The 115,343-nt window shown below is 60.4% G+C and carries 97 protein-coding genes and 2 tRNA genes (2 of these 99 only partly in view); 36 read left to right on the forward strand and 63 right to left on the reverse strand.

The genetic code is table 11. The features are described from left to right. From murG to B2828_RS09745, 12 genes are all read right to left on the reverse strand, one after another. Window positions 1-555: the 5' portion of an undecaprenyldiphospho-muramoylpentapeptide beta-N-acetylglucosaminyltransferase gene (gene murG, locus B2828_RS09690; RefSeq protein WP_479633526.1), read on the reverse strand. 537 nt of this gene lie to the left of the window's left edge; 555 of the gene's 1,092 nt are visible here — the first part of the coding sequence; its start codon is at window positions 553-555; its stop codon lies beyond the left edge, outside the window. A gap of 13 nt (window positions 556-568) precedes the next feature. After that, window positions 569-1,834, reverse strand: a complete 1,266-nt coding sequence (locus tag B2828_RS09695) for an FtsW/RodA/SpoVE family cell cycle protein (protein WP_479633527.1) — start codon at window positions 1,832-1,834, stop codon at window positions 569-571. Between the two features lie 21 nt (window positions 1,835-1,855). Continuing rightward, entirely contained in the window at window positions 1,856-2,506 is a 651-nt protein-coding gene (locus B2828_RS09700; protein WP_479633528.1) for a LysM peptidoglycan-binding domain-containing protein, read from the reverse strand. Further along, window positions 2,503-3,840, reverse strand: coding sequence for a UDP-N-acetylmuramoyl-L-alanine--D-glutamate ligase (murD, locus tag B2828_RS09705; RefSeq protein WP_479633529.1), 1,338 nt, complete (start codon window positions 3,838-3,840; stop codon window positions 2,503-2,505). Before murD ends, B2828_RS09700 begins: the two co-directional genes overlap by 4 nt. A 20-nt stretch (window positions 3,841-3,860) precedes the next feature. Next, a complete protein-coding gene (gene mraY, locus B2828_RS09710; RefSeq protein ID WP_479633530.1) occupies window positions 3,861-4,961 on the reverse strand; it encodes a phospho-N-acetylmuramoyl-pentapeptide-transferase in 1,101 nt (366 codons plus the stop codon). Between the two features lie 9 nt (window positions 4,962-4,970). Then, window positions 4,971-6,362 (reverse strand): UDP-N-acetylmuramoyl-tripeptide--D-alanyl-D-alanine ligase, encoded by a 1,392-nt coding sequence (locus tag B2828_RS09715; protein WP_479633531.1) that lies wholly within the window; start codon window positions 6,360-6,362, stop codon window positions 4,971-4,973. Window positions 6,363-6,378: 16 nt separating this feature from the next. Then, window positions 6,379-6,558, reverse strand: coding sequence for a hypothetical protein (locus B2828_RS09720; RefSeq protein WP_479633532.1), 180 nt, complete (start codon window positions 6,556-6,558; stop codon window positions 6,379-6,381). A 38-nt stretch (window positions 6,559-6,596) separates the two neighbouring features. Further along, window positions 6,597-8,087 (reverse strand): UDP-N-acetylmuramoyl-L-alanyl-D-glutamate--2,6-diaminopimelate ligase, encoded by a 1,491-nt coding sequence (locus B2828_RS09725; protein ID WP_479633533.1) that lies wholly within the window; start codon window positions 8,085-8,087, stop codon window positions 6,597-6,599. A gap of 10 nt (window positions 8,088-8,097) precedes the next feature. After that, the gene (locus B2828_RS09730; RefSeq protein WP_479633534.1) at window positions 8,098-9,963 is read right to left on the reverse strand and encodes a peptidoglycan D,D-transpeptidase FtsI family protein; all 1,866 of its coding nucleotides are present in this window, start codon (window positions 9,961-9,963) and stop codon (window positions 8,098-8,100) included. A 5-nt stretch (window positions 9,964-9,968) separates the two neighbouring features. Further along, a complete protein-coding gene (locus B2828_RS09735; RefSeq protein ID WP_479633535.1) occupies window positions 9,969-10,361 on the reverse strand; it encodes a hypothetical protein in 393 nt (130 codons plus the stop codon). Then, the gene (gene rsmH / locus B2828_RS09740) at window positions 10,354-11,277 is read right to left on the reverse strand and encodes a 16S rRNA (cytosine(1402)-N(4))-methyltransferase RsmH (protein WP_479633693.1); all 924 of its coding nucleotides are present in this window, start codon (window positions 11,275-11,277) and stop codon (window positions 10,354-10,356) included. The genes B2828_RS09735 and rsmH overlap by 8 nt, the downstream gene beginning before the upstream one ends. Window positions 11,278-11,378: 101 nt before the next feature. After that, entirely contained in the window at window positions 11,379-11,831 is a 453-nt protein-coding gene (locus tag B2828_RS09745) for a division/cell wall cluster transcriptional repressor MraZ (RefSeq protein WP_479633536.1), read from the reverse strand. 58 nt (window positions 11,832-11,889) lie between these two features. Between B2828_RS09745 and B2828_RS09750 the strand changes: the two genes are divergently transcribed. Both B2828_RS09750 and B2828_RS09755 read left to right on the forward strand, forming a co-directional pair. Further along, complete coding sequence (locus B2828_RS09750) at window positions 11,890-13,662, forward strand: ABC transporter ATP-binding protein (protein ID WP_479633537.1); 1,773 nt, start codon at window positions 11,890-11,892, stop codon at window positions 13,660-13,662. A gap of 53 nt (window positions 13,663-13,715) precedes the next feature. Further along, window positions 13,716-14,657: a hypothetical protein gene (locus tag B2828_RS09755; RefSeq protein WP_479633538.1), complete on the forward strand. Its 942-nt coding sequence runs from the start codon at window positions 13,716-13,718 to the stop codon at window positions 14,655-14,657. Between the two features lie 14 nt (window positions 14,658-14,671). On the opposite strand, the gene B2828_RS09760 is transcribed toward B2828_RS09755, so the two are convergent. After that, complete coding sequence (locus B2828_RS09760; RefSeq protein ID WP_479633539.1) at window positions 14,672-15,673, reverse strand: CobW family GTP-binding protein; 1,002 nt, start codon at window positions 15,671-15,673, stop codon at window positions 14,672-14,674. Window positions 15,674-15,775: 102 nt separating this feature from the next. On the opposite strand from B2828_RS09760, the gene metX reads away from it, so the two are divergent. Next, the gene (gene metX, locus B2828_RS09765; protein ID WP_479633540.1) at window positions 15,776-17,053 is read left to right on the forward strand and encodes a homoserine O-acetyltransferase MetX; all 1,278 of its coding nucleotides are present in this window, start codon (window positions 15,776-15,778) and stop codon (window positions 17,051-17,053) included. A 152-nt stretch (window positions 17,054-17,205) separates the two neighbouring features. Here metX and B2828_RS09770 read toward each other — a convergent pair whose 3' ends face one another. The 11 genes from B2828_RS09770 to B2828_RS09820 all read right to left on the reverse strand — a co-directional run bounded on the left by B2828_RS09770 (window position 17,206) and on the right by B2828_RS09820 (window position 29,145). Next, window positions 17,206-18,501, reverse strand: a complete 1,296-nt coding sequence (locus B2828_RS09770; RefSeq protein WP_479633541.1) for an O-acetylhomoserine aminocarboxypropyltransferase/cysteine synthase family protein — start codon at window positions 18,499-18,501, stop codon at window positions 17,206-17,208. A 216-nt stretch (window positions 18,502-18,717) separates the two neighbouring features. After that, a complete protein-coding gene (locus B2828_RS09775) occupies window positions 18,718-19,704 on the reverse strand; it encodes a DUF3034 family protein (RefSeq protein ID WP_479633542.1) in 987 nt (328 codons plus the stop codon). 69 nt (window positions 19,705-19,773) lie between these two features. Continuing rightward, entirely contained in the window at window positions 19,774-20,034 is a 261-nt protein-coding gene (locus B2828_RS09780; RefSeq protein WP_479633543.1) for a YezD family protein, read from the reverse strand. Window positions 20,035-20,143: 109 nt separating this feature from the next. Then, on the reverse strand, window positions 20,144-20,608 hold the full coding sequence (locus B2828_RS09785; protein ID WP_479633544.1) for an RrF2 family transcriptional regulator: 465 nt from the start codon (window positions 20,606-20,608) through the stop codon (window positions 20,144-20,146). A gap of 215 nt (window positions 20,609-20,823) precedes the next feature. Beyond that, window positions 20,824-21,501, reverse strand: coding sequence for a response regulator (locus tag B2828_RS09790; protein ID WP_479633545.1), 678 nt, complete (start codon window positions 21,499-21,501; stop codon window positions 20,824-20,826). Between the two features lie 35 nt (window positions 21,502-21,536). Beyond that, entirely contained in the window at window positions 21,537-24,191 is a 2,655-nt protein-coding gene (locus B2828_RS09795) for a DUF4118 domain-containing protein (RefSeq protein WP_479633546.1), read from the reverse strand. A 4-nt stretch (window positions 24,192-24,195) separates the two neighbouring features. Next, the gene (gene kdpC, locus B2828_RS09800) at window positions 24,196-24,735 is read right to left on the reverse strand and encodes a potassium-transporting ATPase subunit KdpC (RefSeq protein ID WP_479633547.1); all 540 of its coding nucleotides are present in this window, start codon (window positions 24,733-24,735) and stop codon (window positions 24,196-24,198) included. Between the two features lie 21 nt (window positions 24,736-24,756). Next, window positions 24,757-26,832 carry a potassium-transporting ATPase subunit KdpB gene (gene kdpB / locus B2828_RS09805; protein ID WP_479633548.1) on the reverse strand — a complete coding sequence of 692 codons (2,076 nt, stop codon included), beginning with the start codon at window positions 26,830-26,832 and terminating at the stop codon, window positions 24,757-24,759. Between the two features lie 44 nt (window positions 26,833-26,876). Continuing rightward, window positions 26,877-28,562, reverse strand: coding sequence for a potassium-transporting ATPase subunit KdpA (gene kdpA / locus B2828_RS09810; protein ID WP_479633549.1), 1,686 nt, complete (start codon window positions 28,560-28,562; stop codon window positions 26,877-26,879). Between the two features lie 104 nt (window positions 28,563-28,666). Next, on the reverse strand, window positions 28,667-29,041 hold the full coding sequence (locus tag B2828_RS09815) for an HPr family phosphocarrier protein (RefSeq protein WP_479633550.1): 375 nt from the start codon (window positions 29,039-29,041) through the stop codon (window positions 28,667-28,669). A 32-nt stretch (window positions 29,042-29,073) separates the two neighbouring features. Continuing rightward, window positions 29,074-29,145: transfer RNA gene (locus tag B2828_RS09820), tRNA-Cys, on the reverse strand. A gap of 78 nt (window positions 29,146-29,223) precedes the next feature. On the opposite strand from B2828_RS09820, the gene B2828_RS09825 reads away from it, so the two are divergent. After that, complete coding sequence (locus B2828_RS09825) at window positions 29,224-30,435, forward strand: trans-sulfuration enzyme family protein (RefSeq protein ID WP_479633551.1); 1,212 nt, start codon at window positions 29,224-29,226, stop codon at window positions 30,433-30,435. Here B2828_RS09825 and B2828_RS09830 read toward each other — a convergent pair. Beyond that, a complete protein-coding gene (locus B2828_RS09830) occupies window positions 30,432-31,097 on the reverse strand; it encodes a response regulator transcription factor (protein ID WP_479633552.1) in 666 nt (221 codons plus the stop codon). The two genes, B2828_RS09825 and B2828_RS09830, sit on opposite strands and share 4 nt — an antisense overlap. Next, window positions 31,094-32,485, reverse strand: a complete 1,392-nt coding sequence (locus B2828_RS09835) for a PAS domain-containing sensor histidine kinase (RefSeq protein WP_479633553.1) — start codon at window positions 32,483-32,485, stop codon at window positions 31,094-31,096. Before B2828_RS09835 ends, B2828_RS09830 begins: the two co-directional genes overlap by 4 nt. Before the next feature lie 162 nt (window positions 32,486-32,647). Between B2828_RS09835 and B2828_RS09840 the strand changes: the two genes are divergently transcribed. Beyond that, window positions 32,648-33,085 (forward strand): hypothetical protein, encoded by a 438-nt coding sequence (locus B2828_RS09840; protein ID WP_479633554.1) that lies wholly within the window; start codon window positions 32,648-32,650, stop codon window positions 33,083-33,085. A 42-nt stretch (window positions 33,086-33,127) separates the two neighbouring features. Here B2828_RS09840 and B2828_RS09845 read toward each other — a convergent pair whose 3' ends face one another. Both B2828_RS09845 and B2828_RS09850 read right to left on the reverse strand, forming a co-directional pair. Beyond that, on the reverse strand, window positions 33,128-34,408 hold the full coding sequence (locus tag B2828_RS09845) for a DNA-processing protein DprA (protein ID WP_479633555.1): 1,281 nt from the start codon (window positions 34,406-34,408) through the stop codon (window positions 33,128-33,130). Next, a complete protein-coding gene (locus B2828_RS09850; RefSeq protein WP_479633556.1) occupies window positions 34,405-36,486 on the reverse strand; it encodes a RecQ family ATP-dependent DNA helicase in 2,082 nt (693 codons plus the stop codon). Before B2828_RS09850 ends, B2828_RS09845 begins: the two co-directional genes overlap by 4 nt. Before the next feature lie 239 nt (window positions 36,487-36,725). Here B2828_RS09850 and B2828_RS09855 point away from each other — a divergent pair, with 239 nt between their 5' ends. The 4 genes from B2828_RS09855 to B2828_RS09870 all read left to right on the forward strand — a co-directional run bounded on the left by B2828_RS09855 (window position 36,726) and on the right by B2828_RS09870 (window position 40,461). Further along, window positions 36,726-36,953, forward strand: a complete 228-nt coding sequence (locus B2828_RS09855) for a hypothetical protein (protein ID WP_479633557.1) — start codon at window positions 36,726-36,728, stop codon at window positions 36,951-36,953. A gap of 216 nt (window positions 36,954-37,169) precedes the next feature. Next, window positions 37,170-38,720, forward strand: coding sequence for a recombinase family protein (locus tag B2828_RS09860; protein ID WP_479633558.1), 1,551 nt, complete (start codon window positions 37,170-37,172; stop codon window positions 38,718-38,720). A gap of 14 nt (window positions 38,721-38,734) precedes the next feature. Continuing rightward, the gene (locus tag B2828_RS09865; protein WP_479633559.1) at window positions 38,735-39,595 is read left to right on the forward strand and encodes a ParB/RepB/Spo0J family partition protein; all 861 of its coding nucleotides are present in this window, start codon (window positions 38,735-38,737) and stop codon (window positions 39,593-39,595) included. Then, window positions 39,592-40,461 carry a plasmid partitioning protein RepB C-terminal domain-containing protein gene (locus B2828_RS09870; RefSeq protein ID WP_479633560.1) on the forward strand — a complete coding sequence of 290 codons (870 nt, stop codon included), beginning with the start codon at window positions 39,592-39,594 and terminating at the stop codon, window positions 40,459-40,461. The genes B2828_RS09865 and B2828_RS09870 overlap by 4 nt, the downstream gene beginning before the upstream one ends. An 11-nt stretch (window positions 40,462-40,472) precedes the next feature. Here the strand turns inward: B2828_RS09870 and B2828_RS09875 are convergent, their stop codons facing one another. Next, window positions 40,473-41,510, reverse strand: coding sequence for a nuclease-related domain-containing protein (locus tag B2828_RS09875; RefSeq protein ID WP_479633561.1), 1,038 nt, complete (start codon window positions 41,508-41,510; stop codon window positions 40,473-40,475). A gap of 36 nt (window positions 41,511-41,546) precedes the next feature. Beyond that, complete coding sequence (locus B2828_RS09880; protein ID WP_479633562.1) at window positions 41,547-41,999, reverse strand: DUF6538 domain-containing protein; 453 nt, start codon at window positions 41,997-41,999, stop codon at window positions 41,547-41,549. Window positions 42,000-42,244: 245 nt separating this feature from the next. Here B2828_RS09880 and B2828_RS09885 point away from each other — a divergent pair, with 245 nt between their 5' ends. The 10 genes from B2828_RS09885 (at window position 42,245) to B2828_RS09930 (ending at window position 52,027) form a co-directional block, all read left to right on the forward strand. Continuing rightward, the gene (locus tag B2828_RS09885; protein WP_479633563.1) at window positions 42,245-43,519 is read left to right on the forward strand and encodes a tyrosine-type recombinase/integrase; all 1,275 of its coding nucleotides are present in this window, start codon (window positions 42,245-42,247) and stop codon (window positions 43,517-43,519) included. Further along, window positions 43,516-44,295 carry a hypothetical protein gene (locus B2828_RS09890; protein WP_479633564.1) on the forward strand — a complete coding sequence of 260 codons (780 nt, stop codon included), beginning with the start codon at window positions 43,516-43,518 and terminating at the stop codon, window positions 44,293-44,295. The genes B2828_RS09885 and B2828_RS09890 overlap by 4 nt, the downstream gene beginning before the upstream one ends. Before the next feature lie 59 nt (window positions 44,296-44,354). Further along, a complete protein-coding gene (locus B2828_RS09895) occupies window positions 44,355-44,573 on the forward strand; it encodes a helix-turn-helix domain-containing protein (protein ID WP_479633565.1) in 219 nt (72 codons plus the stop codon). A gap of 231 nt (window positions 44,574-44,804) precedes the next feature. Then, window positions 44,805-46,004, forward strand: a complete 1,200-nt coding sequence (locus tag B2828_RS09900; protein WP_479633566.1) for a hypothetical protein — start codon at window positions 44,805-44,807, stop codon at window positions 46,002-46,004. A gap of 288 nt (window positions 46,005-46,292) precedes the next feature. Beyond that, window positions 46,293-47,537: a hypothetical protein gene (locus B2828_RS09905; RefSeq protein ID WP_479633567.1), complete on the forward strand. Its 1,245-nt coding sequence runs from the start codon at window positions 46,293-46,295 to the stop codon at window positions 47,535-47,537. A 49-nt stretch (window positions 47,538-47,586) separates the two neighbouring features. Continuing rightward, window positions 47,587-47,916, forward strand: a complete 330-nt coding sequence (locus B2828_RS09910) for a hypothetical protein (protein WP_479633568.1) — start codon at window positions 47,587-47,589, stop codon at window positions 47,914-47,916. Window positions 47,917-48,111: 195 nt separating this feature from the next. After that, complete coding sequence (locus tag B2828_RS09915; RefSeq protein WP_479633569.1) at window positions 48,112-48,555, forward strand: hypothetical protein; 444 nt, start codon at window positions 48,112-48,114, stop codon at window positions 48,553-48,555. A gap of 211 nt (window positions 48,556-48,766) precedes the next feature. Next, window positions 48,767-49,681, forward strand: a complete 915-nt coding sequence (locus tag B2828_RS09920) for a tyrosine-type recombinase/integrase (RefSeq protein WP_479633570.1) — start codon at window positions 48,767-48,769, stop codon at window positions 49,679-49,681. A gap of 202 nt (window positions 49,682-49,883) precedes the next feature. Beyond that, window positions 49,884-51,062: a hypothetical protein gene (locus B2828_RS09925; protein ID WP_479633571.1), complete on the forward strand. Its 1,179-nt coding sequence runs from the start codon at window positions 49,884-49,886 to the stop codon at window positions 51,060-51,062. After that, complete coding sequence (locus B2828_RS09930) at window positions 51,059-52,027, forward strand: hypothetical protein (RefSeq protein WP_479633572.1); 969 nt, start codon at window positions 51,059-51,061, stop codon at window positions 52,025-52,027. Before B2828_RS09925 ends, B2828_RS09930 begins: the two co-directional genes overlap by 4 nt. On the opposite strand, the gene B2828_RS09935 is transcribed toward B2828_RS09930, so the two are convergent. Beyond that, complete coding sequence (locus tag B2828_RS09935) at window positions 52,008-52,979, reverse strand: DNA cytosine methyltransferase (RefSeq protein ID WP_479633573.1); 972 nt, start codon at window positions 52,977-52,979, stop codon at window positions 52,008-52,010. The genes B2828_RS09930 and B2828_RS09935 overlap by 20 nt on opposite strands. A gap of 250 nt (window positions 52,980-53,229) precedes the next feature. Further along, window positions 53,230-53,306: transfer RNA gene (locus B2828_RS09940), tRNA-Asp, on the reverse strand. 211 nt (window positions 53,307-53,517) lie between these two features. On the opposite strand from B2828_RS09940, the gene B2828_RS09945 reads away from it, so the two are divergent. Both B2828_RS09945 and B2828_RS09950 read left to right on the forward strand, forming a co-directional pair. Beyond that, window positions 53,518-56,169, forward strand: coding sequence for a glycosyltransferase (locus B2828_RS09945; protein ID WP_479633574.1), 2,652 nt, complete (start codon window positions 53,518-53,520; stop codon window positions 56,167-56,169). Between the two features lie 93 nt (window positions 56,170-56,262). Next, entirely contained in the window at window positions 56,263-56,685 is a 423-nt protein-coding gene (locus tag B2828_RS09950; protein WP_479633575.1) for a GNAT family N-acetyltransferase, read from the forward strand. Window positions 56,686-56,708: 23 nt separating this feature from the next. On the opposite strand, the gene B2828_RS09955 is transcribed toward B2828_RS09950, so the two are convergent. The 4 genes from B2828_RS09955 to B2828_RS09970 all read right to left on the reverse strand — a co-directional run bounded on the left by B2828_RS09955 (window position 56,709) and on the right by B2828_RS09970 (window position 62,121). Next, window positions 56,709-57,824, reverse strand: a complete 1,116-nt coding sequence (locus B2828_RS09955; protein WP_479633576.1) for a phosphotransacetylase family protein — start codon at window positions 57,822-57,824, stop codon at window positions 56,709-56,711. A gap of 30 nt (window positions 57,825-57,854) precedes the next feature. Continuing rightward, complete coding sequence (locus B2828_RS09960) at window positions 57,855-58,910, reverse strand: phosphate acyltransferase (RefSeq protein WP_479633577.1); 1,056 nt, start codon at window positions 58,908-58,910, stop codon at window positions 57,855-57,857. A gap of 68 nt (window positions 58,911-58,978) precedes the next feature. Continuing rightward, the gene (locus B2828_RS09965; protein ID WP_479633578.1) at window positions 58,979-60,385 is read right to left on the reverse strand and encodes a HAMP domain-containing protein; all 1,407 of its coding nucleotides are present in this window, start codon (window positions 60,383-60,385) and stop codon (window positions 58,979-58,981) included. Window positions 60,386-60,636: 251 nt separating this feature from the next. After that, window positions 60,637-62,121: a PhoH family protein gene (locus B2828_RS09970; protein ID WP_479633579.1), complete on the reverse strand. Its 1,485-nt coding sequence runs from the start codon at window positions 62,119-62,121 to the stop codon at window positions 60,637-60,639. A gap of 288 nt (window positions 62,122-62,409) precedes the next feature. Between B2828_RS09970 and B2828_RS09975 the strand changes: the two genes are divergently transcribed. Genes B2828_RS09975 through B2828_RS09995 form a run of 5 tightly spaced genes read left to right on the forward strand, consistent with a single transcriptional unit; the run spans window position 62,410 to window position 65,988 of the window. Next, window positions 62,410-63,183 carry an MlaE family ABC transporter permease gene (locus tag B2828_RS09975; protein WP_479633580.1) on the forward strand — a complete coding sequence of 258 codons (774 nt, stop codon included), beginning with the start codon at window positions 62,410-62,412 and terminating at the stop codon, window positions 63,181-63,183. 11 nt (window positions 63,184-63,194) lie between these two features. Then, window positions 63,195-63,941: an ABC transporter ATP-binding protein gene (locus tag B2828_RS09980; protein WP_479633581.1), complete on the forward strand. Its 747-nt coding sequence runs from the start codon at window positions 63,195-63,197 to the stop codon at window positions 63,939-63,941. 10 nt (window positions 63,942-63,951) lie between these two features. Then, window positions 63,952-64,416: an outer membrane lipid asymmetry maintenance protein MlaD gene (gene mlaD, locus B2828_RS09985; protein WP_479633582.1), complete on the forward strand. Its 465-nt coding sequence runs from the start codon at window positions 63,952-63,954 to the stop codon at window positions 64,414-64,416. 25 nt (window positions 64,417-64,441) lie between these two features. Then, entirely contained in the window at window positions 64,442-65,062 is a 621-nt protein-coding gene (locus B2828_RS09990; protein ID WP_479633583.1) for an MlaC/ttg2D family ABC transporter substrate-binding protein, read from the forward strand. Beyond that, the gene (locus B2828_RS09995) at window positions 65,059-65,988 is read left to right on the forward strand and encodes an MlaA family lipoprotein (RefSeq protein ID WP_479633584.1); all 930 of its coding nucleotides are present in this window, start codon (window positions 65,059-65,061) and stop codon (window positions 65,986-65,988) included. Before B2828_RS09990 ends, B2828_RS09995 begins: the two co-directional genes overlap by 4 nt. A 404-nt stretch (window positions 65,989-66,392) precedes the next feature. Here B2828_RS09995 and B2828_RS10000 read toward each other — a convergent pair whose 3' ends face one another. Next, window positions 66,393-67,052 carry a ThuA domain-containing protein gene (locus B2828_RS10000; RefSeq protein ID WP_479633585.1) on the reverse strand — a complete coding sequence of 220 codons (660 nt, stop codon included), beginning with the start codon at window positions 67,050-67,052 and terminating at the stop codon, window positions 66,393-66,395. A gap of 86 nt (window positions 67,053-67,138) precedes the next feature. Here B2828_RS10000 and B2828_RS10005 point away from each other — a divergent pair, with 86 nt between their 5' ends. Together B2828_RS10005 and B2828_RS10010 are read left to right on the forward strand one after the other, a co-directional pair. Then, on the forward strand, window positions 67,139-68,410 hold the full coding sequence (locus tag B2828_RS10005) for a U32 family peptidase (RefSeq protein WP_479633586.1): 1,272 nt from the start codon (window positions 67,139-67,141) through the stop codon (window positions 68,408-68,410). A 70-nt stretch (window positions 68,411-68,480) separates the two neighbouring features. Further along, the gene (locus B2828_RS10010; protein ID WP_479633587.1) at window positions 68,481-69,224 is read left to right on the forward strand and encodes a DUF3313 family protein; all 744 of its coding nucleotides are present in this window, start codon (window positions 68,481-68,483) and stop codon (window positions 69,222-69,224) included. A gap of 22 nt (window positions 69,225-69,246) precedes the next feature. Here B2828_RS10010 and B2828_RS10015 read toward each other — a convergent pair whose 3' ends face one another. From B2828_RS10015 to B2828_RS10025, 3 genes are all read right to left on the reverse strand, one after another. Further along, on the reverse strand, window positions 69,247-69,681 hold the full coding sequence (locus B2828_RS10015) for a hypothetical protein (protein WP_479633588.1): 435 nt from the start codon (window positions 69,679-69,681) through the stop codon (window positions 69,247-69,249). An 87-nt stretch (window positions 69,682-69,768) separates the two neighbouring features. Then, window positions 69,769-70,713, reverse strand: coding sequence for a YihY/virulence factor BrkB family protein (locus B2828_RS10020; RefSeq protein ID WP_479633589.1), 945 nt, complete (start codon window positions 70,711-70,713; stop codon window positions 69,769-69,771). Window positions 70,714-70,930: 217 nt separating this feature from the next. Further along, window positions 70,931-71,491, reverse strand: coding sequence for a hypothetical protein (locus B2828_RS10025; RefSeq protein ID WP_479633590.1), 561 nt, complete (start codon window positions 71,489-71,491; stop codon window positions 70,931-70,933). A 186-nt stretch (window positions 71,492-71,677) separates the two neighbouring features. Between B2828_RS10025 and B2828_RS10030 the strand changes: the two genes are divergently transcribed. Next, window positions 71,678-72,442 carry a pilus assembly FimT family protein gene (locus tag B2828_RS10030; RefSeq protein ID WP_479633591.1) on the forward strand — a complete coding sequence of 255 codons (765 nt, stop codon included), beginning with the start codon at window positions 71,678-71,680 and terminating at the stop codon, window positions 72,440-72,442. Further along, entirely contained in the window at window positions 72,439-73,020 is a 582-nt protein-coding gene (gene dcd, locus B2828_RS10035) for a dCTP deaminase (RefSeq protein ID WP_479633592.1), read from the forward strand. Before B2828_RS10030 ends, dcd begins: the two co-directional genes overlap by 4 nt. 48 nt (window positions 73,021-73,068) lie before the next feature. Here the strand turns inward: dcd and B2828_RS10040 are convergent, their stop codons facing one another. The 14 genes from B2828_RS10040 to B2828_RS10105 all read right to left on the reverse strand — a co-directional run bounded on the left by B2828_RS10040 (window position 73,069) and on the right by B2828_RS10105 (window position 92,400). Next, window positions 73,069-74,121: a ribonuclease D gene (locus tag B2828_RS10040; RefSeq protein ID WP_479633593.1), complete on the reverse strand. Its 1,053-nt coding sequence runs from the start codon at window positions 74,119-74,121 to the stop codon at window positions 73,069-73,071. 2 nt (window positions 74,122-74,123) lie between these two features. Further along, entirely contained in the window at window positions 74,124-75,446 is a 1,323-nt protein-coding gene (gene rho / locus B2828_RS10045) for a transcription termination factor Rho (RefSeq protein WP_479633594.1), read from the reverse strand. After that, on the reverse strand, window positions 75,422-76,069 hold the full coding sequence (coaE, locus tag B2828_RS10050; protein ID WP_479633595.1) for a dephospho-CoA kinase: 648 nt from the start codon (window positions 76,067-76,069) through the stop codon (window positions 75,422-75,424). The genes rho and coaE overlap by 25 nt, the downstream gene beginning before the upstream one ends. Window positions 76,070-76,090: 21 nt before the next feature. Continuing rightward, the gene (locus tag B2828_RS10055; RefSeq protein ID WP_479633596.1) at window positions 76,091-78,724 is read right to left on the reverse strand and encodes an Amuc_1098 family type IV pilus outer membrane protein; all 2,634 of its coding nucleotides are present in this window, start codon (window positions 78,722-78,724) and stop codon (window positions 76,091-76,093) included. A gap of 124 nt (window positions 78,725-78,848) precedes the next feature. Then, window positions 78,849-79,814 carry an Amuc_1099 family pilus-like system protein gene (locus B2828_RS10060; protein ID WP_479633597.1) on the reverse strand — a complete coding sequence of 322 codons (966 nt, stop codon included), beginning with the start codon at window positions 79,812-79,814 and terminating at the stop codon, window positions 78,849-78,851. Window positions 79,815-79,816: 2 nt separating this feature from the next. Beyond that, the gene (locus tag B2828_RS10065; RefSeq protein WP_479633598.1) at window positions 79,817-80,725 is read right to left on the reverse strand and encodes an Amuc_1100 family pilus-like protein; all 909 of its coding nucleotides are present in this window, start codon (window positions 80,723-80,725) and stop codon (window positions 79,817-79,819) included. Then, window positions 80,722-82,404, reverse strand: a complete 1,683-nt coding sequence (gene mul2B, locus B2828_RS10070) for an Amuc_1101 family PilM-like pilus complex protein (protein ID WP_479633599.1) — start codon at window positions 82,402-82,404, stop codon at window positions 80,722-80,724. Before mul2B ends, B2828_RS10065 begins: the two co-directional genes overlap by 4 nt. Before the next feature lie 6 nt (window positions 82,405-82,410). Continuing rightward, on the reverse strand, window positions 82,411-82,587 hold the full coding sequence (locus B2828_RS10075; RefSeq protein ID WP_479633600.1) for a hypothetical protein: 177 nt from the start codon (window positions 82,585-82,587) through the stop codon (window positions 82,411-82,413). Window positions 82,588-82,692: 105 nt separating this feature from the next. Next, complete coding sequence (locus tag B2828_RS10080) at window positions 82,693-83,643, reverse strand: UDP-glucuronic acid decarboxylase family protein (protein ID WP_479633601.1); 951 nt, start codon at window positions 83,641-83,643, stop codon at window positions 82,693-82,695. Between the two features lie 52 nt (window positions 83,644-83,695). Next, a complete protein-coding gene (gene holA / locus B2828_RS10085; protein ID WP_479633602.1) occupies window positions 83,696-84,856 on the reverse strand; it encodes a DNA polymerase III subunit delta in 1,161 nt (386 codons plus the stop codon). Window positions 84,857-84,899: 43 nt separating this feature from the next. Further along, complete coding sequence (locus B2828_RS10090; RefSeq protein ID WP_479633603.1) at window positions 84,900-85,787, reverse strand: peptidase MA family metallohydrolase; 888 nt, start codon at window positions 85,785-85,787, stop codon at window positions 84,900-84,902. A 26-nt stretch (window positions 85,788-85,813) separates the two neighbouring features. After that, window positions 85,814-88,048, reverse strand: a complete 2,235-nt coding sequence (gene bamA / locus B2828_RS10095) for an outer membrane protein assembly factor BamA (protein WP_479633604.1) — start codon at window positions 88,046-88,048, stop codon at window positions 85,814-85,816. 70 nt (window positions 88,049-88,118) lie between these two features. Continuing rightward, window positions 88,119-91,688: a translocation/assembly module TamB domain-containing protein gene (locus B2828_RS10100; protein WP_479633605.1), complete on the reverse strand. Its 3,570-nt coding sequence runs from the start codon at window positions 91,686-91,688 to the stop codon at window positions 88,119-88,121. A gap of 100 nt (window positions 91,689-91,788) precedes the next feature. Continuing rightward, window positions 91,789-92,400 carry a hypothetical protein gene (locus B2828_RS10105; RefSeq protein ID WP_479633606.1) on the reverse strand — a complete coding sequence of 204 codons (612 nt, stop codon included), beginning with the start codon at window positions 92,398-92,400 and terminating at the stop codon, window positions 91,789-91,791. Between the two features lie 119 nt (window positions 92,401-92,519). Here B2828_RS10105 and dnaE point away from each other — a divergent pair, with 119 nt between their 5' ends. Beyond that, on the forward strand, window positions 92,520-96,008 hold the full coding sequence (dnaE, locus tag B2828_RS10110; RefSeq protein WP_479633607.1) for a DNA polymerase III subunit alpha: 3,489 nt from the start codon (window positions 92,520-92,522) through the stop codon (window positions 96,006-96,008). A 42-nt stretch (window positions 96,009-96,050) separates the two neighbouring features. Here the strand turns inward: dnaE and B2828_RS10115 are convergent, their stop codons facing one another. Then, the gene (locus B2828_RS10115) at window positions 96,051-96,686 is read right to left on the reverse strand and encodes an isochorismatase family protein (RefSeq protein WP_479633608.1); all 636 of its coding nucleotides are present in this window, start codon (window positions 96,684-96,686) and stop codon (window positions 96,051-96,053) included. Between the two features lie 100 nt (window positions 96,687-96,786). On the opposite strand from B2828_RS10115, the gene B2828_RS10120 reads away from it, so the two are divergent. Continuing rightward, window positions 96,787-97,749 (forward strand): helix-turn-helix domain-containing protein, encoded by a 963-nt coding sequence (locus B2828_RS10120; protein WP_479633609.1) that lies wholly within the window; start codon window positions 96,787-96,789, stop codon window positions 97,747-97,749. A gap of 67 nt (window positions 97,750-97,816) precedes the next feature. Here B2828_RS10120 and B2828_RS10125 read toward each other — a convergent pair whose 3' ends face one another. The 8 genes from B2828_RS10125 to B2828_RS10160 all read right to left on the reverse strand — a co-directional run bounded on the left by B2828_RS10125 (window position 97,817) and on the right by B2828_RS10160 (window position 112,762). Beyond that, a complete protein-coding gene (locus B2828_RS10125) occupies window positions 97,817-98,827 on the reverse strand; it encodes a hydroxyacid dehydrogenase (RefSeq protein WP_479633610.1) in 1,011 nt (336 codons plus the stop codon). A 25-nt stretch (window positions 98,828-98,852) separates the two neighbouring features. Then, entirely contained in the window at window positions 98,853-101,165 is a 2,313-nt protein-coding gene (locus B2828_RS10130; protein ID WP_479633611.1) for a beta strand repeat-containing protein, read from the reverse strand. A 685-nt stretch (window positions 101,166-101,850) separates the two neighbouring features. Continuing rightward, window positions 101,851-102,387, reverse strand: a complete 537-nt coding sequence (locus B2828_RS10135; protein ID WP_479633612.1) for a carbohydrate binding domain-containing protein — start codon at window positions 102,385-102,387, stop codon at window positions 101,851-101,853. Between the two features lie 74 nt (window positions 102,388-102,461). Continuing rightward, on the reverse strand, window positions 102,462-104,180 hold the full coding sequence (locus B2828_RS10140; protein ID WP_479633613.1) for a sialate O-acetylesterase: 1,719 nt from the start codon (window positions 104,178-104,180) through the stop codon (window positions 102,462-102,464). Between the two features lie 11 nt (window positions 104,181-104,191). After that, complete coding sequence (locus tag B2828_RS10145; RefSeq protein WP_479633614.1) at window positions 104,192-107,338, reverse strand: alpha-mannosidase; 3,147 nt, start codon at window positions 107,336-107,338, stop codon at window positions 104,192-104,194. Window positions 107,339-107,367: 29 nt separating this feature from the next. Beyond that, window positions 107,368-109,221 (reverse strand): DUF5703 domain-containing protein, encoded by a 1,854-nt coding sequence (locus B2828_RS10150; protein ID WP_479633615.1) that lies wholly within the window; start codon window positions 109,219-109,221, stop codon window positions 107,368-107,370. Window positions 109,222-109,258: 37 nt separating this feature from the next. After that, entirely contained in the window at window positions 109,259-110,632 is a 1,374-nt protein-coding gene (locus B2828_RS10155) for an MFS transporter (RefSeq protein ID WP_479633616.1), read from the reverse strand. Between the two features lie 3 nt (window positions 110,633-110,635). After that, the gene (locus tag B2828_RS10160) at window positions 110,636-112,762 is read right to left on the reverse strand and encodes an alginate lyase family protein (protein WP_479633617.1); all 2,127 of its coding nucleotides are present in this window, start codon (window positions 112,760-112,762) and stop codon (window positions 110,636-110,638) included. A 135-nt stretch (window positions 112,763-112,897) separates the two neighbouring features. Between B2828_RS10160 and B2828_RS10165 the strand changes: the two genes are divergently transcribed. From B2828_RS10165 to B2828_RS10180, 4 genes are all read left to right on the forward strand, one after another. After that, the gene (locus B2828_RS10165; RefSeq protein ID WP_479633618.1) at window positions 112,898-113,929 is read left to right on the forward strand and encodes a LacI family DNA-binding transcriptional regulator; all 1,032 of its coding nucleotides are present in this window, start codon (window positions 112,898-112,900) and stop codon (window positions 113,927-113,929) included. A gap of 92 nt (window positions 113,930-114,021) precedes the next feature. Beyond that, the gene (locus tag B2828_RS10170) at window positions 114,022-114,825 is read left to right on the forward strand and encodes a prepilin-type N-terminal cleavage/methylation domain-containing protein (protein ID WP_479633619.1); all 804 of its coding nucleotides are present in this window, start codon (window positions 114,022-114,024) and stop codon (window positions 114,823-114,825) included. Next, window positions 114,822-115,271: a Verru_Chthon cassette protein B gene (gene vccB / locus B2828_RS10175; RefSeq protein WP_479633621.1), complete on the forward strand. Its 450-nt coding sequence runs from the start codon at window positions 114,822-114,824 to the stop codon at window positions 115,269-115,271. Before B2828_RS10170 ends, vccB begins: the two co-directional genes overlap by 4 nt. 18 nt (window positions 115,272-115,289) lie before the next feature. After that, a protein-coding gene (locus tag B2828_RS10180; RefSeq protein WP_479633622.1) for a PulJ/GspJ family protein crosses the window boundary here: on the forward strand, window positions 115,290-115,343 show its 5' end (the start). It continues 1,062 nt past the right edge of the window; only the first 54 of its 1,116 coding nucleotides appear in the window; the start codon lies at window positions 115,290-115,292; its stop codon lies beyond the right edge, outside the window.

The following is a 115,343-nucleotide window of genomic DNA, read 5'->3' on the forward strand; positions in this document are numbered from 1 at the left end:
CTCGGGGTCGAGGCCGAAGGCGGCCAGGGCCTGCTCGCGCGGGTAGGGCTCGGCGAGCGAACGGCGGATGGGCGTGCCGGTGACTTCGCAGCGGGCTTTGGGGAAAAAGCGCTGGCATTCCTTGAACCCGAGGAGCACTTCATCGACGAGCCAGCCGTTGAGGCGGTTGGCTTTGCCGGGAATGGCGTTGGACTCGTGGACAAAGGTGGGGACGCCGCGCAGTTTGCCCGCCAGAATGGGGGGCGTGGAGGTGAAGCCGCCCATGCCAAGCACGGCATCGGGCTTGAATTCGTTGAAAATCCGGCGGCAGGGGGAAAGGCTGGCGTTAAAGCGCTTGAAGAAGGTCAACATTGCCGGGGAAAGGAGCCGGGGCATGCCGACCGAGGGGAGTTTCTCGAACCGGAACTCGGTGCGCCCCCGGATGGCGAGGGTGTCGATTTCTTTCTCGGAGATAAAAATAAGCACCTCGTGCCCACGCTCCAGCAGCACTTCCCCCACGGCCAACGCCGGGAACAAGTGACCGCCCGTTCCTCCTCCTGCTATCGCAATTTTCATGGGTTAAAAAAAATCAGATGCGCGGGGTCATGATCGGGCGCGGCTTGGTCACGGCCCGAACGGTTTTTTCCGGCCCGCCGTTCCGGTAGATGTTGAGCAGGATGCCGACGCCGAGCAAACAAAAGAGGAGGTTCGAGCCGCCGTAGCTGATGAACGGCAACGGGATGCCTTTGTTGGGCAGGAGCGCGGTGGTCACGCCGATGTTCATCGCGGCCTGCAGGGCCAGGATGACGGTGATCCCCACGCCGAGCAACATCCCGAAGCGGTCCCGGGCGTTGAGGGAAATGGCGATGCCGGAAATGATCATGACCACATAACAGAAAACGATGAGCAGCGTGCAAACGAGCCCAAGCTCTTCCCCGATGGTGGGAAAAATGAAGTCCGTATGCGCCTCGGGCAGGAAGCTGAATTTCTGCCGCCCCATGCCGAGGCCCAGGCCGTTAACGCCGCCGCTGCCGAGCGCGATGAGGCCCATCCACTGCTGGTAGCCCCCAGCGTCCTTAAATTTCTCCAGGTCCAAGAAGGCGCCGAGGCGCTTGAGGCGCTCGGGAATGTGGATGGCAACGTAGAGGATGCCGCTGATGGCCACGACGGGCAGCGGCAGGAGGTAGCGCATTTTGGCCCCGGCCACGAAGATCATCACGAACGCGGTGCCAAAGATGATGGTGGTGGTGCCGAGGTCGACCTCGGGGGCGATCAAGGCCAGGATCACCCCGACGATGGCCAGCGGATAGATGATCCCTTTGCGCAGGCTGCGCACTTCGGCTTCGTACTTGTGAAACCAGGCCGCGAGGAAGGTGATGGCGGCGATTTTGCCGACCTCCGAAGGCTGGAAGGACAAAGGGCCAAAGCGGATCCAGCGATGCGAGCCGTTGATCTTCGGGAAGCCGAAGCAGAGGAGCAAGAGGACGATGGCCACTCCGAACCAAATGGGCCAGGTTTTTTGCCAGAAGTGATACGGCGTCAGCGTGGCGACGACGCTTAAGACGATGCCGATGCAAAGCCACATGGCCTGTCGCCGGACGAGGCTCGCGGGGTCCCAGACGATCTGTTTTTGGACGGGGCCGAACTGCTCGGGTTCGTCGTCGTCATCGGCTTGCTTGGCGCTATCCTTCGCGGCGGCGGACGGGGCGGCTTTGGCGGCGGCCTCGGTCTTGGGGGCCACCTTGACGACTTTGTAGGCGTCGCGGCTAAACGAACCGGTGCTAAAGAGCATGATGATCCCGATCACCACCATCGTGGTAACGGAAAGCAACAGGCTCAGGGCGGCGAATTTCATGCGGGAACACGGCGAACCCTCCTAGTTGGAAGCGGTGCGCGGCGGCTTGGCGGGAACGCGAAGTTTCTGCCCGATCCGGAGCTTTTTCGGATCTTCGATCTTGTTGAGCTTGCAGAGGTCGTCGTAGACGACGTGGAGCTTTTTGGAAATGGTGACGAGCGTATCGCCCTTGGCGACGGTGTAGCTCTGGCCGGAGTCTTTCAGATCAACGGCGGGCGTTGCGGCGGCGGTAGCGGCGGGCTTTTTGACCTCGGCGGCGGGCGTGGAGGCGGGGGCTGCGCTGGCTTTCGGGCGCGCGGCGGCGGTAGCAGCGGTGGCGGTGGTCGCGCTGGCTCCGGAATTGGTCGCCCCCTGGGCGGCGGCGGCCACGGACGCGGCATTGCCAGAGGCGGCGGCCTCGGACGCGGCGGCTTTCTTGGATTTGGCGGAAACCGGGGCGCTCGTCTCCGCGAGGCTCGGGCGATGGGTCTTGATCGAGTCAAACATGTACACGCCACCGGCGGCGACGAGGTGCAGCAGGACGACGACGACGAGCGCGGTCTTGAAGCTGGTAGTCGGCTCCTCCTCATCTTCGATGGAAGGGGCGCGGGCGGCGCGGCGGGCGACGGCGGCACGCAGTTTTTGGCGGGCGGTGGGCCTGGGTCTTGGAGCTAGGGAATTAAAGAGACTCATAACGCAGGAGAAAGCAGTGCCGTAACGAGGCCACGGAATTGGTTGCCCCGATCGGCGTAACTTTTGAACATATCGAATGACGATGTTCCGGGGGAAAAGAGGACAACGTCACCGGGAAGGGCCTGGGCGCGGGCGAGCGCTACGGCCTGGGCGAGCGAGGCGGCGCGGTAGCACGGCACGCGCGAGGACCAGAAGTTCTCAATGCGCCCGGCCATTTCGCCGATCAGCACGACGGCACGGGACTTGGCAGCGACCAGCTCGGTAAGCGAATCAAACTCAAAGCCCTTGTCCTTGCCGCCCGCGATCAAGACCACGCGGCGGGACTCGGAGAGGAGGGCTTTTTCGAGCGCGTCCAAGTTGGTGGCCTTGGAGTCGTTGACGTAATCGACGCCCTCGACCGAGGCGATGAATTCGCAGCGGTGCGGCAGCGCCTGGTAGGTGCGCAGCGCCTCGGTCATGGCAGCAAAGTCAAGGCCGCGCACAGCTCCGACGGCCAGGGCGGCCATGAGGTTCTCGGCATTGTGCAGACCGCGCAGCTGGGTGTCGGCCATGCGGAGCACGGGGTTGCCGTGGAAATGGATGACGCCGTCGCGCAGTTCGAGGTCTCCCCCCGAGGTGTAGGCGCTGAAGGTGATTTTGCGGGCTTTGATGGGGGGCAGCTCGTCCTCCAGCTTGACGATGGCCCAGTCGTCGGCGGTCTGGTTCTCGAAGACGCGCACCTTGGCATCGTAATACTCCCGCATACCGGGGTAGCGGTCGAGGTGGTCGGCCTGGAAGTTGAGCCAGACGCTGATCGTGGGCCGGAAGGTGGTAATAGTCTCCAGTTGGAAGGAGCTGACCTCCAGGGTCATGACATCCAGGTGCTTGCTCTCGCGCACGCGGGCGGCGAAGGCGGGCCCGATGTTCCCGGCGGCGAGCGTTTTGACGCCGCAGGCGTTGAGCATCCGCTCGACCAACTGGGTGGTAGTGGTCTTGCCGTTGGTGCCGGTGATCGCGATGACGGGGCACTCGCAAATGGAGTAGGAGAATTCCAGCTCGCCGATGATCGGGACCGGGCGCGCTCGGATGCCGCGCACGAGCGCCGTGGCGGGGTCGATGCCGGGGCTCAGCACGGCCAGCGCGTAGGCGGTGGTATCGGCATCGGCCGCCGCGCCAAGGAGCACGCGGGCGCCGTCGGCACGCAGGGCCTCGGCTGACGCACGCAGCGCATCAGAGTCGCCACTGTCCAACACCGTCACGCAGGCCCCTTCTTCGAGGAGTCGGCGCGCGGCAGCCCCACCGCTGGTGCCCAGACCGAGGACTGCGATGGGTTGGTTGGCGTATTGGGAATTCATCAGGAAATCTATTTTTCTTTCTAGCGAAGCTTCAACGTAGCCAGGCCGAGGAAGGCGAACATGAGGGCGATGATCCAAAAGCGGACAATCACCGTGTTTTCCTTCCAGCCCAGCAGTTCAAAGTGGTGGTGGATGGGCGACATGCGGAATATCCGCTTGCCGGTGAGCTTAAAGCTGGCGACCTGCAAAATAACCGAAAGTGCCTCGATGACAAAAATGCCGCCCACGACGAGTAAGAGCAATTCTTGTTTTGTGCAAATGGCCACGACCCCCAGCACGCCACCGATGGCGAGCGAGCCGGTATCGCCCATGAAGACGCGCGCCGGGTAGGCGTTGAACCAGAGAAATCCGAGCCCCGCGCCAACGAGCGCCATGCAAAGCACGGTCAGCTCGCCCGCCTGGGCGTAAAAGGGAATGCCGAGGTAGGCGGCAATTTTGACATTACCCGCGGCGTAGGCCAGCAGCGCGTAGGCAAAGGCCGCGATGCACGAGCACCCGGCGGCGAGACCGTCCAGGCCGTCGGTCAGGTTGACGGCGTTGGAGGAGCCGACAATGACCAGCGCGAAGAAGAAGAAGGTGGCCCCGCCGAGATTGAGCACCAGGGCGTCTTTGTAGAACGGCACGAAAAGTTCACGCGCCTGGATCTCCAGCGACGGGTTCAGCAGGAAAAAGGCGGTGACGAACGCCGCCAGGGCGAACTGGCAAACCAGCTTGGCTTTGCCCGGGAGGCCGTCGGATTTCTTCTTGGTGACTTTCAGGTAATCATCCAGGAAACCGACAAGGCCCAGCCAGAGCATGGAGCCCAGGGCGAGCCAGATGAAGGGGTTGTCGATCCGCGCCCAGAGGAACGTGGAGACAGCGACGGAGCCGATGATCAAGACGCCGCCCATGGTGGGGGTGCCGCGTTTGCCGCCGTGGAGCTCGGCGAGCTTGTGCACTTCTTCCTTGGTGCGGATGGGCTGGCCGATTTTCAGGCCGATCAACTTCCGAATGACCCAGTTGCCGAAGAGCAGGCAAAGCAGGAACGAGGTCATGGCGGAGCCGATCGCGCGGAACGAAATGTAACGAAAGACGTTCGTTCCGTCGATTTGTCTCAGCCAGTCGTGGATGTAATAAAACACAGGTAAGTTTTAGGCTTCGGCGGTGGTGGTTTGAAAGGCGGGATGTTCGAAAATGCGTTCCATCCGGGCGGACCGGCTGCCTTTGACGAGGACGAGGTCCCCGGGGCGGACGGTCTCGGCCAGGAGGGCGGCGGCGGCGGCGGTATCGGGCAGGTGGCGGATTTCCTTGAGCCCGGCGGCTTGCGCGGCTTGGGCCAAAAACCCGGCCTCGGCCCCCCCGACGGCGAGGAGCAGATCGACGCGGGCGGCGGCGGCCTCGGCCCCAACGGAGCGGTGGCCGCGCTCGGACTGCCCCCCCAGCTCGCCCATCCGGCCCAGGACGGCAATGCGGCGGCCCGTCACGGGGAGGACGGCAAGGGTGCGCAAGGCGGCCCGCATGGAATCGGGGTTGGCGTTGTAGGTGTCGTCGAGGAAATCGATGCCGCCGAGCTTCTTTTGCTGCAGGCGGCCGTGGGTGAGCTGGCTCTCGGCCAGGCCGAGCGCCCCTTCGGAGAGGGGGATGCCGTGGCAGGAGCCCGCGGCAAGGGCCAAGAGCGCGTTCTCGATCATGTGCAGGCCGGGCACGGGCAGGGAAACTTTGGTCTCCTCGCCCTTGCCGCGCACGATGAAGCGGCTGCCGGAGATGCCGGTTTCGAGGACTTGCGCGCTGAAATCGCCCAGCCCGATCCCGGCGGTAACGACGCGGGCGGGGCTACGATGGGCGATGAAGGTGGAAAAATCATCATCGGCCTTGAGGACGAGGAAACCGTTGGGCGGCAGGACCTCCGCCAGGCGGCCCTTTTCCTCCGCGATGCCTTCGCGGCTGCCGAGAAATTCAATGTGCGCGGTGCCGATGTTGGTGATGACGCCGCTCTCGGGCGCGGCCATGGCGGCCAGGGGAGCGATCTCGCCCGGGTGGTTCATCCCCAACTCGACGATGCCGATCTCGTGCTCCACGCCCGCGCCGAGGAGCGTGAGCGGGACGCCAATGTGGTTGTTGAAGTTGCCCTCGGTCTTTAGCACGCGGAAGGTGCGCCCGAGGACGGCGGCGAGAAAATCCTTGGTGCTGGTTTTGCCGCTGCTGCCGGTGAGCGCGATGACGCGCATGGGCAGGGAGGCCCGGTAGGCGGCGGCGATGTCTTGCAGGGCCTTGAGCGTATCGGCCACGCGGATCAGCGTGAAGCCGGGCTCGGGCTCGCCGGTGTAGGCGCTATCGACCAACGCCGCGACGGCTCCTCCCTGGGCAGCGGCGTCAACGAATTGATGCCCGTCAAATGCATCGCCCCGCAGGGCAATAAAGAGGTCGCCCGGCCGAAGTTGCCGGGAATCGGTGCAAACCCGCGTGACGGTGCGCGCGGGGTCGCCCCCGGCGAGGGTGCCGTTGGCCCATTGGGAAATGAGTTGGAGTGAAGTAGCGTCCACGAAGGGTTTTTTTAGGTCACGAGCAGCGAAACGCAAAAGCACGCCGCAAAACTTCTTCGCGCCTCACGAACGGCTCGGAGGCAGCCAGGCGGTAGTGCATCCGGGCAAACCGGACGCCGCGCACCCGGCGGTTAAGCTCCAAGCGCCGGGTATCGGCGTTGGCGCTGGGAAGCGAATCAGGGTTGGGTGGGTTCATGTGAGGGAGTTTTGGGATAAAGGTTCGCTGCTGTGGGCCTAGGCTTCCATATCCACCGGCTTGGCTTCGACAGCCTGGCGCGCAATGGAGAGGTCGTCGAAGGGGATGGTGTGGTCGGCAAATTCCTGCGTGGTTTCGTGCCCCTTCCCGGCAATTAGAACGATGTCGCGGGGACCGGCGAGGGCGATGGCGCGGAAGATGGCTTCTTTGCGGTCTTCGATGGCTTCGTGGGCCTTGTTCCGGAAGCCGGTCTGGACCTCGGCGATGATGTCGGCGGGGTTTTCCTTGCGCGGGTTGTCGGAGGTGACGATGGCCCAGTCGGCATGGCTCTCGACGGCGGCGGCCATGAGCGGGCGCTTGGCTTTGTCGCGGTTGCCGCCGCAGCCGAAGACGACGATGAGCCGCCGGGGCCCGAGGTCGCGCAAGGTTTTCATGACGTTCTGGAGGGCGTCGTCGGTGTGGGCGTAGTCGACAAAGACGCGGAACTGGCGCTTGACAGGCACGGGCTGGAGGCGGCCCGGGACGCTCGGGGCATCGGCCAGCGCGCGGACGGCGGTGCGCAGATCGACGCCGATGGCGGCCGCACCGGCGAGAGCGGCAAGGGAGTTGTAGACGTTAAAGGCCCCGATCAAGGGAAGGCGCACGAGGTAGGTTTTTCCCTGGGCGTCGAGCTGGTACTGGGAGCCGTGGAGGTCGGTGCGAACGGCTCCGGCGCGGAAGTCGGCCCGGGCGTTCATGCCGTAGGTGATGAGCGGCAGGTTCGGGTATTCCTTGGTGAGCCGAGAGATGAGGCGCTGGCCCCAGCGGTCGTCGATGTTGACGACGGCTTTACCCGCCTTGTGCTGCTGCCCGGCGAGGGAGGCGAAGAGTTTCCACTTGGCCTCGAAGTAGGCCTCCATGGTCTTGTGGTAGTCGAGGTGATCCTGGGTCAGGTTGGTAAAGATGGCGGCATCGAACTCAACGCCCCGCGTGCGGCCCAGCTCCAAGGCGTGGGAGGAGACCTCCATGGCGGCGGCGCGACAGCCCGCGGAGCGGATCTGGAAGAGGATCTCCTGCAAGTCGAGCGACTCGGGCGTGGTGCGCGGAGCGGGCAGAATGCGCTCGCCGATTTCGTAGCGGATGGTGCCGATCAAGCCCGCCCGCTGCTGCACGGCGTCGCAGAGGTGCTTGATCAGGAAGGCCGTGGTGGTCTTGCCGTTGGTGCCGGTGATACCCGCAACTTTCAGGCCGAGGGAAGGCCGCCCGTAGTATTCGCTGCCGAGGTCGGCGAGGGCCGCCCGCGCGCTGGGGACGACGATGAGCGTGGCGCGCGGCTGGACCTGTTCGCGCTCGGTGACGACGGCGACGGCCCCCTTGTCGATGGCGGCTTCGATGAAGCTGTTGCCGTCAACTTTTTCGCCGGGAATGGCGACAAAAAGGCTGCCTTTCTGGACGCGGCGGGAGTCGTAACAAATCGACGTAATTTCCCGGTCCGTCGGGCCCACAGTCAGCACGGCGGGGATTTTGGTAAGAAGAGATTTCAGTTGCATTCTGGTTTGATTAGTGGCCCGAGGTGGCGACCTTCGTTCCCGGCTGGACCGGGATGGGCATGTCGGGCGGGATGTTAAGGTAGCGGGCGGTCTGTTCGCCGATCCGCGAGAAAGAGGGACCGGCGACGGTGCCGCCATAGGTAAGGTTTTCCGGGGCCTTGGGGTCGCAGGCCATGACGAGGCAAACGAGCTGCGGGTTATCGGCCGGGAAGAAGCCGACAAACGAGGTGGTGTAGCGGTTGTCGTAGTAGCCTCCGCCGTTGGGCTTGGCGATGTTGGCGGTGCCGGTTTTGCCGCCGCAGGAGTAGCCAGGGATGGTGGCGGCAAAGGCGGTGCCGCGCTTGCTGACGACCTCCTTCAAGGCGCTGCGCAGCTTGGCCGCTGCGTCTTCGCTGACGACGCGCCGGACGGCCATGGGGTGAAAATCGACGACTGCTTTGCCCTCCTGGTCGATGACGGAATCAACGATCTGCGGCATCATGAGCTGGCCGCCGTTGGCAATGGCGCTCATGGCGGCGACCATCTGGATGGGGGTCACGGAAACGCCCTGCCCCATCGGCATGCGGGTGATGGTCAGCACGTTCCAGCCCGCGCTTTTGGGCGAGTGAACGATGCCGGAGACTTCGCCGGGCAGGTTGATGCCGGTGCGCTCGCCGAAGCCGAAGGCGCGCACGTACTCGTAAAAACGCTGCTCGCCAAGCTTGAGACCCAGCTTGGCGGCTCCGATGTTGCTCGACTTGACCACGCAGTCGAAAACGCTCAAATCCGGGTGGTCGCCGTGCCCGTGGTCCTTGAGGATCTTGCCCCCGTAGAGCCACCTCCCCTGCTCCAGGCCGACCATGGTGTCGAGCGAAACGAGCTTGTCGTTGAGCGCGGCGGAAACTGGGACAATTTTAAAGACGCTCCCCGGCTCGACGATGTTGATGACGGCGCAGTTCTTCATCGCCTCGGGCTTGATCTCGGGCGCCTTGCTTTTTTTGTCGTTCTTGTCGGTCTTTTCCGGACCGCGGCTCAGTTCGTTGGGGTCGAAAGCGGGGCTGTTGGCCATGGCCAGGATGCGGCCGGTCTTCGGCTCCATGACAATCGCGGTGCAGAATTCCGGGCGGTACTGCTTAAAGAGAGCGTCCAGTTCCGTTTCGACGATATGCTGGATTCGCATATCCACGGTGAGCCGGACGTTGTAGCCGTCCCGCGCGCTGCGTTCCTGGCCGCGGTAGGGGACGATCTCTTTGCCGGTGCGGTCGCGCTCGATGTAGCGAAAGCCGTCGTAGCCACGCAGCCACTTATCCATGGAGCGCTCGACGCCCTCCACGCCCATGCGCTCGGTCTCCTGCACCCCGGCGGTCTCGGTGGTTTTCTGCCCCATGAAGCCGAGCACGTGGCAAAGCGAGGTGTTGTTTGGGTAGACGCGCCGGGTATCGGGCTCGAAGAAGAGCCCCCTGACCGGCTTGCCCGTGCGGGCGCGAAAATCGGCAAACCGCTGCTGGAGGGCAGCGGTGTCGGCTTCGGTAAGGGATTTCTTCAAGACGACGTACTTGCGGTTGGTGTCGAATTTTTTCAGCAGCTTGGCCTTATCGGTCTTGAGCGGCCCGGCGAGCAGGTCGGCGATGTCCCCGGGCTCCAGTTTGGCGGAGCTAAAGAGGCTGGGATCGGCGATGAGGGTGTTGAGCGGCTCGTTGTCGGCCAAGAGTTCGCCAGTGATGTCGCGGATCTCCCCCCGGGCGGCGATGATCGGCTCTTTCCAGACGTGTTTCTCGGCGGCAAGGCGCTCGTATTTGTCGTGCTGATCGACCTGGAGGTAGACCAGGCGGGCCGAAAAGCCCGTAAAACAGCACATCAAGCCAAAGCAGGCAAGAATTGCGCGTACTCTGGCCATGTGGTTCACGGGCGGGCACCTCCCTCGTTGGCGACGGCGCGGATGTCGGTGGCGTTGGCCACGCTGGCGACGTTGCGGGTGGCGCGCGGGTAATCCAGATGCACGACGCTGGTGGGGGCGATCTTGATCATCTTGATGGTCCCGTCGTTGAAGCACTTCTGGAGGGCGGAGTAGGTGGTGAGCTGCGCGATGCGGCTGCGCAGGGCGTCGTTCTTCCGGTTGAGCTCGCTGAGCTCTTTCTCCATCCGGCCGATGTTTTCGCCCCGGTGGACGATCTGGTTTTTGTAATAAACGCGGGTCAGGCCGCCGAGGACGGCGATGGCCGCGACGATGAGCCACGGCGAAAAGGCCCCGACGGGAACGTTATTTTCAAGACGACGGCGGCGGTTATTAGACATGAGAGAGTTTTTCGACAACGCGAAGTTTGGCGCTACGGGAGCGCGGGTTGCGGTTGGCTTCCTCCTCGGCGGCCACGGCGGGCTTGCCGGTGAGGAGGCGGAATTGAAAGTCAGGGTTGGCTCGCGGGGCGGGCCACTCGGGCCGGTCGATCCACGGGGTGGACCGGGCGCGGAAGTAGTTCTTTACGATGCGGTCTTCCAGACTATGGAAGCTGATGACCCCGAAGCGCCCGCCGGGGTTGAGCAGGGCGGAGATGCCGCTGAGCGCGGCCACCAGGACGTCCAGCTCGCGGTTGACGGCGATGCGCAGGGCCTGGAAGACTTTGGTGGCGGGGTGGACGCGGCCCCGGCGCGGGTTCACCTTTTCCACGCACCGGGCAAGGTCGAGAGTGGTGGCGAACAGGGCCGAGGCGCGTTCTTTAAGAATTTGCTTCGCGATGCGGCGGGCGGCGTTCTCCTCGCCGTATTCGCGGAAAATCCGGATCAACTCCTCTTCGGAGGCGGTGTTGACGATGTCGGCTGCGGTGACGGGCCCCTGGGGGTTCATCCGCATATCCAGCGGGCCCTCGGCCTGAAAGCTGAAGCCGCGCCCGGGGGTGTCGAGCTGCCAGGAGGAGACGCCGATATCCAGAAGCGCGCCGTCGATGCCGCCAATGCGCAGTTCCTCCAGCACGGCCCCGGCCATTTCGAAATTAGCCCGCACGGGGGTAAACCGGTCGCCGAAACGCGCCAGGCGCCGCCCTGCGAATTCCAGGGCCTGCGGGTCCTGGTCGATGCCGATGACGCGCGCCCCGGCCTCCAGAAAGGCTTCCGTATGGCCGCCTCCGCCGAGCGTGCCGTCCAGGAAGAGCTTGCCGGGCGCGGGCGCAAGCAGGGAGACCGTCTGGTCAAGCAAGACGGGCTCGTGATATCGCACGGCCTCGGAACCGGCCTCGGAAGGGTGGTGTTCGGCTTTCAAAGCATTCCTCCTCCGCAACCCGAGGATTGCGGATTCCAAAAACTCGGCGCTGGGGGCGATCATATGCCTAGCAGGTTTGCCAGATCTTGATTGCCCGCTTCCTCGGCGGCCTGCTGAGCAGCCCACCGCTCGGTGTTCCAAAGTTGAAATTCCTTCATCGCGCCCAGCAGGAGCACTTCTCCCTTCAGCCCCGCCTTCTGGCATAGCTCGGGGGGGAGGACCATGCGGCCCTGCTTATCGACGCAGCAGCGCTGGGCACTGGAGGCAAACAGACGCACCCACGTGGAGCGCTGGCCCGCGGTTCCCTCGGCGGTCTCGAGCTCCGCGATGCGCTGCTCCAGCATCCGGGGCGACATGGCAATGGCATGGGTCCCCGTGGAGTGCAGCCGCACGTAGAGGAGCCCCTCTTCGCCGGAACGCCAATCCGCCGGAATCGTCATCCGGTTCTTAGAATCCACTCCATGCCGGTACGTACCGGTAAAAGGGATGCTATTGTATGCGTCGAGAGACATTGGCGGATTTTTGTGGGATTTTAGCCCATTTTCCTCCAATTTCAACCACCATTTCCCTATGAAAACGATTTTTAGAGTGCTCGCTTACCTGAAGCGCTACCCCTCCCTCGCCCTGGGGACGTTGGGGTGCGCGGTGCTGATGACCTTGATGGTCATCGTGTTTCCCAAGGTAAGCCAATGGGCCATTGACGACGTGGCTCATGGCCGGGGCGACCGGCTTGTTGAGCTTACTGGCTTAGCGCTGCTGGCGTTTTTTGTCCAGTGTATTGCGAATATCGCCCGCATCCGGCTCAACAATACGTTTGAGCAAAAGGTGATCTTCGACCTCCGCAGCGATCTCTACGGGCACATCCAGCGGCTGCCGGTGGGGTGGTTTGACAACCGTTCTACAGGCGACATCATGACGCGCCTGCTGGAGGACGTGACCTCGATGGAGCGGGTCTTGATTGACGGCATCGAGCAGGGCGTGGTGGCGATCCTTCAGGTGGGGGTGGTCTCGGTGGTCTGTTTTTACTACAATGCCAAGCTCGCGCTGCTGGCGCTGGCCCCGATGCCCTTCCTGGCGGCCGGAGCGATCGCCTACACGCTGACGGCCCACGGGCGCTACCAGTTCCAGCGCAAGGCCTCCAGCGCCATGAACTCGCTGCTGCACGATAACCTGGCGGGCATTCGCCAGATTAAGACCTACGTGCGCGAGCCCGAGGAGCACGCCCGCTTTAACCACGTCAGCGGGCAGCTCAAGTCGGCAACGCTGCGGATCATGCGGGCCTGGTCGCTCTACTCGCCCTCGATGGACTTTTTTTCCAACTGCGGGATGGCGCTCATCATCGGCTTCGGCGGCCATGCGGTGCTGACGGGCGCGCTCCGGATGGGCGATCTTGTGGCGTTCCTGATCCTGACGCGCTTTCTCTACGAGCCGGTGGGGCGGCTCCATTTTTTGAACCAGCTCCTGCAATCGGGCCGGGCGGCGGCAGAGCGGGTCTTTGAGATCCTGGATACCCCGGTGGAAATGAACGCAGCGGGCTCGGATGCCGCGCCTGGAAAAGAACGGCCCGAGAGCACCTCCGCCCAGGGGCTCTGCGGCGACGTACGCTTCCAGAATGTCTGCTTCGCCTACGCCGAGGAGAGCCCGGTGCTCCACAACATCAACCTGCACGCCCGCCCGGGCGAGACGGTCGCGCTGGTCGGGGCCACGGGGGCGGGGAAATCGACGCTGGTGAACCTGCTCACACGTTTTTATGAATTCGACTCGGGCGAGATCCTCCTGGACGGTGAGCCGCTGCGGGAGATCCCCAAGGACCTCCTGCGCGAAGCCGTGGGCCTGGTGACCCAGGAGAGCTTCCTCTTTAACGGCACCGTGCGCGATAACCTGCGCCTGGGCAGCCCGGAGGCCTCCGATGCCGAGATGCTGCGGGTGCTGGAGGCGGCCAATGCCCGGGCCTTTATCGACCGGATGCCCGAGGGGCTCTCGACCGTCGTGGGCGAGCGCGGGGTGAAGCTCAGCGTGGGGGAAAAGCAGCGCGTCTCCATCGCCCGGGCGCTGCTAAAAGACCCGCCCATTCTGATCCTCGACGAGGCGACCGCCAGTGTGGACACGGAGACGGAGCGCTTGATCCAGCAAGCCCTGGAGCGCCTCATGGAGCACCGGACGAGCTTCGTCATCGCCCACCGGCTCTCGACCGTGCGCCATGCGGACCAGATCCTGGTCATGGAGCGGGGCCGCATCGTGGAGCGCGGCACGCACGATGAGCTGCTGGCCCAGGGCGGCATTTACGCGAAGCTCTGCCGGAATAGTTTTCTCGGTGCCTCCCTCCCCGGGGTGACAAAATAAGCTTTCATATTCAGCCGGAAGCAGTTAGGCTCGCGACGTCATTCCCCCTGAAAATGACGAAACGCCTTCTATCCGTCTTGGCATGGGCTGTCTTCACCATCACCGCCGGTTGGCTGTGCTTTGGTGCCATTAGCTCGAAATATGTCGGCCCCGGAATCCTGGGGAAACAGGTGCCCGCTTGGTTCTCGATCCAATCCTACCCCGACGCCGTCCACCTGATCCGGGAGCGAACAGGCCTCTCAGTTTCCTGCCCGCGCGACCTGGAGGAGCTGATGAACTCCGCCCCGGTGGCGGGTGCCGTCCGGGGGGAACCGCCCGACAAAGAGGGCTCTACCCGGGAGTTTCTCAACCACATGGTGCGGTGCAAGCTGGGCCTGGAATGGCGGCTTGACGCTGAAAATGACCGGATCGAACTCGATCTCCCCTGGCGGAAGACCGATGCCCGGACGCCCGCCGAGCTGCTCCAGTCGGTATGGCAGCGGCTCCCGTCCGACAGCCCGGACTGGCATTCCGCCTTTGACGCGCTCCTCAGCAAACCCGGGAACTTCGAGAAAGCATGGCGGGTGCGGCAGTTTGCCCGCTACCAATCCCTATTCCGCAACATGGAAGGCGAACGCCTCTGGGTGGGGCGCGTGATTTCGGAAACCCAGCATCCCCTGGTCGTCGTCGTCGTCCGGCACCGCATCCATACCTACCCCGGCCGCGGGGCAGTAAGCTGCTACGCCTTCCGAGAGGACGGCACGCTGCAATGGGCCGACCTGGCTGACTCCGGCTGGCGCTGCGACCTGACCCAGGTGGCCGTGGATCTCTCCTCCACCCTGGCCGGGCCCTCGGAAATGCGCTGGGCCATCACGGCAAATCTTTCCTCCACCTACACCGCGCGGTTTCGCTTCACCGGCAACGGCATTCGCTGGATCGGGACCACGAACTCCAACGGCGAGGAAGCAGGGCTGCAACTCGGCACTTCCCTGCTGCCACACCAACCGGCTTCCTAGCCCCCCCTAGCCTCCTAGGAGGCCATGCACGACTCGATCCCCTTGCCGATCAGCTCGGGCTCGAGCCCCCGACCGATGAAAATGGCTCGCGTCACCGGCCGCTCGTCATCGCCCCACGGCTGGCCCACCGTAAGCCGGAACATGCCGTGAACACCCTGGAAAATCAGGCGCGATTCGCACCCCGCCACCGCCAGGATGCCCTTGGAACGGAAAAGATTGTCGGCCTGGGACTGAATGAAATGCTCGATCCACTCCTGGAAGCGCTCCGCGTCGAGGCACCCCTCCACGGCAATGGAGACCGACTGGATTTCATGCCGATGCTCGCCCTCACCCTCGCCACCACAGCTATGCTTCTCCTTTCCCTCGTGAAGGCTGGCGCAGCCGGAGATGCCGTTTTCGATCTTCCGCAGGTCGAAGCCGCCGAGGTTAAGGATCTCCTCCACGGGCACCCGGCCTTCGCACGCGGTGAATTGCCGCGCCTCTGAGTTGATCCCGCGCAGTTCCCCGGCCAGGGCCTCCAGGGCCTCGGGCTTCACGAGGTCGGTTTTGTTGATGATCAGCGCGTCAGCGTAGGCGATCTGCTCGCTGGCGTGGCCCTCGTCATTGAGGTGCGCGCGCACATGGCAGGCGTCCACCACGGTCACAATGCCGTCGAGGGCAAAGACCTCCTTGAGCTCCGGATCGCTCAGGACGGCGTGGGCGATCATCCCGGGATGAGCCACGCCGGTCGTTTCCACGAACACGCGGTCGTACTTGGCGCGGTCGCGGGCCAGCTCGCGCATCAGGCGCACGAACTCCTCCCGAGCCGAGCAGCAGCTCCGCCCTTCGATGGTTTCCAGGCTCTCCAAGTCGGTGCGGAAGACCAGGTCATGCTCCACGGAGGTCTCGCCCAGGTCGTTTTCGATCACCGCCACGCGACGCCGGTCCACACCATCGAGGAGGTGATTGAGCACGGTGGTTTTGCCGGAGCCGAGAAAGCCGGAAAGGACGGTGAGCGGGACGCTGGTTGAGTTCATGATGGCGGGCACTCTATTGGGCTTATGCCCGTAACGGCAACCCCAAAACGCCACCAGCCTCAAATCACTTTTTTCTTGTGCGCCCACCCATCAGGTAGGAGTATGGACTTCGATTCAAAAGGCGAGTCGGTAACACCTTCGATATTTGTCACAATGGCGCATCTCTCTTCTTCCGTCGGAACCGTCCGAACGCGGTTCTTTGAATACAGTGACCCGGAGAACCCGTTGCGCCTCCGTTGTGGGACGGAGCTGGAGCGCTTTACCCTCGCCTACGAGATCTATGGGGAGATCAACGCCGACCGCTCCAATGTAATCCTCCTCTTTCACGCGATGACCGGCAGCCACCATGCCGCCGGGATCAACCGCGACGTGCCCGGGCTCGACGGCCGCTGGACGGACGAGCTGCACGAAGGCTGGTGGGACGGCTTCATCGGGCCCGGCAAGGCGCTCGACACCCGGAAGTTCGCCGTAATCTGCGCCAATTACCTCGGCGGCTGCTACGGCTCGACCGGCCCCGCCTCGATCAACCCGGAGACGGGCAAGCCGTGGGGGGCCTCCTTTCCGGTGCTGCGCATTCGCGATATCGTCGATTCGCAGGTACTGCTCCTCAAGCACCTCGGAGTGGAGAAGCTCCACGCGGTGGTGGGCAGTTCGCTGGGCGGCTTCCTGGCGCTAAGCTTCGCCACGCACTACCCGGGCCGGGCCAAGGTGGTGGTGCCGATCGCCACGGGGCCAGAGACGGCGATTCTGCAACGGATCTTAAATTTCGAACAGGTCACGGCCATCGAGTCGGACCCCAACTTCTGCGGCGGCGACTACTACGCGCACGCCCGGCCCGACTCCGGCCTGGCCCTGGCCCGGCGCATCGCGCACAAGACCTTCATCTCGCTGGACGCCATCCAAGCTCGCGCGGGCACGGGGATCGTCAGCGAGACGCCGCCGTTCGGCTGGTATGCGATGAACAGCCCCGTGGAATCGTACATGCTTCACCAGGGGCATAAGTTCGTGAGCCGCTTCGATGCAAACTCCTACCTGCGCATTCTCGACGCCTGGCAATGGTTCAACCTGCTGGCCGAGACGGGCGTGGAAAATCTGGACGAACTCTTTTCCCGCTGCCGCGAACAGCGCTTCCTGCTCTTTAGCATTGATTCCGACGGGGCGTTTCCCGTGGAGGAACAGCACAAGCTGGCCCGCCTGCTCAAGACGGCCCACGTGCCGACGACGTGGATTACGGTCCACTCCGACAAGGGGCACGACTCCTTCCTGCTGGAGCCGCACCTCTACACGCCGCATCTGGCGCAGATCCTGGGCGATGTCTCCGCCTCCCGCCGTCCCCCGGGCCGGAGCTCCGCCCTGCGTTCGCAGCGTCGCGCGGCCTGAGGCTGGGCGGCTCTCCTGTGTCCAAGCTCCCCCCACACGTTATTTTTCGCAGCCATCGCATAAAAACAAGAAGCCCGTTCCCCCCAAAGGGAACGGGCTTCGTTATGGCTCCTCTATGAAACAGCCATTATCCTCCTAAAGCGTCGCGCGCGCTAGGCCGTGGCAGCCTTGAGCGCCTGGTCGATGTCGGCCTTGATGTCCTCGACATTCTCCAGACCCACGGCGAGGCGGATGTAATCCGGCGTCACGCCCGTGGCGACCAGTTCGGATTCGCTGAGCTGCGAGTGCGTGGTCGAGGCCGGGTGGATGACGAGCGTCTTGGCGTCGCCGATGTTGGCCAAGTGCGAGAGCAGCTTGACGTTATCAATGAATTTCTTGCCCGCCTCGAGGCCGCCCTTGACGCCGAAGCCGACCAGGCCGCCGAAGCCGCCCTTGAGGTACTTGGCCGCGTTGGCATGGTTGGGGTCTTCCTCCAAGCCAGGGTAGCTGACCCAGGTGACGAGCGGGTGGCTCTTGAGGTACTTGGCAACGGCGAGGGCGTTCTCCGAGTGCCGCACGATGCGCAGCGGCAGGGATTCGATGCCTTGCAGGAAAAGGAAGGCCGAGAACGGGCTGAGCGTGGCGCCGATATCGCGCAGAAGCTCCGCGCGGATTTTGATGGCCAGCGCGATGTTGCCCAGGCCGGGCACGGCGCCAAAGGCGTCCCAGTAAACGAGGCCATGGTAGGCCGGGGTGGGCGCGGTGAAGGCGGGGAATTTCCCGTTGTTCCACTTGAAGTTGCCACCGTCAACGATCACACCGCCGATGGCCGAGCCGTGGCCGCCGAGGTATTTCGTCGCGGAGATCGCCACGATGTCAGCCCCGTGCTTGATGGGCTGCACCAGGCCGACGCCCACGGTGTTGTCGATGACGAGCGGGATACCCGCTTCATGGGCGATCTTGGCCAGCGCTTCGAAGTCCGGCACGTCGAGCTTCGGGTTGCCCACGGTCTCGGCGTAGATGGCCCGCGTTTTGGGCGTGATGGCCTTGCGGAAAGCTTCGATGTCCTGCGAGGGGACGAACTTCACGGTGCGTCCGAGGGTCGGGAAGGTGTGCTGGAAGAGCGAGTAGGTGCCGCCGTAAAGGTTGTCGGCAGAAACGATCTCGTCGCCCAAGCCGGTAATGGCCAGAAGCGAGTAGGTGATCGCCGCGGCGCCCGAGGCGACGGCGACGGCGGCGGAACCGCCTTCCAAAGCCGCCACGCGGCCTTCGAGCACGTCGTTGGTGGGGTTGGTCAGGCGGGAATAGATCTGGCCGAACTCCTTGAGCGCGAAGCGGTTGGCAGCCTGGGCCGAGTCTTTGAAGACGTAGGAGCTGGTGGCGTAGATCGGGACCGCGCGGGAGCCGGTGGTGGGATCAGGCACTTGGCCAGCGTGGAGCGCGAGGGTTTCGAGATGTTGTTGCGACATAGGTGTGGATTGGTTGTGTTGTTTGGTTTTTGAAGCCGGATCGAAACCGTGGGCCAAGGACGCCAGGAAGGAGAGAATGCTCATATAGATAAGGTTTGGTTGGTTATTTGGCGTGCTTGGCGCACGGCTTTTTTAAGGTGCTTTTTTTAGGTTTTTTGGGAGATTCCTCCGGAGGGAGAAACAGCCCTCCGGAGGAATTTTTTCCCTCTATGGACTCTAAAATTCGTATTTGGCGGAGAAGGCGATGCCCTTATCCTCGCGGGTATTGAGGAGCTGGCCAAAGTTGCCGTAACCGACGGTGACGGAGGCGTGCGCGTTGAAGATGTAGGCCGCGCCGAGGGTCCACCAGTTGTCTTCCTTGCCGATCAGGAACTTGCCATCCTTGTAGGGAACCTGATTGTACTGCCCGGCCTTGCCGCGGAATTCCCCAGCAAGACCGATGTGGTCGGTGATGAGGTAGACGACGTTGCCTTCGAAGGTGGCTTTGTAGGTGTCGCCGAAGCCCAGGTAGCCGAGTTGCTCGGCCTCGCTGAAGCGAACGCCAACGGAGACGATGAGCGGACGCCAGAAGACCTTCGGGAAGGCCTTGGTGGCAGTGGCGACGAAATCAACGCCGTCATCCCGCTTGTAGCCGATGCTGGAGAGCACACCGGCGGGGACGGAGGCGAATTTCAGCTCGTCGTTAATCTTGCCGATGCCGTCGTTGTATTTGTACTGCGCCTCAAGGGTGATGGCGGGCAGCGGGAGATCGTAGCTGTTTTCTTTCACCGCCAGGAAGCGGGCGTTGAAGTTGTGGAGAATGACGTCGTCTTTGATGGTGACTTTCGTGGCGGACCGGACGTCATCCACGAGGTTACCCACGCCGAAGCGGCTCGGGGCATAGCCGAGTTCCAAGCGGCCAAACAAGGTCTCGGTGATCACCGCGCTCTCCACGTTCTTCGTATTGGCCTTCACGTACGTAACGGAAGCCGAGGGGAGCCCCCAGATCGTCCCTTCGGGGCCAGGGTTGACGAGATAGGCGATTGGCGTGATCACGACGCCGCCGACGCCGTCAATGGTGTGGAGCGGAAGGGGCGGCGCTTTTTCGGTGGTGGTCTTAGCCGTGGTGACCTCTTTGGAGGTATCGCCAGCCAGCGTGGCAAACGGGAGGGCGAGGATCTGGGCTGCCGCGATTGCGGTCCCGAGCAAGGTGGATGTTTTCATTTACGAGGTTTTGTTGTTTTTCTCGGAACCGCCGGGGGTCCGGTAGGTTGCCGCGTGGGTGGTTGGGACTTACGAATTCACCTCCGCGGATGCGGTCGGATGAGAAGGATTGCGGGGGGCCTGGGAGGGAACCCGAATTTTGCGGGTCGTCTCAATCTGTACGACCTCGCCGCCGTGGACCTTGATTTGGATGGTTCCGAAATCGGAGGCTTCCACCGCGTCTTGGATGAGTTTCAGCCAAGAGGGGATGGCGGAGCGCCGGAGGGCGCTCTCGGGGGTTGGGCTAGTGCCGCTTTTAGTAAAAGTATCAGAAGTGTGCGCCGTCGTCATGCATCCACCTACTATCTAGGTAGGCATAGCAATGCAAGGGTTTTTTTACTTTTTTACTTTCTTTTTTTTGAACCTGCCCGAGTGGGGCCGGCTTTTCCTGCCTTGGGACCTAGATCCCTGCCCCGTAAATCAACGCTTCCTTGAACACCTCTTCCTTGGTCACAGTCTTGGCTTTGTACACGGCCTCGAGCGTGGTCCGATCCATCAAGCCCGTGACGTAATTTCGCGCGTCGAGCAGCAGACGGCGGAATTTGCACACAGGCTCCTGGCTGCAACATTTGTAGTTGGTAGACGAGACGCAGGCGATGGGGGCCAAGTTGCCGTCGAAATGGCGGATGACCTCCCCCATGGTAATCTCCCCGGAGGCTTTGGCCAAGCGGTAGCCGCCGTGTTTGCCGGTCACGCTTTCGATCCAGCCGCGCGACTTAAGATCGACGAGGATCTGCTCCAGGAACTTTTTGGGAATGTCGTTCTGCTCGGCCAAGCGGCGGGTGGATACCAGCTCTTTGTCGGCGCATTCCACCAGCGTCATCAGGGCCCGAAGGGCATAGTCGGTTCGGTTCGAGAGCTTCATAGCCTACGTATCTACTAGGAGAAAGAATTTGTCCACCGGGAATTACTCGCCGGATAAACCTAAAAACGGTGATGGAAGGGGATGAGATGGCGCAAGATATTGAGCCGAGATGACTTGCGGAGAGGCGCAGCGTACCCAAATGGATCCGGTACGCCTCGACAAAAGTCACTCGCGGCCAATAGATTGCGTTAGATCGCCCCGATCCATTGCCGCTTTTAGGTTAAAAGACGATACCCGATACCGGACTCGGTTTTGATGTGCTGGGGGTGCTGCGGATCGCGTTCGATCTTGCGCCGGAGGTGGGTGACGTAGACGCGGAGGTACTGTCGGTGCTCCTCGGCATTGGGGCCCCAGATTTCGCGGAGCATCTGGGAATGGGTCAGGACCCGGCCCGCATGGCGCACCAGCAGCCGCAGAAGGGCATATTCGGTGGCCGTAAGGGGGATTTCCCGCCCTTCCACGGTGACGCACCGGGCGGCGAGGTCGACTTGCAGGCCCTCGTGGGTGTAGACGGAGGCCTCCTCCACGGGGCGTGCGCGGCGCTGGGCCACGCGCAGGCGAGCGAGCAGCTCGGCGGTGCTAAAAGGCTTGGTGATGTAGTCGTCGGCCCCGGCATCGAGCGCGGCGATTTTCTGCTCCTCGGCATCGCGCACGGAGAGGATCAGAACGGGCGTTTCGCTCCATTCGCGCAGGCGCTTGAGGACTTCCACGCCGTCCAGGTCGGGCAGGCCGAGATCGAGCACGATGACATCCGGGCGGCGCAACGCGGCCTCGGCCAGGCCGAGCTGGCCCCGGTCGGCCTCGCAGACGGCATAACCCGCCGATTCGAGCGCGACCCGGAGCAGGCGGCGGATCTGCACTTCGTCATCGATAATCAGCGCGGCGGGCTTCATTCAACGGGGACCCTAACAGGCAACACGGGGCTTTCTCAAGCCTCGGGAAGCGTCTTTTCCTCGGGGAGGCTCGGCAGTTCGCCCGCCGGAAGATCGAGCGTGAAGACCGCGCCGCCGCCGGGGCGGTTGTGGGCCGTGAGGGTTCCCTGGTTAGCCTCCACCAGCCGCCGCGCGATCGAAAGCCCCAGGCCGGTGCCGCCCGATGGGGCCCCCTCGCCGCGATAGAATTTCTGGAAAATCCGCTCCTCGTCCCCGGGCTTAATCCCCTGCCCGTGGTCGGCCACGACGAGCTTGAGCCGCCCGGCGTCGAGCGCGGCGGAGACCTCGATTCCGGCTCCCGGTGGTGTATACTGAGTGGCGTTGGATAACACCAACGTCAGCGCCTGCCGAACGAGTGCGGGGTCGATGTGCAGCGGCGGCAGATCGGGCGGGATCTGCAAGGTGACGTCGCGGGAGCGGGTCTGCTCCTCCACGCGTTCGAGCGCCTCCATGACGAGTTCGCCCGGGTCGGCCCATTCGAGCTTGGGCTCCATCATGCCCGAGTCGAGCCGCGTCATGTCCAGAAGGTTGTTGACGACCTGCGTGAGGCGCTTGACGGCGGGGCGGATCTCGTGCGAGGGGGGCGCGCCCTCGGGCTGCTCCAGCGCGGCGGTGAGCGCGGCGAGCGGCGTCTTGAGCTCGTGCGAAATGGTGTCAAAAAGCGCGCGCTGGAGGCGGTCGGACTGCGCGGCGATCTGTGCCTTGCGGCTGATCTGCGCGAGGCGGTCCTTTTCAACCGTCACGGCGATCTGCGCGGCGAAGGCCTCCAGCAATTCGCGGCGATGCATGGTCAACGGCGTGCCGTCGGGGAAGCGGACCGCGAGCACGCCCTCGGCGTTGCCGCCCGTGAGCAGCGGCAAGTGGAGCGCCTCGCTATCCGGCAGCGTGTCGGTGAAGCGCCCGGCGGGCTGCCGGTGCTGAAAGGCCCACACGGCCACGCTCTCCTCCTTGGGGCTCAAAGTCAGCGTGCTGGCGGGGTGGGCCTCGCCAGAGAAGCGCCCCTCTTCGTCGCGCACAAGCAGACAGGCGTCGGCCCCGAAGGTCTCGCGGATCTGCTTGACCACCACGGCGAGCGCCTCGGAGGGTTCGCGCGTGGCGGCCAGCGCCCGGGAGAGCCGGTAGAGCGCCGTGGCCCGTTCCTCGCCGCGCCGCTCGGCCTCCTCGCGTTCGTGAAGCCGCGAGGTAAGGTGCCCGATGACGAGCGCGACGACGAAATACATTGCGAACATCAACACATCCGGCGCTTCGCGAATGAAAAAGGTAAACCGCGGCGGTATGAATAAGTAATCCCAAAGCAGCGCGCTCACCGTGGCGAGCGTGAGCGTCGGCCCGCGACGCAGCCGCAGGGCGGAGATAATGAGCGTTAATAAATATACAAGCGCGATAGCCCAGTAGCCCGTGGCCGGTTCCATGGCGAGCCCGGCCAGCGTGACCGCCGCGACGATCCCGAGCGCCGTACCGTATTGCTTCCATGGCCGGGGCGCGGGCGGGGCGTTGGGGACGGGGCCGCGTGGAGCCACGGCGCGAACCATGTGAACGTCGATGTCGCCGCTGTGGCGCACGAGCCAGTCCACCGGTGATCTTTTAAACCAGCTTGCAAACGTGCGCGGCCCCGGCTTGCCGACGATGATCTGCGTGACGTTGTGCGCCCGGGCGACCCGCAGAATCGCCTCGCCCGCGTCGGTCCCCTCGACCATCTGCACCTCCGCGCCGAGCTGCCGGGCCAACGCGAGATTGAGCCCGAGGCGCACTTCGTCCAGCGGCGTGAGCTGCCGGGGCGTCTCGACGTGCACGGCGATCCAGCTTGCCTCCATCGACGCAGCGGCGCGGCGGGCCCAGCGGATCAGCATTTCCGAGGACGGGCTGGCACTCACGGCCACCAGCAGCCGGTCGCCCGCCTTCCACGGCTCGCCCACGACGAGGCCTTGCTTGAATTCGCGCAAGTCGCGGTCCACGTGCTCGGCGGTGAGGCGCAGGGCCATTTCGCGCAGCGCCATCAGGTTGCTTTCGCGGAAAAAATTGTCGGCGGCGTTGGCCGCGCGGTCGCCCATGTAGACCTTCCCCTCCGAGAGGCGGTCGCGGAGCTGATCGGGCGTCAGGTCGATGAGCGTAATGTCCTCGGCGAGGTCGAGCAGCGAATCCGGCACGGTCTCGCGAACCTGCACGCCGGTAATCTGCGCCACGGTGTCCTTGCGGCTCTCGATGTGCTGGACGTTGACGGTGGTGAAGACGTCGATGCCCGCGTCGAGCAGCTCCAGCACATCCTGGTAGCGCTTCGGGTGGCGGCTGCCGGGGGCGTTCGTGTGGGCCAGCTCGTCCACCAGCACCAGGCGCGGATGCCAGACGAGCAGCGCGTCCAGGTCCATTTCCTCCAGCGTCGTACCCCGATAAACGACCTGGAGGCGCGGCACGATCGGGATGCCTTCGAGCAACGCGGCGGTCTCCTTGCGCCCGTGGGTCTCGACGATGCCCGCCACCACCTCGACGCCCTTTTCCAGCTCCTGGCGCGCGGCCAGCAGCATGGCGAAGGTCTTGCCCACACCGGGGCACATCCCAAAGAAGATCTTCAAACGGCCGCGCCGGGCCGCTTCGGCTTCCTCGCGGATCGACTTTAAAAGCGCATCGGGGTCAGGACGGGTTTCGTCGGCCATGGGATTACTTTATGCCATCGAGTTTCAGATTGAGAGACAAAATATTCACGCGCGGCTCGCCGAAGATCCCGTATTGTGGCGGCTCCGTGACTTGCGCCACGAGGGCCGCCACTTTCTCAACAGGAAGGTTCCGGGCCGCCGCGACGCGGGCGGTCTGCCGTTGCGCCGCCGCCGGGCTGATGTGAGGGTCCAGGCCGCTCGCGGAGCTGGTCAGCAGATCGACTGGGGCGTTTTCGCCGAATTTCGCCTTGCGCTCGGCGACGGCTTTGCGCAGGGCGTCGCTGGTGGGCCCGAGGTTGCTCGCGCCGCTCGGGACGGTGGCAAAATCAGCCGCCGAGGGCCGCGTCCAGAAGTACGTGGGGCCATCGAATTTCTGCGCCAGGAGCGCGGAGCCGATCGGCTTGCCATCGCGCCCGACGAGGCTGCCCGTGCTCTGCCACGGGAAGGCTACGCGGGCAAAGGCGGTGACGGCCAGCGGATAGGCGACGCCGGTAAGGAGCGTCAAGGCAACCAATAAACGCAGAGCTTGAAGTATCGTTTTCATAGGAAAGTAAAATGAAGGTTATTAGACAAGGTGAACGGCTACCAGGAGCAGGTCGACGAGCTTGATCCCGGCAAAGGGAGCCAGGAGGCCGCCGACGCCGTAGATGAGCACGTTGCGCCGCAGCACCTGAGCCGCGCCGACTGCCCGGTAGGCGATGCCTTTGAGCGAGAGCGGGATCAAGGCCACGATGATGAGCGCGTTGAAAATGACGGCGCTTAAGATCGCGCTTTCGGGCGAATGCAGGTGCATGACATTGAGCGCCTGCAACGGGCCTTGCGTGGAACCGGCCACGGCGTAGAGCGAGCCGAAAAGGGCCGGTAATATTGCAAAATACTTTGCTACATCGTTGGCGATGGAAAAGGTGGTGAGCGCCCCGCGCGTCATGAGGAGCTGTTTGCCGATTTCCACAATCTCGATCAATTTGGTCGGGTTGCTGTCGAGGTCGACCATGTTGCCCGCCTCGCGCGCGGCCTGCGTGCCGGTGTTCATCGCCACGCCGACGTCGGCCTGGGCGAGGGCGGGCGCGTCGTTGGTGCCGTCGCCGGTCATTGCCACGAGCCGCCCTTCGGTCTGTTCCTGGCGAATGCGCCGCAGCTTGTCCTCGGGCGTCGCCTGGGCCATGAAGTCGTCCACGCCCGCCTCGGCGGCAATCGCGGCAGCGGTGAGCGGGTTGTCGCCCGTGACCATCACCGTGCGGATGCCCATTTTGCGCAGGTGCATGAAGCGCTCTTTAATACCGCCTTTGACGACGTCTTTGAGCTCGATCACACCCAATACTTGCGCCCCCTCGGCCACGACGAGCGGCGTGCCGCCCCGGTGCGAGATGTCCTCCACGGCCTTCGCCGCCGATTTCGGGAAACAACCGCCGAGGCTCTCTACGTAATCCTGCACGGACTGCGCCGCGCCCTTGCGGATCGAGCGGGCGGGAGCGCCGTCGCGGGCGGGGAAATCAACACCGCTCATGCGGCTCTGCGCGGTGAAGGGGACAAACACGGCGTGCGGCTCGGCCACCTCACGGCCCCGCAGACCGTATTTTTCCTTGGCCAGGACAACGATGCTGCGCCCCTCGGGCGTTTCGTCGGCGAGCGAGGAGAGCTGCGCCGCGTCGGCCAGGAGCGCCTGGGTGATTCCCTCAACGGGGATGAAGTCCGAGGCCATGCGATTACCGAGGGTGATCGTGCCGGTTTTATCGAGCAGCAGGACGTCGATGTCGCCCGCGGCCTCGACGGCGCGGCCGCTGGTGGCCAGGACGTTGCGGCGCACGAGGCGGTCGATGCCGCTGATGCCAATCGCGCTCAAGAGGCCGCCGATGGTCGTCGGGATGAGGCAGACCAAGAGCGACACGAGCACGGGAATGGAAAGGTTCACGACGCCGCTCTGGCCCGCGGCGCTCTCGCTATAGCTAGTGAATGCGGGCAGCGTGGCGACGGCCAGGATGAAGAGCGCGGTGAGGCTCACGAGCAGGATGCCCAGGGCGATTTCGTTGGGCGTTTTCTGCCGCTGGGCCCCCTCGACCATGGAGATCATCCGGTCCAGAAAGGTGTTGCCGGGTTCGCTGGTGATGCGGATGACCACGCGGTCGCTGATGACCTGCGTGCCGCCGGTGACGGCGCTCCGGTCGCCGCCGCTCTCGCGGATGACGGGCGCGGATTCGCCGGTGATGGCCGATTCGTTCACGCTGGCGATGCCTTCGATGACCTCGCCGTCGGCGGGAATGATGTCGCCCGCCTCGCAGACGACCGTGTCGCCCGCCGCGAGTTCGCCCGCCGCGACCGATTCCTCGCGCCCGCCGACCAGCTTGCGGGCGTGGGTCTTGGTGCGCATGCCGCGCAGCGTGGCGGCCTGGGCCTTGCCTCGCCCCTCGGCCATGGCCTCGGCGAAGTTCGCGAAGAGGAGCGTGAACCAAAGCCAGAGCGTGATTTGCAAATTAAAGCCGGAGAAGGCGCGCACCGTGGCCAGCGCGGTGAGGATGGCCCCGATGTAGACGACGAACATGACGGGATTCTTCCACTGGACGCGAGGGTCCAGCTTGAGGAAGGAATCCAGCGCGGCCTGCCGGAGCAGGGCCGGATCGAGAAGGGAAGTCTTGGGTTTCATGGGATCTGAAAAATATTTGATGTTATTTAATACCCGTGAGCACCTTAGAACGTGCGCCCGGCCTGGGCGAGGAGGTGCTCGACGACGGGGCCAAGCGAGAGCGCCGGGAAAAAGGTCAGCGCGCCGACGATTAGGATGACGCCGATGAGCAGCACGGCAAAGGTCGGGCTGTCCGTGGGGAAGGTGCCCGCCGAGGGGGGCGCGATTTTCTTGGCGCCCAGGCTCCCAGCAATGGCCAAGACGGGGATGATCCCGGCGAAGCGCCCAACGGCTATGACGAGCGCGGAGAGGTAGTTGTAAAAATCGGTGTTGGCGTTGAGCCCCGCGAACGCGCTGCCGTTGTTGGCCACCATGGAGGTAAAGGCGTAGAGGATTTCGCTAAAGCCATGCGGCCCCGGGTTGGCAACGGAGGAGACACCCGCTTTCGTCACGCAGGCCACGGCGGTCGCCCCGAGGATCGCCACGGCGGGCACAAGCACGGTGACGACGGACCAGGTGATCTCGCGCGCCTCGATTTTTTTGCCCAGGTACTCGGGCGTTCGCCCCACCATGAGGCCCGCGATAAAGACGGTCAGGATGGCGAAAATCAGGATGCCGTAGAGCCCCGAGCCGACGCCGCCGAAGACGACCTCGCCGAGCATCATATTGACCATGGCCACCATGCCCGCGATGGGAGAGAAGCTGTCGTGCATGGCGTTGACGGCCCCGCACGAGGTGTCGGTGGTGACGGTGGCGAAGAGGACGGAATTCATGACGCCGAAGCGCGCCTCCTTGCCCTCCATCGAGGCGGTGAGGCCCGTGGCGGGGTTGTGGGCCAGTTCGGCGGGCCAGGCGATGGCGAACCCGGCGACGAAAAGCACCAGCATCGCGCCAAAGAGCGCCCAGCCTTGCCGCCGGTTGCCAGACATGAGGCCGAAGGTGTACGTCAACCCGGCGGGGATGGCGAAGATCGCGAAGATTTCCAGGAAGTTCGTTAGCGGCGTCGGGTTCTCAAAGGGATGGGCGCTGTTTTGGCCAAAGAAACCGCCGCCGTTGGTTCCCAGTTGCTTGATGGCGATCTGGGAGGCGGCGGGCCCGAGCGGAAGGGTCTGTTGGGCCCCCTCAACGGTCGTCACGTCGGCATAAGGCGCTAAGGTCTGCACCACCCCCTGCCCCGCGAGCACGACGGCAAAGATTGCCGAGAGGGGCAGCAAAATGTAGAGAGTGGAGCGGGTTACGTCGGCCCAGAAATTGCCGAGCGTCTGGCTCGAACGGCGCGTGAGGCCCCGGATGAGCGCCACCGCCACGGCAATGCCCGTCGCGGCGCTCAGGAAATTCTGCACGCAGAGCGCCCACATCTGGGTGCCGTAGCTCATGGTCTGCTCGCCAGAGTAGGCCTGCCAGTTCGTGTTGGTGACGAAGCTGACCGCCGTGCCGAGCGCTAGCGGAAAGGGCAGGTTGGGGAGGTGCTGCGGGTTGAAGGGGAGCCACGCCTGGGTCATCTCGGCCACGAGGACGAGCAGGATGCCAAGCACGTTGAAGGCCAGGACGGCGCCGAGGTAGCGCTGCCAGCTCATCTCGCGCTGGGGGTCGATGCCCGAGACGCGGTAGATCAAGCCCTCCACCCACTTGAGGAGCGGAAGCGTTTTCTCCCCGGAAAGCACCCCGGCCATCCATTTACCCAAAAGCGGGGTTACCGCCAAAAGCGCTCCGAGGAAGAGCGCCAACTGAATCAAGTCTCGCTGGTTCATAACGACAGGTAGTCTGCCGCTATTCCTTCGAGCCCGTGAGTTAAATGGGGGGCCTAAAGCGTTAAAAAAGTATTAACGCGGCCCCCTTAAAATGGTCCGAAATCCTACGCCACCCGCTTTAGGACGGGCTCGGCGAGCGAGCTGGCCGGAGATTCCGCCGCATTGTGCGGCTGCTGCGCCAGGAAGCGCGCCACGGCTTCCGCCGCTTCTCCGGCATCCGATCCCTCCGCGATGAGCGTGGCCCGTTTGCGGAAAGCCAGGTTGGCCGCCAGGAGGTCGAGGATCGAGGCCGTTCCAAAGCTTTGGCCGTCAACGACCAACCGCAGATTGCTGGTGAACTTACCCGCCAGCTCTACCAACGCCGCGGCGGGCTGGATGTGCAGCCCGTAGGGTTTGAGGACCACGACTTCGCGCACAACGCACTGGGCCGCACCTTGAATGGAGGTGGAAACGCGGTCGGTGTCAGAAGACGCTGTCATGGTTTTCATTGGATTAATGTGTTATAAAAAAGAGGCGGAGACCGGAATCGAACCGGTGATGCGGCCTTTGCAGGGCCGTGCCTTAGCCACTTGGCTACTCCGCCATAACTTTCGCCTAGCTATTTACTAGGTGGGCGATTATCGTGCAACCCTATTTTTGACTTTCTTGGTATTATTTTCTCATGAGTACTTCCGCTGATCCCTCCCGTGGCATTGAAACCCTGGCCATTCATGCCGGGGAAAAACCCGATCCAACGACCCGCGCCTCTGCCCCGAATCTGGTGATGTCCACGACGTTCGTTGCCGACCCGAGCGCCGGTTTTTCCGTGGAAGGCCTGGATGAAGATACCCCTTTTATTTACACCCGCTGGGCCAACCCGACCGTCGATCAGCTGGAGCAGAAGCTGGCCGCGCTGGAGGGAGCCGAACGGGCCATCGCTTTTGCCAGCGGCATGGCAGCGGTCTCCTCGCTGCTGCTCTACACGCTCAAGGCGGGCGACCACGCCATCGTGAGCGACATCACCTACGCCGCCACGGCTGAGCTGACCAACGAGCTGCTCCCCTCCCTCGGCATCGAGATTACCAAGGTGAACCTCTCGGACCTGGCCGCCGTGCAGGCCGCGCTGCGCCCGAACACCCGGCTCATCTACGCCGAGAGCCCGGCCAACCCGATCATCCGCCTCACCGACCTGGCCGCCGTGGCCCGCATCGCCCACGAGGCCGGGGCGAAGCTCGCGGTGGACTCGACCTTTGCCACACCGATTGCCACGCGCCCGCTCTCGCTCGGGGCGGATTACGTCGTCCACTCGCTGAGCAAGTACCTTTGCGGCCACGGCGACGCCATTGGGGGAGCGATCCTCGGACCGGCCGCCGAGCTGGCCGAGCTGCGCAAGAAGGTAGCAATCCGCACGGGCGGCATTCTGAGCCCCTTTAACGCTTGGCTGATCCTGCGCGGCCTGGCCACGCTGCCCATCCGGATGCGGGCCCACGAGGAGGGGGCGCTGGCAGTGGCGCGCTTCCTCGAAAGCCATCCGAAAATCCGCCGCGTGATCTACCCGGGCCTCCCCTCGCACCCGCAGCACGAGCTGGCGACGCGGCAGATGGCCAATTTCTCGGGCATGCTGACCTTCCAGGTTGATGACGGCCCGAAAGCCGCCGAGGCGCTCGCAAAACACCTCCAAATCATCCACTACGCCGTCTCGCTGGGCCACCACCGGAGCCTCGTCTTCTACCTGCCGAGCGCGGACATGCTGGAGACCTCCTTCAAGCTCAACCCGGCGCAAAAAGCCGCCTACCAGAGCTATGCGGGCGAGGGCATTTTCCGGCTCTCCGTGGGCCTGGAGACCCCGGCGGACCTCACCGCAGATCTCGACCAGGCGCTTTTGGCAATTTAGCCCTGCTCCTGCACCCAGCAGGTGGCCTTGCGGTAGAGTTCGGCGGCATTTTTAAGGTTGAGCTTCTGCTTGATGCGCTCGCGGTAGGTATCGACGGTCTTGAGCCCCAGGCCGAGCGCCGTGGCGATCTCCCGGGTGGTCTGCCCGAGGCCGATGAGGCGAAAGACCTCCAGCTCGCGGTCGGCCAGCAGGTGCAGCGGGGAATACTCCGCGGGCAGCCCGGCCCCGGCCATCTGGTTGACGATTTTCTCCGTGAAATCGCGGCTAAGGTAGACGTTGCCGGAAAGGACGCGATGAATGGCCGCGAGCACTTCCTCGGAGGCCGCCTGCTTGGTGATGTAGCCCAGAGCCCCCGCCCGCAGCGCCCGCTCGGCGTAGAGCGACTCGTCGTGCATCGAGAGCACCAGCACCGGCGTCGGGATCGCCCGCGCCTTAAGGTCTTTGATGAGCTCCAGCCCGCTTGAGCCCTTGAGCGTCAGGTCCACGATTGCGATGTCGGGCCACTGCGACTCGATGAGATCGAGCCCCTGCTGAACGTTGTCGGCCTCGCCGCTGACGACCATGCCCGGCTCCTTTTCAATAAGGAGGGCCAGCCGTTCGCGCAGCATCGGGTGATCGTCGACGATCACGACCCGCGTGGTCTTGGAGGATTCGTCTTTCATAGTGCCATGGTACTGGAGGGGGCCTTGCGCGCGGCGGGGCGGCTCTGTTTGTGGAACGAACACGCAACGAGCGTCCCACCGTGCGGAGGACGCTCTATTTTTAGCGATCCGCCAATCATATGCGAGCGGTATTCCATGATTCGCAGCCCCATGCCGCGCTGATTTTCCCGCAAATCGGCGGGAATCCCCACGCCATTGTCCTCCACCGTGAGCGTGATCCAGTCGTTTTCCTGGAAAAGCGACAGGATGACCTGCCGGGCCCGGCCATGACGCACCGCGTTGTGGAGCGCCTCCTGGGCGATGCGGTAGAGGTGCGAGGACGCGCTGCGGTCGGGAATATTGATCGGCTGGTCGCACCGCAGCACGCAATCGACGTCAAAAGCCCGGCTGGAATTAGCGGCAAACTCGTAAAGCGCCGAGACCAGCCCCCCCTGTTCCAGCTGCACAGGGAAGATCCCCCGCGCCAGGTTGCGCGTCCGCTGAACAGCCTCCTTGAGCAGGTCCGAAACATCCCGGGCCTCCACCGCCTCCGGCACTGCATTGCGTTGCAGATCCGTGACCAGCGAAGCGGCTGTGTACTGGATGGCCGCGAGGAACTGGCAAAGGTCATCGTGGAGATCCTGCCCGATGCGCTGCTGCTCCCGCTCGCCGCTCTCAAGGATCTCGCACTCCAGCCGCCGGTGCTCGGAAACGTCCATCACCGCGCCCACATAGCCGTGAGCCCCGGTCTCGCGGTCCAGCTCCGGCGCCACGCACCCATGCGCCCAGGCCACGGAACCATCGGCGCGCAGAAACCGGCCGTCGAATTCGATCGAGCGCTTCTCCCGCGCCGCCCGCGCCGCGTCGGCCGCGATGCGATCCTTGTCATCGGGGTGCAACGCGTCGGTCCAGCGGCAGCCCAGTGCCCCCTCCTCGCCGAGGCCGGTGATCTTGCACCAGCGCTGATTGACAAAAATACACGCCCCCTCCGCGTCGGCCCGGAAAATGCCCACCGGGGAAATCTGCGCCAGGATATGAAAGCGCTCCAGCGCCACCACGCGCTGGTGGCTCCGTTCGATCTGGTTTTTGATGGCCTCGCCCCCCACCATAGCCGCCACAAAAACACTGAACTGGACCATCGTATTCCATACATAGATCCAGACGTCGGCATAGGGATGGCCCGCCGAAATATCCGCAATGGCCCAGGAAATCGTACACGCCACGCACGCCCCAAAACGCGACGCACGCCCGGAAAACCAAACCGTGTAAAGGATCGGCAGCGAGTAGAAAGCGAACATGCTGACGTCATACCCGGCGGAATAATCGGTATAGCCGATGACGCACACCATGAGGAGCGCCTCAAGGTCAATAGCCCAGCGAGGCTGTTTCCGGAGCAGGTCGAGATTCATTCGAAAGCGCAAAATCAAATCGGGCGGTAAAAGAGGCGATAAAGGGCGCACCAGTCGATACGCTCCGAGCCCACATTTGCAAGGAATTTTCTCGCACCGAAAAACAAGCGCCTCGCCCTTAAAGCTAGCGTTTTTTACACAAAGTCGGTAGGCTCGCATCCCATGCACACGATCCCCCCCGGTTGCGAACCGGAAAATCACCGCCTCGCCCTGCACTGGCTGGCCACGCCTTTGTCGTTTGTAGCCATCGTCGCCTTTGGTCTCGGATTCATCGTCCTGCGGGCCGCCTACCCTGGCGGGGAAAGCCACGGGCGCACCTGCAGCCGCCTGATGAGCGCCGGAACGCCGCAGATCATCGCCGAAAAAGTAGCCGCCTCCCATTCCATCGCCGACAGCGATCTCGCCGTCCTGAGCGCCGGACCGGCATCAGCCGTCAACGAACACATCTGGGAACACCGGAGGAGAGTCGCCATTGGCGCGACGCTGATTGGCTCCTCCATCGCCCTGGGCACAGCGGGCCTTTCTCTTTCGAACAAAAAAACCACCCAACGCAGCGCCGCCTGCGGTGCCTCCCCCGACCCGAACCGTCGCCCAAGCTGACCTGCCGGAAAAAATTCCGCGCAAATTCCGCGCAAATTCGCACTAAAGGAGGCGGTCCGAAGCTGTAACAGCTCGATAGCGGATGGGCTTGGAGAGTTTTTCCAGGATCCCTTCCTTAAGCAACTCCAATAGCCACGCCTTCGCTTGGGGTTTTAGGACTCCGAGGAGTTCCGCTACTTCAGCTTCACTTCGCGGCTGGGTCAGCGCCCGGCTTAGGATTCGGCTAACCGTTAATCGAAGCTCTTCTTGGGGCGAAGGTTCCGCTGCGACCGTATCGGCGACGGGAGGTAAATTCGGTGTCGTTTCCATCACAAGCGGTGCCTTTACTTCGTCGAACTGTAGCAGAAGAGTTTCCTCTTTTGGCTCCGCGGCGACTGCCGCAGCCACGGTGGAAAGCGTCTCTCTCAATTCATTTTTATCGCGCGGATTAGGCCAGGGAATGGCGCCTTGTTGCAGAAGCGCCGTATTACCTTTGCCGCAGAGGGGGGCGTTGCGAACAAAGACGGGGACGAAATGCAGCCGCTCCAACTGCTCAATCGCTCCAGCCCAAGTTCCGCCTTTTTCAAAATCCGATGTGACCACCAGCGCCGCATCAGCCAACGCGTAGATGATCTTGTTGCGTTGCATGGCATGGCCCACGTTGAAGCCTGCCGCCGGATCGTAGGGTGAGATAAACACCAGCTTGTGGTCCATGAGGGGCTCACGATGATCGCGGGTAAGGGCTGCGCGTTCCAGGCTGTCTGCCATAACACCGACAACGATTCCACCCGCCTGTAAGGCACCATGCATTGAAGCCCGATCAATCCCCTTGGCTCCCCCAGAAACAATGGGGCACTGAGCTTCTGCCGCAAGCCGCCCGACGTTCTCGGTGAAGCCGATCAGTTCGTCGTCCACATGACGCGATCCTACCACGGCCAGCCCCCCCGAGTCGAGCAGCCCAATTTCTCCACAGCCATACAGAATAGCGGGCGCATTCTCTTTGAGATGCTCCTTAATCCGTTGCGGATAGGTGGTATCCGCGCGGCTGACCACCCAGATGGATCGGGTAGTCCAACGATCCACGGCCTGGCTCAGTAGAAAGCCACGCCCGAGCAGCGCCTCCAGGCGGGCCTGCCCAAACGGTTGCGAACAAAGCTCCAAAACGTTCCGCGCATCTGGCCCGATCAAGTCCGCTGGCTGTAGTTGCTTCTCGCGAAGAATGCGCGCCAGCCGGTTGTATTCGCCCGGGCTGAGCAGGTCGCACGAGGATTCGCCGCTCCCCATGATCAGCGGCGCAGTGAGCAGCAGAATGGCTTGCGTGTTGGGTGTGAGAGGGGCGATCATTCGTCAGTGTTTGCAGTCGAGGCTAGGGCCATAGGATACACGGATCCGCTGCCATGTAAGGCCAAAAGATAAGCCGCAACGGTCAGAGTCCATTTGGAGTCCACCATGTCATCCACCAACAGTACAGGGCCCGACGGGATACTCCCCTGAATTGCCAGCGATCCGTCTACATTCCGCGCCTGCTGGTTGCTGTTGGCCATATCCTTCTGCGGCGGTCTATCGTCGGTCTTGGCCAGAGCCGCATAGAAGGGAAGGTGAAGCGCCGTGGCCAGGCGGCGGGCAAAGTCGGGCACCAGTCCATCATGGCGTCTGGAGGGGATACAGGTGACCCAAGCGGGGGCGGGTTGCGGCGCCCATGTACGCACCATCGCCGCGCAAGCTTCAACCAGTTGATCGTCAAATCTTCCACTACGATATTTTCCTTCGCGAACCAGTTGACCCCAGCCCGCATCGCCCCAGACACAGAGAACCTTTCCCGGCTGCATATTCCGCTCTCGTGCGATGGGCGTATTGCCTTTGACCCTCAAACGTGCAAGGCCGCCGCTGGGCCATTTTTTTCGTGGTTCTAGTGGTAAATTCGTCCGGCGAAGGAAGGCAATGGCCGCTATGACCAAGGCGGAATCGAAGGTCGATGGGAGAGGATCAATAGCGGGCGGGCGGTAATCAACCGGATCGCCGTCCAGCGCACAGATCAGGAACTCCATATGCCCCGATGTCAGCGACACGTAATCCTGCATCTCCTGCTGTTCCTTCCGCCTCAACTCAGTCAAGCGTTCTGCCCGTTGCCAGAAGGCGTCTGAAAGATCAGTCGCCGTCAGCGTCCACCTGCTGCCTTGCTTAACAATCGGCGCAGGTGATTCCAGCGACAACAACTGGAGCGCCTTATCAATACGCCCGCGGCTAATGTTGACCTGGTTCATCAGCTCGTTAATGGACCGACCCTTGGCCGCTGCTCGCAGGGCATCCAATACCTCAGCCACTTCCTGTCGCGAGGGGAAGGCATTCTTGATAAAGTAGTCATTGATGTCGGTCTCCTCCTTGCCGCTGAGCAGAACGCCATGAGCCGCATCAAGTTGGCGCCCCGCTCGCCCAACCTGTTGGTAATAGGCCACCACCGACCCGGGAGTCTGGTAGTGGATAACGAAGGCGAGATCCGGCTTATCGAATCCCATTCCAAGCGCGGTGGTAGATACCAATACCTTCACGCGATTCCGTAATAGCGCGTCCTCAAGTACCGGCCGCCTCTCTCCCGTCTCCCCGCTATAGGACTCGGCATGGATCCCTCTTGATCGCAGCCACCCGGCTACTTGCACAGCATCGCGGACCGTAAGGGTGTAGATGATGCCGCTGCCATCGATATTCGGCAGATGTGTCGCTAACCAGGCCATCCGCTCGGCTTGGCTCGGGATTCGCATCGTCTGCAACAGGAGAGACGGACGGCCAAGCCCTCCACGGGAGACGCTCAGATTGGGCCCCAGCACGGACTCCAAGTCTTGGAGAACCCTGTTGTTTGCCGTCGCGGTGGTCGCCAGAACGCGGAGATTGGGAGGCAGCGTGCGCACAATCCGCTCGATCAACCGATAATGCGGGCGGAAGTCATGCCCCCAGTCCGAAATGCAATGAGCCTCATCCACCACCAGTAGCGAAATATGATGAGACATCGGAGCCAGCACCTTGTTGACAAAATGCTCATTAGCAAGGCGTTCCGGGGAGATGATGAGTATATCCACCTCGTTCCGCTTCAGTGACTCCTCAATATTCTGCCAGCCATCGTGGTTTTCAGAGTTGATAGTGACTGCGCGCACGCCCATCCGCTCCGCAGCTGCAATCTGGTTGCGCATCAAAGCAAGCAGCGGCGAAATCAGAATAGCAGGCCCCATCCCCTGGTCGCGTAGTAGTTTTGTGGCGATGAAATAAACGAAACTCTTGCCCCACCCAGTCTTCTGCACTACCAGCAGCCGCCCGCCACCCTCCACAACCTGTCGGATGGCATCCTCCTGATCTTCGCGAAATGAGGCGTTGGCGTTCCGCGTTCCAATCCGCAGAAGAGCGAGGGCTCGTGAGGCGTTGTATTGCATGATGGATTCCGTTCCGGAGTTGGTTTAACGCCGCAGCCATTGCGGCAGCGTATGAAATATCTTGTAGGGGGAAACCACTGCGGTGTTTAGCGGGGAATCCCTGAGGCAGCCTATTTAATCGGCCTGTGGTATGGAACACAATGATCAAAAGGGCCGTATTTAAAAAAAGGTTCGGGCTCGCGAAGCACCTTAAAAAACATTTACGTCGCCGTGGTAATTCATCCGAGATGCAAACAAGAATGATCCAGTTTGAAGTATTGAACCGGCTCGCCACAGATCACGTTTGGGAATTAACCAAAGGCCGATTGCTTGACGGCACGCGTTTTTTTGAAAATCACAAGCTCCTCCCGGAATTCAAGCGAGCCGATGTAAAACTCGCTCTCCTCCTCGTTGTCGCAGGAAACCCCGATGAGGCTTTAAGCGACGACGAGATGCGTTTGCTGGAACGCCGTCTACAACATATTTAGCGCAGCGAGGCTCTGTTTTGGCGCAAGAGGCTTCAAATTTGGCTCAAGGCCATTTTTTGAAGCACGCATCCCCTATACTGAGTCATCCCACAAAAACCTCATGTCCTTAAGCATCCTCTGGCAGCATTGGCAAGGGTTCCGTTCTTTGAGCGAGGATCACCATCATGCTCTCGAACTCGCTCCAAAGGTAGCGGCTCTTTGGAAAATCCCCTTTCTATGAGCCACGCCTCATCCTCCCCAACGCCTAGCATGCACGCTGCGGCCTATGTCCGGATGTCCACGGAGCACCAGCAGTACTCTACCAGCAACCAGATGGATGTGATTCGGGAGTATGCCCAGCGGCGCGGCATGGAGATCGTTACGATCTATTCCGATGAGGGCAAGAGCGGGTTAAACATTCAAGGCCGCAATGCCTTGGGTCGGATGATCGTGGATGTGCAGAGTGGCGAAGCCAAATACGCCTGCATCCTGGTCTACGATGTCAGCCGATGGGGGCGGTTCCAGGACGCCGACGAGAGCGCCTATTATGAGTACATCTGCCGCCGCGCCGGGATCTCCGTCCATTACTGCGCGGAGCAATTTGAAAATGACGGCAGCACGGCTTCAACGATCATCAAGAGCGTCAAACGCACGATGGCGGGCGAATACAGCCGGGAATTGTCCGCCAAAGTTTTTCAGGGTGCCTGCCGCCTCATCCAATTTGGCTACAAGCAGGGAGGAACGGCGGGATACGGCTTGCGCCGGATGTTAATTGACCAATCGGGCCAGCAAAAAGGGGTGCTCAAGATCGGCGAGCAGAAAAGCATCCAGACCGACCGTGTAATCCTGGTGCCAGGACCGGATGAGGAAGTGGCGACCGTGCGATGGATGTATGAGCAATTCGTACAAGAGGGCAAGATCGAGTCGCAGCTCGCGGCGATGCTCAATGCAAAAGGCGTCCTGACTGACTTTGAGCGTCCATGGACACGCGCAACGGTCCACGAAGTCTTGACCAACGAGAAATATATCGGCAACAGCGTCTACCACCGCACTTCCTTCAAACTGAAAAAGAAGCACGTCGAAAATCCGCCCGAAATGTGGATTCGTCTCGAAGGGGTGTTCCAGGGCATCGTTCCGCAAGCCCTGTTTCTTTCCGCACGCGAAATCATCCTGGCTCGTAGCCGCAAGCTCACCGATGAGGAGATGTTGCATAGGCTGCGAGCCGTGCTGCAAAGTCATGGGCGCATTTCCGGCATCCTCATTGATGAAAACGAAAACATGCCGTCCAGCTCAGCCTTCCGCACCCGGTTCGGCAGCCTGGTATCGGCCTACCGTCTCATCGGTTACGATCCCGAGATTGATTATCGATTCATTGAGATCAATCGCTCGCTCCGCAAGCAATATCCTGGATTCGTCGCCGAGGTTATCGAGCAGCTCCGTCAAATGGGGGCAACCGTTCTCGAAGAGTGGCCCAGTAGGCTACTGCTGGTAAACGGCGAGATTCGGGTTTCCATCGTTCTCTGCCGTCATCAAGAAACAACCACCGGTTCCTCCCGCTGGGTAATCCGGCTGGACGAGCGCCTCAAACCCGACATTACCATCGCCGTACGAATGGATGCTACCAACCATGCCATTCGTGATTATTACCTTTTTCCGGGAATAGATATGACCTGGGAGAAACTTCGCATCGCGGAGTCGAACGGCGTTTATCTCGATGCCTACCGCTTCGACACGCTCGATTTCTTCTTCAGCATGACGCGCCGAACTCTTCTCAACACCGCCGCATGAAAAGTGAAATCCAAATGATCCCCATCGAACGGATTCGCATCCTCAACCCGCGTCATCGGGACAGGAAAAAGTTTGGGGTGATTGTGGAAAGCATTAAAGCACTCGGCTTGAAAAAGCCGATTCAAATCAGCCGCCGTCTGGTTGCGGATGGAGAGGAACCCGGATACGATCTAGTGTGCGGTCAGGGACGGATCGAAGCTTTCCAGATTCTCGGCTACCCAGAGATTCCAGCCGAAGTCGTCGAGATATCAAAAGAGGATCGCCTCCTGCGCAGTCTGGTTGAAAACATGGCCCGCCGGGCTCCTTCCACGTCTGCTCTGATCCGCGAGATCGAACGGCTAAAAACCCAAGGATACAGCAATATCCAAATTAGTGAAAAACTGGGGATAGCAGAATCCTCTGTATCCAGCTTTTTCGCCCTAAGCCAGGCAGGAGAGGAGCGACTGCTGGACGAAACCATGCGGGGCAATATTCCGTTGTGGGTCGCCGTTGAAATCTCCAAGGCAGAAGGAATCGAGGCACAGCGTGAATTGCTGAAAGCCTACCAGGAAAAAGAGGTCAGCCAAACTTCCATTCGAGCCATTCGGCGGCTGATCGAGCAGCGGCGATTTCTGGGGAAATCACTCAATCATGACCACGCCAAAAAGGGGTTGAGCAGCGCGGAATCCATGGTTTCGGCTTACCGCCACGAATGCCAACGTCAAAAGCTGCTCATCAAAAAGGCCCGGCTTTGCGATTCGAAGCTTGTGGTTCTAGTCGCCGCATTCAAAGCGCTTCTCGGGGATGAGGATTTCATCAATCTACTGAGAGCCGAGGGATTACCCTCAATGCCCGCGTTTCTCGCCGAAAAAGTATCCAGCCGCCACACCCCATGAGCCAAAACGCCAAACTCGGTTTTGAAATGCAGAAACTTCGACTCCCTCTGACCGACATTCTGCCCGTGCGCCAGATCGTTGAGCCCGAAAAGAAAATCACGCGATACCGGGCCATATTGAATTCCATCAAAGAGGTGGGTCTTATTGAGCCGCTGATCGTTTACAAAAAGGGAGCGCTCTATTTCCTCCTGGATGGGCACCTGCGCTATTCCGCATTGAAAAAAATTGGAGAAACAGAGGCGGACTGCCTGCTTTCAACCGACGACGAAAGTTTCACCTACAACGCCCGCATCAGCCGTGTCACGGCGATCCAGGAACACGCGATGATTTCGAAGGCGGTGAAATCCGGCGTGTCGCCGTCGCGCATCGCAGCCTCGCTGAACCTCGAAATCTCCTATGTGCTCTCGGTCATCAATCTTCTCAATGGCATTCATCCGGACGCCATCGAGTTGCTCAAGGATAAACCGATTACTCACAGTGCCGTGGCTTTGCTCAAGCGGGTGAGTAGCTTCCGCCAAATCGAAATGGCCGAACTGATGACCGGTGCGAATAATTACTCCACGGGATATGTGAAGGCGCTGATTATGGGAACGCCGCAGGATCAGATGGTGCGCCCCGACAAGCCAAAGATAAAAGCGAAACTATCTCCCGAAGAACAGGCCCGGATGGAACAGGAGATGGCCACGCTGGAACGTGATTTCAGAGCATCGGAGGATGATTACGGGCAAAACATGCTCAATCTAACTTTTGCCAAGAGCTACCTTAAGAAGCTGTTGAAAAACGCCAAAGTGACCCGCTTTCTAAGCACGCGGCACCCGGAAATATTCAGCGAGTTTGAAAACATTTCCCAGATAGAGTCTTTGTAAAACTCCCGGATCTATTTGGGCTGGCAATCCCGGCAGAGGATTTTCTTGCCGAACCGTTCGCTGTTGAACCGGCAGAAAGCGATGACGCTGCTGGGCACGCTCGCTCCGCATTGATCGCATTTCGGATCAGGGGCGAAACTCTGGCATTTCCGGCACAGCATGGCGTCTCCGAAGCGTTTTTTGTTGAAGCGACAAAATGCCACGGTCTTGGAATCCAGAATCTCGCCGCAATTTTGGCATTTTGTCACCGTGGGCGCAGGGGATACCTTGTGCTTTTCAGGAGAGACGCGGGCCGTGCGTGCCGCAAGGGGAGCAGGAGGGCACGGGGCTGCCGTTATGCCGAATTTTGCGGCATAATCGAATTGTGCTGGGCGATGGTGAAGCAGGAGCGCATTCGCAAACTGCCTGAGGGTATCCGTTGAAACCCATTTTGTAAGGCTAAGGAGATCTGAACCGCTCAGTTGGTCGGCCCATTCGTCCATTCGCTTCGAAAACATGTCCATCTTGATGATTTGGTCAGACCCGGTGTTGCGGGCGACGTTGCATTCCGGGGGAACGAGAACCCATTGATGGAATACCGGCTCGATGGAAAAGCCGAGGCGTTTCGGCGTCAGGCCGAGATCCTTGATCAAGGAACTAAGCACCTCGATATGCCGCTTGTTTTGCTCTACTGGGGAGGCCATGCCCTTCCAACCGTAGCGGGTTTTAACCTCAAATTCTTCCTGATCCGTGATCCGCAGAGCGGTGCTGATGTTTTTGCTTTCGATGACGAAGATGTAGAACATTCGGTTGACGAGCAGATGATCGATCTGGGCCACCCGTCCCTCATGTTCGATCCGCAGGTCGTGGATGACTGCAAAGTTCTTGGAATTCTGATACCGGAAATTGATGTGGTAGGCGGCTTGTTGCTCTCCCCTGCGGCCCGCCTGCATGGCTACAATCTCGTCCTCGATCAATTCCTTTTGCTTGGGCGTCAGAGACGAACTGAACCGCAGACGTTCCAGTTCGCCGATCATCGGCTGAATGTCATCCTTTTCTTTAATCAGCATGCGTCCTGTTATACCGAGAGATGTCGGGTGGCGCGGTCATAGGGCGGCTTTCTTCTGTTGGAGAGTGCTCCATAGGGACAGGTAGTAGTCCCCAGCCAGGATTAGCAATTCGTGGAATTGGCCTCGGGTGATCAGGTGCAGGCTGCCGTCGAGCAACTTGATTGTCACGGGTTGGTCACCATACTGGCAGAAAGCCCGTGCCCTTTTGCGCTGAGCTTGCATCGCCTTTTGTTGCTGATATTCCCGACGAGATGGAGCCACCTCGATTCGCCCTTTATCGGCATCGGCCCGTAACTTCTCCCGCGCGCTGGCAATTTCGTCTTCTGAGAGTGCTAAGGCGGCAGCATACGCCCTCACGGCCTCTTGGCGTTTGCGGGTGTGAAGGGAATAATTGAAGTGTGGAATGACGCCCTCCAAATCGGAGGGAACTCGACGGCGAAAATACCAGATGCCGTTGCGTTGGCGGAGATACATTTCGGGCTTATCCACGCCGGGTTGTGTAACAGCATGTGTCACAGTTTTCCAGTCGTAAACCCTTGAGAAATCAAGAGTTGGTTCATTGCCAGTTCTTTGCGTAAGAACTGGCGGAGTCTACGGGGCTCGAACATGTAGGCAAGAGTAAATGTCAAAAAACACGAAAAACGGCACCAAACCTTGTAATTAAGCTGATTATAGAGATGTTCCCGCCATCGTTTCGGCTTGCAGATTCTCGCAAATTCTGACAAAAATTTGTCATGCTTTGTCATGCATCCCGCAAGAAGAAAAAAGCCCTTTCTGTAAAGGTGGGAAACATCGCTCTTCCTATCTACAAGGGAATGATTCGGGGGCGGGTGCGCTATACCATATCCTACCGTGAGGCAGGGGAGAGGAAGAGGGAGACATTTGCAACGGAGGATGCAGCGCGTGCGCGGGCCGAGGAAATCGCCGTCAAAATCGAAAACGGCCAACGAGACGTGCTGACCCTAACGGGAACAGATAAGGAATCTTATGCGCTGGCAGTTCGGGAATTGGAAGCAACAGGGGTTCCCCTGCTTACCGCCGTGCGTGAATACATTGCCGCATCCAAGATTTTACAGGGAGGCTCTCTATTGGCGGCAGCAAAGGACTACGCCAGGAGAAAAACAGGGATTACGCCCCGATTGGTTCCCGAACTTGTAGAGGAATTTTTGGAGAAGCAGAAAAAGGACGGGGCACGCATCCGCTATTTGCAGAGCCTTCGGAGCCATCTACGCCGCTTTGCCAAGCATTTCCACACGAATATCTCCTCAGTGACAACCACGGTCATTGATGATTGGCTCCGAGAGACGAAGGGCACCCCCCGCACCCGCAATAACATGCGCGGATCAGTGATTACGCTTTTCAGTTATGCCCGAGATCATGGGTTTCTTCCTAAAGGATTCCCCACCGAAGCCGATGCCGTTCCGAAGGCCAAAGATAGAGGAGGAGACATTGGGTTTCTCACCCCGGCCCAGCTTTCAAAGCTGCTCTTTCCATCCGAAGAAGAGATTGCTGCAAAAACGGAAGTTCCAGAAGAGGCACGGCTCTATTTTGCGCTAGGGGCGTTTACGGGCATCCGTAGTGCTGAACTTGTCCGGTTGACTTGGGATGCGGTGAATGTGGCGCGTGGATACATAGAGGTTGGCAAAAACCGCGCCAAGACAGCCACGCGCCGTCTAGTTCCCATTCACTCAAACTTAACGCCATGGCTTCAGCCATTTGCGGGACGGCAAGGGAAACTGTTTACGGGCGAAAAGGCATCTGCGCGGGCTATTGCCTATGCCAAACAGAAGGGAATTAAATGGCCGCAGAACTGCTTGCGCCACAGCTATGCCACCTACCGCTTAGCGGTTACACAGGATGCCGCAAAAGTCGCGCTGGAGATGGGTAATAGCCCTTCCATGCTATTCCAGCATTACCGCGAGTTGGCGACACCAGAAGATGCCGCAACATGGTTTGGAATTAAACCAGACGCCCCGGTAAACGTAATCCCCATGAAAGGAGCCGCATGAAAGCACTACAAGTGCCCCAAGGGGTTCCCTATGGGAAAACCGTTGGGCAAGTTCGGAGGGAAAATCCCGATTTAATAACGGCCCTTTCATGGAAAACCGCTCCCCCATGTGTTCCAAAGCAAGAGGGGTTGCTGGGAGTCTTTGCAGCAAGCGCAACCCGTCCATGCCCCGAACTATCCGACCTCGTTATCAAACGGGAGGTATCCGTTGACGAAGCAAGAGCGGTTTACAGCTCATGGATTCATGCCCAGCACCAGATGCGAAAATTGCTCATTCAAAACAATCTTTCCCCAGATGCGAGGAACGAAATGCTGGCTTTGCTTAGGCATGATTATTGGTCTTTGGAAGGTTCTCTATCCACGGGGCAGAACCTCAAGAGGTTGGCTGAGGATATAGAGCATATTGAGCAAAGTGGATTCAAGATTACATCCTCCGAAATGCACACGCTGCTCTCTGGCCCGTTGCGTGGAAAGGATAGATCGGTGCGAATGTGGCTTGTCGATTTCTGGATCAAGCAGGAGGACGAATCCACGCCCCCCTTGTGCATGTGCACAGATGGATTGCTTGATGAATTGGTCAAACAGCGACAGGTCGCCTTTTCCCTCAATGGTGGCGGTGCCCCCGAATGGGAAAACCCACCCGTTGGGGAATTGCTAAGGAAGGCAATCAGCCGATTAGGGCTGGAACGCGCATCCATCCGGATTGATGTAAAATCCCGAAAGAGAAAGGCTCCCCTGCCTCCTATCCGAAAAAGCAAAAACTCCCATCTTCCGTGACTTTGCTATTTTTCGCTGCGTCCCCATAGGACTCAGGGAAAAAGTATTTCTTGGCTGGCGTGAAAGCGCAAACCCAAGAAGATACTTGCAGATTCAATATCTCGAATGACCACGAAATATTGACGAAGGCTCAGGCTGCGAGCTTCTTGCAATGCTCGCCGCGTCAGGTCGATTATCTTCGGGGGCGCGGGCTGCCGTGGATTCGGCTAGGTGGTGAAGTCCGTTTCTTCCGTGAAGATATTTTGTCTTATTTGAAAGCCCGCAAAGTGGGCAAATAAAGGCCCTGCAACGCAGGCGCTCTCAAAATCCGTAAACAATCAGCCCGGCGCGAGTGGTATTGCAGCCGGGCTGACTAGCTAATTAAGTGTATGAATTATGCCAAAAGCACCCTCCAAGCACAAGGAAATATACCAGCGCCACCCCCAGTAGAACATAGTAAAGCGGCGCATTGGTATCAGCACATTAACCGATATTGGCAAAGCTATCTCAGTGGCTCTGAGCTCAAGCTCTTGCTATACATTGTTGATGCACAGCTTGGCTGGCCAAATACCGGCCCAAAATGGATAAGCAGGCGCGGTTTCGCAAGAGGAGTAATAGGAAAAGACGGAAGGATATGGCATAGGGGAACTGGTCTTGCTGATTCAACGATAGATGCTGGACTCGCAAGCCTTGAGGATCGAAAAATCATCATCGTGGATCGGGCAAAGAAAATAGATCATACTGAGTGCCGGTATTCGATAAACCGCTATTGGGAGCCATGTAGGGCGGAGAAGCCTCCAAAAAATCCGACCCGAAATTCGGGGAAGCCACCCCGAATTTCAGACACCCCCCACCCCGAAATTCGGGGACAAAAAGAATCAAAGGGAAAGACAATCAAAAATCCAAATTGTCACTCCCTGCCGGACCCCGACGAGTGTCAGGTTAGGGAAGACAAAGAAAAAGGCAAAAAGGCAAATAGGGAATCTCTAGTCGAGAACGCCAATCCGACTTTCCCCTATGAGGGAACAAAAACGGCGATTGATTCTGCCCTATCGGACCCAAATCCATATCCCAAGAAACTAGAGCAAATTTGGAATAATGCGCTTATCGAGACTTTCCCGTCTCGTGTCGCAGTTCCATGGAAGGCGAAAGAGAGAGGCATGATTCGTCAGTTTTGCGAACGCCATCGTCAAGCCCCTAATCGTAACAAAGGGGCATCCTTCGGACAATTTGTTGATTGGGTGGTTCGGAATTGGCATTGCATAATGAATTCCGAGTTTTTCGGATTCACAGGAGCCCCCGAGTATCCCTCTCTACGCTTCGTGGTCTTATACGGGGATCGCTTTCTTGATGCGATGGCGAGGAGAGAAGAGATTTCAAAAGAAGGATCAATGACGACGCGAGATCGCATGATTAGGACTTTCATAAGGTCCGGTCAAACCCGCGAAGGGGCAGAAAAGGAGGCGGACGAAAAGCTCGGGCGTTCCGATCTTCACGACAAGTTAGCAAAGGCTCAGAAAAGGCTAAAAACTGCATATGACGAGATAACGCATTTACGCAGAAACCAGACGTTTGCAGCATTAAGGCTTGCTGGAGAGATTCCAACTCCGAAAATCGAACCACCTAAACCTACGGTAATCCGGCCCATCGAAGAGCTTGCCGTTAATTATGAGCCCACCAGTTTTCCACCGTGGGAGGAGGAGGACGACAACGATGCGTCTGAATCGTAAGCAGCCTTTCATTCTTCTGGCTTTACTTCGCCCCTAAGAACCGTGACTCTTACCATAGCTGGCGAGAGTCAGCTGGGGCGTAAGAACCCCATCCACAGCGGTTCGGTATTACCGCAAAATGCCGTCTTCTCGACCATATGGCCGGGGGGACGGCAACGTATAAAACAGGTCGTTGCCATGTGCCGCGACTGAAGGTTGTCGTGCCTATCTGTGGATGGGTTCTTAACTCCCCGGTCACCTTGAGAAATCAGGGTGGCCGTTGTTTTTGGAGCATTACAGCAACCATCCATGAATACCTTGTCCCCTATTACTCTAGTCGCCTGCCTATTGGGTTTTCTTTCTGTTACCTTGGCTAAGGGTGAATCGGAAAACGCCACCGCACCAAGCACGTCCAATCCCTCCTCTGAGGTTTGCCCGACAAATCCTCCTGCGTCTGATGATCGTTTTCGAGTTGGGCAGGAGGTAACAATTCCCAATAATGCAGGACTGTTTACCAATGGTGACTTATTTCGGAAAGCCCGCGCAGAAAATGACGAGATGAAACGGAATCAAATCTGCTTGGAACTCTCCAAAGGATGCTGGGTAATTCGTGCGCCAATAAGTGCAAAGATTCTGGAAATCGATAGAGAGTCCGAAATTTGCAAAGTCGAAACAGTGCAGGATGGGGCAACTGTCCAATACTGGGTAGCGCAAGAGAAATTGGAACGCACCCGCACCGTGCAGCCCGAATTGGAAAATTTCGCCTCATCCGGCACATCTAAAGCGCCCTATGGAGCGAACGAGAGAAAACCGGCAACCGAGCCGGAACAAGTTCAACCAGCAAGTGGCCGCTCTATCGTTCAAATGCGTCTTTCCGTGAAGGAGGAAAATGGGAAATTGACAGTAGAAGGGAATACCAATTTGCCAGATGCAACAAACTTGCTGATTTGGGTGGAGGGAAACATCGCGGGAGAAGCCTATCAGGCACAAAGCAAGGTTGCCGTGGAAAATGGAAGGTTCTCCAAAGCGGGATTTTCATATCATGGGAACCCACTGCCAGCAGGAACATATAAAGTGACGGTTTCAATGGCCCCCTATGGACAGCCTCAATCAGTCAAAGCCGCAGTAGGGAAGGGCTTGGCGAACCTTAGTGGACCACTCATTAAGGAAAATGACGGCGGCGGCAAGATGGTCAAACAAGAAACCGAAATTACTATTGGTGGGCGGAATGCTGTAGATCGGCGCGAACAAGCCGAAGATGCCAGCATCGCATACAAGGAAGATTTAATAGCCCTCTATCGGGAGTTAATGGATTTCAAAGACAGCAGGAACTTCCGCGCGTTTGGCTTTACAGAGGGAGGCAGACCAGACTGGAAGCGGCGGGCGGAAGAACTAAAGGGAAGAAGTGGTCCCACCAGCAAAGCACGGTTTGCCGCTGGGTATCTTTCGCAACTTGGACTGGAGTATGCTTTCAAAAAAGGACAAGACACAGATGTTTCCAGATACTGCAAGAAGGTGATTTTTGAATATACCGGAAACCTGGATGAGAATTGAACCAACGGCCAGCCCGGCAATTAACATGGATTTGTAATGCCCTCTCTCAATGAACGCTTTGAAAAGAATCCTTTTGATTGGATGCGGGGTTGCGGTGGGAGCCTTGGCAACTGTCTCGTTGTATCATGGAAAAACCAAGCCCGGTTCTTTCCCTGTTTTGACAAAGGAAGCCAAGCCCCCCGTAGAGCGTGATGAACGCGAATTGAACGATGGGCTCCTAACCGATGAGGAGTTGGCGCAAAAAAATGCCGAAAGAGACAAGGCCGAACAAAGCCGCCAGAAGAAACGCTATTGGGAAAATACTGATGATCCCAGCATCCTAAGAAACCTTGATCGGAAGGATAGAGAGTTCTGGGGAAGCACTCCGGGGCACCGTTAGCGTTGCTGTAAACCAACGGTTTTGTTGCGTTTCGATCAACCTTATATCACATTGACGATTAACAGGTTACGCAGTAATATAAGCGCGTTTCAATCAACGCATCTTATGCCAAGAAAACGCTCCAATACGCTAACCCCTCGGGAATACCAAAAGCGTCAGAATTACTGCAAACTTTGGTCTCTTGTTTGCAGGGGTATGACGCAATCTGAGATTGCGCAGGAGATGCAAAAAGATAGGGCGTGGGTGTCCCGCTCTTTGAAGGAGATCAATGCTGATTTTTCTAAGGCGTTTACTACGCCGGACGAGTCTAGGCTCATAGAAGAGAAGCTCGTAAAACTCCATACCCTCTATGCAGAGGCCATGAATACGGCATTCACATCGTCCGGTCATATTCGCATCGGCGCCTTGCGACTGGCAGCGGAAATAGCCCAGCAGGAAACGACATTTCACCTTTCCGTAGGGCTTATTAGGAAGGCTCCCAGTGATGTGCGCGTGGCCGGAATGATTGGGGTTGCCGAGAATCAGCCCGACCTTGAGCTTTTGCGTGAAGAGTTTCAAGACGGTGACTTGGACCAAATACTTTTGGAACTCGCAGATTCGATTCGGGAACGGCAGAGCGATGCAGCCATAGAGGCTTAGGGAGAACCTCTTCTCGTTCGGGGACGGTTTTTTAATAGGGGAGCAAAACCGCGTTTTTAAGCGGGCGATTTTCCTTGCAAAGGATATTAGAAGCTACATTCTACTAACCAATAAATTGCACAGGAAAATGTCCCTCGACCTCTACCCCTTCCCCCCCGTCCTCGGAAACCAAACCCTCGATCTACCCCCAGCCCCTGTTGTTAGCCCGGCTATGGCCTACCTGGAATCTTTGGGAAGCCCGATTTCAAAAAGGACGATGGTTTCTCCACTCAACCGGGCCGCGTGCATCCTGGATCCCTCCCTATCAGGCAAAGATGCTTGGATGTTCATTCCGTGGCAAAAGCTCACGGCCCCTGTCATTCGCGCTATCATGGCAAAGGTAGAGGGAAGCCCCGCTACCCGGAACAAGATGCTTGCTGCCCTCAAGGGGGTTGCCCGTTCCTCATGGGAAATGCGGCTCCTTGATACGGATGAACTTATGCGTATTCAGAGCATCAAGGGCGATATGGGAAGCCGGGAATTGGCGGGACGGTTCATCCTGCATGGGGAGTTGATTGAACTTCTCAAAGCGTGCGCTGCCGATTCCTCCCCCGCTGGGGTGCGGGATGCCGCTATGATTACGCTCGCCGCTTCCACAGGTGCCCGGCGCGCCGAAATCGCCTCTATCCAGCTAGAGAACATCCAAACACCGGAGGAAGGCCGCTATCACGTCCGCATCATCGGCAAGCGAAACAAGGAGCGCACACTTTACGTTACGGGGAATGCGGCGTGCGCCCTTTCCGATTGGTTGAACGTGATTTTTGCAACCGGTTGCAAAAATTGCCCGCTTTTCTGCGCAATCCGTAAAGGCGGGATGGTGCTCCCCGGAATCTCCATCTCTACAACTTCCCTAGACAAGATTCTGTGCAAACGGAGCGCTCAAGCTGGCCTTTCTGACCTGGATTGGCACGACTTGAGGCGCACTACGGCAAGCAACCTCCTAGACGCAGGGGCCGATATTTCCACTGTGGCGGGAATCCTTGGGCATTCGAGCGTAAACACAACCGCCCGCTACGACCGGCGCGGGGAGCGGGCCAGAATCAAGGCTTCCGAACTGATTTCGGTGCCCTATTTTTGTCGGAAGTAATTACCCGGCACTCATATGGAAGCATGACATGCGCTCCCCGGCATTGGTCCGCGTCATAATGAGAATACAAAATGAGCTTTGGCGTCGAAACAGGTGAGGAGACCATCCATAATCCAGTCACCCCAAGAGACTTAAGCGCAAAAAAACAGGCACATAACAGAGTTGAGTTTTTGGAGTATAATGGCCATACTTTCGTCTTTCTATGGCCAATAAACCCGTTTCTACATCGGCAACTCGTGAACGCCCCGTAGAGAACTTTTATTTGGAAGAGCTTCAATTCGACCTCAGAAATCCGCGCTATGGAGCCAGCGCGGCAAGCATTAACACTGAGCGAGAGGCGTTGGATTACATCGTCAGCATGTTCGGCGTCAACGATGTGCTGAGTTCGATTTCTGTAAACGGTTTTTTTGATTCTGAGCCGCTCGTTGGAATCCTGTTGAATGGGGAGCGCCGTGTCAGAGTTGTAGAGGGGAATCGCCGCCTAGCTGCATGCTTAATCCTTGCGGGTGATCCGCGTGCCGAAGGTCAAGCTCGCCTTCGTGATCAGTTTGCAGAGATTTATAAGGCGCACGGGCGAAAGCCGATTAGCCCGGTTCCCGTCATCGTCTACAAAGGCGAAAACGCCCTAAGAGAGGTGCTCCCGTATATCGGCGTGCGCCATATTGTTGGATTTCTGGAATGGGATTCTTATGCCAAGGCCGCTTGGGTGGATGGAGTATTGCAAGATCACGATCTTAACCTGAATGAAGTTCAGGAAATGGTTGGCGACAAGAACGATACAATTCGGCGCATGTTAGCCGGATACAGATTTGTGAACCAACTTGTCCGCACCGGGCATTTCCGACCTGATCAAAGCCAACGCAAGGGCAGAGGAAGCAATCCAGACTATCCATTCTCGTGGGTCTATACGGCACTTGATAACCCACCAGTAAAGGAATTTGTCAATTTCCTAGAGCGCGACGGTGTTCCTGCTGAAAATCCAATTCCTGAAGACAAACTTAGCGATGCCGGATTGATTTTGACCTTCATGTTTGGAGACAAAACACGGGGGATACCAGCGGTTGTAGAAGACAGTCGGGAAATTGGAGACCTCGCAAAGGCAATTAAAGATCCGGCTCTTAGGAATCGCCTAAAGGAAGGGAAAAAGCTTCGGGTGGTCATTGAAGAAGCGCGACCATCTGTTGAGCGCTTACAAGAGGGATTCCAACGACTTGCAGATCAACTAAAGGATATGTCAGGCTTAATCGTTCCTGGCTCCTTGGACTCGTCAGCGGCTATGGGTTTGGTTGAACCTGCGCGATTAGTGGCAAATTTGTCGAAGAAAGTCTTTTCTGATGTGCGCAATATAGCGATTGGGGAGGACGAAGTAGATACCGAATGACCGCATTGAAAGACAACTGGACGGATCGCATAAAAGATTTTCGTGCTGGCCTTGATGCTGACCAAGTTGAGCTCCGTGCAATGCTCGAAGGGCAGGCAAGTATCGAGAGCGGGATCGAAGACGAGCGTATTTCTGGAGTAGTTGATGACAGCTTAACCAACTCTGGTAATAGTTGGGCCGAGAGGCAAGAAGCCCTTGAAACACTAAGTGGATCGGTTGCGGAGGAGATTACGCGGAGAGTCGGAATGATGGCCGATTCATATCCGTTTACGGTTCATGGGAATTCTCTCTTCTATCGCTCAAGCAAAACAGGTGTTTACGAATACTGTTTGGCCGTTGCTCGGAATCCAAAAGGCACAGCAGAAGGAAAACCACATGCCTCTACGGTATTTGAGTGGATTGCACGCGATGTATTGGCCCTCTATTTAGGCTCTGGGGCTCAGGGGTTCAGAACCGGGTGGCCTGTTCATAATAGCGAAAATAGAGGATCCCATGTAAGGGATACGTTTGTATTATTAGCAGAGAAATGCGGTGAACTGCAATGGAACCCCGCACCTGGATATCCAGACGACCCGCCCCCTTCTCATCTCAAAGACTGCGGATTGGACGTGGTTGTGTGGAAACCTTGGCCAGATGGGCGTCACGCACAACTGCTTGCTCTTGGACAATGCGCGTGTGGAAAAAATGACATTGATGCAAGCAAAGGACACGAACTGAGCATAGAACGTCTTTCAAACTGGTTGCGCCCAGTTTCCTATACTCCGCCAGTCCGATGCTTTTTGGCGGCACTTCATATCCCTAATGAGATTGCTCTATATGAGTTATCCAAGGAAGCAGGCGTTTTGGTCGTGGATCGTGCTCGATTGGCAATGCTTGCCGAATCAAGTCCATCAGCGATTAGACCTGTGAAAGGTATTAATTACCACGAACTGGCACAGTTCTACGCTAAGCAGAAAGCTGCTTAACAAGAGCTTTTGCTACTGCTGCAAACAGAGGAGGCGGGACTGCATTACCGATGGCTCTAAATCGCTCTTCAACACTTCTTGTTGAAAACGCTTTTGGATTTGGAAAACCCTGAAGAGCCGCACATTCAAAGTAACTAAAACGGCGAGAGGGTTTGTCTTCGGCAAAGTCCCAATGATCAGTTCCAATTTTTTCCAGTTTTGCTGAGTCGGGATGCAACGCAACATGTCTCCAGTGTGCAACCACACATGGAGCCTGCTGATCCCATTCACGGCGGCGGTTTCGTGAAAGATAATACCAATGGAAAGGCTCCTCATTAAACGAACCACTAGGGGCATGCCGGAGATGCCAGATAACATCCCTTAATGTGTTATATGACTGGCCTGTTCCTGGCCCATGCGTCGGCAGAGGAAAAGAGTAACGTTTTTTTTCGGAGGATTGAATTCCTACGATGAAGAGGCGATTGCGGTCTTGAGCAAGTCCGTAATTCTTAGCATCGAGGATTTGCCAAGTTGTCCGATAGCCTGCCGATCGAAACCTTGTCAACTGAGCCCGAAGAAGATGTTCATTTTGCGAGAAACGCATCCCATTTACGTTCTCTACAATGAAAGCTCGGGGGCGAATTTTTCTTAATGCACGGTCAAAATGCCGATACAAAAAATTGATCTTGTCCTCTTCATTCCGCCGACCTCCTTGACTGTATCCTTGACACGGATAGCAACCAACCAGCAATTCTGCTTTAGGAAATCTATCAATCTTGGCGATATCTCCGTGGCGGATGGTTTTTTTAGCCCCGGTTACGGCCTCATATAGCTCACATGCTGCTTCGCTGGCATCATTGGCCCAAATTGCTCGAACTCCAGCTTCTCGCAAACCGAGATCGCTGCCACCGCAGCCCGAGAAAAGGGAAACGGCGTCCCGTGTTTCGATGGTTTGATGTGCGAATGCAGTCATTTTAAACAGAATCCCGTATCTTGCATAAGCCAAGCTTCTTTGCAAGAGGACATTGGGAAAGCATGGATTCAAAAAGGGAATTCCTTGTAGTCTCTGAATACACAGCCGTCCGCGACATTGAGAGAAGAAACTGGGCAATCCTATGTAGGAGGACGCGAATTTGTCATGCTTTTGTCATGCACGCCGGAAGTCAAAAATGGGCGATTGCCCGCAGACCTTGTATTTAAGCCACTCTCCAGAGATTTGAGAGTGGCGGAGTCTACGGGGCTCGAACCCGCAACCTCCGCCGTGACAGGGCGGCGCTCTGACCAATTGAGCTAAGACTCCACTCGAATGCCCCCTTCGGGGCTGGGAGCGGTGAAGGTAGCGATCTCGGGGCCCCTCTGCAATCAGATTTTTGCAAAATTTCACGTTTTTCCCCGACGTTACCCGTTTTTACTCCCTTTCTACCCCGCCCTCTCTCGCTCCGCAGCCCTCCCCTAAAACGCGGGATTGCCAAGTCGCCTCTTCCCATTTAGAGATTACCTTTTTCCTAGCAATGTCTCAGGTCTTGGCTGATACCACGGTTCCACTTTCCCCCACCGCTCCCAAATTGGAGCGCGTGCGGCCTCGCGCGAAGTTTTTCTTCGCCGGGGATGAAAAATTCTTCCTCAAAGGGGTGACTTATGGCCCCTTCCACCCTAACGCTGACCGCGATTTCCTTCCCACGCCCGAACGCGCCGCGCAGGATTTCGAGCTGATGCGCGAGCTGGGGGTGAACATTATCCGCATTTACCATGTGCCCCCCAAGTGGTTCCTGGATGTCTGCCGCGATCACGGGATGCGCTGCATTATTTCCATCCCCTGGGCGGAGCATGTCGAGTTCCTCAATAACCGCAAGATCCGCAAGCAGATCGTTAAGACGGTGCGCGATGCGGTGGCCCGCAACAAGGGGCACGAGGCGATTTTCGCTTATTTGGTCGGCAATGAGATCCCGACGACGATGGTCCGCTGGCTCGGCGCCAAGCGGGTGACTTATTTTGTGGAGGAGCTCATCAATGTGGCCCGCTCGGTGGACCCGGAGCCGCTTTATTCCTACGCGAGCTATCCGCCGACGGAGTACCTGCTCCCCTCGAACGTCGATTTCTACACGTTCAACGTTTACCTGGAGCGCCGACCTGATTTCGAACGCTACCTGGCCCGGCTCCAGAACCTCGCCGAGGATAAGCCTCTCATCATGGGCGAGTTCGGCCTCGATACGATGCGCAAGGGCGAGGACGCGCAGGCGGAAGTGCTCGACTGGCACTTCGACTGTGTGGTGCTCGGCGGCGCGGCGGGGACGATTTTCTTCTCCTGGACGGACGAATGGTTCACGGGCGGCCACGAGATCGAGGACTGGCAATTCGGCCTCGTCACGCGCGACCGGCAGCCGAAGAAGGCGTTCCATACGCTCAAGGCGAAGCTCAACGGCAAGGGGGCGCAGACGGAGCGCGTGAAGCTGAAGGCCTACCCAATGGTCTCGGTGATCGTCTGCTCGTACAACGGCGGCAAGACCCTGCAGGACTGCCTGGAGTCGCTCGACCTGCTCAACTACCCCAACTATGAGGTGGTGCTGGTGGACGACGGCTCGAAGGACAACACGCCGGAGATCGTCCGAAACTTCCTGGCCACCCGCGAGGCAAAAGCGGAGGCGCTGGGGCGCAAGGCCCCGGAGTTCATCCATATCGTGCAGAAGAATATGGGCCTCTCCTACGCGCGCAACGCGGGGGCCTACGCTTCGCATGGCGACGTGATCGCGTACACGGATTCGGACTGCATGCCCGACGCCGACTGGCTCTACTACTTGATCGGCACGCTCTTGAGCGGCGACTACTGCGGCGTGGGCGGCCCGAATATTTCGCCCCCCGCGGTCAACTGGGTACAGGCGGCGGTCGCGGCGGCCCCGGGCAGCCCCACGCACGTGCTCTTGACGGACGTGGTGGCCGAGCACATCCCGGGCTGCAACATGGCCTTCCATCGCTGGGCCTTTATGAGCATCGGCGGGTTCGACACCGAGTACCGTAAGGCGGGCGACGATGTGGACTTCTGCTGGCGCTTGCAGACCAACGGCGGGACGATCGCGTTCAGCCCTTCGGCCATTGTCTGGCACTACCGGCGCTTTACGCTCAAGGCGTTTAAGGGCCAGCAGGACGGCTATGGCGAGGCGGAGTCGATGCTGCGCTTCAAGCACCTCATTTTCTTCGGGCCGACCGGCACGGCGAAGTGGAAGGGGCAAATCTACGGACCGCCCCGGTTCACGTGGCTCTTCAACCGGCCCATCATTTACCATGGCGTGTTTGGCCAGGGGCTCTTTCAGTCGATCTACCCCACGCCGCAATCCGAGATCGCGGCCTATGTCAGCTCGATCGAGTGGGTGACGCTCTCCGCGTTCATTCTGCTGCTTTCGTTCCCGTTCCGCTCGCTCGGGATGGTGGCCTACCTGATGTTTGGCGCCACCTTCCTGGTGGCCCTTTCGTACATGATCCATGCCCGGATCGAGCCCAAGCACGACACCATCCTGGCGCGCCTCCTGGTGGCCGGGCTGGCGCTAGTGCAGCCGATTTCGCGCGGCTACGCCCGCTACTTCACCTGGCTCAAGTACAAGCAGACACCGCAGGCGGTCATCTCCCGGCCCGAAGCGACGCTCGGCAAACGGGGCGCGGGCGGGTCGATCTCGAAGCTGACATTCTGGAACGAAACCGGCGTGGGCCGAGAAAAACTGCTCGAAGAGATCTTCGCCGTGCTGGAGACCGAGGACTGGCGCTACTCCACCGACACCGGCTGGAAGCCCTGGGACGTGACGATTTACGGCAACCAGCTCTGGAGCATCAGCCTGGCAACGGTCACCGAATACCACGGCGGGCCGAAGTGCCTGACACGGGTGCGGCTGAAGTTCCAGCCGGTCGTAACGACGGTGCTTTCGAACCTGATCTTCCTGTCGATCATAATCTATAACATCAACAGCCACAGCAACCTGCACAAGGGGCTACGGATCGCGTATCTGCTCTACGTGCTCTGGCTGGCGATGCGCGCCTACCGGCTCAAGCACCGCGTGGCGGCGCTGGTGGTGGGGGCGGCGACCCGTTGCGGCCTGATGCGCGTCTCGGGCAGCAAGGCTCGCCCGGTGCCGCAGGAGGTAAAGAAGGAGGAAAAGGCGGAAGCGGCTCAATAGGCGCGCTCCTCTCCCTCTGATGATTCTCGTGCCCAGTCTCCGGATTGGGCACGTTTTTTATCCACGAAACGCTGCTTCGAACTCTGCTTTGTGATGAACCCCGTTGAAGTTCGCCTTGAACCGCATCCAACTCCGGAGCAAACGGAGCAGATTTTCAGGCACTTGGTGGCGTTCAACGAAACGCGGGCGGGAGCGGCTTCCGCCTGTAATCTGGCGGTATTCGCCCACCAGGGCTCCGAGATTGTCGGCGGCCTCGTTGGGTTAACGCATTGGAACTGGCTCTCGATCCAATACCTCTGGGTGCAGGAGGCCTTTCGCAAACAAGGTCTCGGGCGGCAAATGCTGCTGGCCGCAGAGCAGGAAGCCCGGGTCCGAGGGTGCGAGCACGCTCACCTGGATACGTTCAGCTTTCAGGCGCTCCCGTTTTATGAGGCGCTGGGGTATTCCGTCTTCGGCCGCTTGGAGGACTATCCCCCGGGCCACACCCGGTTCTTTCTTCAGAAGCGGGATCTGTAGCTGGCGTTTCAGGAATCAGAACTCTAGCACTTCGGCACGCCGAGCTTTTCCAGGATGCGATCGATGTCGATATACTTTTCGACCATCGACTGGATGCGGTGGATTTTCTCGTAGTCGCCCGGCAGCGTTTTGATGGTCATCGTGTGGATGGAGCTGGCCACGGAGTAGCTGTCCATGGGGCTGGCGATGACGGGCAGGGCGGATTGGGCGATCAGGTTGAGCACGGTCGGGTGCGGCAGCATGTCGCCGGAAAGGATGAGGCCGGTGAGGCCCTTGCGCTGCGGCTCCAGAAGGGCGGTCGTGGAAAGGGCGGCGAGGATGATGTCCTCCCGGTCGCCGGGGGTGACGACCAGGGTGCCGGGCGTAAACTCCTCCATGACGTGGCTCGACTCCATGGCTCCGATGATGGTCCGCTCGACTTTGCGGTGGGCTTCGGAGCGGGAGTTGACGAAGCGGCCTCGGACCTGTTTGCAGATTTCGTTGAGCGTGGGGCTGGAGAGGACCGGTTCGGCGGGCATCGCGCCGACGAGCTCGATGCCGAGGCGGGCCAGGCCGCGCTGGCAGAAGTCTTTCACGAAGTCGAACTTCTCCGGCAGGATCTTGTTCACGACCACCCCGGCCAGTTCCACGCCTTCTTTGTCGAAGAGGGCTTTGTTAAGGGCGATTTCGTCGATCGGCCGCCCGATGCCCCCCTTGGTGACCATGAGGACTTTGCTGCCCAGGAGCTTGGCCACGCGGGCGTTGGAGAGGTCGAACACGGAGCCGACTCCGGCGTGTCCAGTGCCTTCGATGATGCAGAAATCTTTCTCCCAACAGGCGCGGTCGAACGAGTTCTGGAGGCGGCGCACGAGGTGGTCGTTGTTGGCGTTGTCGATGTAGCGCCGGGTGAAGTCGGGCACGACGGCGATCGGGCTCATGTCCTCGATCGGCGTCTGGACGCTAAACGTGCGGTCCATCAGCACCGTGTCCTCGTCGATCCGCTTGCCGTCGACTTCCTCAAAGCGCTGCCCGACGGGTTTGATGAAACCGATCCGGCCAAGGCGCTTTTTTAAGACCGAAAAGAGCCCCAGGGCGGAGGTGGTTTTACCGTCGTTCTGTTTGGTTGCGGCAATGAAGAGACGAGGGGTGACGGTATTCACGGGGAGAGAATAAGGGGCGCTAAGGGCGTTCTATATTTCGGGTTGGTCTTCCGTGCCGTCGGACGGATAGAGTTTGCGGTATTGGATGGCTTGGAGGCCCACGATGGCGGCGGCCCCGACGATGGTTTCGACCGTGGCGCCACGGGAAAGGTCGGCGCACGGTTTGGAGAGCCCGAGGAGGATCTGCCCGTAGGCTTCGGCCCCGGCAAGGTGTTCGACGAGCTTGGCGGAGATGTTGCCGCTGTTTAAATCCGGGAAGATGAGGACGTTGGCCTGGCCCGCGACGAGGCTGTTGGGGGCTTTGCGATGGCCCAGCTCGGGGAGCAGCGCGGTGTCGGCCTGGAGTTCGCCGTCGATCTCCATGTCCATCTCGGCTTTTTCGGCGGCCTTCTTGGCCAGCGCCGTGGCGGCGGCCATTTTCTCGGCGGAAGGGTGCTTGGAGCTCCCCTTGGTGGAGAAGCTCAGGAAGGCGACGCGCGGGCGGGTGCCGGTGAGCTGCGCGCAGAGTTTGCCCGCCTGGACACCGATCTGCGAGAGCTGCGGGATGGTCGGCTCGGGAATGACGGCGCAATCGGCAAAAAAGAGGACGCCGTTTTCGCCGTAGGTGGAGTCATTGAGGGCCATGACCATACAGCTCGAAATAAAGGAGACGTCCGGCAGCGGCTTGACGAGCTGGAAAAGGGGGCGCAGGAGGGACCCGGCGTAGCCGCTCACACCGCCGACCAAGCCGTCGGCCTGGCCATGCTGGATCATCATGGCGGCGAAGTAGTTCGGGTTCACCAGGAAGCTCTGGGCCTCGCCGGGGCCGAGGTTGCGGTAGCGCTGCATCCGGTTAAGCCAAGTGCAGAACATCGGCAGGTCGCTGGCACTAGCAGGGTCGATCAAGCCGATGTGCGAGAGGTTCACCCCCTCGATGGCGGCGATGCGCTGGATCTCTGCTATGTTGCCCAGCAGAATCGGGGCGGCGATTTTGAGTTTGACCATCTCGGCTGCGGCATGAAGGACGCGAGGTTCCGTCCCTTCCGGAAAGACGATGCGCTTCGGATGGCGTTGCAGTTTCGAGAAAACCGTCTCGATGAATTTCATTCGCTACCAAGTATGCCCTACTGAGCGAAACCGGCAATACTAGATTGCACAAATCCTTCCCTGGAATATCAGGCTTTTTCCGGGGTCTGCGGAGGCGCATCTCCCGCAGGGGGAACCGATTGCGCCGTTGGCTGGAGCTCGGCGAGGAGCGGTTCGTCTAAATCCAGCTCGGGAAAGTATTTTTTGGCGCAATCCGGGCAAAGGCTATGGGAGAACTGGGCCCCGGAATGGGCCGAAATGTAGAGCTCGATCTGACTCCAGTAGCCCTGGTCGTCGCGGATTTTTTTGCACCCGCTGCAAATCGGCAGGAGGCCGTTGAGCGTTTTGACCTGCGCGAGCGCTTCGGTGAGGCAGGCATTGGCGGCGCTCAGCTCGGCGGTTCGCTGGCGGACCTGTTCCTCCAGGTCTTCGTTATGCCGCCGCAGGGTTGCCGCCATGGCGTCGAACGTGCTGGCCAGATGCCGGATCTCGGAGGCCCCGCCGGACATGGCAGCCGACGCACTCCAGTCCCCCGCGGCCAGCCGCCGGGCCGTGGCGCTGAGGTGGTTGACGTTCTTGAGAACGGAGGCCTGGCCGACCAACCCCGCCACCCCAAGCGATGCCGCCGTCCAGAACACCAGGATGTAGAGGTTGCGCCGGAATTCCGCCCGGCTTTCCTCCGTGGCGTCCGCCCTGGAGATGCCCACCGCGACCATGAGCCCGTCGATCCCTGGCAGGCTGACGTAATGGTAATCGCGCAGCGTCCCGTCGTTGCCCGTCGTGGTCACGGGCACCCCCACTCGCGCACCCTGCTTCTGAAACACAAGCCAGGAGCGGGCGGGAACCCCGGTCTGGCTCGTCTTGGGACGGCGAACGACGCACGTTCCTTGCTTATCCACCACCAGGATGACGGCCCGGTTCGGAAGCTGGATCTGGGCCAGGCAGCGCTGGATCATTTCCAAGTCAAGCGAGGCGAAAAGCGCTCCGGGAAACGAGTTCCCAGGTAACGCATAGAGCGGGAAGCCGAGGTTAATGGCCGGTTTCCCCGAAATGCGCCCCGTCAGGTACTCGCTGACGGCCAGTTCACCCGTCTCCCGCAAGGTGCGGAACCAGAGACGGTCGTCGATATACACCGGCTCTTTCATGGGCAACGCGCTGGCGACGATCACGCCGTCCGAGCGCACCAGGCCGATGTTCACATACCCCTGGGAATGCTTGAGCAGATCGGCCAGCAGCGGCGTGGCCGCCTCCACATTCATCGTCCGAACGGGCTCCGTGCAGGCCAGCGCCAGGAGCATTTGCCGGGCCCCCTCCGTGGCTTGGCTGATACTCCCCGCCGCCATTGAGGCCAGGCGTCGGGCCTCGTCCTCGCATTCCTTTAATTTCCGGCCCTGCTCGCTGGCGGCCTGGTAGAGCATCAGCCCGAAAATCGGCAGGACCGCCGTCACCACAAGAAACATCAACCGGAGCCGCAGGGATGTGGGGTGCTTGATCATGGGATCAAAAGAGGGGGGCGAGGAGGGTCAAAAAAAACACCGTTTTGCCAGGAAAGCAGAAGACAAAAAAGCAGCGTCGACACCGCGCAAATTATGCGGTGTTCGCAGAAGGGGGATCAGCAGCCAGCTAGGCGAGAGGGGGGGCATGGGGGGACCGGTATGCCTTCGTGCGAAAGCGTAAATCCGCCAATGCGTAAATCCAAGAACTAAAATGGCTTAGCGCTGTTTTTAACCCGCCCCCGGGCCCAGCATTAGAGCAGCTTGGAGCTCAATTCCGCCAACGGGCTGCGCTCACCCTTTTGCAACGCCACATGGGCGTGCATCGGCTGGCCCGCGAAGCGGCGCGCGGCGTGGACGAGGCCGTTATTCTCCGGGCTCAGGTAGGGGGCGTCGATCTGGCTCGGATCACCGATCAAGACCAGCTTGGACCCCTCGCCCATGCGGGTGGCGATGGTTTTCAGCTCGCTTAAGTTGATGTTCTGCACTTCGTCGACGATGAAAAACGCGTTCGGAATGGAGCGGCCGCGCAGGTAGTAGAGCGGCTCGATTTCCAGGAGCCCCTGTTCGAGCAGGAAGTCGTACGGTTTGTGGACCTTGCCGCCGTTGGGCGCGGCGGTCTGCGCCTTGACGGCCTGCAAGGGGGACTGGCCTTTGTGCGGCAGCGCGCCCCGGGTGCGCTTCTCGTTGCCGTCTTTGCCCTCCTTCTGGCCGGGGGTAAAGATCCGGTCCAGCGAGTCGTAGATCATCCGCGTCCAGGGGAAAAGCTTCTCCTCGATGCCGCCGGGCAGCGCGCCGAGGTCCTTGCCAATGCCCACGGTGGCCCGCGCCACGCACATCTTGTTGTAGGTGCCTTCGTCCAGGTGGATCAGGCCCGAGTTGACCGAGAGGAGCGTCTTGCCCGTGCCCGCGCGGGCGGCGGCGGTGACGATCTGGATCTCCGGGTCGAGCAGGGCATCGTAGAAGCAGGTCTGCTCCAGGTTGCGCGGGCGGATCTCCGTGCCATGGCGGCCGCCGTAGCATTTGGGGATTTTAAGGCGGCGCAGCTTGAGGCCACTAATGCGGGCCGGGAGGGCGTGCCCCACGCCGCTGCTGACCAGCACGTAGGAGGCGAAGCGGTTGGCGGGCTGCTGCTCGGGTTCGAGATCGAGGGTCCCCTTGGTGGCGAAGCGCTGGAAGAGGGTCGGTTCGAGGACCAGCTTGGGGATCGGCTCGGAGAGGAGCGCGGTTTCCTCGCGGCTGGCGCTGATGCGGCGGTATTTCTCCGCAGGGAGGCCGCAGACCTGGGCCTTGAGCCTCAGGGTGATGTCGTTGGTGACCAGCACTACGCGGGTCGATTTTCCCTTGGCCGATTCGCGTTCACGCAGAGCGGCGCAGAGGATCAAATTATCCGTAATGGAGGGCCCGCCGAAGGCCTCCGTGGCCGCCTCCTCCAGCTTGTGGGCTTTCCGGCGCGAGGCCGTCAGGCCCGTAATGCGCAGCGTACCGCCGCCGGGGGTCTTGACGGCCTTCTCCGGGTCCTCCATGAAGTCGGGGAACATCGTCGGGTTGAGCGTCGTCTCCAGCAGGCGGTGGAACTCCCGGGCGTTGGCGCCGATCTCACTTCGCTCCGTCTTTTTCCGGTCCGTTTCGGAGAGCACCTCCACGGGGATGACCACTTCGTGCTCGCCGAAGGCGAAAAGGGCTTGGGGATCTTCGAGAATGACGCAGGTATCGAGGACGTAACGGGTTTTGGACATGTCGGGTCTAGCTAAAGTGCAGGCAATCCGTTCGGGTGCAAGGGAAAGCGGTTTTGGGGGCGGAAGTCGAGACCGGAATCAAGCCCCAGGGGGAAATATTTCGCCGCGCCCAAAAAGCCGCTCGGGAAGGGCCCCTTTGCCACTGTTCCTTGACAACCGGCGGGGATCGGGCGTTACATGGATACTCCAATCAATGAATTTCCGCTTCCATGTTGCGCATTCGGCCGAGGCTGGCTTGGGCACGCCTCGCGGAAAGTCGGTTTCCCTGCCTGCCCGCGGGGAAATCCTATGATCGCACGTTTTTCTCAGCTTGGGCGCTGGTTCATCGGGCAACTCTCCTCGCTCGGGGAGTGTACGTTTTTCCTAGTGGAGTCAGTAGCCGTCTGCTTCGCCCCGCCGATCAAGTGGAACCGCGTCATCAAGCAAATCTGGTTCATCGGCTGGAAGTCGATGCCGGTCATCTGCCTCACCGGGGCCTTCACCGGAATGGTGCTCGCCCTCCAGGGCTACCACTCGCTGCGGCAGCTCGGCTCAGAGGCCTTTCTCGGGCCGCTGGTGGCCCTCTCGCTCTTGCGCGAACTGGGCCCCGTGCTCGCCGCGCTGATGGTCACGGGCCGCGCCGGGTCCTCGATCACCGCACAGCTCGGCATCATGCGCATCAATGACCAGATCGACGCCCTGGAGTTGATGGGCCTTAACCCGGTGCGCTACCTCGTCGTACCCAACCTGATCGCGCTGGTCGTCGCGATGCCGCTGCTCTCGGCGGTCTTCAACGTCGTCGCCATCTTCGGCGGCTACCTGCTGGGGGTGCGCGTGCAGGGGCTTAACGCCGGAGTTTACTTCGGCGAAATGCACAACTACGTGGTCTTCCAAGACGTCCTCAACAGCACCTACAAGGCAGCCTGCTTCGGCCTCTTGATCGCCTGGGTCTGCTGCTATAAGGGCTTCAAGAGCCGCTTCGGAGCCGAAGGGGTCAGCACCGCCACCACGCAGGCGGTCGTCAACGCCTCGGTACTCATTCTCGTGCTGGACTATCTCTTAAGTGCGCTGATCATTAAATAGAAGGAGCCCCCGTGATCAGCATCCAAAATCTCTATAAAACCTACGGCAAACAGGAAGTCTTGAGCGGCGTCAACCTTGAGGTCAAAGCCGGAGAATTCGTCGCGCTCGTGGGCCTCAGCGGCAGCGGCAAGAGCCTGCTGCTGCGCCATATCGTGCGCCTGGTCAAGCCAGACTCAGGCACCGTGCTCGTCGATGGCCGGGACGTAAACCAGATGCCCCACAAGGAGCTTGAAGCCCTCCGGAGCCGCGTCGGCTACGTCTTCCAGAACGGCGCGCTCTTTGATTCCGAGACCGTCTACGACAACGTCGCCTTTCCCCTGCGGGAGAAAACCCGGATGAGCGAAACAGAAATCCGCAAACGCGTCATGACGGAGCTCGACCTCGTAGGCCTCACCGAAGCCGTGGACAAATTCCCCGCCCAGCTCAGCGGCGGCATGCTCAAGCGCGCCGCCCTCGCCCGCACGCTGGTCCGCGCCCCGGAGATCATCCTCTTTGACGAACCGACCACGGGGCTCGACCCCATGGTGGTCAACTCCATCCTGAACTTGTTCGACTCCGCCCACCGGCGGCTCAACCTCACGGGCATCCTGGTCTCACACGAGATCCCGGAAATCTTCGGCATCGTTCAGAAAGTAGCCATGCTGCACGAGGGGAAAATCGTCGCCGAGGAGACCCCGGAGACCCTGCGCACCTCCCCGGCCCCCATCATCGACCAATTTGTGAACGGCAACATCGAGGGGCCGATCCGTCTTCGTTAACGAGATTCCTATGAAACAACGCCATTTCGAATTTTATGTCGGCCTTTTTATGGCGCTCGGCATTCTTTGCCTGGCCATCCTGAGCCTGCAAGTCGCCCGCAACGACTTTTTCGCCGCCAACGGCTACGAAGTCCAGGCCGTCTTCACCAATTGCAGCGGCCTCCAAGTCGGCAGCCCGATCATGATCGCAGGGGTCGAAGTCGGCCGCATCAAGTCCATCGGGCTGGAGGATTACGAAGCCAAGGTAGTCTTTAGCATCAAACACAACATCGTCCTGCAAAAAGATGCCATGGCCTCCATCAAAACCAAAGGACTCATCGGCGAGAAATACGTGGAGATCACCCCCGGCGGAGACGAACGCTCCGTCACCCCCGGCGGGCGGCTCATCAACACCGAACCCGCCCTCGACATCGAAAGCCTCATCTCCAAGTACGTCCAGGGCAACCTCTCCTCCCCCAAGCCCGCCGCGAACTAAGCCATCTTCCCCCCCGTCTACCTCTATGAAACGACTCTTCATCACCGCCGCCTGTATGATCTCGCTGGCCGCCGGAGCGCTGGCGGGCAGCCCCATGGCCGAAATCAAGACCACCACCGACAAAGTCCTCGCCTCCCTCAATGACCCCAAAGTGCAGGGCGACGACAAAAAAGCCCAGCGCATCGGGCTCGTCCAGAAAGCCATGGACACCCGGTTCGCCTGGGAAGAAAGCGCCCGCGCCTGCCTGGGCCGCCACTGGGCCAAGCTCAGCCCGGGGCAGAAAACCGAATTCATCAAACTCTTCAGCCAGTTCCTGGAAGAAACCTACGCCCAGAAAATCGCCACCTACTACGGCGAACTCGACCACATCGCCTACCAGGGCGAAAAAATCATCCAGGACAGCGGCACCGACTACGCCCAGGTGAAAATCCTGCTCACCACCAAAAGCAACGTCGATCACCCCGTAGAGTACCGGATGCAGAAAAACGCCGCGGGCGACTGGAAGGTCTACGACGTCATCATCGAAGGCGTGAGCCTGGTGAAGAACTACCGCGATCAATTTGATGCCATTATCGCAAAATCCGGGTACGATGGACTCATTCAGGAAATCAAAGCCAAGAAACCCGCTTCGCCCGACCTCCGATGAAACCCACTCTCCTCTGCCTGCTGCTGCTCGCCGCCGCCCCGCTGGCTCGCGGGGTCGATCTGGTAAGCGATAGCGTCTTTAACGATCCCTTCGACAACGCCGGGCCGGTCGGGAAAAAGCTCCAGTCCAACAGCACGGAAAAAAAAGCCGCCGACGGCTCCTTTCACGACCCCTTTGCCGAATCCAATTCCACGACCGCCGAACAGCCCGCCCCGGCCGTCTCCGATCCGATCGAGAAAGTCAACCGCGTCTTTTTCACCTTCAACGACAAGCTCTACAGCTGGGTGCTCAAGCCCATCTCGCGCGGCTTCGGGTTCATCGCGCCCACGCCCGTGCGCGAATCGCTCGACCGCGCCTTCGTGAACCTGAAATACCCGGTGCGCGGCGTCAACAACCTGCTGGAAGGCCAGTTCACCGGCGCGGGCGTCGAGACCGCCCGTTTCGTCGTCAACACCACCGTCGGCATCGGCGGCCTCTTCGACCCGGCCAGCCGCTGGAAACTGAAGCCCCAACCGGCGGATTTCGACCAGACCCTGGCCACCTACCGCATCCCCTCAGGGTTCTACCTGAACCTCCCCGTATTGGGCCCCTCCAGCGCGCGCGGCGCCGTGGGATCCGTGGGCGACATGTTCCTGAACCCCACCTTCTACATCAACCCGGACTGGATCGGCCTCGCCGTCACGGGTGCAAACACCGTCAACTACACCTCGCTGCACTACAAGGAGTACGACACCCTCAAAGCAGGCACGCTGGACCCTTACGTCGCCATGCGCTCGGCCTACTTCGAGAACCGCCGCCACGCCCTGGAAAAGGTGCGGGCGAAAGCCCAGGATAAGGCACAAGATAACACTCAGGAAAAGGCTCAGGAAAAAGTCCAGAGCAAGCCGCGGGCGAAAACGAAGGTGGTGGGGCAGGACAAGAAATAGGGGAATAAGGGATCCGCTCTTTTTCGTCTTTATTCCATACCGTCAAGTTTCAAAAGTCGACCCCGATGCTTGCCGAGGTTAAGTGACGGCTAACCTATTCGCCTTTATATGCGCGACAAAAGCATGCTGCTCTTTTCCATGGTTCTGTTCTTCGGGAGCGTTATTCTCGCGATGAAGATCTACGGGGCATATTCCAACGGGGGCGCCGGTTACATCTATCTACGTGGATCTTCAATAACACAGACCCAAGGCATGCTGGGGAGCGTGTTGTTTCTTTTGGGAGGATTGTGGACTTTCTGTTGTTATCTTAACAAGAGATAACAGCATTAAGTTCAGGAATCTCCTGATTTTCCCGCCGTTGCCAACCCGAGATTGACAACGAGGTATTACGTAATAGGCCGCGCCTATTTCTTCGCCAGCAGGTCCTCAATCAGCGTCACGGCATTGGCGACCATCGCCGGAGCCTGCACGATCTCTTTCTTGTGTCCCGGTAGGAATCCGATAACCCGGCCGCCCCAGGGCGTGGTATTTTCCCAGGCCTGGGGGAAGGTCCCCTCCACGGTGGTCGTCTCCAGAAGCACTGTCACGGGGCAAACCTGCTCCAGACGCGTGTAGATTTCATCTTCACCCAAGTCCATCGGCTGCAATTTCTTGCAAAGCGGGTGGCGGCACTTGGAAACATCCACGCGGTAGGGGCGGACCGGGTGGGTGGAGGGCTCCACGCCGTCCGGATCGCCGCCGCGCACCCAGCGCAGCCCCACAATTTCGCGCCACCAGGCCCATTGCCAAAACGCGGCACTGGAGCCGTGGAGCAGCAGCAGCGGCTTACCGGCCTCGACATAGGCGCGCACGGCTTTTTCGGCGGCGGCGCTCGGGGCGGGCTGGCCGCAGGTCTCGCCAATCACGTTGAGGATGAGCAGCTCGGTCTTCTCCGCGAAGCCAGGGGCCTCCAGCGGAGAAAGATCGTTCTCGGCAAAAGCGATGGGGAAGCGGCCCGCGATGGCTTCATGGAGAGCCGCCCCGGGGTGGGCGTCGTAATGGTCGTCGGCCAGGAAAGTAATCATGCCTTTATGGGATAGGGCACCAGGCGGGCGGTTGTCGAGCCTGCCCCTCGACTTTTGGGCCAATCTCGGGGAAGCTATTCCGCGAAATGTCCACCCGCACCCAAAAACCCGAACTGATGTCCCCCGCCGGGGACTGGACCTGCCTGCGCGCCGCCCTCAAAGCCGGGGCCGACGCGGTTTACTTCGGCGTGCGAGGGATGAATATGCGGGCCAATTACAAGAACTTCACCGTGCCACAGCTCCCCCGGATCGCCTCGGAATGCCACGCCGCCGGAGCGCGCGCTTACCTGGCGCTCAATACGATTGTCTACGAGCCGGAGCTGCGCAAGGTCGAGCGCATCCTGCTCGCCGCCCGCGACGCCGGGATCGACCGGATCATCTGCTGGGACTTCGCGGTGGTGGAAAAGGCGACGAAGCTCGGCCTCTCCGTGGCGCTCTCCACGCAGGCGTCGGTCTCGAATTCGGAGAGCCTGGCGGCCTGGCACCGGACGTTCGGCGTCCAGCGCTTTGTGCTCGCAAGGGAGTGCACGCTGGCCCACTTGCGGGCTATTCGCCGAGGGCTCTCGCGTATCCTGGGGGCGGAGACGGCCCGGGGTATCGAGATCGAGGTCTTTGCCCACGGGGCGATGTGCGTTTCGCTCAGCGGGCGCTGTTTTTTATCGGAGGAACGGCTGGGAAAATCCGGCAACCGGGGCGAATGCCTCCAGCCGTGCCGCCGCGAATACCGGATCGTGGACGACGACGGCGGGCTCGCCTACCGGCTGGGGAGCAACTATCTGCTGAGCCCCCAGGATCTCTGCACGATGCCCTTCCTGGATCAGCTCCTCGACGCAGGCGTCTCAAGCCTCAAGCTTGAGGGCCGCGCACGTACTCCTGAGTATGTCGAGACCGTCACCGCCGCCTATCGTGAAGCGGTCGATTTCTATTTCGAGCGCAAGCGGAGCCCGGGCTTCCGCGAAGCGTTTGAGGAGCTGAAAAAGCGGCTCACGGAAAAGCTCGACGGCGCCTACCACCGGGGGCTTTCCAGCGGGTTCTACATGGGCCAGCCGCTCAACCAATGGGCCTCGGGCCGGGGCAGCAGCGCCAGCCGCAGCAAGCAGATCGTGGGCGATGTGACCAACTATTACCGAAGAGCGGGCGCGGCAGAGGTGCAGGTGCGCGGCGCGCGCTTCGCCCTGGGCGACGAGCTCCTCATCCAGGGCCCCACCACGGGGAGCGTGCGCGTGCCGGTGACGTCGATCCAGATCGAGCACGAAGCCCGCGCGAGCGCCGAACGCGGCGAGCGGGTGGCCGTGGCCGTCCCCGAGCGGGTGCGCCCCCGCGACCGTGTCTTCCTGGTGACACTGCGGAAAGACTGACCCACCAACCGGGCATTTTTTGCGTTGCGGGAAAGAACAGACCGGCAGTTTGTTGCGAACTCCCAGGTATATGAAGCTAACTTTGACCTCATGGCAGGCCTCGGCGGCGCTCGTCTGCGCGAGCGTTGCAATGGCGTTTTCCCAGGTGCAGGCGGGCCTTTTAAAAGCCAGCCCCGCGCCACCCACTAATTTCCTGGAACACCCCGAGAAAATGGGCACCGACTGCGGCCGCACGCCCTTCAACCGCGTCTGGCGCAATCCCAGCCCCGCGGCATGGGACCGGGTGCGCGGCTTTGACCGGATCGTCATCCTCCCGGTCAATACCTCCTACCTGAAAGCCTCTCCACGTCTGCCGCAAAAAGACGTGTGCGAGGTTGCCAGCTACATGCGCGAGGAGTTCCAGAAAACCTTCGCGAGCGACGGCTACCACCACGTCATGCTGCGGCCCGGCCCGCGCACGCTCGTGCTGGAGCTGGCCCTCGTAGAGTTGCAGCCGACCAACGTTCCGGGCAACGTCCTACTGACCGGAGCGAGCGTCGTGGCGCCCGGCGCGAACGTCGTCGGCTCGCCGTTTACGCACGGCCGGATCGGCTTCGAAGCCAAGCTGCGCAACGCCGAGACGGGCGAGCTGCTGGCGCAATACGCCGACCGGGAATTTGACAAGCTCTCGATCGTCTCGTTCCGGGATTACTCCGAGTACGGCCACGGCCGCCGGGCCGTGCAAGACTGGGCAAAGGAGATGCAGCGCCTGGCCTCCACGCCCTGCCCGGTAAAGATTCCCGGAGCCATGCGGGTGACGATGAACCCGTTCTGAGCTAGCCCCCAAAACGGCTGCCCTAACGGCTTACATACCAATAGCTAATGAACCGCCGGTATCGCTTCCTCCCGCGATTACGGCGGTTCACAATGCCTATTAAGAGGAACGAAATAATATTCAGGGCGAACCCGATCCCGAACCAGAGCGCGGCACTGCGGCAGGTTCGGTGGGCCCAGATGGCGCAAACTGCTCCGAAAAACGATAAAACGCCGAGCGCGGTAAAGAGGCGGATCACTTTCTGGTCCCGCTCATCGCATCGGGCCTGGAGCAGCTCCAGCTGGGTCGCGTCGGTCTCAAACTGGGGCGCCGGGGTGGCTGCGGGAGCGGCGTTCAGGGGCAGTGAAGCACCGCACGCCAGGATGATGGCGAGTAGGACAAACCTTAGGGTGCAAAGGGAATAAGCCACGGGAACAAGGTAGTTTGCTTTTTCCACCGGCACAGGAAAAAGCCCCATGCTGGCACGGGACTTTGTTCTATGCGTTCGCCTCCCCCTAGGCAACTCAAAAACAGCGTAGCCTGAGGAGGTTAGGTGTCGTTTCCGTTACGGTTTGGAGTCCGGCTCGGCGCGCCTGCCGTTGAGCACTTCATACTGGGCCGCGCACCAGCAGCCGCCGAAGATGATGATCGATCCGGCGAGGTAAATCCACATCAGCACGGCAATGACGCTCGCCAGCGTGCCGTAGATGACGTTGAAGCGGGCAAAGTTGCTCCAGTAGACGACGAACAGCTTTTGCAGGATCTGGAGAAACAACGTCGCCAGAAACGCCCCCATCCAAACCTCCCGGACATAGGTTTTCCGGCGCGGGGCATACTTGTAGAACATCAAGAGGCCGTAAAAGAGGACGGCAATGGGCAGGGTGAGCCGGGTGATGGAAAACGAATAGACCAGCACCTCGAAGCCCGCGACGGCATGGGCCCGCCAGTACGCCTCGATGGCTGTCATGAGCACGGGCGCGAGCACGCCCAGGCCGAGCGTGGCCGCGAGGATCAAGACCATGCCAAAGTTGGCGATCGGCAGCCGCCACCAGGAGTATTCCTGCGTTCCCCAAGCCCGGTTGACGCCGTGGACCAACGCCTGGAAGAAGCGCAGGGCGCTCCAAGCCAAGGCGAGCAGAGCGACGAACCCGGCCTGTCCCCTCGCCTTGAGCGCGCCGTGGACGGTTTCGGAGACGATGTCGCGCTCGTTGGGGTTGGTGGGGATGTACTGGCCGACGAAATGGAGCACCTGGCTGGCGACCTCTTCTTTGTTGCCGAGGATCATGGTGCCCACGTAGACGAAAAGCAGCAGCAGAGGGAAAAGGGCGAAAAAGGCGTAATAACCGAATGACGCGGCCCGCAGTTCGCCATCGGTCTCCACGTACCGGTTGATCGTGGTGACGATAATGGCCCAGAGTCGGCGGCCTCCCTCCAAAGCGCCGCTACAAAAGAGGCTCCCGATGCGTTGGCCCAGGGCAACCACGCGACTACGGAAGCTTTGAAGTCTCATTTTCCCGCTCACTATAAGAGCTTTTCGAGGGGTGGCGAGTGGATATTTATGCCTCCAGGGCAAAGGCGAATGGCCTCAGCCAAAGGTGCTCTTGGGATCGCGGAAATCGAGGTCTGGGGAACGCCCCGCCTGCCCCCGTTTCCCCAAAAAAAGGGCGGTTCCCTTTTCAGAGAACCGCCCCGCTCTCCCAAATTTTTTCCGCCCCCTCGCAAGCGATTTAATCCCCCGGCTTGGGGAATCCGCCCCGGCCTTGGTGGGACTCGTGGACCGAGGATTCCGATCCCGTCGAGATGTCCTCGGCGTGATGGGTTTTCAGAATGTCCTTGGCCCGCTCCGCCAGCTCGGAATTCTCCGTGTGAATGGAAATGAGAATGTTGCCCTCCTTGATCTTCGACTCGTAGCGGCGGGCCTCGAACTCCGGGATCCCCATGCCAACGAGCGCCCCGACAATACCGCCCACGGCAGTCCCGACCGCCGCACCGCTCAAGGCCGCCATGATCGGACCGGCCGCGATAAAAGCTCCCAGCCCCGGAATGGCCAGGCTGCCAATGCCCGCAAGCCACCCCAGGATGCCTCCGACAACAAACCCCGTAGTGCCGCCCGTGGTAGCCCCCTCGGGAGCCTTGGTCTCGTGTTCGAGCGCGAAATCCCGGGTGCCCGACGTATCGGCAAAGAGCATCGAGATGTCACTGCTTAGGAATCCCGCGTTTTTCAGGCGATCCACGACGGTCTCGGCTTGTTGACGGGTATTGAGGATTGCGAATACAGATTTTTTCATAGGTGATTAGTGACGCGTTTCTCTAAAAAGTTTCGGATCGACTCTGCCGGGCGGCCGTCATCCCCGGGCGCGCCATCGGCAAAAAAGAGGCTTGCGCCGCGGCATGGTTTGGCCCTCTAAATAGGGCTTTACCGGAACCCGCGGAGCCGACTTCCCCTGATTGGCGCGCCAGGGGGAGGCTTGTTTATGAAATCTGCGCCTTTTTCACTTTCGAAACGACCCACCCGCACGGCCTACACGCTGCTGGAGCTCATGGCGGGCATGGCGATTCTGGTAGCGCTAATGACCCTCTCCACCCCCGCGATCCAGGCGCTGCAAGGCCCGGGGAAAATGAGCACCGCGGCCTACGAGATCGCGGGCGTGCTGCAAAATGCCCGGACCTACGCGACGGCCAACCGCACTTACGTCTGGGTCGGCTTTTTCGAGGAGGAGGCCGGGGCCCCCGGGACCGCCGGAAACGGGCGCATCCTGATGTCAGTGGTGGCCTCCCGCGATGGCACGGAAATTTACAATGAGAACGGCGACAGGGCGCAAATCGCCTCCGATCGTCTCATTCAAGTCGGCAAGCTGGTCAAAATTGAGAATGCGCATCTCGGCCTTTTCGATCTCGGCACCGGCGCGGACGCCTCGTTCGCCGGAAGGCCCGCCGTGGACGAATCCTACGGACGCTATGGCGAAATCAACCAGACCACGGGCAGCCGCCCCGCCACGACCTCCCGCTTCCCCTTCCAGTATCCGCTGAACAACGGCGCGCCCTCCTACCTTTTCCAAAAAACCCTCCTCTTCACCCCCCGGGGCGAGGCCAAGGTCAACGGCACCTACAAGATGCGCCCGGTAATCGAGCTCGGCCTGCAACCGGCGCGCGGAGGGCAGGTCGATTCGAGCAGCCAAAACGTTGCCGCCGTGCAAATTTCAGGCATTCTGGGAGCGGTGAAAATCTACCAACCATGATCCTGAACGACCTCCAAATCGCCGAACTCGCCCGCGAGGGCATGATCGACCCATTTGCGCCGGAGCTGATCCGCTGCGAGGGGGCCACCCCCATCCTTTCCCATGGCCTTTCGAGCTATGGCTACGACCTGCGGCTTTCCCCCCGGGAGTTCAAGATTTTCCAGCACATCCCCGGCACGGTCGTGGACCCGAAGCATTTCAACCCGGAAAACCTCAAAACCGCCGCGCTGCTCCACGACGAGAATGGCGACTACTTCATCCTGCCCAGCCGCAGCTACGGCCTGGGCGTGGCGGTGGAAGCCCTGCGCCTGCCGGAAAACGTCAGCGCCATCTGCGTCGGAAAGAGCACCTACGCGCGCTGCGGGATCATCGCCAACGTGACCCCGGCGGAAGCAGGCTGGCACGGGCATCTGACCCTGGAATTCTCGAACAGCAGCGCCGCCGATTGCCGCGTCTACGCTGGCGAAGGCGTCGTACAGATGATCTTCTTCCGGGGCGAGCCGTGCGAAACCAGCTACAGCGACCGCAAAGGGAAATACCAGGAGCAACCCCAGCGCATCACCCTCCCCAAGGTCTAGAGCAAACAGAGAACGCCGCAGCGCTCATCTCCGCGTCTCACCTCGCCTCTACTCCAGCCCGAGCAGCATCCGCTGCCAGGGCAGGATGCGCTCCAGCGTGGCGTCGGTATCCTGGGCAAGGTTTTCCAACAAACTCTTGGAGGCGATCAGCGAAGGGTCGATGCGATGGTGCTCGGCGGCGTGATCCCGGCGAACCTTGAATTCATCAAAGCGCTTTTCCATCGCCGGAGTGGGCCGGGGACGGTGATTGCGGATCGGCTGCGGCCACTCGCTCTCGGGTAGCGCCAGCGCCTGCTCGGCGGCCTGGAAAAACCGGCGGGCCCGTCCCCCGGAAAGATGCGGAACGTGGACCGGGTCCCCCTGGGCGAAGCGCTGCGCGGATTCGATTAAGAGGTCGTTGCGCAAAATATGGAAAGCGGGTTTATCGACCGCGCGGGCTTCGTCATCACGCCAATGCCACAGCGCCCGCAGCAACGCCGCCGAACGCCCGCGAAGGAGCCCGCTGCCGGAGATGCGCCAGACGGTTTCCGCTTCGCGCTCGCGGACAATCCGCGTGGCTTCAATGGCCTTTTCGCACGATTGCCGGAACCACTCCATGCGGCCAAGCTGACAGAGCTGGTCCTCCAGCTTGACGGCAAGCGCCTCCAGGTGCCGCGTATCGTTACCGGCGTACTCGATCATTTGCGGCGAGAGGGGCCGCCGGGCCCAGTTGGCCTTCTGCGAACCCTTGGCCAGCGTGATACCGAAATGGTTCAAAAGCAACGCGGCCAGGCTGAACTCGGTACAGCCCACCAGGCGCGCGGCAATCATCGTATCAAACACGCCGCCAACCTCCGTCAGCCCAGCGCGGCGCAGGAGCCGCAAGTCGTAATCAAGCCCCTGAATGATGATCTCGTGCCGGGGCAGCTCCGCGAAAAGCGGTTCCAGCGAGAACCCGGCCAGCGGATCGATGAGAACGTCCTGGCCAGGAATGCTGATCTGCACGAGGCAGAGCTTTTCGAAGTAGCAGTGGAGGCTGTCGGCCTCGGTATCGAGCCCAATGCGCCCCACTTGACGCATGGCGTCTACAAATTCGGCAAGGGCTTCGGACGATTCGATCACTTCTAGCGCAAGCCTCTTAGCAAAAGTTCAGCGTTGGTTTTGGTCGCCTTGAGCTGTTGGACCAGGATCTCCATGGCCTCCATCGGCGGCAACTGTGCGAGCTGCTTGCGCAGCAGGCTCACCCGGGCAAATTCGTCCGGATGATAGAGGAGATCCTCCCGGCGGGTGCCGGAGTTGAGAATGTGGATAGCGGGAAAGACGCGCTTTTCCACCAGTTCGCGGGCCAGGTGCAGCTCCATGTTGCCGGTGCCCTTGAATTCTTCGAAGATGACTTCGTCCATCCGGCTGTTGGTATCAACGAGCGCGGTGGCGATGATGGTGAGGCTGCCGCCTTCCTCGACGTTACGGGCCGCACCAAAGAATTTCTTTGGCTTGGTGAGCGCCTTGGCATCCACGCCGCCCGACATGATGCGGCCTTTGCCGGGCATCAGATTATTGTAACCGCGCGCGAGGCGGGTAATGGAGTCGAGCATGACGACGACGTGCTTTTTCAGCTCCACGAGACGCTTGGCGCGGTCCAGGACGATCTCGGCCACCTGCACGTGGCGCGGGGCGCTCTCGTCGAAGGTGGAGGAGAAGATCTCCGCGTCAACTTCCCGCTTGAGGTCGGTGACTTCCTCGGGCCGCTCATCGACGAGCAAAAGGATGACGTGCGTTTCCGGCGAGCTGGCGCGAATGGCCTTGGCGATGTCTTTCATGATCATCGTCTTGCCACCACGCGGCGGGGCGACGATGAGCGCGCGTTGGCCGCGGCCCAGCGGGGTGATCAGGTCAACGGCCCGGCCCGTCAGGGTGCGGGTAACGTTGTTCTCCAGAACGATGCGCTGGTCGGGAAAGAGAGCGGTAAGGTTGTCGAAGGGCTTCGGCGGTTCCCATTTTTCCAGCGGGATGCCTTCGATGGAGAGGATCTGGTCGGCGGTCATCCAGCGGTCCTTGCCCTGGGGGCACCGAAGCTTGGCGGAAACAAGATGGCCCTGCTGGAGGCCGTAACGCTGGATCATCCAGCGCGGCACGGAGACGTCTTCAGGAAAGGGCTTGAAGCTGAACCGGGGCCAGCGAAGGAAGCCTTGGTGCTCCCCGGCAGTCAGCTCGAGGACGCCCTCGGCGATGAGTTCCCCGCCATGGCTGGCATGGAATTTCATCAAATCGAAAATGAGATGGTGCCTGGTACGATCGGGATTGACGCGCATCCTCAAGGCCTCGGCGCGTTCCATCAGGGCCGCAAAGGTCATGGCGTGCAGTTCGTCGAGATGGAGGCGGCCAGGGCGCTGGGGCGACTCCGGTTCGGGAGCCGACGGCGTTATCGTGGCAGGTTGTTCATCCATAGTGCGTTTCTAATCAGGTATCTCGCAAAAAGTTCGGCTTGTTCATCGAGGCGCGCTTCGGGCGCGTCATTCCAGACGACATAATCGGCCCGAGCGGCTTTGGAAGCAAGGCTCGTTTGTGATGCGATCATTTTACACGCCATTTCCGGGGAAAGTCCCCTCCGCGCCACAATCCGCTCAATCTGAGTCGCTTCCCGGCAGGCCACTACGACCACGGCGTCGCATTGGCCCTCGGCTCCCACCTCGTACAGCAGCGGGATATCCAGAAGAAGCCACTCTGGCGCTTTCCCTGTGCGCCCCGGGCTGGAGCCTCGGAGAGCCCCTGCTTTTGCCGTCCAACGGGCCCGGATGGCCGGGTGGAGGATTTCCTCCAAGATACGGCGCTTGCTTTCGTCGGCGAAGACCCGTTCCCGGAGCCATTGCCGGTCCACACCGCCATCGGCTGAAAAAGCGGAGGGTCCGAACCGCTCTTGGAGGAGCAGCCGGACCCCGGAATCACTTTGGACCAGTTCGCGCGCGGTGGCGTCGGCGTCAAATACTTCCGCCTTCAGGAGCTGGGAAAGCCGGCCAGTGAAGCTCGACTTTCCCGAGGCAATGCCTCCTGTAATCCCGATGACAGGCACGAACGCTTGGGTCCGCTGCCGCTATTTCAGCGGCAGTTGCGGAGCGAGGAGCGGAGCGTTGTCGGCCCCGGCGGCGCCGGGCAGTCCGCCCGCGGTCGATACGCCGGTATCGTCCTTATCCTCGTCCTCGTTGTTGATCGGATCGCCAGCCGGGTTGATCAACCGAGCCGTGACAAAGATCATGAGGTTGCGCTTTTGGTGCTGATCCACGGAAGAGCGGAAGAAGCGGCCAACGAGCGGCACGTCGCCGAAGAAGGGAACCTTGTCTTCGACCTTCTGAACGTCTTCACGCATCAAGCCGCCGAGCATGACCGTCTGGCCGTCCCACACGCTGACGCTGGTGCGCACGCGGCGGGTGCTAAAGATCGGCTGGTTGATGACGTTCTCGGTAATCATGGCACGAGGCAGTGTGTTGCTAGTGCTCGTGTCATAGAAATACGTGATCGTATCTTTGACGGTGTCGTATACCGATTTAACAATGTTGCCCGAAGTGTAGGCGGATACGCCGTAGATCGGGGTGCCGTAGTTGATGAAACCTTCGAATTCCACCACCTGCGGTTCAAGCTGTAGGTCGATCGTCGAGCCGTCCGCCCCTACCGTCGGGTTCACATGCAAACGTACGCCGGTGGGTTTGACATCGAACGCGGTCGGTGTAGTCGGCGTTACAACCATAAGGGTGGTGGAACTGCCGGAGCTCGGGACTTGAGGCGGGTTGTATTCAGTCGCGTATTTGAACTCGCGAACGATTTCGATTTCCGCTTCCTGACCGCTCTTGCAGGTCACGCGCGGGGACGAAAGGAGATCGACACCCTTCTTTTGGTTCAATGCGCGCATGAGCGCTCTGAAGGAGGCGTCGCCGAAGACGCCGCTGACTCCGAACACCGTGGGAGCAGGGGCTCCCGTCGCGCTGTTGGGATAGAGCAGGGAGTCGATGGCGTTACTGCTGATAGCGGCTCCGGCAGTACTGCCGACACCGGAACGGTTGGCGGCGGTCAAGGAACCACCGGCGCTTCCGGAGAAGATGGATCCAGCCGAGCTCAAACGGCCCAAGCCGAGGGAACCGCCTGTAATATCGAAGCTCAGTTCCTTCAGGTTCGTCTGGGTGATTTCGACGAATTTGGCTTCGATATCAACCTGGGACGGCACGGTGCCGTTCAAGGCTTCCACGAGGTTGTCGATCAGCTCGATCTGCTCCTGGGTGTTCTTGACGATCAAGCGGCTGTTGGTCGCGATGAACGTGGCGGAGGATCCCGGAGGGAACTGGACGCCCATGCTGGAGAAGTAGTCCTTGGCGGGAACGTGGTTGGCTACGCTGCTGCCACCGCTACTAAGCGTGGCCGCGCCAGCCGTCGGAAGGGCGGTCGCTGGGCTGCCGGAGGCGGAAGCCCCGCCCGCCGTCGTGCTGAAGGTGCCCGGCGGAACTTTGTATTCCTTGGTGATAAGGGTGTCGTAAACGGCCGTGAGCGGGACTACCGCGACGGCGTACGGGTCGATCTTATATTTCAGGCCCGCGAGACTGGTGATGTACCGGAGCACTTCGGCCATCGGCACGTTGGAAAGCGAAAGGGTGATCGGCTGGGTGCCGACGGCTCCACCGCCACCTGCCCCACCGGCTGTTGCGACCGGGGTAGCGGTTTCGAGGCCGGGAATCGCGGGAGCGGCTCCAGCGCCAGCGTCGGCGGAGGGAGCAGAAGGAGCGCCACTTCCACTGTCGAGCTGGAGAACGATGTTCACGCCGCGACGGGAGGGATCCGGATCGCGGTCAAGTTCGCGCGATTTAACCTTGAGGAATTCAATGGCCTCGCGAACCGTGGCGTCCTTGAACTCAACCCTCGGGATAATGATGGAGTTGAGTTTGTTCTGGATGGCGACGGTGTTGTTCGTCGCGGGCGCGGAGCTACCGAGGATGCTCGACTTTGCCTGCACGCGGTGGATGGGCTGCTTCCAGGCGTCGGTCACTTTCCAAAGCATGCGGGCGCGGGTCTCGTCGTAGGCGCGCTCGGCGAAGTCCTGGCGGGCTTTGTCGACTTGGATCTGGCCTTCGCGGGCGGCGGTGTTGGTCGGGTCGACGGTGAGCACCTGGTCGTAGGTGTCCATCGCTTTCTGGTATTGAGCAGAATCGTAATACCCCTGGGCTTTGGCCAGCAGGTCGCGAACTTCCTCGATCTTGGCGTGGAATTTCGGGGTGATGGTTTTGTTGTAGTAACCGCGCTCGGAGAGGTGAGCCAGAAGCGTTTTGGCCTCTTTGCTGCCGGGGTTATACTCGGGAGCCAGGACGGCCTTGGCGGTCGCCTCGGCCTGGGCGAAGTTGCCCTCGGCGATCTGGCGCTCGGCCAGTTTGACGCTGGCGGTGGTGTAGCGCTCGATGGCGGCCCGGCGCAGGGTGTGCGTCACGGGGGCGTCACGCAGGGCGTCGGCGGCAAATTTATACTGCTGCACCGCGGTGTCGTAATCCTTCTTTGCAAATGCGGCGTCGCCCAATGCGATGGCTCTTTGAGCCTGAGCCACTTGGTCGTTACGACGGGCAATTTCGCGGTCGGCTATTCCCTGGACTGAATGCTGGGCACTGGAGCGGGGAATATCGCCGGCACGGACGGGTACGACCGCGGCTAAGCACACGGCCGAACTGAGGATGTACAACGGGGGCTTGATCATATACAGGCTGTCTACGGACTTTCTAGGAGGGTGAAATTGTCGTGCCGAGCCGTGGGCGCCGGGCGAAGAGGTGTTTTCTGGTTACATGAAAAAAGAGGGAGCAAACCGTACTTGCGCGGCCCACTCACTCCAGGCGGGGAACTTTGATCTGATCGCCAGTTTTAACGTTTATTATTAGTGCCTCGGCGTCGCCAATGTCAATCAGTTTGTACTGGATATCAGCTTCGGGCTTGAGGGTGAAGGTGCCGTCTTTCTTGACGATGACTTCGGTGCTGTCCCAGAGGTAGGCGAAACGGGCGTAGAGATCGGGCGAGTCTGCCTGGTGGCGCACGGTCATGACGAGGCGGAGGTGTGTCTCGGTATTCTCCACGGTGAGGGTGGAGACATCTTCATCCACGCCGGTGCGCTCGTTGAGGACCGACTTCTTTTCGAAAGAAATGACCTTGTACTTGGTCCCCTGGATGGTGTCGCCGATCTTGACGAACTGAGAGGGTTGTTTGACGTCGACCGTGTTGATCTGGAAGTTGCCGTCGTCGTCGTAGGCCTCGAATTTCAGGCGCGAGGATTTTTTGACGAATTGCTTAAGGCGCAGCTTGGTGATGTAGGCGGGGTGGGACGCCGGGTCAACCGGGTTGGTCTGGCCGTTGAATTCGTCAAGGTTGGTGAAGCCGTCTTTGTCGGGGTCCTGGTCGAGGACGTCGTTGTCGAGGATGCGGTCGGCGAGGCCGTTTTGCAGGAACCAGTCGTTGGGAACGGGGGCATGCAGGGCGGGGCTACCGGGCTCGAAGGGGTCGATCAGCGAATCTCTCTTGGTGATGGGATCGGTCTTGCCAACGTATTTGCGCGAGACGAAGAGGGAGCCGTTGTGCGCTTTCCATTCTGGCGGGGTCTGGAGGATGGTGTTGGCCTTTTCCATGGCCTCGGTTTCCAGCGAGACGACTTTTTTGCCGTGGGGCGGATCGGTGAGCACGGGGGCGAAGCGATCGGAGAACCCGCGAGCGGTCAGAATCAGGAAAATCGACGATACCAGCAGCGCTACCGCCGCGACAATCAGGGCGAAGCGATCGTAGTTCTTTTTGATCCAGTCCATAATTATTTCGGCAGGTTGCTGGCGAAGACGACAGTGTCGAAGTCCAGGGTCACGTTAAGTTTTTCAATACCGAGAACGTATTTGAGTTTGTCGGCTTGCGCTTGAGCGCCAGGGGTGGGCGTCGGGGTCGCTTTTTTGGCGGCGTCGCCCCGCTTTGGCGGTTTGGCTTGCTGGTTCTCAACTTTGACGTTGCGAATGATGTAAAACTGCTGGGTGCTCTTGGAGAGGTCGTTGATGACGTCCTGGAAGGCCTGCTGTTCGCCGACGAATTTGACGGTGAACGGGTACTTGCTGACGAGCGGGACGGGGGTGGCGCCCGCTTTGCCTTTGCCCTTCTGTTTCGGGTCGATGGGGGCGGGGGCTTTGGCGGCGTCGGCTTCCTCGGGCAGCTGGGGCCGGGTGATGGCTTCGATGGAGGCGACTTTCCGGTCGATCATGGTGGAGATGACCAGCTCGATGCACTTGAGCTGGCGGCCAAGAGCGGCGGCGGCTTCCGGCTTGGGTACCGAGGTGCGGTATTCGGAGAACCCAAGGTTGAGTTTATCGGGGAAGACGACTCCGGCTTTGGCGGCTTTTTCGGCGAGCGATTTTACAGAGGCGTTGAGCTGGTCCTGGAACTGCTCGGGCGTGAGTGGATCGAGCGGGAAGGCCATCGGCACGAGCTTCTCGTGAAGGGCAACGACGGATTCATCCGCGATCTTTTCCTGGTCCTTGAGGATTTTGACGTTGGAGGGCTCCGGGTAGAGCGGAAGGGATTGCAGTTCGCTTAGGCGGTCCTTCTTTTCGTTGAAGGCGGTGTTGGCTTCGTCGTAGGCGCTGTAGGAGGAGTAGACTGCCCATCCGAGGCCCAGGGTGCCCAGGCCGACGACGGCTCCGAAGATTGTGAAAAACTTGTTCTGACCCAGATTCATGGCACGAGGGACTTGTTAAGGGTAAGGCGAATCGTGTAGGTGGCGGCCCATTCGTCCGGCTGCATGGTGCTGCGTTCTTTGGTGGGCTGGACGGTGAAGTAGGACGATTTGGCCAGGGCGTTGGAAAAGTCGTCGACGATGCCAACTCCACGGGAGTTCTGCGCGTCAACATACATGCCTTTGAGCACGAGGACGGGTTTTTGCGGGCCCTTGGCGTTTTTGTTGTTGGCGGCGGAGGGGGTTTCTTTCGGGATTTCGATGTCCAGGGAGGAAACCCAGATGGAGCGGTCGGGGAGGCGCGAGTTGATGTCCTCGATCATGCTCAGCCAGTACTGGCGGTCGTCGACGGCGGCGGTGAGCGGGGCGGCGACTTCCTGCTTGGCTTTGATGGTGGCCCGGATTTTGGAGAACTGTGCGTTGACGGATTCGAGGCCGGCGATTTTCTCTTCCAGCTTGGCGGTGACTTCGCGCTGGACGGTGGTGCCGTGGGCGAAGTAGGCCCACCAGCCGCCCAGGATGGCGAAGAGGCAGAGGCCCGCGGCGACGAGGCAGGGAACGCGCGCGGCGGTCTCCTTGGCCTGAACGACGCTGGCGGGCTGGAGGTTGAGCTCCATGGGGCACTCGGAGCCGCTGCGCAGGCCGAGGCCGACGAGTTCGCCCAGCAGGTGGGCGTCCCGGACGATTTCGGTGACGTCAACGCCTTTGTCGACGGCGACGTTGCGCAGGGGGTTCAAAAATTCGATGGGCAGGGCGAGTTTCTCGCTAAAGAATTCGCGCATGTAGGGCATGGCGACGGCGCCGCCGCACAGGAAGACGCGCTCGGGCTGGCTGCCGCTCTGCTGGGAGCGGTAGAAGGAGATGGACCGGGTGATCTCGGCGTGGAGCCGGGTCATGGAGTTGCGCACGAGCTTGGAGACGCGGGCGATTTCCGGGTCTTGCGGCTCGGCGTAGGTGCCGCCCAGGCTGACGAAGCCCTGGCGCTTTTTGCGCTCCTCGGCCTGGCCGAAGGGTTCGTTGAAGTCTTTGACGATGGCGGCGGTGATGGTGTTGCCGCCGATCGGGATGGAGCGGGAGAATACTTTCTTGGCCTCGATGAAGATCAGGTTGGTGGTGCGCGAGCCGATGTCGATCAGGAGCGAGCAGCCCGAGAGGTCGCTGTAGTTGTAGCGGTAGGCGTTGTAGAGCGCCATGGGGCTGACGTCGACGACTTCGGTGCGGAAGCCGGCGTCCTGGACGGCTTCGTTGAGCTCTTCGAGCAGGTCGCTCTTGATGGCCACCAAGACGACTTCGAGTTTGCCCGGGTCGGGAGAGGTGACGAGTTGGTAGTCCCAGACGACTTCGTCGATGGGGAAGGGGACGTTTTGCTGGGCTTCGAAGGCGACGATCTGGTCGATCTGTTCCTCGCCCACGGAGGGGAGCTTGACGAAGCGGGTGAAGACGGACTGGGCGGGGATGGAGTAGTTGACCGCGGCTCCGGAGGCTTTCAGATTCGCGGCGAATTCCTTGAGGATGACGCTGGTCTGGGCGACCCGGGTGATGTCCTGGGCGGGATCAGCGAGCAATTCGGCGGTGCGGTAGCCCGAGAGGATCAGGCCTCCCTGGGGGTCCCGGATAAATTCGGCAAGTCGGACGGTCTGGGAACCCAGACTCAAGCAGTAGATACGTTGAGGCGCAGCCATGATTTGTTAACGCACCCGCACCTGGTTTAGAGGCATCCGCTGGAGTAAATCGCAGGCTCCGACGCCCGAACGACGGACGCCGACGATGCGATTCCCGGTCTTGGACTGGGGCAGACTCGCCCCGGCGACGTCTGCACGGGCAGCGGCCGGGCGCGTTAGCGCGAGAAGCGTAAACTCTTTCATGGTGGGGGAAAAAAGGGGGCGAAATAAATTTATGCGTGATCCCGCTTCGGAAGGCAAAGCAAAAGTCGGCCTTTTTCAAGAGCCGACTTATGCCTGTCCCTGGGATTAAACCCGGGGACGGAAGTAGTCGATCGTTTTGACGATGCCTTCTTCGAAGGTGACCTTGGGTTCCCATCCGAGCAGTTTCCGTGCCCGGGTGATGTCGGGTTTGCGTACTTTCGGGTCGTCGACGGGCAGCGGGTGGGTCTCGATGGTGGAGTGGCTGCCGGTGATTTTGATGATCTGCTCGGCGAATTCGCGAATGGTCATTTCGCGCGGGTTGCCGATGTTGACCGGTTCGTGGAAGTCGGAAAGCATGAGGCGGTAGATGCCGTCGATCAAGTCGCTGACGTAGCAGAAGGAGCGGGTCTGGGAGCCGTCGCCGAAGATGGTGATGGGGGCTCCGGTGAGGGCTTCGCCGATGAAGGCGGGGACGACGCGGCCGTCGCGCAGGCGCATGCGGGGCCCGTAGGTGTTGAAAATGCGCACGATGTGCGTATTGACGTGGTGGTAGCGGTGGTAGGCCATGGTGATGGCCTCGGCGAAGCGCTTGGCTTCGTCGTAGACGCCGCGGGGCCCGATGGGGTTGACGTTGCCCCAGTAGTCCTCGGTCTGCGGGTGGACGAGCGGGTCGCCGTAGCACTCGCTGGTGGAGGCGATGATGAAGGCGGCTTTCTTGGCCTTGGCGAGGCCGAGGGCGTTGTGGGTGCCCAGCGAGCCGACTTTGAGGGTCGGGATCGGGTGCTCAAGGTAATCGATGGGGCTGGCCGGGGAGGCGAAATGCCAGACGTAGTCGAGGGGCTCGTCGATGAAGAGGTACTCCGTCACATCCTGTTTGATGAAGCGGTAGTTCTCGTTGCCCGCGAGGTGGGCGATGTTGTCCTGGCTACCGGTGATGAAGTTGTCGATGCCGATAACGCGGTGGCCCTCCGCAAGGAGACGGTCGGTAAGGTGAGATGCCAGGAATCCGGCGCCGCCGGTGACAAGAGAGATCTTTTGCGAAGGTTTGGTGCTCATAGCTTGGGTTCTAGATTAGTAACGGAATACGTAAAATGGGAAGAGAAGATTTTCAAGAGAGCGCGGGAAGCGCGTCAGGAGCGGCAATTTTGACCACGATTTCGGTGAGGACGGTCTTGGGGTCGAGGCTGCTGGTGACCAGGGAGACGTTGGCCGCGAGGCAGGCGGCAAGGGCGGCGCGCAGCTCGGCGATTTCGTAGCGGTGGGCGTGCATGGCGGCGAGGCCGAGGGCGTAGGTGTTGAGGCCGCCGTCTTTTTTGCGTGGGAGGTGGTCGGTGGCGGTGGAGGGGAGGCGGTTGAGCGCGCCGGTGAAGTGGAACGGGGCGGAGGGGCGGCTGAGGCGGTGGCGCACCATGAGGTCCTTGGCTAGCAGCAGGTTGCGCACGGTGGGGATGACGGCCACGAGCAGGATGCCGATCGGGGTCTCGCCTTGGAAGAGGAGCTGATCGACGAGGGCGAGCGCGGCGTCCAAGTCGCGGGCGGCCAGGGCGTTGCCAAGCTCGAAGACGACGCCCGCGCGGGAGGACGGGACCATGAGGCGGACGTCGGCGGGGGCGACTTCGCGTCGATCAGGGCCGAGGTAGAGGTCGAGTTTTTCCAGTTCGTTATCGATCTGGCGGGAGTCGCCGCCGGTCTGGAGTACGAAGAGTTCCAGGGCGTCGGGGTCGAAGCGGAGGCCGAGGGCGCGGGCCCGATGGCCGACGATGGAGCCTGCTTCGTCTTCCCAACCGCTGCGGCTGGTGTCGAGCTTGTCGAAAACCTCCAGCGTGCCGACTTTGCCCAGCGCTTTGTAGAAGGCGCGGCGCTTGTCTACCTCCGGGGCGCTGATGAGGAGCTTGACGCCCGCGGGGAGGCCGGTTTCGAGGGTCTCGGCGAGGCGGGCCAGGGCGTCGAGCACGGCGGCGGAACGGCCGGTGACGTTGTCGGCCAGGAAGTTCGCATTTTTGAGCCAGACGAGCTTGTCGCCGCCGAAGAAGGGGAGGGTGAGGATGGCCTCGAGGGTCTGGTGAACGCGGGTGGAGGCGGCATCGGCGTTGTCGGCCACGCCGTCGATGATTTCGCAAGCGAGGTCGCCCGCGCCCGGCGGGGTCATCTCCCCTGCCCGCTGCAAGGCGATGCGCTTGACCTCGGCTTCGTCCGACCCGACGACGGCATGGATGCCGGAGGGGGCGGCGGCGTTTTTGGAGGGGGAGCGTTTGGCGGGAGCTGGCATGGAAGAGCGGGAATTTACGGACAAAGGGGCGCAACAATCAAGGCTATCTGGAAAACCGGTTGTAGCGCCGGACCAGGCCGAGGTAGTCGCCCACTTGATCGCCGTAGACTTTCGCGGCGGCGGCGGCAAAGGGCGTCCCGGCAATGATCTCGCCCACTAGTTGCGGGAAGCGCTCGGGAGGGAGGTCGCCGAGCAGGAAGCAGACGAGCTTTTCGCTGGTCTGGTAGAAGCGCCGGATGTCTTCCCGATTCTTGGGGTAGCCTTTGATGGCGGTGAGTTCTTCGAGGGGGTAGGTGGCGTCGTCGAACGGCGGGAGGATGCCCTTGGCCCAGACTTGCTTGCGCGTGGCGATGCTGGCGCCCCCGCAGTACTCGGCGAAGCCTTCGTTGAGCCAGTTGGGCCAGCGGTGGCCGGGGTAGACGCGCTCGACGACGACGTGGGCGGTTTCGTGGGCCAGGGTGCGGCTGTCGAAATTCTCGCCCATGCCGCCGATGTGCAGGTAGAGGTTGCCCGCGCAGGCCACGCTGCCGGACCATTCCATAAAGCCGACCTGCCCGCGGAACTCCTCCCATTCCCGCCGGTCCTGGAAAATGAAGACGTGGGATTTGTGCGCGATCTGCTCGTTGGAAGCTCCGAGCGCCCGGGCGGCGAACCAGAGGTCGTACTCTACTTCGCGAACGACTTTCTGCGCCTCGGTGGCGCGGCGGTAGTGGACGATGAAGTGCGGGGTCTCGGCGTGCTTCCATTTCTGGGGCGCGAGGGCGAGGGCTTTGAGGGCCAGTTCGTCCATCGAGAAGGCGGAGAGGGCCTCGAGCTTCTTCTCCTCCAGCCGCACCTCGCGCGGCGCTTCATCCAAGGCGGCAATGGCTGGGGAAAGGCCCATCGCCAGGGCCGCCACCAGCGAGAGTGTGCTCCGTGCTCCGATTGTCATAGAGTCTCCTTCTCCCGGGTCTGGGGCTAAAAAGCAAACCCAAAACTGAAATGCCACGCGCCGGTCGGCTGGTTGGGCTGGCGGGCAGGGTTCCAGCCGTAATCGAAGCGGATCGGGCCGATGGGGAGCCGGTAGCGCAAGCCCGGGCCGATGGCGAAGCCCGTCTGGCCCAGCTCGGAACTGAGGCGGCGGCCGGTGGACCCGGCATCGCCGAAGAGGGCGAGGTCGAAGTTATCGCGGATGGGCGTTACGAACTCGACATTGGCGACAGTGAAGGTCTCGCCGCCGACGGGATGGCCGTTGACGTCCTTGGGGCCCAGGGTGCGGTCCACGAAGCTGCGGACGGAGGTGGCGCCGCCGTTGAAGAAGCGTTCGTCAATGGGCAGGGCGGCGCTGCCGTTGAGCGGGGCGATCTCCCCGCCGCGCAAGCCGAAGGCGAGCAGCGAATCGCGCCCCACCGGCAGGTAGTACGAGCCCCGGAGGGTGCCGCGCACGAATTTCAGTGAGCTGCCAAAGAGGGTGGAGGCGTAGTCCCCGGTGGCATTGAGGACGTAGCCGCGCCGGGGGTTGAGCACGCTGTCGCGGGTGTCGTAGGTGGCGCTCAGGCCGACGCTGTCGGTGCGGTAGACGGTGGTGCCGAGGTCGGCTTCGGCGATATCGACTTTCTTGATATTGACCGCACGGGTGAGCGCAAAGGCGCCGAGTTCCAGGTGCTCGCCGATTTTGCGCGTAAGCTCGGGCCGGAAGCCGGTCTCGATTTTGGAATAGCCATCGAGGTCCTGGTTCAAGGCGTAGAGGCGCAGGCGCAGGGTGTAGTCGCTCTCCAGGATCCACGGGTCGGTGTAGGCGAGCTCGCCGCGCAGGAGTTTCTGGGCGATCTCGGTGTCGAAGGTGAGCGGGCGGCCGTTGCCAAAAAGGTCGCGGTCGGTGTAGCGGACGCCGAAGATCGCGCCGTCGATTTTGGCATAGCCGATGGAGAAGCCGACTTCGCGCGCCTTGGCTTCTTCGACCTGGAAGTCGAGCCCCACTTCGTTGCCCGGCAACGGCGTCTGGGTGAGGCGCAGGTTGGTGAAGAGGCCGGTGCCCATGAGCCGCCGGTAGCGTTTTTCGACTTCGTCGGGGTCGTAGACTTTCCCCTCCAGCCGCTTGAAGCGGTTCTCCAGGAAGCTGGCGCGCAGGCGCCCGAGGCCCTTTTGGGAGATGCCTTTGAAGTGGTAGACTTCGCCCGCTTTGACGACGAATTTGACGGGCACGGCGCCGCCAACGGCCTGGGCGGGGTCGGCCTGGCCGTGGACTTCGGCGGTGAAGTAGCCGCGCCGTTTGTAGAAGTAGACGATTTTGCGCTCCAGGTTGGTAACGGCCAGGGGGGTGAAGGGCTTGGTGGTGAAGACCTCCATTTCTTTGCGCAGCTCGGCCTCGGGGTAGAAGATGATGTCGCCCTCGAAGGTGATTTTGCCAAAGCGGTACTTCTGGCCTTCCTGGATGGCGATGACGACGTTGGCGCGGGTTTTGTCGGCGGAAAGGGTGACTTGCGGCGGGTCGACGACGGCGTCGAGGAAGCCCTCGGATTGGTAAAGGCCGCGCAGCCGCCCGACGCCGCTGTTAAGGTCGCTCTCGATGTAGGGCAGGACCTGGTTTTTGCGGCGACGGCCGGGGAAGCGCTCGCGGATGGCGCCGGTGACGTAGTCGAGCAGTGTGGCGGAGGGCAGGTGGGCGTTGCCTTCGAAGCGGATCGTACCGAGCTGGGTCAGCGGGCCCTCGCGGATGGTCAGGCGCAGGGTGGAGCCGCTGGCGATGGTCCAGGTGACCTCGGCCTGGGAGTAGCCGTGCTGCCGGTAGAAGACGCCGAGGAAAAACGCGGCGTCGTCGGCCAGCGCCGGGGAGAGGCCGGATTCTTCGATGGCGGTGAGTTGGTCGGCCAAGGCGGCGTGGATCTGGTTGGAGTTAAACGCCTTGGCTCCCTCTGCGATGAGGGTGAGCCGGGAGAGCTTGACCGGGCGGGGCGTGGGGGTGGCCAGCGGCAGGGCGGGCTGGTAGGGCTCGACGGGGGCGGGGTTTTCCGGCGTGGGCTGGAGGGGCTTTTCGCGCTCGGCCTGAGCATTGCGGGAGAGCGGCATCTCCGGCGGCGTGGGCAGGGGCGGCAGGGAGGGCTGGCCCTTGGGCGACGGAGCGGGGCTGGGGCGGGGCGAAACGCCCGGCAGCGGGGTCGGCTCCTGGACGGTCACGGGCGTCTGCGCCCGGAGCCCGAGGGGTAGGAGCAAGGCCAGGAATAAAATGTGCCAAAAGATTCCTTTGCGCAATGCGGTATGACTGGGCTTCGATTGAGTCATACTACCGAAAGCGGATCAAGTATTGCAGTTGCATACGCATGTCGCCCTGCATGTCGACGCCCGCGCCGATCTGGTAGGCGTTGGAGAGTTTGAGCTTCCCCATGAGCTCCTGTTTGCCGGTGCGCGGATCGACGCCGCCGACGTCGAGGGAGAACCAGTCAAACGGGTTGGCGCTGTTGCTGGGGGCGGTGCGCCGGGGGAAGACTTTGCGGTAGACGTCCTGGAAAAGGAGCGCGGCGGCGCGGCCCGTGGCGGCTTGGTTGTTTTGCTGGAAGTCGCGCGTGGTGGCTCCGGTGGCCAGGAGCGTGACGACTTCTTCCTGCGGCAGCGAGGGCTCGGAGGTGAAGAGCGTTTGCGGCTCCAGGGCGGTGCCGTAGAGGTAGACGTTGACGTTGTAATCCCGGATACGCGAGGAGCCGTGGATGTCGAGGGACGGGTTGAGCGAGGCGTTGCCGGAGAAGTAGAGCGCGCCGTGGTCGACGCTAAGGGTGCTGAAGGGGAGCGAGGCGACCAGGTTATCGACCCACACCACGCCGTCGAGCGTGGGGGCCAGGCCGCTGCCGCCAAGGCGCAGGTGGGCCTGGAGGGCGCCGTCGGCCAGGTTGCCCTTGACGACAAAGGGCTCGTCGGTCTGGAGAATGACGTTGTAGGTCCAGTCGCGGAAGGGCGTGAGGGTGGTGGAGAATTGGTAGCCCCCGAGGGCCGGTTTCGGCGCGGGGCGGCCCGGCAGGCCGATGGGCAGGATCTCGACTTGGCGGAAGAAGCGGCTCTTGTTAATGCCGAGCCTGCCGCTGACGTTGGCGGTGCCCAGCGGGCCGGTGAAGTGCAGATCGGCGTTGCTGCGGAAGGTCAGCGTGTCGTTGCGCACCAGGAGGGTCCCCTGGGATTGCAGGCGGAGGTCGAGCTGCGGGTTGGTGAGCGGCTCCAGCTTGACCTTGCCGGTGACGGAGAAGGGCCCCCCCGCGATGGCTCCGCTGAAGCGCTGGAAGGTCAGTTCGTTGCCGTTGAAGCGCAGGTCGCACAGGAGGTGGTCAACCCCGGGGACGGCGGGGCTGGTGAAGCGGATGGCCCCGAGGTCCATGGCTACGCCGCCGCTTAGGATCGGTTGGGAGAGCGTGCCGCGCGCCGTGGCGTCCACGCTCATGCGGCCCTCCAGGTAGCGGATGCCGGACAGGAAGGGGGCAAAGATCCCGGCGGGCGAAGGCGGCAGCTTGATGGACCCGGCGATGGGGGCTTGCGGATCGAGCTTGCGCTCGCGGATCAGCTGGCGCAGGTCGGCGGGCATGGAGCCCTTGAAAAGCAGCGGGCTCAAGCCCGGCTGGGCAAGCGAACCGGAGAGGGCCAGGCGCCCGTCTTTATAGGTGATCTGCGCGGAACCGGCGGCAGGGGGCAGTTTCTCCGCCGCGCCGCTCTGGAGGTTGCGGGCGTCGAACTGGGCGGTGAGGTCGGGCTCGGAGAGGGTCCCGGCGGCCTTGAAGGTCCCCTGGAGCGCCCCGCGCACGGCGAGGCCGGGGCGGGAGGCCGGGAAGCGCTTGGCGAGGTCAACCGGCTCCAACGTCAGGGCCGCTTCGATCGGCTCCGTGGGCGGAAGGAGCGTTCCGGGATCGGTCGGGTTGCGCAGGTCGAGCGGGAAGCTGAGGCTGCCGGTGACGGTGGTCTGCCCGCCCACGGTAAGGCGCAGGTCGTTGACGTGAAGGCGCTGATCGTGGAGGCGCACCCCGGCTTGCAGCGTCCCCTGGTCGCTGGCGAGTTTCAGGGCGGTGATCTCGACGCTCTCCGGAGAGTAGCTCCCGGCCACCTCGCCATCGACGCCGGTGAATTTCCCCCAGCAGCCGTGCCTGAGCGTTACCCTCCCCTCGCCCCGGTGGCGCATGGCGGCGATGCGGCCCGAGCCGCGCCAGTCGACCTCAAGCGCGCCGCCGATGGGGGTCTGGAAAAAGGGCTGGAAGAGGGCGATATCCTCTACGGAGCCTTTCAGGCTGGCTTCGTAGGCGTGGGGGTGGTCCAGGGCGAGCCAGCCATCGGCGGTGAGTTTGTCGTGGCCGTTGAGATCGAGGAGCCCTCCTTTTAGGTGCAGGAGGCCCTTCTCCAGCGGCAGCTCCAAGCGAATCTGGCGCGCGAGGAACTGGCGGAAATAGATATTCCCGGCGTCGAGCCAGAGGCCCCCCCCGAGGCCCTCGTGCCACGGGTGGTCGGCGTTGATGGGCCCGAGGGGCCGCGAGGCGCTGAAGCCCAGGCTGGCCTGCTTGAGGCCGAATTCCGCGCCGGCGACGTTCACCGCGTTGCCCGAACCCTCCACCAACAGGCGTTGCCCCTCAACGCGCAGGCTTCCCCAGGCCTCGATCGAGCCGCCGGTAAGGTGGGGATCGAGCCGGGCGAGGTCGGACGCGTTCAGGTCAAAGGTGCCGCGCAAGCCGTCGATGCGGACCTCGGCCCATTTGGTTGGGAGCTGGTACTCGCCGTCAAACGCGAAACGGTTCGCGCCGGTGGAGGCCTTGATGCCTTGCAGCCGGACCCGCCCCCCGCTCAGCAAAAAGCGCCCCGAGGCCTCGTCCAGCGCGAGCGTCCCCACGGTGGCGTTTTCCGTGTTAAAAACGATATCCCCCTGCCACGCCGCCGGGTTGCGCGGATCGCCCTCCAGCGATACCCAGGCTTCCCTCAGCGGCCCGGAGAGCGGCACCTTCCAGCCGAAGTGCCGCCCGAGCGTCCCCAGCGGCAGATTGGCCAGGTAGGCGTTGACCTGCACCCGGCGGTTCGCTCCGGAAAGGTCGCGCCCCCAGAGGAACACCCCGAGGTCACCCCCGAGCACGGTGCCCTCAAAGGAGAACGAGCTGACCCCCTGGTCGCGCCGGGAGGCGTCGAAATCCATGCGCACGCCGTGGATCTCCTTGCCGATATCGAAATCCCGCAGCACCAGGTGGCGGTTAACGTAAGTGGCGTTCGTGCGAAGGCCGCTCCACGAGCCGTAGCCGGGCAGATCAAGCTGACCGATGCGGATATACCCCTCGCGGTCTGGGTCCAGCAGCGCGTGGATGTCGTTCCAGACGTACATGCCGTGGCGGGTCCGGATGCTCAGGTTAAAGTTCTCGATCTGCGCCCGGTCGCTATACATGGCGGGCTGCTGCAGGATGTTGCGCAGAAAATGGGCCAGCTTTTTCTCCTCGTCGGTGCTGCTGCGGATGGGGGCCAGCTGGAGCTTGGCGTTGCGGAGGTTGTAGTAGGTCAACGCCCGGGCCGGGCCGCGCCGCAGGAGGGTCCAGAGGCTGTACTCCAGGCGCAGGCGGTCAACGTCGATGGCGTCGAACGGGACGGGGCCGTAGGAGACGGCGTGGACGTCCTGGAGCGTCAGGTGCGTCCAGACGCTGCCCCGGAGATCGCCCGTCAGCGTCACCTGGTGCTTCGCCGCGAGCCGGACGACGGCATTCCAGATGACGGCCCGCAGGATCATCTGGTGAAACACCAGCAAAAGGAGCGTCGCCAGGAGCCCACCCCGCCAGAACAGGCGCCCCCATTTCGCCCTGGAGCGACGGGGAGCCTTCGAGTGAGCCTCTGATGGAGCGGAATCCGGCATGTTTCTTAAGAAATGGGCCTAGCATAAAAGCGCTTGTGAAAAACGCAATGCCTCGGCTTTCCTTAGACTGGATTCCGCGGAGATTATTCAGCTTATTTCCCTACCGGCCCTCCAGGATCGCAGCGATGAAGCGGTCGATCGACGGCTGCCATTCCTTTTCGTAAACGGCGGCAATCCCGAAATCAAAACCGACGAGATAGCTCCCGCGCTCGACCACCGCGAGCTTCACCAAGGCGCGGTCGTTCCAAACGGGCCGATCAAACGCCGCCTGGGCCACCAAGGCGCTCTCTTTGCCGAAGATCCGCCGACCCTGGTATTCCTCGCGGACAAAGTTGGGCTTCTCCTGGACCCCCTTCAGCATCTCTTTGATCCAGCCGTCCGGGGTAATCATCGACTTCGGAATGACGTAGACCCGGCAATGCAAAAAATAGTTGAGTTGGTTGGTGGCCGTCGGGGTTTGCTTTTTCTCGTAGTAAACCTGCAAACAGCCCTTGTACGGAGCATCCTTGGTCACCGAAACCCGCGTCTGCCCATCGAGGCCCTTGGGAAATACCAGCCCGCTGCCGGGATCGACACAAGCCCCCGTCTGGGGGTCGAGCGGCAAATCCGACGACGGAGCTTCCTTAACCGTCTGGCAGCCGAAAAGAAGCCCCAGCGCCGCCAAGCCAGCCAAGCCCACAACGCTCCGCATCCAGAGCCTTAGATTTTGCATGGAAAAAACAACCATCCTTTTCTTCTAGAGGAGCGCCAGAGGCGGGCCAAGATTGGCAACGTGACAATCTCATGAAGAGGGCTTCACCTCGCCGAAAATCCGCCTATATTGATGCGACTATGTCCGATTCCTTCGTCCATCTGCATCTCCATACGGAATACTCGACCCTCGATGGGGCCGTGCGCATTCCCGACCTGATTAAGAAGGCGAAGAAATTCGACATGCCCGCCTGCGCCATCACCGATCACGGCGTCATGTACGGGGCCATCGACTTTTACCTCAACGCGAACAAAGCCGGGATCAAGCCGATCCTCGGCTGCGAGGTCTACATCGCCCCCGGTTCGATGACCGAGCGTAAAGCCGCCAGCGCCCGCGAGGCCGCCTATCACCTCAACCTCCTGGCCGAAAACGAAGAGGGCTACCAGAACCTGATCAAGCTCGTCTCCCTGGCCCAGTTGGACGGCATGTACTACAAGCCGCGGATCGACTTCGACTGCCTGGCAAAGTACTCCAAGGGCCTCATCGGCCTGAGCGCCTGCCTCAAGGGCCAGGTGCCCGCCGCCATCCTGGAGGATAACTACGGCAAAGCCCGCGACCTCGCCGCCCGCTACCGCGACATCCTGGGCAAAGACAATTTCTTCCTCGAAATGCAGGACCACGGCATGGAGGCGCAGCGGAAAATCAACGCCGTCATGCCCAAGCTTGCCAAGGAGCTGGGCCTGGGCCTCGTTGCCTCCAACGACGTCCACTTCCTCAACAAAGAGGACCACGAGGCGCATGACATCCTGATCTGCATCGGCACCGGCTCCAACGTCGCCGACGAACGCCGGATGCGCTACGGCACCGAGCTTTACTTCAAGAGCGCCGAGGAAATGCGCGAACTCTTCCGCGAACTCCCCGAGGCGTGCGACAACACCCTGCGCATCGCCGAGCGCTGCCACTTCAAGCTCGATACCTCGCCCAAGTACCCGGACTTCGCGCCGCCCGCCGGGAAAACTCAGAACGGCTACCTGCGCGAGATCGTCGACGCGGGCATCAAGCGCCGCTACAAGGAAAAGGCCGACTCCACCGAGGTGCAGGAGCGCTTCGAAAAGGAGATCAAGGTCCTTGAAGGCCAGGGGTTCGTGAACTACTTCCTGATCGTCTGGGACTTCATCAACTGGGCCAAGGAGCACGGCATCCCCGTCGGCCCAGGCCGCGGTTCCGCGGCAGGCTCGCTCATCGCCTACGCCATGGGCATCACGGACATCGAGCCGCTGGAGTTCAAGCTTCTCTTCGAACGCTTCCTGAACCCCGAGCGCGTCAGCCCGCCCGATATCGACGTCGACTTCTGCCCCAACCGCCGCCCCGAGGTCATCGAATACGTGCGCCAGAAATACGGCGAGCGTTCCGTGTCGCAGATCATCACCTTCGGCACCCTGGGCGCAAAGTCGGTCATCCGCGACGTCTCCCGCGTCATGGGCTGGAGCTACGGCGACGCCGACCGCATCGCCAAGATGATCCCGAATGAGCTGGGCATCACGCTCACCGGCTTCGAAAAGATGGACAAGGAAACCCACGAGATGAAGCACATCGACGGGGCCATCGACAAGAACCCCGAGCTGCGCGCCGCCGTGGACAACGAACCGGCCGTCAAGCAGATGTGGGAAGCGGCCGTCAAGCTGGAGGGCCTCACGCGCGGCACCGGCGTTCACGCGGCGGGCGTCATCCTCGGCTCGCGGGACTTGAGCGACTTCATCCCGCTGACCCGCGCCAACGACGGCTCCATTGTGAGCCAATACTCCATGGCCCCGACCACCGAGGTCGGCATGTTGAAGTGCGACTTTCTGGGCCTGAAAACCCTGACGATCATCACCGACGCGCAGAACCTCATCCGCAAGCACACGCCGGAATTCGAGATCAGCACCATCCCGCTCGACGACGAGAAAACCTACGACCTTCTCAACCGCGGCGACACCACCGCCGTGTTCCAGTTGGAATCCGGCGGCATGGTCAACGTCTGCCGCCAGTTCGACCTGACGAACATTGAAGATATCAACGCCATCCTGGCGCTCTACCGTCCCGGCCCGATGGACCTCATCCCGGACTACATCAAGCGCAAGAAAGGCCTGGCCAAGGTCAAGTACGCCCACCCGCTGCTGGCCAAAGTCTGCGCCGATACCTACGGCATCTTTGTCTACCAGGAACAGGTCATGCAGGCCGTGCAGGTCCTGGGCGGCTACACGCTCGGCGGCGCCGACTTGCTCCGCCGCGCCATGGGTAAAAAGGACAAGGAGAAGATGGCCAAGGAGCGCATCAAGTTCGTTGACGGCTGCGGCAAGCTCCACAAAATTCCCGAGCCCAAGGCGAACGAGATCTTCGACTTGCTGGAAAAATTCGCCGGTTACGGCTTCAACCGTTCCCACTCGGCGGCGTATGCCTGGGTCAGCTACCAGACGGCCTACCTCAAGGCCAACTACCCGGTCGAATTCATGGCCGCCGTGATGAGCAATGAAATTTCCAACACGGAGAAAATCTCCGTGCTCGTCACCGAATGCGACCGCATGGGGATCAAGATCATGGCCCCAGACGTCAACAAAAGCTCCCTCAAGTTCGCGCCCGAGAAACTCACGGGCGAACTGCCGCCCAAGGCCGATGGTACTGAGTACCACGGCGGCATCCGCTACGGCCTGGCCGCCATCAAAAACGTCGGCGAGGCGGCGATGGAAGCGGCCATTGCTGAACGCGAAACCAACGGCGTCTTTGCGTCGTTGGAGGATTTTTGCGGCCGGGTCGACTCCAAGAAAATGAACAAAAAGGGCCTCGAATGCCTCGTCAAATGCGGCGCATTCGACTTCACCCGCGTCGAGCGCGCCCAGCTATTCAGCGAGATCGACGGAGCCCTCGCCGCCGCCGCCAGCGCCCACCGCGACCGCGCCCAGGGGCAGATCTCCATGTTCGACGTCTTCGAAGCCGCCCCCAAGCCGAAGAAGCGCCCCGGCTCCGTGGTCCAGCCGTGGAGCCAGTCCGAGAAGCTCACCTACGAAAAAGAGCTGCTCGGCTTCTACGTTACCGGCCACCCGCTCGACGAATACCGCAGCGTCCTGGAAAGCGGCAAGTACCTCCCCATCGCGGGCCTTGGCGAGCAGGAAGACAAAGCCACCGTCGTCGTCGCCGGAGCCCTGGCCAGCGTCGAGCGCAAGTTCACGAAAAAGGATAGCAAGCAATTCGCCATCCTGAACCTGGAAGACCTCACCGGCTCCATCGAAGTGATGGTCTGGAGCGAGACCTTCAACAAAACCAACACGCTGCTCGTGCAAGGCGAAGTCGTCTCCATCACTGGCCGCCTCGACAAGCGCGAGGAGAGTCCGCGCCTGACAGCAAGCGACGTCAAGCCAGTCAAAAAATCCGAGCGCGTGGAAAAGCCGCTCGTCCTCAAGCTCGACCGCGTCACCGCGCTGCCCGAGGACCTTGAGCGCATCCGGGATATTATCTGGAAATATCCCGGAAACCGCCGGGTAAAAATCCACGTCACCGGCGGCGAAGGCAAGCCGGTCTGGATCGTCCCCTCCGACGAATTCCGCATCGGAAAAGAAGCCGAGGCCGCCCTCGCGGCCTGGACGGTGTAGGAATGAGTATATAAACCTACAGCAGCCACCTCGTTTCCCTCGCTACGCTACCACGGGCAGACCCCGCGCGCGGCGGTTGGAGGCGTAGATGGAATCCCGCTCCGGTTCCCCGCCCGTCTCCAGGAACTCCAGCCACTCGGCGGTGTTGAGCACAGCAGCGAAACGGCTCTGCAATACCACGGTGACCACCCGGTGAATCTCCTCAGCCGTGGCGCTTCCCGCGCGGTTCGCGTACGGCAGCGACCCCGCGGCGTCGGCCAGCAGTTCCACCGCAAACCCCCGGTGCGCCAGGTCCAGGACGGTCGAAAGCACGCAATTGTGCGTCATGTAGCCCGCCACCGTGACGGTCTCGATGCCCTGGTCGCGCAGCCACGCTTCCAGCCCCGTTCCCGCCAGGGCGCTGGGGAGGCTCTTGGAGGTAAAATAATCCCACCCCCGCTCGGCCACGACGGCGTGGAGCGCGCCGCCAAAGGTGCCTTTGGCCAATACCGGCGCGGATTCCGGAAGCGGGTTATCAACCACAGCCAAGGCAACGCCATGCCGCCGCGCACCGTCGATCGCCTCGCCGATGCGGGCAAGCGAGGCCTCCACGGGCGGGTATTCGATGGGCAGCGCGCCGCCGTTGTAATCGTTTTGAACGTCGATGAGAAGCAGGGCTCGTTTGAGTTGCGGTTTCATGGCTGATCAGCGTGCCCGCTTTCGCTCAAAAATTAAAGTGGCCCGAAGGACATTTTTCGTTCAAACTGGGCCACGCCTTTCCCAACGCACCGCGCCGTCCATGAAACCCCGCCAAACCATCGCCGTCATCGCCTACAACCGGATCAACCCCTTCCTATTGTCGATCCCCGGAATGGTGTTTTCAAACGAACCGGGCACGCCGGGAGCGCCACGCTTCAAAGTCATGGTCTGCGCCGCCGAACAAGGGCCGCTCACATCGACGGCCGGTTTTAAAATATTACCCACGCACACCATGGCGGAACTTCGCCGGGCAGACATGGTTATCGTTCCAAGCTGGCGCGATGCCGCTGAAGCCCCTCCGGAAGCTCTCCTGTCCGCGCTCCGGGCTGCCCACCGTCGCGGCAGGCTCGTCGTCGGGCTTTGCCTGGGCACCTACGTGCTCGCGGCCGCCGGGCTGCTCAACGAACGAAGCGCCACCACGCACTGGGGCTGGTCCGACGACCTCGCCCGACGCTACCCGCGCATCGACGTCAAGCCCGGCGTGCTTTACGTAGACGAAGGGGACGTCGTCACCTCGGCGGGTGTCGCTGCGGGCATCGACTGCTGCCTGCATCTTTTGCGCAAACAACACGGTGCGGAAGCCGCCTGCCACGTGGCCCGGCGCCTTGTCGTCTCGCCTCACCGGCCCGGCGGCCAAGCGCAGTTCATCGAAACACCAGTCCCCGGCCCCGGAACAGAGGACCGCCTCGGCGAAAGCCTGCAATGGATGCAGCGCACGCTCGCGCAAGATCACTCCATCGACAGCCTGGCCCGCCGCATCCACATGAGCCGCCGCACCTTTACCCGGCATTTCAGAAACGCGACCGGAACCACGCTGAGCGCATGGCTGCTGACCCAACGCCTCGCCCTGGCGCAGCGCCTTTTGGAAACCACGACCCAAGCCATGGAGCTCGTCGCGGAGAAGACCGGTTTTGGCTCCGTAGAATCGCTCCGCTTCCACTTCCGCCGCGAACTAAAAACCACCCCCTCGCGCTATCGGAAAGAATTTCGTGGCGAGGAATAGTCGGACTTACTCTCTCATACCGTTTCCCCTGCTATCCATGACACCCTAATGCGAATGGAGCCCAAGCCTATGCGGACATATGGGCCCTTTCTCGAACCACCTGCCAACGCATTGGCTGCCCGGAGAGGAATCGCTCCGCCTCTTCGACCATCAAATGGCCCATCCTTCGGCACTCGTGATTCATGCTTCCCGCGATATGAGGGGTCATTCGGACGTTGGGTAATTTAAACAGAGGCGAGTTCTCTTTCGGCGGCTCCCATTTGGCAACGTCCAATATCGCATACAAGTCGGGCCGCTTCTGCAACACCTCGACCATCTCCTCTTCCCGCACAAGCATCCCCCTGGCCGTATTGATGAACGTTGCATTAGGTTTCATCATCTCAAAGAGCGGCTTGCCGATGCAATATTCCGTCTCCTTCAACAACGGCGCATGAATGGAAACAACGTCGGAACGACGGAATAGTTCTTCCATTGAAACCAGCTCTACATTGAGCCCCTCCGCCTCTCGTTCACTAATATAGGGATCGTAAACAATGACCCGTATATCCGAATCGCGAAGCTTTTCCCTAACCATCCTGCCAATAGTCCCCATCGAAAATATTCCGACCGTGGAACGATAAGCTCCGGGCACCTCGATTTTTTCCTCCACGCTGTTAGGCCATGCCCCTCTTTTCCGAATTTCATCCATATACCACCACCCCCGTTTAAGAGAGAGGATGATTTCCGCATGGGTCAACTCGGCCACCGGAATGGAATTGGCGATGGACGCCGTTGTAATGGGGATCTCCCGCCGCCAGAATTCCGCCGTGGCGATCCACTTGATGGTCCCGGCGGCATAAAAGAACGCTTTCAACTTGGGTGCCGCATCCAAAAATTCGGCATCAAGACACGGCCCCCCCCAAGTGGAGAAAACGAACTCCACCTCCGACAGCATTTCTGGAAATCGCTTGATAACATCTGGCGAGAATGGCCGGTTCTGTATGTCGATCAGGTTCCCGAGATCGCAGCGCTCTTCCGGGCCGTAGACGGTATCGAACCACGTTGGATCAAGGATGAATAGACCTTTGGGTTTAGCCATTGTGCAAATTATTGATAACCGCTATTCACCGCGGGGCATTCCGGCGCAAACGCTGGAACGCGACAAGTGAGCCGAAGCCGCCCAACAAAATAGCCCAGGTGCTAGGCTCGGGGACTACGGTCAAGGTTACGTCGTTATATTTGCCATCATTATCGGCGTTTGCAGCATAGTTAAGTTCATATTCCGTGCTACCCACGGTAAATGTATAGGTACTGCTGGAAGCACTGACGACATAGGTGCTTCCACTTGTGATGATCGTCGTGAAGTAACCGGTCGTTGTCGTGGAGGTGCCGGTGTTGTCGATGAGGACCACCGTGTTGCCCAGCACCAAGCCACTCAGCGCGCTTAGATCCAGCGTTCCGGCAAGCGAAACATTTCCGCTGACCTTCACCTGATCATAAGACGTCCCCGCGACCGTTCCGGCGACTTCAGCTACCAGCGTAGAGGCGGCGTCGATGGTAAAAATGCCCCCGACCGTTGTGATACCGGCGCTGTTGCCCGGGGCGAGTGTGCCACTCGTTAAGGTAAGGTTTCCAGTCACCGTGCTGTTACCTTTCATCAAACCCAGGATAGACGCATTGCCCTGAATGGTCCCGTTGGCGTTCAACGTGGCTCCCGCAGAAACCGAAAGGGTGCTGGTGGATTTGGTGGTACCGGTCAATGTAGTGGTCCCGCCCGCAACCGTAACGCTGCTGGCGATGTTGTGCCCGCTCAGCGTGCTTAAACCGTAGAGGTTGGTAGCCCCAACGTTCAGGCCGCTGCCGTTGATCGTAGCGCTCGTACCGATCACGCCGCCACTAACACTACCGCTACCGCTCAGACGCGCCCCGCTCGCAACCGTCACCGAGCTACTGGCCAAGGAACCGTTTATGCTAAGTTCACCCGCATTCACGGATGTAGCTCCGGTATAGGTATTATTTCCGGAAAGTATCTGAGTGCCAGCACCCAGTTTCGTCACGGTACCGGTGCCGGAAATAATCCCTCCATACGTGTGCGTACCCGCCTCATTGTAGACCAAGGCCCCGCTATTGCTAATAGCGCTGCTATCGGAAATGACGCCGTCACTAGTGCCGTTACCTAGTTGCAATGTATTGCCCGCTCCAATCGTAGTCGCGCCACTATAGGTATTGATACCGGTAAGCGTTTGCGTTCCCGAAGCGCCCGCGAGAGTCAGCGCCACCACGCCACTGCCCGTAGTATGGTCAGAAATCACACCGGAAAATACCCCTCCCCCGTTCGCGGTGTTCAACGTTAATGTCGCGATGCCGGAGGTGTTATTATAGATTTGCCCACCGCCCGTGAGGCCTCCCGAGGTCCCACCGGAAACGGCTGTCTGGGTGAGGTTTTGGCCTGCGAGATCGAGATTGCTATTCGTTTTGACATTCACATTTCCGCCGACCGACAGCGCAGCGCTCACCAAACTGAGTGTAGAGGTGCTGGTGCCATTGCCAATTTCAAGGCACCCGATAGTCCTCCCCGAAGTCAGGCTTCCGGAAGTGCCTACATAGCGAAAGATGGAGTTCGGCGCGATCGTACCACTGGTGCTAAGACCGAGGTTGTTCGTTGCGTTTCCCGTGGCCGAGAGGATGACTCCACCCGTGGAATTTACGCCGACATTAACCTGACTTGCTGATGAGAAGTCAAATGATGAGGCGGTAAATATACTAGTGGAGGAGGTGCTTAGATTGCTGATGTACCACCGCACCGAACTATTACCGCTAACGTTCGTGGGAGCCCAATTAACGCCGCTAAAAGCCAGGGCATGACCGTTGAGGTCTATCGCGAAGTTGACCGTGTTCGAACTTCCCGCGCCAATACCAGCGGAAGCTCCCCCTTGGGATGAAAGATCAGACCCCAGCGTCATCGTCGTAGTGCCGTTTGCCGCAGAGGCACCGAAACTAATCGTGTGATATTGATCCGTCCCCGCATAGGATGAACTGATCGTTCTGATGTTATTCAAACTTCCATCCCCGCGGAGTGTGAGATTGGTAACCGCCACGGATGAGCTGAAACTCTGACTTACACCGCTGCTCTGGTTATACAGCCAGATGGCGGGGTTGCCGCTTAGCGATGCGCTGCCGCTGATCGAGTTGGTGGTTCCCTTGAGGATTAAGGTTGTATAGCTAGGGAGATTGATCACGCCGCCGGTCGCCGCAAAATTTCCTCCAATCCACAACCGGGGCGAGGCACCGGAAGAACCCGCCATTGCTAATGTTCCCGAAGACATAGTGATGCCCCCGCTGATGTTGAACGTAATCGCGCCGGGACTCAGACTGCCCGGGTTGATCATCAGCGGCAGGCTGAGCACGCCACCGGAAATCGCAATATTCCCGTACACATTCGATGTGCTGACGGTCCCGCTTTTATCATATGAACCCAGCGTGAGCAGCCCACCGGCGTTTAAGGTAACGGTACCCGTTCCACCGAAACCAACCATCAAGTTAATTGTCGATCCCGTCGTAGCGGTCTGGCCCAGAGACGGGTCGAGCCAGAGCAGCGAGGCTGCGCCAGAGACTCCGCCGCCCAGGCTCAAGTCACTAGCTAAATATAGCGACGGGCTGGAAGTGCCGCTGCTGCCACGGACTAATTGAAGGGTATTCGTGCCACCAACGGTCGTCTGCGTGATATTCAATGCCGCAAGTGTTCCAGAGGCGGCCGCATCATAATAGATCGTCCGGTTGGTTGCCGTATTGTTAATATTGACGGTATCTCCCAACGTCGGGCTGCCCAGGGGCGTCCAGTTTCCCGGCGTTGACCAGTTTAGATCAGTACCGCCAGTCCATGTATAGATGGATGCGTCAGAAGCAAGGGGTAGGAAACTCAGAAAGCAAATTGGCAGGAAGCTTTTCGCTCGCATAATGTTTAGGGGCTAATGGGTTAATAGGTGGGGCTGCGATTGCATTAATGCAACCGATCAATCAAAGCCGCAAATAGTTCGTTAGTTTCATTGGAAACAAACTTATAGAATAGACCGCTTGGGCTCAGGTGCCATGCGCCAATTCGTGGATTAAATAGCCTTCAGGCTATTGACTGACGTCGTATAGCTCCAAGTCGTCAACGTCGGTCGTCACGAGGCTCGTAATGCCGGAATGAATCCACACTTTTACGTAAGCAGTATCCGCGGGAGCGGTTGCGATAAGCGAATATTGTTTCCATGCGCTGGCGTCACTCGCAACGTCTGTTTTAATCCCGCCGCTATGTTCTGGGATCTGAATGATCTTCTGCTGTGCGTCCAAAAACAAAAGATAGACGGCGGTGGTTCCTCCCTCGATATTCCTTGCCCAAAACGTAACGCGATACTTTTTCCCGGGAGCGGCGGCGATCGCGCTTGAAGTTGCGTGCGCTCCGTCCTTGGTGTCTTTATCTACAACCCGCAGGCCTAACTTTCCGGTGTGGGCTGCATTTGAAGTAATCTCGGTAATTCCGTTTTTCGCAATCGACCATGACGATTCGCCATCCTCAAAACCTGGATTTGCCAAATCGAGCTTTTGCTCTGCCGAAAGAACTTGGGGAACTAATAAAGCTATTGCCAGAAGATGATGTGGTAATTTTGTTTTCATAGGGGGGCGTGAGCTCATTAATGGAGCCTCTCGACTAACATGGCAATTCGGATGTTTGTTTCATTGGAAACAGACTAGCGACTTGGCTGCTGAAGCGGGAAATCATCAGTCCGGAATGGCGAGGCCGGAAGTCCGGCTTTGTTGTATAGGTTAGCGGAAGGGTTATCAGCCCAGGCGTACCGCACCGCGACGGGCTGGAGCACCGATGCGTCTGATACCAGCACCGTCTCGCCTTCGATCACAGCCTTCGCCGGGACAAAGACTCCATCCTTTCCAGCAATGGCAAATCCGTGCAACTCTGTCGCGGGAACCCTTGGCTCACCAGGGTGAAAATGTGGCGGAGGAACACCGATTTCGAGCCCGCCTTCAGCATGCTCAAACCGAATCCTGATTCGTTGACCATCCGCGTCCATCGCTTTATAGATCGGGCCCGAAAACGCAACTGCCTCCCCATATGCGAGATGCCTCGCGGCGAGCGCAACGCGCCTTCCAACATCCCATTTATCCTTGGGATGGATATCCTCGCCTTCTCCGATATCGATCGTAACGGCCATGGCCGTATTGGCTACGCCCAGCGCCTTCAATTGTGCTTCGCGAAGATTGGCCCAGCTTCCGGGAATGGGAGACCGGGCGTTGAAATTAGCGATCTGCACAAACACGAACGGCAAATCTCCCCGGCCCCAAAGGTTTCGCCACGCCGAGATCATTGAGGGAAACAGGGTCCGGTATGTGAGAGCTTGCTCCGGGGTATCGGCATTGGATTCGCCCTGGTACCAGATGGCTCCTTTCACCGCAAGCGGGATGATCGGGGCGAGCATTCCATTATATAGCGTTGTGGGGGCCCACTGGATTTGGTCCGGAGGCACGGGCGGACGCGGCGCGGAAAGGGGGTTTGGCTTGGGCGGCAGGGTGGCATTCCCGTTGGCCATTGCCTTCTTTGCCTCTTCGTTCCACTGCGCTTCGGAAGTTTTAGACGCCGCAAGCGCCTCTTTGTTCTCCTCGTTCCATTGAGCCAGCTTGGCGTTGAATTGCTCCATCTCCCGAGGGAAATTCTGCTGACGCTGTTCGAACTCGCCGCAAAACTTTTCCGCCGCATCGGCATAAGCCTTAAAATCCGCGCGGCTTTTTAATGTATCCAGGTCCGTCCACGCCTCCGCCTTGGTCCCTCCCCAGCAAGTCTCGATCAACCCTAGCGGCCTGCCTGTGGCCTCGCGGAGATCGCGGCCAAAATAGTAAGCCACCGCGCTAAAATAGAGCTTGGGAAGCGTCTCCGGGGTGCAGATTTGCCATGAGCCCTTGAGTCCCTCCGCTTTGCCACTGATATCTGGCGCGGGCTTTGGCGCCGCAATTTTTGGCACGACGAAAAGCCGGAGTTGCGAATCACGGGCCTTGGGAATTTCCTCCCGGGCGCTGGTGTCGCCCCAGATGCCGCCCGTCATGCCAAACTCCATGTTGGACTGCCCGGAACAAACCCACACGTCGCCCACAAGAACGTCATGCAAGATAACGGTGTTCTTGCCAATAACCGTTAGCTCCACAGCGGTGCCGGGATCCGCAAGCCGCCCCAGCAGGACCTTCCATTTCCCATCCGGCCCGGTGATCGTGGAAGCGCTCACCGAACCCACGCTCACCGTGACCTTTTCATCGGGGTCCGCCCACCCCCAAACAGGCAGCGTGCTTTCCCGTTGAAGCACCATGTGATCACCGAAGATGCGCGGGAGGCGGACGTCTGCTTTCACCACGCCACTCGATGCGAAAATGAGCGCGGTGGCGATGAATGCTGAATGTTTCATAACCAGACAGTTCAAAGTTCGGCATCCAACCGAAGCGTGATGATCTCGAAAGGTGTAATATTTAGCATTACCCGCCCATTGTTCAATTCGAGCTGCTCGATCGGGTTTTCAAGCAAGTCGGCGCGACTGATGGATCTCACCGGCAGCGTTGTATGGAAACAAACGGGACCGCGCGCTCCACGGGCTTCGTAGAGGCGAACGATGAGGCTGGAGCCGTCCTCGCTCCGCTTGATCGTCTCGATCATGACGCCCGCGCTGCCCGTTTCGAAAAACGACTGCGTAGCAGCCAGCATACCTGATTTTACCGGCAATGGGGTTACTATTGGCGAGACATTGAGCTGATAAGCCTCTTCGATCACGCGGCCTTCGGCCAAATCGCCCCGATGGGGAAGCAGCGAGTAGGTAAACTGATGGGATCCCCTGTCAGCCGTGGGGTCCGGACTGGTCGAAGACCGCAGGAGGCTCAGGCTGATCACATTCCCGTGAATATCATAGCCGTATTTGCAATCATTGAGCAGCGCCACCCCGTACCCGGTTTCGGAGAGGTCGGCCCATTTGTGAGCGCACACTTCGAAACGGGCCACGTCCCAACTCGTGTTATAATGCGTCGGGCGCTCAATATGGCCGAACTGCGTTTCGTACGTTGCCCGGCTGGAATGAACATCAACGGGGAAGGCCACCCGTAGGAGCTTATTCCGCTCCTGCCAATCCACCGAGGTCTCAAAGTCAATTCGCTTCGAACCAGCCTTCAGGACGATCGCCTGTACCAGCTTGGAGTTTCCAAAACTTCTCTCCACACGGACAACGCCCCGCAGCGGTCCGGATTCAAGGATGGCGATCCGGTCCGCCATGCGCAGATTTTTCACCTGCTCCTTATAGTAAATGTCGATGTCCCAGGCGTCGTTCAGCGAATGATTGGAGTCCGGATGAAGTTGAAGAAGATTCCCTTCGCATCCTGGCGCGATGACCTCTCTGCCGTTTGTTTCCAGATCGGTAACACTCCGTAACAGACCCTCGCGGGTAATACACAGGCGAATCAGCCCATTTTCCATCACCACCACTCCATCTCGCTCGTGGACGGAAACCGGCGCCACCGTTTCGGGCGTTTGAAAAGCCGCGGGTTCGGCCTCGTCCACGATCCGGTATCCGCAAGCGGGCAGATCAACCACCAACGGCTTTCCATGCAGCTCGATCAATTCACGCCGTTCGAACCCCAGGGTATTGAAAATCTGAACCGGCTTTTGGAATCGCGAGGTGTCGATCGTTCCATTCAAGGCATCCAATGATGACCGAATGACGGAATCGCCTAGTTCCTTAATTGTTTGATAATCCCTGGTACTATCTTCATATACCCACTGAATGGACGATCCGGGAATGATATCGTGAAATTGATTAAGGAGCAGAAGTTTCCACGCCCGCTCCAATGCATGGGCATGCCGGTGCGGATCTTTTGCGTCGATCCCAGTGACATCATAAATGGCACGCGCGGGATCGGCGGCGGATTCTACCCGGTCCTTCACTAGCACCGCACTTAACGTATCAAAAAGCTCCGCGTCGCGCAGGAGAAACTCTCCCCGGCGATTGGCACGTTTGTTCCGGGCATGGGTCGTGTACGTGCCGCGATGAAATTCAAGATAGAGCTCGCCAACCCAGACGGGCAAATCGCGGACATCGGCTTTGGCTTTGCCGGAGAATGCTGCCACTTTTTCCAGTTTCAGCTTCGGCAAGCCATCCAGATTTTGCATCCGTTTGGCCTGTTCCAGCATCGTCACCGTCGGACCGCCGCCGCCATCACCAAATCCAAACAAATAGAGCGACCGGCTTGCATGCCCATGTTCTTTGAAGTTTGAAACATTATAGAGCAGCTCCTTCGGGCTCATTCGCCCGCTATAGGTATCGGCGGGAGGGAAGTGACTGAAGATCCGCGTTCCATCAATGCCCTCCCAAAGAAAGGTATGATGCGGGAATTTGTTAAACTGGCTCCATGAGATCTTCTGGGTCACAAATAGGTCGATGCCACATCCGCGGTAGATTTGCGGCAGCGCGGCGGAATACCCAAAGACATCCGGCAGCCAGGCGTCGCGGGTCTCGTAACCGAATTCTTCTTTGAAAAAGCGTTTGCCGTAGATGAGTTGACGGATGAGCGATTCGCCGGAAGTCAGGTTGCAATCGGCCTCCACCCACATCGAGCCGATGGGTTCCCACTGCCCCCGCTTCACCTGGTCGCGAATGCCTTCGTAGATCGCGGGATAGAAATGTTTCATCCACGCGTATTGCTGTGCTTGGGAACATCCGAAAACATAGTCGGGATAGCGCTCCATGTAGTCCAGAGCCGTGGAAAACGTCCGGGCACATTTGCGGATGGTCTCCCTCAAAGGCCAGAGCCACGCTGTGTCGATATGCGCGTGCCCCACGGCCGAAAGCTGGTGAACCGTGTCGCCGTTCTTCTTCGAAAGCACCTCTTTAAGCGCCTCGCGGGCCGGTGCGATCGTGCAGCTATCCGCCACATCGAGAGCGTTCAATGATTCGTTGAGCGCATAGCGAAGTTCGGCGCGACGCTGGCTATCGGCGGGCAACGCTAGCATTAACTCCATGGCCACCTTATAGTCGTAATAGTAATCGAACGCCTCCCGGTCGACTGAGGCCAATTCCGCTTGAGCAAGCCGGAAAAGGGGGCCGGATCTTTCAATAATGCCACCGCCGATTCCGCTACGATCGACGATATTCGCAGCCGCTTCGACGTAAAACTCAAACGACTCACCGCCCTCGGCGCAACGGGTTATCTCAATGTCGTCGCGGTTCGCATTGAGCGCGCGATAAACCTCGCCATCCCGATAAATCAAGCCCTCGGCGGTGAACCCCTCGCCCTCTCCGAGGTGATCCGTCAGTCGCATCAGCACCACGACTTCCTGCCCGGCCCAAACCTTCGGAACCCGCCCGCGCACCCGGAACCAAGCCGTGTCCCACTGGGGGCCCCACGCGTCACCGACAGCGAAAGGCGTATACGCAGCTTCCAGCGCCGCCTGCAACGGCACCGGTTCCCCACCCACGGGCCACATGGCCAGTCCGACTGGCGCTTTGAGCGGATGAATAAGCGCATCAATGTAAGCCAAGGCGTTAACGATGCGGTCTTCGGTCAATTTGGGATGTTTAATCATGAAGGGTATTATTGGTTATGCACAAGGCTTTAGCTTTCGGATGCCGGGTAGCGGATTTCCCAGCCTTCGTCGGTAGCGCTCAATTCTTCAATGAGCATTCCGCCACGGTACATTCCTGAAACGGTCGCACGGCCAGAAAGCGGCACCTTAAAAGAGACGTTCCACTTTGGCGGCCACGTCGGGAGAAGGTAGACTTCATTACCGACCTTCTGGCACACCATTTTTTGCAACGTGATCATCCCAGTGCTTCCACGGCGCATTTCGGAAATCGAATCGCCATCCGGCCTGCGCAAGCCATCGGACCGCTCCCCTGCGCAACCGCTCGAAAAGATCGTCTTCAAGGCCTCGGCAGCCTCCGCCTCCAAGCCCAGGCACGCAGCCTGAATTCCATCCGGCCTACAGCCTCCTGCGTCCTTGTAAATACGGGCATCGAAGATCCGTTTGCCACGCTCATCTTCCAGCACTGGAAGCGCGGGCAGGGCTGCGCGCATTTTTTTCCAGCTCTGGCGTTCCCGCGCAGAGATGGAAGCACTATGCACCGAAAGCAGCCCTTCCAGCATACACGCAAGCCCGGCGATGTCAGGCAGCCTGGAGGCAGCGCTAAAACATCCGCCGGGCTGGGTATAGAGCTTGCGGAAAAAGGTGAACACCGCGCGCGCCATCGGCAGAAGAGTGTCATCCAAAAAACGTTTTTCACCGACCGCCTTGTGGTAATCCAACATCAACAGCGATAGCTCCAGGCTACTAGTCCAGCAATTCCGGAAACAGGGATTGCCGCTGTCCGCAGGCGATACGTCCTCGTGGTCAAACCACGTTTTGGGGGTAAACTCGGGCAGCGGAAGCATCTCATCGTAATCACCGGCTCCGAGCATCGCCCAGTAAGCCAGCCGCGTGTTCTCAAAACGGTATGCGCCACCCCGGCAACGGTTATCGCCGTGATCCGGACCGAATGGATTTAGCGCAATCCCGGAGGCCAACCGATGCCGTTGCCAAATGTAGCCATCATTAATCTTTTGGGCCTCTGGAAATCCGCTCAGCACAATCCAGCTCCGGCTCCAGAAACGCTGCCACCATGCCGCATGCGCGTTCCAGGTCGCAGCGGCATCGAGCGCGAGCAACTTCTGAAACATGGCGCTCAGATCGCTTTTCCATGAGGCAACCTCCGGGGACTGAGCCGCGTGGATAACGACGAACACCCGGGATGCTTTGGCTGGAACTTCCGAAGCCACGGAATGCCTGGAATCGCGCTTCAACCCAGGCCCGCCGAGGCATCCGCCAAAGGTCCGAAAAGGAAGCGGATCACGCACTTGCCCAAGCGCCTTCGCTTCGCATTCGTCTTCGCAAACGGACGCCTTGGGGTGGTAATGCCACAGCACCGTGTCCTTAACACCTTGAAATTCGACGTCTCCCAATAGCCTTTTTGCAGAGCGCCCACAAACGACCTCCCCATGCATGTCGAATGCCGATCCTCCCTCAGATTCAACGACAATCGCTGGATGATTCGCATCCACCCGAATGCGCATTGAAAAATTTTCGTGAGCAGAGAAAATTCGCACTGAGGAATCGTCGGGCCGAATTTCGAATTTCGTATCGCGGGCGGTCAGCGACGCAGGCTCGGTCCCTATCCGAATTTCGCCAACCCGTACCAACCAGCCATTAGCGTCCCATGCATCCCGCTTGGAAATAGATAACCAGACCGCTCCGTTCGTCTCAAGCCATACGTTCGTAACGATGTCGCCATTCCCCAACGACACACTCTCCGCGGAGGATCGCCCCGCACCGGTCCAAACAACCCGTGCGGCGCGCGCGGCAGCCAGCCCCTCTTCGGCTTGTTCTTCCGAAGAATTCTCCGCACCAACGTTCAATCCGGAATACTGGGTCATATTGATCAACCTGACGGTTTGATGATTTCGCTATCGGCTATTCCGGCGCGACGTAGTGTTCAGGCCCGCCCAAAGCCATAAACTTCGAATGGAGCGCGATCAGTAGAGCCAGCGACACAAACGCAACGACTGAACCGGCATAAAATGTATAGCTATAGTTATGGCTGGTATAATCCAGGAGCCAACCCACCGACGGCCCTTGGAGAATGCCGAGAAGGCTCCCGATGATCCCTCCCGCAGAGGCGAGTTCCGCGAACCGGGCACTTGGCAGCAAGCGTTGCCCCAGCGAAGCCGTGACGGTAAAATACGTTCCCGAAATAACCCCATGGGCGACGAGCGCGGCCCCATAGAGCCCCGGGGTGTGCGCGAAGGCTCCGCTGCACAGCGCCACCACGCCGTAAATGCCCATCATCACCATGCCCATGCGCAAAGGGTGAAAGCGATCGGCCAACGCGCCGAGCGGATAGGCCAAAACGAGTGAAATAATATACGTCAACGCCAGACACTTGCCATAGGCCTCCGTGCCCATACCTACCGCCGCCGCATAAAAGATGCTGAAAAGATTGACGGGGCCAAAGGCAAGAGCGGCCAATGCCATCGCGATAAAAAATAATACATAGTAGGCATTGCCAAAGCAGTCCCTGAAATAGCCCCTAGTGGCAGCTACCGCGCCGTGACGAGCCGCAGCAGGGGCTTCCGGAGGATACTCGCCCTCCTTTACCCTCAGACACATCAGCCCGAAGCCCACGCCGTAAAGCAGGCCAAAGCCAGCAAAGATCTCGACGTAAGCCGTCCGGGCGTGTTTGAGCAAATAGTAGTTGAACAAAATGCCCGCGATCAGCCCCAGGGCCCGGAACAGCCCGTAGAAACGCCCAATCACCCGGCGCGGAACGACGTCATTTACCAGGCCGCCAAATAGCCCCGTCGCCGTGATGCTTCCAAACTCAAAGGCCCCCCATGACAGCCCGAGCGCCACGATAACCCACGCGTTCTCCCCAACCGACCCGAACAGGCGGTGCAGGCTCGCACCAATCTGCGGGCTGAACGCCAACCCCAGCATCCCCACGACCGTCACGGGGGTCATGAGGAGCAGAAAAGGAATCCGCCTTCCCCAGCGACCGCGGTGCCGGTCGGATTTATAGCTGATAATGGGGCTGAAGATCAGGCCGATAAACGCCGGTATCGAGCTGAGCAAGATTCCCGTGGTCAGGTCCGAGGCGCCAAACGCTTTCAGTAAGATTTGCAGGATGGGCGGCACCGCACGGTCCTTCATTGACCAGGCAAAGTCGCCCCAAAGCAACCAACAGAACAGCGCGATCAATCCGCCGGTAGTATACGTCAGCGTGCCGACGGTCCATTTTCGCGGGCTGGCCGAGGTCTGCGCCTGCTTGGTCTCTTGGTTCTCAGTCATGGCTTACTGGCCACTAACAATGGCGGCGCGTCCCTCGGATTGGTCTGGAAGGAGTTCCTTCACCTTCAACCCCAGCTCGCCCGCATATTCAACCGATAGTCGGCGGCGATCACTAAACTCCACGGTCGCGATCTGCTTCACCGCATCCACGCTGACCGCTTTTACGGGGTTGGCCTCGCCTGGACGCAAAGGAATTAAGAGCGTTAGCAACGTCTGCGGTCCGGTGCCGGTGCGGGTATGGAGCAACGTCGTGGCGGGAATATTCCCTTTGCCTACATAGTCGCGGAGCACGTTCCAGCCGAGGAGTTCTGGCGTTTCCTGCGCGGAGACCGCGGCCACCTCCAGGCCCTCGGCAAGCAATGGAAGCACCGCGAGATTGGCGACCCCATGATCGACGGTAATTAGCGTGTGGGTCGCCGGGTCCAATTGCGTTTTCGTTGTCAAAAGCTGCCAGCGGGCTTGGTAGCGATGCGGCACGGCATCGGCGGGAACCAAGCGGTCGGCTACGAGATAGAGATCTGGCTTGAGAAAGAGCACTTCGCGCCGCTGGACCGCAATGCGGCGGTGCTCCGGCCCGTACCCCTGATCATAAACCCCCGTTGCATAGTCAAACACCGGGGTACTCGTCCAGCAGGCATCAATGGGGCCTTGGCTCACCATGTTGGGATCGCGCATCAAGTCGTTCCAGTTAAAGACCCTGGTCTGATCCAGGCCATCTACGATCACACAGTTATGAGAGTAAGTTGAGATGCCCCAATCCCGCCATTTGCTCTTTTCGTAGGCGCCCCCACCATTGTTGAACAACAATTCGCGCCCGTAGGCCCAGAGGAGTACATCCAGGCTATCCTGATGCTGGTGGCCGCCCCCCGCCGGACCAACGCGGAATGCGGCGAGGTTGCCTTGGCGATCCCAGCCGGAGCGCATGACCGCAAACCCGGAGTAGTTAAAGAAGTACGACGTTTGCGATGGCTCCCGGCCCTCCTGCCCATCCGTGGCGAGCCAGCGGAAATCCGCCCGGTTTGGGAAATACGCCACAGCCTTTTTGAACGTTCCCTTGTCCATCCAGGAATCGTTAAACTTCATGGGGAAATAATCCGGCGTGCTCACCCCCATCAGCCAGTCGTAACCTTTCTCAAGGCTCCCGACATAGCCGGGCGGAAGGTCGGCTTCCCGATCGTTCCATCGCGCGATTTGCACAATTCTTAGCAACGTATCCAGAACGACTTGATGATATCCTGTGGATAGTTCGACCTGAGCCCCATCGGGCAAAAATTGTTGTTTGACCTGGGTGACCAACTGTTCCAGGGCAAAGCTGCGCCAGTCGGCGGCCTCGCGGAACTCGGGGAACAGGCACCCCGCGACGTACAAACCGCTCATTTCCGTGGCCAGCCAGTTGAACCGCGAGTGGCAGGCGCGGAGATAGCGGGCGTGGTCGAGAAAAGAGCCCGCCAGGGCCATTAGATCGTCATCGCTCATCGACGGCGAATGGAGAAATGCCCAATAGGCATCCGGCCAGGTTTGCCCCATGCGGATCCCCGCTTCGAGCGTTCGCCAGGTCAGCCCCGGCGATTGCCTGGCGCTACCCGGTGCCGGGCATTGATCGATCCACGAATGCATCTGCCGCACAAACGCCTTGGCATAGGTTTCATCACCGGTAGCGGTGTAGGCACCGGCCAGCGAAACCCAGAGCCACATCCGGTTTAAATAATACGTCCATTCGTTGTTGGGCGCGTATTCCGGGCTCTGTTCCGTGGCGTTATAGCTCCAGTCGATCACCCCGTTGGGAAACGCATGCACCGGGGAAACGGCGCCCTTGTTGACCCGGCCTGCGACCGCGTCATCGGCAGCCCCTTTATCGAAGCGAAGCCCCACCTTTCGGCTCCCGTCGGGGTTCTCGCGCCAGTGGACATTCCTGCGTTCGCGCAAGTACTTGGCAAACGCCGCCACGGCCGCTGGCTGATCGTTATTGCGCAACGCTTGCGCCACGGCAGCCAGCTCGGGCCGCGTGAGGTCCAGCGACGCCAGCACATCGCTGGCCGGGGCGCTTTGAAGCGCAGACGCCACTCCGATCAAACAGGTGACAACGATGACCCATTTTCGAAAGATCAGGGAATGGAAAAGGAAGACCATGGGGAAATATGCGTTCGGGCGAATCTTGAGTTCAGCAGGCGGGGGAAGCAACGGTGACTAGTATCGCAGCGATCGGCAGAAGGAACGAATGGAAAATCACTTTCATTGGAAACGGGCTCGCGGTATATCTGTCGCATGAAACGGCCCACCCTCCGGGACATCGCGGCGCTTGCACATGTCACCCACGTCACGGTTTCAATGGCGCTGCGGAAGCATCCGAACATCCCCGTGGCAACCCGGGAGAAGATCGAAAAAATCGCCAAGGAAATCGGCTACCATCCAGACCCCGCGCTGTCGGCTTTGATGATTTACCGGCGGGGAGCCAAGGCCTCCCGCTACCAGGCAACCCTGGCCTGGATCGACACCAGCCGACGAACACGCTCGGCTACGGGCGACACCTTCATTAGCCGCGTCTTTCTGGGCGCCCGGGAGCGGAGTGAGGAACTCGGCTACCGGCTCGAAGAATTCCGCACAAACGAGATGGATGTGAGCTTCGACCGGCTTTCGAAGATTCTCTACTCCAGGAACATTCAAGGCGTGCTCTTCGCCCCCCACGATCAAGCCCACGCGCATATCAACTACCGAAGCTTCGACTGGGCCCGCTTTTCCGCCATCTCGTTTGGATTCAGCCTGGCGAGTCCCAAGCTCGATGTCATCGTCGATGCCCAATACCGCACCGCGCGCACGGCGGTAAGGCGCTTACGGGCGCTGGGTTATCGCAAAATTGGCTACGCCGCCTACCATGAGTTCGACGAGAGAACCGATGGCAACTTTTTAGGAGGTTTCCTCACCGAGCAGCTTCGCTCCCCGGTATCCAGCCGCATTCCTCCGCTGGCATGTCTAGGCAAAGACTTCGATAAAGAATGCCGCAAATGGTTCCGCCGCTACAAACCGGATGCCATCTTCGCACCCGTTCCCGATGTCGCCCGAGCCCTCAAGCCGGAGGAACTCAAAAAATGCGGTATCGCGATGAACAACCCCCCGGAGGATTTGGCTCACTATGCGGGCATCCGGCAGGATTACCGCATCCTTGGGCAAATCGGCATTGATGAAGTCGTCGCCATGATCCACACCAACCGACGCGGAATCCCCACCATGCCCAAGCGCATCATGGTGGAGGGTTATTGGCAGGACGGCCCCTCCGCTCCCCGGGTTATTTTCCAATGAAACAAACGTTCTCGTTGCAGCCGTTTTGTTTCGGTCGCATTAATTCAAACGTCACCCCCTGCTGTGTAGAGAGCAGTTGATCTTCACGTCGAATGAAATCCCCCCGGTCACTTTCCAGTGCGTTGATTTATAGCGCGAGAGGCTTCTCGTTATTGGAGCTTTTGGCCGTGCTTGCCCTCGTCGCCATCCTCACCGCGCTGGTGGTTCCCGCTACCAGAGGGATGAAGGGCGCCCAGGACTTAACCGGCGCGGCCTACGCCATCCAGGGAGCTCTGGACCTGGCGCGCACCTATGCGATGGCCAACAATACCTATACATGGATCGGCTTTTTCGAGGAAGACAACGCCCACCCCTCGCAAACTCCCGCACAGGCCGGTGTGGGACGCGTCGTCATCTGCGTCATCGCCTCGCGGGACGGGAGCTGCATCTATAACAAGACCACGGCGCAGGAGGATCCCCCGGCGGTCCAGAGCTTGCCCCCGGCTCGGTTGGTGCAAATCGGCAAACTCATCAAAATCCCCGGCGTCCATTTTTTTAACGCAACGGCCCAGGTGATCGGAAAACGCCAGGCGGGGATGATCGATGCGCAAAACCTCGTGGGCCTGAGTTCGCAGCCGTTGTTGTTCTCCTTTCAATACCCCCTTTCGAGCACCTCGGAATACACCTTTGGAGTCCGGCCAGTACCATCGGCCAATGGCGTGCCAGTGGCCAACGGGGTAATCCAGTTTTCACCGAGGGGCGAAGCCATTTCCGACGCCGGTCCGATCACCTTTCCCTCCACCACCTTTGAAATCACCCTCCAAACCGCCCACGGCAATCAACCTGCCAATACCGCCAACGCCATTGCCCTGGATATCAACGGCCTTACGGGGCAAACCACCATGTACCGTCCATGAAAACTCGCGATCGTAACCGCTCTGCCTTTTCGCTGGTGGAGGTCGTGCTGGCCTTGGGCATCGCCTCCTTTTCGATGGTGTCAATCCTCGGCTTGCTCCCCGTGGGGCTTAGCAACAGCCGCAGTTCGACCGCGCAGACCGGGGCGATGAATTTGATCACGGCCATTGCCGCCGACATTCGCTCCACACCATCAACAGCTTCAGCCTCTCCCCGGTATGCAATCCCCACCGGCGACACCACTAGCCAGACGTTCTATTTTGACGAACAAGGGCACATCGCCACCGGCCTTCAAACCAGCTCCCGCTACAAAGCGCTAGTCCAAGCCATCTGGCAATCCTCCACCAACGCAACGATGCACCGGGTCACCGTGTCGTGGCCCGCGCAGGCAGAAGCCTCCACCATGGGCGGCTCGGTCGACGTAATGGTGTCGCTTGCCAGGAACTAGTCCCACCACCACCCCGTCATGGCGCATCCATCCCCTCCAATGACCGACAGCAGCCGCCGCTGCTCCCGTAGG

This window comes from Spartobacteria bacterium UBA695, assembly GCA_002298145.1.
Taxonomy (GTDB): Bacteria; Verrucomicrobiota; Verrucomicrobiia; order Chthoniobacterales; family Chthoniobacteraceae; genus UBA695.

Excerpts from the sequence above, each read along its gene's own strand:
- B2828_RS09695 (WP_479633527.1), bottom strand. The coding sequence starts at position 1,834 with ATGAAATTCGCCGCCCTGAGCCTGTTGCTTTCCGTTACCACGATGGTG.
- B2828_RS09700 (WP_479633528.1), bottom strand. The coding sequence starts at position 2,506 with ATGAGTCTCTTTAATTCCCTAGCTCCAAGACCCAGGCCCACCGCCCGC.
- murD (WP_479633529.1), bottom strand. The coding sequence starts at position 3,840 with ATGAATTCCCAATACGCCAACCAACCCATCGCAGTCCTCGGTCTGGGC.
- B2828_RS09720 (WP_479633532.1), bottom strand. The coding sequence starts at position 6,558 with ATGAACCCACCCAACCCTGATTCGCTTCCCAGCGCCAACGCCGATACC.
- B2828_RS09725 (WP_479633533.1), bottom strand. The coding sequence starts at position 8,087 with ATGCAACTGAAATCTCTTCTTACCAAAATCCCCGCCGTGCTGACTGTG.
- B2828_RS09730 (WP_479633534.1), bottom strand. The coding sequence starts at position 9,963 with ATGGCCAGAGTACGCGCAATTCTTGCCTGCTTTGGCTTGATGTGCTGT.
- B2828_RS09735 (WP_479633535.1), bottom strand. The coding sequence starts at position 10,361 with ATGTCTAATAACCGCCGCCGTCGTCTTGAAAATAACGTTCCCGTCGGG.
- B2828_RS09745 (WP_479633536.1), bottom strand. The coding sequence starts at position 11,831 with ATGTCTCTCGACGCATACAATAGCATCCCTTTTACCGGTACGTACCGG.
- B2828_RS09750 (WP_479633537.1), top strand. The coding sequence starts at position 11,890 with ATGAAAACGATTTTTAGAGTGCTCGCTTACCTGAAGCGCTACCCCTCC.
- B2828_RS09755 (WP_479633538.1), top strand. The coding sequence starts at position 13,716 with ATGACGAAACGCCTTCTATCCGTCTTGGCATGGGCTGTCTTCACCATC.
- B2828_RS09760 (WP_479633539.1), bottom strand. The coding sequence starts at position 15,673 with ATGAACTCAACCAGCGTCCCGCTCACCGTCCTTTCCGGCTTTCTCGGC.
- metX (WP_479633540.1), top strand. The coding sequence starts at position 15,776 with ATGGACTTCGATTCAAAAGGCGAGTCGGTAACACCTTCGATATTTGTC.
- B2828_RS09770 (WP_479633541.1), bottom strand. The coding sequence starts at position 18,501 with ATGTCGCAACAACATCTCGAAACCCTCGCGCTCCACGCTGGCCAAGTG.
- B2828_RS09775 (WP_479633542.1), bottom strand. The coding sequence starts at position 19,704 with ATGAAAACATCCACCTTGCTCGGGACCGCAATCGCGGCAGCCCAGATC.
- B2828_RS09780 (WP_479633543.1), bottom strand. The coding sequence starts at position 20,034 with ATGACGACGGCGCACACTTCTGATACTTTTACTAAAAGCGGCACTAGC.
- B2828_RS09785 (WP_479633544.1), bottom strand. The coding sequence starts at position 20,608 with ATGAAGCTCTCGAACCGAACCGACTATGCCCTTCGGGCCCTGATGACG.
- B2828_RS09790 (WP_479633545.1), bottom strand. The coding sequence starts at position 21,501 with ATGAAGCCCGCCGCGCTGATTATCGATGACGAAGTGCAGATCCGCCGC.
- B2828_RS09795 (WP_479633546.1), bottom strand. The coding sequence starts at position 24,191 with ATGGCCGACGAAACCCGTCCTGACCCCGATGCGCTTTTAAAGTCGATC.
- kdpC (WP_479633547.1), bottom strand. The coding sequence starts at position 24,735 with ATGAAAACGATACTTCAAGCTCTGCGTTTATTGGTTGCCTTGACGCTC.
- kdpB (WP_479633548.1), bottom strand. The coding sequence starts at position 26,832 with ATGAAACCCAAGACTTCCCTTCTCGATCCGGCCCTGCTCCGGCAGGCC.
- kdpA (WP_479633549.1), bottom strand. The coding sequence starts at position 28,562 with ATGAACCAGCGAGACTTGATTCAGTTGGCGCTCTTCCTCGGAGCGCTT.
- B2828_RS09815 (WP_479633550.1), bottom strand. The coding sequence starts at position 29,041 with ATGACAGCGTCTTCTGACACCGACCGCGTTTCCACCTCCATTCAAGGT.
- B2828_RS09825 (WP_479633551.1), top strand. The coding sequence starts at position 29,224 with ATGAGTACTTCCGCTGATCCCTCCCGTGGCATTGAAACCCTGGCCATT.
- B2828_RS09830 (WP_479633552.1), bottom strand. The coding sequence starts at position 31,097 with ATGAAAGACGAATCCTCCAAGACCACGCGGGTCGTGATCGTCGACGAT.
- B2828_RS09835 (WP_479633553.1), bottom strand. The coding sequence starts at position 32,485 with ATGAATCTCGACCTGCTCCGGAAACAGCCTCGCTGGGCTATTGACCTT.
- B2828_RS09840 (WP_479633554.1), top strand. The coding sequence starts at position 32,648 with ATGCACACGATCCCCCCCGGTTGCGAACCGGAAAATCACCGCCTCGCC.
- B2828_RS09845 (WP_479633555.1), bottom strand. The coding sequence starts at position 34,408 with ATGATCGCCCCTCTCACACCCAACACGCAAGCCATTCTGCTGCTCACT.
- B2828_RS09850 (WP_479633556.1), bottom strand. The coding sequence starts at position 36,486 with ATGCAATACAACGCCTCACGAGCCCTCGCTCTTCTGCGGATTGGAACG.
- B2828_RS09855 (WP_479633557.1), top strand. The coding sequence starts at position 36,726 with ATGATCCAGTTTGAAGTATTGAACCGGCTCGCCACAGATCACGTTTGG.
- B2828_RS09860 (WP_479633558.1), top strand. The coding sequence starts at position 37,170 with ATGAGCCACGCCTCATCCTCCCCAACGCCTAGCATGCACGCTGCGGCC.
- B2828_RS09865 (WP_479633559.1), top strand. The coding sequence starts at position 38,735 with ATGATCCCCATCGAACGGATTCGCATCCTCAACCCGCGTCATCGGGAC.
- B2828_RS09870 (WP_479633560.1), top strand. The coding sequence starts at position 39,592 with ATGAGCCAAAACGCCAAACTCGGTTTTGAAATGCAGAAACTTCGACTC.
- B2828_RS09875 (WP_479633561.1), bottom strand. The coding sequence starts at position 41,510 with ATGCTGATTAAAGAAAAGGATGACATTCAGCCGATGATCGGCGAACTG.
- B2828_RS09885 (WP_479633563.1), top strand. The coding sequence starts at position 42,245 with ATGCTTTGTCATGCATCCCGCAAGAAGAAAAAAGCCCTTTCTGTAAAG.
- B2828_RS09890 (WP_479633564.1), top strand. The coding sequence starts at position 43,516 with ATGAAAGCACTACAAGTGCCCCAAGGGGTTCCCTATGGGAAAACCGTT.
- B2828_RS09905 (WP_479633567.1), top strand. The coding sequence starts at position 46,293 with ATGAATACCTTGTCCCCTATTACTCTAGTCGCCTGCCTATTGGGTTTT.
- B2828_RS09910 (WP_479633568.1), top strand. The coding sequence starts at position 47,587 with ATGAACGCTTTGAAAAGAATCCTTTTGATTGGATGCGGGGTTGCGGTG.
- B2828_RS09915 (WP_479633569.1), top strand. The coding sequence starts at position 48,112 with ATGACGCAATCTGAGATTGCGCAGGAGATGCAAAAAGATAGGGCGTGG.
- B2828_RS09920 (WP_479633570.1), top strand. The coding sequence starts at position 48,767 with ATGGCCTACCTGGAATCTTTGGGAAGCCCGATTTCAAAAAGGACGATG.
- B2828_RS09925 (WP_479633571.1), top strand. The coding sequence starts at position 49,884 with ATGGCCAATAAACCCGTTTCTACATCGGCAACTCGTGAACGCCCCGTA.
- B2828_RS09930 (WP_479633572.1), top strand. The coding sequence starts at position 51,059 with ATGACCGCATTGAAAGACAACTGGACGGATCGCATAAAAGATTTTCGT.
- B2828_RS09935 (WP_479633573.1), bottom strand. The coding sequence starts at position 52,979 with ATGACTGCATTCGCACATCAAACCATCGAAACACGGGACGCCGTTTCC.
- B2828_RS09945 (WP_479633574.1), top strand. The coding sequence starts at position 53,518 with ATGTCTCAGGTCTTGGCTGATACCACGGTTCCACTTTCCCCCACCGCT.
- B2828_RS09950 (WP_479633575.1), top strand. The coding sequence starts at position 56,263 with ATGAACCCCGTTGAAGTTCGCCTTGAACCGCATCCAACTCCGGAGCAA.
- B2828_RS09960 (WP_479633577.1), bottom strand. The coding sequence starts at position 58,910 with ATGAAATTCATCGAGACGGTTTTCTCGAAACTGCAACGCCATCCGAAG.
- B2828_RS09965 (WP_479633578.1), bottom strand. The coding sequence starts at position 60,385 with ATGATCAAGCACCCCACATCCCTGCGGCTCCGGTTGATGTTTCTTGTG.
- B2828_RS09970 (WP_479633579.1), bottom strand. The coding sequence starts at position 62,121 with ATGTCCAAAACCCGTTACGTCCTCGATACCTGCGTCATTCTCGAAGAT.
- B2828_RS09975 (WP_479633580.1), top strand. The coding sequence starts at position 62,410 with ATGATCGCACGTTTTTCTCAGCTTGGGCGCTGGTTCATCGGGCAACTC.
- mlaD (WP_479633582.1), top strand. The coding sequence starts at position 63,952 with ATGAAACAACGCCATTTCGAATTTTATGTCGGCCTTTTTATGGCGCTC.
- B2828_RS09990 (WP_479633583.1), top strand. The coding sequence starts at position 64,442 with ATGAAACGACTCTTCATCACCGCCGCCTGTATGATCTCGCTGGCCGCC.
- B2828_RS09995 (WP_479633584.1), top strand. The coding sequence starts at position 65,059 with ATGAAACCCACTCTCCTCTGCCTGCTGCTGCTCGCCGCCGCCCCGCTG.
- B2828_RS10000 (WP_479633585.1), bottom strand. The coding sequence starts at position 67,052 with ATGATTACTTTCCTGGCCGACGACCATTACGACGCCCACCCCGGGGCG.
- B2828_RS10005 (WP_479633586.1), top strand. The coding sequence starts at position 67,139 with ATGTCCACCCGCACCCAAAAACCCGAACTGATGTCCCCCGCCGGGGAC.
- B2828_RS10010 (WP_479633587.1), top strand. The coding sequence starts at position 68,481 with ATGAAGCTAACTTTGACCTCATGGCAGGCCTCGGCGGCGCTCGTCTGC.
- B2828_RS10015 (WP_479633588.1), bottom strand. The coding sequence starts at position 69,681 with ATGGGGCTTTTTCCTGTGCCGGTGGAAAAAGCAAACTACCTTGTTCCC.
- B2828_RS10020 (WP_479633589.1), bottom strand. The coding sequence starts at position 70,713 with ATGAGACTTCAAAGCTTCCGTAGTCGCGTGGTTGCCCTGGGCCAACGC.
- B2828_RS10025 (WP_479633590.1), bottom strand. The coding sequence starts at position 71,491 with ATGAAAAAATCTGTATTCGCAATCCTCAATACCCGTCAACAAGCCGAG.
- B2828_RS10030 (WP_479633591.1), top strand. The coding sequence starts at position 71,678 with ATGAAATCTGCGCCTTTTTCACTTTCGAAACGACCCACCCGCACGGCC.
- dcd (WP_479633592.1), top strand. The coding sequence starts at position 72,439 with ATGATCCTGAACGACCTCCAAATCGCCGAACTCGCCCGCGAGGGCATG.
- rho (WP_479633594.1), bottom strand. The coding sequence starts at position 75,446 with ATGGATGAACAACCTGCCACGATAACGCCGTCGGCTCCCGAACCGGAG.
- B2828_RS10055 (WP_479633596.1), bottom strand. The coding sequence starts at position 78,724 with ATGATCAAGCCCCCGTTGTACATCCTCAGTTCGGCCGTGTGCTTAGCC.
- B2828_RS10060 (WP_479633597.1), bottom strand. The coding sequence starts at position 79,814 with ATGGACTGGATCAAAAAGAACTACGATCGCTTCGCCCTGATTGTCGCG.
- B2828_RS10065 (WP_479633598.1), bottom strand. The coding sequence starts at position 80,725 with ATGAATCTGGGTCAGAACAAGTTTTTCACAATCTTCGGAGCCGTCGTC.
- mul2B (WP_479633599.1), bottom strand. The coding sequence starts at position 82,404 with ATGGCTGCGCCTCAACGTATCTACTGCTTGAGTCTGGGTTCCCAGACC.
- B2828_RS10075 (WP_479633600.1), bottom strand. The coding sequence starts at position 82,587 with ATGAAAGAGTTTACGCTTCTCGCGCTAACGCGCCCGGCCGCTGCCCGT.
- B2828_RS10080 (WP_479633601.1), bottom strand. The coding sequence starts at position 83,643 with ATGAGCACCAAACCTTCGCAAAAGATCTCTCTTGTCACCGGCGGCGCC.
- holA (WP_479633602.1), bottom strand. The coding sequence starts at position 84,856 with ATGCCAGCTCCCGCCAAACGCTCCCCCTCCAAAAACGCCGCCGCCCCC.
- B2828_RS10090 (WP_479633603.1), bottom strand. The coding sequence starts at position 85,787 with ATGACAATCGGAGCACGGAGCACACTCTCGCTGGTGGCGGCCCTGGCG.
- B2828_RS10100 (WP_479633605.1), bottom strand. The coding sequence starts at position 91,688 with ATGCCGGATTCCGCTCCATCAGAGGCTCACTCGAAGGCTCCCCGTCGC.
- B2828_RS10105 (WP_479633606.1), bottom strand. The coding sequence starts at position 92,400 with ATGCAAAATCTAAGGCTCTGGATGCGGAGCGTTGTGGGCTTGGCTGGC.
- dnaE (WP_479633607.1), top strand. The coding sequence starts at position 92,520 with ATGTCCGATTCCTTCGTCCATCTGCATCTCCATACGGAATACTCGACC.
- B2828_RS10115 (WP_479633608.1), bottom strand. The coding sequence starts at position 96,686 with ATGAAACCGCAACTCAAACGAGCCCTGCTTCTCATCGACGTTCAAAAC.
- B2828_RS10120 (WP_479633609.1), top strand. The coding sequence starts at position 96,787 with ATGAAACCCCGCCAAACCATCGCCGTCATCGCCTACAACCGGATCAAC.
- B2828_RS10125 (WP_479633610.1), bottom strand. The coding sequence starts at position 98,827 with ATGGCTAAACCCAAAGGTCTATTCATCCTTGATCCAACGTGGTTCGAT.
- B2828_RS10135 (WP_479633612.1), bottom strand. The coding sequence starts at position 102,387 with ATGAAAACAAAATTACCACATCATCTTCTGGCAATAGCTTTATTAGTT.
- B2828_RS10140 (WP_479633613.1), bottom strand. The coding sequence starts at position 104,180 with ATGAAACATTCAGCATTCATCGCCACCGCGCTCATTTTCGCATCGAGT.
- B2828_RS10145 (WP_479633614.1), bottom strand. The coding sequence starts at position 107,338 with ATGATTAAACATCCCAAATTGACCGAAGACCGCATCGTTAACGCCTTG.
- B2828_RS10150 (WP_479633615.1), bottom strand. The coding sequence starts at position 109,221 with ATGACCCAGTATTCCGGATTGAACGTTGGTGCGGAGAATTCTTCGGAA.
- B2828_RS10155 (WP_479633616.1), bottom strand. The coding sequence starts at position 110,632 with ATGACTGAGAACCAAGAGACCAAGCAGGCGCAGACCTCGGCCAGCCCG.
- B2828_RS10160 (WP_479633617.1), bottom strand. The coding sequence starts at position 112,762 with ATGGTCTTCCTTTTCCATTCCCTGATCTTTCGAAAATGGGTCATCGTT.
- B2828_RS10165 (WP_479633618.1), top strand. The coding sequence starts at position 112,898 with ATGAAACGGCCCACCCTCCGGGACATCGCGGCGCTTGCACATGTCACC.
- B2828_RS10170 (WP_479633619.1), top strand. The coding sequence starts at position 114,022 with ATGAAATCCCCCCGGTCACTTTCCAGTGCGTTGATTTATAGCGCGAGA.
- vccB (WP_479633621.1), top strand. The coding sequence starts at position 114,822 with ATGAAAACTCGCGATCGTAACCGCTCTGCCTTTTCGCTGGTGGAGGTC.